Origin of the sequence: Hoeflea marina, from assembly GCF_003182275.1 — a bacterium.
In the GTDB taxonomy this organism is placed as follows: domain Bacteria; phylum Pseudomonadota; class Alphaproteobacteria; order Rhizobiales; family Rhizobiaceae; genus Hoeflea; species Hoeflea marina.
Genome location: NZ_QGTR01000001.1, coordinates 1284281 through 1397272, shown reverse-complemented (window position 1 = coordinate 1397272; position 112992 = coordinate 1284281). Strand labels below are relative to the sequence as shown.

105 protein-coding genes and 1 tRNA gene (1 of these 106 running past the window's edge) are annotated in these 112992 nt (G+C 65.4%); 53 read left to right on the top strand and 53 right to left on the bottom strand.

Annotation, left to right across the window (positions count from 1 at the left end; all coding sequences use genetic code 11):
• The 4 genes in view from DFR52_RS06275 to DFR52_RS06260 are tightly spaced (at most 4 nt apart) and all read left to right on the top strand, a layout consistent with a single transcriptional unit that may run on beyond the window.
• Positions 1-510: the 3' portion of a Gfo/Idh/MocA family protein gene (locus tag DFR52_RS06275; protein ID WP_110031163.1), read on the top strand. 492 nt of this gene lie to the left of the window's left edge; only the last 510 of its 1002 coding nucleotides appear in the window; its start codon lies beyond the left edge, outside the window; the stop codon is at positions 508-510.
• A 4-nt stretch (positions 511-514) separates the two neighbouring features.
• Complete coding sequence (locus DFR52_RS06270) at positions 515-2125, top strand: acyl CoA:acetate/3-ketoacid CoA transferase (RefSeq protein WP_110030986.1); 1611 nt, start codon at positions 515-517, stop codon at positions 2123-2125.
• Positions 2122-2904 carry an enoyl-CoA hydratase/isomerase family protein gene (locus DFR52_RS06265; protein ID WP_110030985.1) on the top strand — a complete coding sequence of 261 codons (783 nt, stop codon included), beginning with the start codon at positions 2122-2124 and terminating at the stop codon, positions 2902-2904. The genes DFR52_RS06270 and DFR52_RS06265 overlap by 4 nt, the downstream gene beginning before the upstream one ends.
• Positions 2895-4406 (top strand): aldehyde dehydrogenase family protein, encoded by a 1512-nt coding sequence (locus DFR52_RS06260; RefSeq protein WP_110030984.1) that lies wholly within the window; start codon positions 2895-2897, stop codon positions 4404-4406. The genes DFR52_RS06265 and DFR52_RS06260 overlap by 10 nt, the downstream gene beginning before the upstream one ends.
• A gap of 47 nt (positions 4407-4453) precedes the next feature.
• Here DFR52_RS06260 and DFR52_RS06255 read toward each other — a convergent pair whose 3' ends face one another.
• Positions 4454-5500 carry a LacI family transcriptional regulator gene (locus tag DFR52_RS06255; RefSeq protein ID WP_245415198.1) on the bottom strand — a complete coding sequence of 349 codons (1047 nt, stop codon included), beginning with the start codon at positions 5498-5500 and terminating at the stop codon, positions 4454-4456.
• Positions 5501-5839: 339 nt separating this feature from the next.
• Here DFR52_RS06255 and DFR52_RS06250 point away from each other — a divergent pair, with 339 nt between their 5' ends.
• The 8 genes from DFR52_RS06250 to DFR52_RS06215 all read left to right on the top strand — a co-directional run bounded on the left by DFR52_RS06250 (position 5840) and on the right by DFR52_RS06215 (position 14348).
• Positions 5840-7090 (top strand): ABC transporter substrate-binding protein, encoded by a 1251-nt coding sequence (locus tag DFR52_RS06250; RefSeq protein WP_110030982.1) that lies wholly within the window; start codon positions 5840-5842, stop codon positions 7088-7090.
• A 90-nt stretch (positions 7091-7180) separates the two neighbouring features.
• Positions 7181-8062, top strand: a complete 882-nt coding sequence (locus tag DFR52_RS06245) for a carbohydrate ABC transporter permease (protein WP_110030981.1) — start codon at positions 7181-7183, stop codon at positions 8060-8062.
• Positions 8059-8940: a carbohydrate ABC transporter permease gene (locus DFR52_RS06240; RefSeq protein ID WP_110030980.1), complete on the top strand. Its 882-nt coding sequence runs from the start codon at positions 8059-8061 to the stop codon at positions 8938-8940. Before DFR52_RS06245 ends, DFR52_RS06240 begins: the two co-directional genes overlap by 4 nt.
• 3 nt (positions 8941-8943) lie before the next feature.
• Positions 8944-10059, top strand: a complete 1116-nt coding sequence (locus DFR52_RS06235; RefSeq protein ID WP_110030979.1) for an ABC transporter ATP-binding protein — start codon at positions 8944-8946, stop codon at positions 10057-10059.
• A gap of 8 nt (positions 10060-10067) precedes the next feature.
• Entirely contained in the window at positions 10068-11573 is a 1506-nt protein-coding gene (locus tag DFR52_RS06230; protein WP_425351139.1) for a GMC oxidoreductase, read from the top strand.
• Entirely contained in the window at positions 11570-12346 is a 777-nt protein-coding gene (locus tag DFR52_RS06225; protein ID WP_110030977.1) for a 3-ketoacyl-ACP reductase, read from the top strand. Before DFR52_RS06230 ends, DFR52_RS06225 begins: the two co-directional genes overlap by 4 nt.
• Positions 12347-12365: 19 nt before the next feature.
• On the top strand, positions 12366-14021 hold the full coding sequence (locus DFR52_RS06220) for a GMC family oxidoreductase (RefSeq protein WP_110031162.1): 1656 nt from the start codon (positions 12366-12368) through the stop codon (positions 14019-14021).
• Between the two features lie 9 nt (positions 14022-14030).
• Entirely contained in the window at positions 14031-14348 is a 318-nt protein-coding gene (locus tag DFR52_RS06215) for a Dabb family protein (RefSeq protein ID WP_110030976.1), read from the top strand.
• Between the two features lie 546 nt (positions 14349-14894).
• Here the strand turns inward: DFR52_RS06215 and arcC are convergent.
• The 15 genes from arcC to DFR52_RS06140 all read right to left on the bottom strand — a co-directional run bounded on the left by arcC (position 14895) and on the right by DFR52_RS06140 (position 28650).
• Complete coding sequence (arcC, locus tag DFR52_RS06210; RefSeq protein WP_110030975.1) at positions 14895-15821, bottom strand: carbamate kinase; 927 nt, start codon at positions 15819-15821, stop codon at positions 14895-14897.
• A 1-nt stretch (position 15822) separates the two neighbouring features.
• Positions 15823-16824, bottom strand: coding sequence for an ornithine carbamoyltransferase (locus DFR52_RS06205; RefSeq protein ID WP_110030974.1), 1002 nt, complete (start codon positions 16822-16824; stop codon positions 15823-15825).
• 18 nt (positions 16825-16842) lie between these two features.
• A complete protein-coding gene (locus DFR52_RS06200) occupies positions 16843-18075 on the bottom strand; it encodes an arginine deiminase (protein WP_110030973.1) in 1233 nt (410 codons plus the stop codon).
• Positions 18076-18098: 23 nt separating this feature from the next.
• Entirely contained in the window at positions 18099-19565 is a 1467-nt protein-coding gene (gene arcD, locus DFR52_RS06195; RefSeq protein ID WP_110030972.1) for an arginine-ornithine antiporter, read from the bottom strand.
• A gap of 262 nt (positions 19566-19827) precedes the next feature.
• Positions 19828-20676 carry a F0F1 ATP synthase subunit gamma gene (locus DFR52_RS06190; RefSeq protein WP_110030971.1) on the bottom strand — a complete coding sequence of 283 codons (849 nt, stop codon included), beginning with the start codon at positions 20674-20676 and terminating at the stop codon, positions 19828-19830.
• Entirely contained in the window at positions 20673-22208 is a 1536-nt protein-coding gene (locus tag DFR52_RS06185) for a F0F1 ATP synthase subunit alpha (RefSeq protein WP_110030970.1), read from the bottom strand. The genes DFR52_RS06190 and DFR52_RS06185 overlap by 4 nt, the downstream gene beginning before the upstream one ends.
• Entirely contained in the window at positions 22198-22935 is a 738-nt protein-coding gene (locus DFR52_RS06180) for a F0F1 ATP synthase subunit B (RefSeq protein WP_110030969.1), read from the bottom strand. The genes DFR52_RS06185 and DFR52_RS06180 overlap by 11 nt, the downstream gene beginning before the upstream one ends.
• 4 nt (positions 22936-22939) lie before the next feature.
• Positions 22940-23185 (bottom strand): F0F1 ATP synthase subunit C, encoded by a 246-nt coding sequence (locus DFR52_RS06175; RefSeq protein WP_110030968.1) that lies wholly within the window; start codon positions 23183-23185, stop codon positions 22940-22942.
• A gap of 2 nt (positions 23186-23187) precedes the next feature.
• On the bottom strand, positions 23188-23895 hold the full coding sequence (locus tag DFR52_RS06170) for a F0F1 ATP synthase subunit A (RefSeq protein WP_110031161.1): 708 nt from the start codon (positions 23893-23895) through the stop codon (positions 23188-23190).
• On the bottom strand, positions 23895-24188 hold the full coding sequence (locus DFR52_RS06165; RefSeq protein ID WP_158284872.1) for an N-ATPase subunit AtpR: 294 nt from the start codon (positions 24186-24188) through the stop codon (positions 23895-23897). The genes DFR52_RS06170 and DFR52_RS06165 overlap by 1 nt, the downstream gene beginning before the upstream one ends.
• Positions 24185-24478, bottom strand: coding sequence for an AtpZ/AtpI family protein (locus tag DFR52_RS06160; protein ID WP_110030966.1), 294 nt, complete (start codon positions 24476-24478; stop codon positions 24185-24187). Before DFR52_RS06160 ends, DFR52_RS06165 begins: the two co-directional genes overlap by 4 nt.
• Entirely contained in the window at positions 24475-24888 is a 414-nt protein-coding gene (locus tag DFR52_RS06155; RefSeq protein WP_110030965.1) for a F0F1 ATP synthase subunit epsilon, read from the bottom strand. Before DFR52_RS06155 ends, DFR52_RS06160 begins: the two co-directional genes overlap by 4 nt.
• Positions 24885-26378 (bottom strand): F0F1 ATP synthase subunit beta, encoded by a 1494-nt coding sequence (atpD, locus tag DFR52_RS06150; RefSeq protein WP_110030964.1) that lies wholly within the window; start codon positions 26376-26378, stop codon positions 24885-24887. The genes DFR52_RS06155 and atpD overlap by 4 nt, the downstream gene beginning before the upstream one ends.
• Before the next feature lie 156 nt (positions 26379-26534).
• Positions 26535-28184 (bottom strand): PQQ-dependent sugar dehydrogenase, encoded by a 1650-nt coding sequence (locus tag DFR52_RS06145; protein WP_110030963.1) that lies wholly within the window; start codon positions 28182-28184, stop codon positions 26535-26537.
• On the bottom strand, positions 28177-28650 hold the full coding sequence (locus DFR52_RS06140) for a DUF2231 domain-containing protein (RefSeq protein WP_110030962.1): 474 nt from the start codon (positions 28648-28650) through the stop codon (positions 28177-28179). Before DFR52_RS06140 ends, DFR52_RS06145 begins: the two co-directional genes overlap by 8 nt.
• A gap of 569 nt (positions 28651-29219) precedes the next feature.
• Between DFR52_RS06140 and DFR52_RS06135 the strand changes: the two genes are divergently transcribed.
• Entirely contained in the window at positions 29220-30161 is a 942-nt protein-coding gene (locus DFR52_RS06135) for an SMP-30/gluconolactonase/LRE family protein (protein WP_210205769.1), read from the top strand.
• 416 nt (positions 30162-30577) lie between these two features.
• Here DFR52_RS06135 and DFR52_RS06130 read toward each other — a convergent pair whose 3' ends face one another.
• From DFR52_RS06130 to DFR52_RS06110, 5 genes are all read right to left on the bottom strand, one after another.
• Positions 30578-31789 (bottom strand): MFS transporter, encoded by a 1212-nt coding sequence (locus DFR52_RS06130; RefSeq protein WP_245415231.1) that lies wholly within the window; start codon positions 31787-31789, stop codon positions 30578-30580.
• A 131-nt stretch (positions 31790-31920) separates the two neighbouring features.
• Entirely contained in the window at positions 31921-32130 is a 210-nt protein-coding gene (locus DFR52_RS06125; protein ID WP_110030960.1) for a 2TM domain-containing protein, read from the bottom strand.
• Positions 32131-32336: 206 nt separating this feature from the next.
• Positions 32337-33095 (bottom strand): alpha/beta fold hydrolase, encoded by a 759-nt coding sequence (locus DFR52_RS06120; RefSeq protein ID WP_110030959.1) that lies wholly within the window; start codon positions 33093-33095, stop codon positions 32337-32339.
• Between the two features lie 128 nt (positions 33096-33223).
• A complete protein-coding gene (locus tag DFR52_RS06115) occupies positions 33224-34465 on the bottom strand; it encodes an SMP-30/gluconolactonase/LRE family protein (protein WP_110030958.1) in 1242 nt (413 codons plus the stop codon).
• A complete protein-coding gene (locus DFR52_RS06110; protein ID WP_110030957.1) occupies positions 34449-35354 on the bottom strand; it encodes a helix-turn-helix domain-containing protein in 906 nt (301 codons plus the stop codon). Before DFR52_RS06110 ends, DFR52_RS06115 begins: the two co-directional genes overlap by 17 nt.
• Positions 35355-35562: 208 nt before the next feature.
• Between DFR52_RS06110 and DFR52_RS06105 the strand changes: the two genes are divergently transcribed.
• Complete coding sequence (locus DFR52_RS06105) at positions 35563-38436, top strand: ATP-binding protein (protein ID WP_245415197.1); 2874 nt, start codon at positions 35563-35565, stop codon at positions 38434-38436.
• A gap of 12 nt (positions 38437-38448) precedes the next feature.
• On the opposite strand, the gene DFR52_RS06100 is transcribed toward DFR52_RS06105, so the two are convergent.
• Positions 38449-39723 (bottom strand): MFS transporter, encoded by a 1275-nt coding sequence (locus tag DFR52_RS06100; protein ID WP_245415196.1) that lies wholly within the window; start codon positions 39721-39723, stop codon positions 38449-38451.
• 342 nt (positions 39724-40065) lie between these two features.
• Here DFR52_RS06100 and DFR52_RS06095 point away from each other — a divergent pair, with 342 nt between their 5' ends.
• Positions 40066-40722 carry an NAD(P)H-binding protein gene (locus DFR52_RS06095; RefSeq protein WP_110030955.1) on the top strand — a complete coding sequence of 219 codons (657 nt, stop codon included), beginning with the start codon at positions 40066-40068 and terminating at the stop codon, positions 40720-40722.
• Between the two features lie 422 nt (positions 40723-41144).
• Positions 41145-42140 carry a tRNA dihydrouridine(20/20a) synthase DusA gene (gene dusA / locus DFR52_RS06090; RefSeq protein WP_110030954.1) on the top strand — a complete coding sequence of 332 codons (996 nt, stop codon included), beginning with the start codon at positions 41145-41147 and terminating at the stop codon, positions 42138-42140.
• Between the two features lie 14 nt (positions 42141-42154).
• Here dusA and DFR52_RS06085 read toward each other — a convergent pair whose 3' ends face one another.
• Complete coding sequence (locus DFR52_RS06085; protein WP_110030953.1) at positions 42155-42553, bottom strand: acyl-CoA thioesterase; 399 nt, start codon at positions 42551-42553, stop codon at positions 42155-42157.
• Between the two features lie 170 nt (positions 42554-42723).
• Between DFR52_RS06085 and DFR52_RS06080 the strand changes: the two genes are divergently transcribed.
• The 3 genes from DFR52_RS06080 to DFR52_RS06070 all read left to right on the top strand — a co-directional run bounded on the left by DFR52_RS06080 (position 42724) and on the right by DFR52_RS06070 (position 45915).
• Positions 42724-43620 carry a GGDEF domain-containing protein gene (locus DFR52_RS06080; protein ID WP_158284871.1) on the top strand — a complete coding sequence of 299 codons (897 nt, stop codon included), beginning with the start codon at positions 42724-42726 and terminating at the stop codon, positions 43618-43620.
• A gap of 117 nt (positions 43621-43737) precedes the next feature.
• Positions 43738-44697: an extensin family protein gene (locus tag DFR52_RS06075; protein WP_245415195.1), complete on the top strand. Its 960-nt coding sequence runs from the start codon at positions 43738-43740 to the stop codon at positions 44695-44697.
• A gap of 387 nt (positions 44698-45084) precedes the next feature.
• Positions 45085-45915 carry a sulfite exporter TauE/SafE family protein gene (locus tag DFR52_RS06070; RefSeq protein ID WP_110030950.1) on the top strand — a complete coding sequence of 277 codons (831 nt, stop codon included), beginning with the start codon at positions 45085-45087 and terminating at the stop codon, positions 45913-45915.
• A gap of 15 nt (positions 45916-45930) precedes the next feature.
• Here DFR52_RS06070 and DFR52_RS06065 read toward each other — a convergent pair whose 3' ends face one another.
• Genes DFR52_RS06065 through cobS form a run of 3 tightly spaced genes read right to left on the bottom strand, consistent with a single transcriptional unit; the run spans position 45931 to position 47696 of the window.
• A complete protein-coding gene (locus DFR52_RS06065; protein ID WP_110030949.1) occupies positions 45931-46641 on the bottom strand; it encodes a TIGR02281 family clan AA aspartic protease in 711 nt (236 codons plus the stop codon).
• Positions 46638-46865 carry a DUF1289 domain-containing protein gene (locus tag DFR52_RS06060; protein WP_110030948.1) on the bottom strand — a complete coding sequence of 76 codons (228 nt, stop codon included), beginning with the start codon at positions 46863-46865 and terminating at the stop codon, positions 46638-46640. The genes DFR52_RS06065 and DFR52_RS06060 overlap by 4 nt, the downstream gene beginning before the upstream one ends.
• A gap of 45 nt (positions 46866-46910) precedes the next feature.
• A complete protein-coding gene (gene cobS / locus DFR52_RS06055; RefSeq protein ID WP_170132228.1) occupies positions 46911-47696 on the bottom strand; it encodes an adenosylcobinamide-GDP ribazoletransferase in 786 nt (261 codons plus the stop codon).
• A gap of 131 nt (positions 47697-47827) precedes the next feature.
• Between cobS and cobT the strand changes: the two genes are divergently transcribed.
• Positions 47828-48844: a nicotinate-nucleotide--dimethylbenzimidazole phosphoribosyltransferase gene (cobT, locus tag DFR52_RS06050; protein ID WP_110030946.1), complete on the top strand. Its 1017-nt coding sequence runs from the start codon at positions 47828-47830 to the stop codon at positions 48842-48844.
• A gap of 39 nt (positions 48845-48883) precedes the next feature.
• On the opposite strand, the gene DFR52_RS06045 is transcribed toward cobT, so the two are convergent.
• Entirely contained in the window at positions 48884-50422 is a 1539-nt protein-coding gene (locus tag DFR52_RS06045; protein ID WP_110030945.1) for a sensor histidine kinase, read from the bottom strand.
• Positions 50423-50606: 184 nt separating this feature from the next.
• On the opposite strand from DFR52_RS06045, the gene DFR52_RS06040 reads away from it, so the two are divergent.
• A complete protein-coding gene (locus DFR52_RS06040; protein ID WP_158284870.1) occupies positions 50607-51164 on the top strand; it encodes a thermonuclease family protein in 558 nt (185 codons plus the stop codon).
• A 630-nt stretch (positions 51165-51794) separates the two neighbouring features.
• On the opposite strand, the gene DFR52_RS06035 is transcribed toward DFR52_RS06040, so the two are convergent.
• Positions 51795-52388: a DJ-1/PfpI family protein gene (locus DFR52_RS06035; RefSeq protein WP_110030943.1), complete on the bottom strand. Its 594-nt coding sequence runs from the start codon at positions 52386-52388 to the stop codon at positions 51795-51797.
• A 295-nt stretch (positions 52389-52683) separates the two neighbouring features.
• Between DFR52_RS06035 and DFR52_RS06030 the strand changes: the two genes are divergently transcribed.
• From DFR52_RS06030 to DFR52_RS06020, 3 genes are all read left to right on the top strand, one after another.
• The gene (locus DFR52_RS06030; RefSeq protein WP_110030942.1) at positions 52684-53295 is read left to right on the top strand and encodes a glutathione S-transferase; all 612 of its coding nucleotides are present in this window, start codon (positions 52684-52686) and stop codon (positions 53293-53295) included.
• Complete coding sequence (locus tag DFR52_RS06025; RefSeq protein WP_110030941.1) at positions 53295-53936, top strand: uracil-DNA glycosylase family protein; 642 nt, start codon at positions 53295-53297, stop codon at positions 53934-53936. The genes DFR52_RS06030 and DFR52_RS06025 overlap by 1 nt, the downstream gene beginning before the upstream one ends.
• A 106-nt stretch (positions 53937-54042) precedes the next feature.
• Positions 54043-54531, top strand: a complete 489-nt coding sequence (locus DFR52_RS06020) for an Lrp/AsnC family transcriptional regulator (RefSeq protein ID WP_110030940.1) — start codon at positions 54043-54045, stop codon at positions 54529-54531.
• Between the two features lie 116 nt (positions 54532-54647).
• Here DFR52_RS06020 and DFR52_RS06015 read toward each other — a convergent pair whose 3' ends face one another.
• Positions 54648-55517: an NAD(P)-dependent oxidoreductase gene (locus DFR52_RS06015; protein WP_110030939.1), complete on the bottom strand. Its 870-nt coding sequence runs from the start codon at positions 55515-55517 to the stop codon at positions 54648-54650.
• A gap of 93 nt (positions 55518-55610) precedes the next feature.
• Between DFR52_RS06015 and DFR52_RS06010 the strand changes: the two genes are divergently transcribed.
• The gene (locus tag DFR52_RS06010) at positions 55611-58097 is read left to right on the top strand and encodes a penicillin acylase family protein (protein ID WP_110030938.1); all 2487 of its coding nucleotides are present in this window, start codon (positions 55611-55613) and stop codon (positions 58095-58097) included.
• Between the two features lie 121 nt (positions 58098-58218).
• Positions 58219-58668, top strand: a complete 450-nt coding sequence (locus tag DFR52_RS06005; protein WP_146215543.1) for a hypothetical protein — start codon at positions 58219-58221, stop codon at positions 58666-58668.
• A 226-nt stretch (positions 58669-58894) separates the two neighbouring features.
• Here DFR52_RS06005 and DFR52_RS06000 read toward each other — a convergent pair whose 3' ends face one another.
• The gene (locus tag DFR52_RS06000; protein WP_110030936.1) at positions 58895-59428 is read right to left on the bottom strand and encodes a tetratricopeptide repeat protein; all 534 of its coding nucleotides are present in this window, start codon (positions 59426-59428) and stop codon (positions 58895-58897) included.
• A gap of 239 nt (positions 59429-59667) precedes the next feature.
• Here DFR52_RS06000 and DFR52_RS05995 point away from each other — a divergent pair, with 239 nt between their 5' ends.
• From DFR52_RS05995 to DFR52_RS05985, 3 genes are all read left to right on the top strand, one after another.
• Complete coding sequence (locus tag DFR52_RS05995; RefSeq protein ID WP_110030935.1) at positions 59668-60006, top strand: COG4315 family predicted lipoprotein; 339 nt, start codon at positions 59668-59670, stop codon at positions 60004-60006.
• Positions 60007-60209: 203 nt separating this feature from the next.
• On the top strand, positions 60210-60716 hold the full coding sequence (locus DFR52_RS05990; RefSeq protein WP_210205768.1) for an RNA polymerase sigma factor: 507 nt from the start codon (positions 60210-60212) through the stop codon (positions 60714-60716).
• Complete coding sequence (locus DFR52_RS05985; RefSeq protein ID WP_110030933.1) at positions 60713-61489, top strand: anti-sigma factor family protein; 777 nt, start codon at positions 60713-60715, stop codon at positions 61487-61489. The genes DFR52_RS05990 and DFR52_RS05985 overlap by 4 nt, the downstream gene beginning before the upstream one ends.
• Positions 61490-61599: 110 nt before the next feature.
• Here the strand turns inward: DFR52_RS05985 and DFR52_RS05980 are convergent, their stop codons facing one another.
• Positions 61600-62412: a methyltransferase domain-containing protein gene (locus tag DFR52_RS05980; protein ID WP_110031158.1), complete on the bottom strand. Its 813-nt coding sequence runs from the start codon at positions 62410-62412 to the stop codon at positions 61600-61602.
• Positions 62413-62546: 134 nt separating this feature from the next.
• Here DFR52_RS05980 and DFR52_RS05975 point away from each other — a divergent pair, with 134 nt between their 5' ends.
• Positions 62547-62948 (top strand): type II toxin-antitoxin system PemK/MazF family toxin, encoded by a 402-nt coding sequence (locus DFR52_RS05975; protein ID WP_158284869.1) that lies wholly within the window; start codon positions 62547-62549, stop codon positions 62946-62948.
• A 278-nt stretch (positions 62949-63226) separates the two neighbouring features.
• Here DFR52_RS05975 and DFR52_RS05970 read toward each other — a convergent pair whose 3' ends face one another.
• The 4 genes from DFR52_RS05970 to DFR52_RS05955 all read right to left on the bottom strand — a co-directional run bounded on the left by DFR52_RS05970 (position 63227) and on the right by DFR52_RS05955 (position 67261).
• Positions 63227-64057, bottom strand: coding sequence for an ABC transporter permease (locus tag DFR52_RS05970; protein WP_110030931.1), 831 nt, complete (start codon positions 64055-64057; stop codon positions 63227-63229).
• Entirely contained in the window at positions 64054-64854 is an 801-nt protein-coding gene (locus DFR52_RS05965; RefSeq protein WP_110030930.1) for an ABC transporter permease, read from the bottom strand. The genes DFR52_RS05970 and DFR52_RS05965 overlap by 4 nt, the downstream gene beginning before the upstream one ends.
• A gap of 190 nt (positions 64855-65044) precedes the next feature.
• On the bottom strand, positions 65045-65836 hold the full coding sequence (locus DFR52_RS05960) for a transporter substrate-binding domain-containing protein (RefSeq protein WP_110030929.1): 792 nt from the start codon (positions 65834-65836) through the stop codon (positions 65045-65047).
• A 192-nt stretch (positions 65837-66028) separates the two neighbouring features.
• Positions 66029-67261 carry a multidrug effflux MFS transporter gene (locus tag DFR52_RS05955; protein ID WP_110031157.1) on the bottom strand — a complete coding sequence of 411 codons (1233 nt, stop codon included), beginning with the start codon at positions 67259-67261 and terminating at the stop codon, positions 66029-66031.
• A 334-nt stretch (positions 67262-67595) separates the two neighbouring features.
• On the opposite strand from DFR52_RS05955, the gene DFR52_RS05950 reads away from it, so the two are divergent.
• Positions 67596-67805 carry a hypothetical protein gene (locus DFR52_RS05950; RefSeq protein WP_110030928.1) on the top strand — a complete coding sequence of 70 codons (210 nt, stop codon included), beginning with the start codon at positions 67596-67598 and terminating at the stop codon, positions 67803-67805.
• A gap of 21 nt (positions 67806-67826) precedes the next feature.
• Here the strand turns inward: DFR52_RS05950 and DFR52_RS05945 are convergent, their stop codons facing one another.
• The 3 genes from DFR52_RS05945 to moaA all read right to left on the bottom strand — a co-directional run bounded on the left by DFR52_RS05945 (position 67827) and on the right by moaA (position 71002).
• Entirely contained in the window at positions 67827-68735 is a 909-nt protein-coding gene (locus DFR52_RS05945) for a DMT family transporter (protein WP_110030927.1), read from the bottom strand.
• A gap of 110 nt (positions 68736-68845) precedes the next feature.
• Positions 68846-69946: an NAD(P)/FAD-dependent oxidoreductase gene (locus tag DFR52_RS05940; RefSeq protein WP_110030926.1), complete on the bottom strand. Its 1101-nt coding sequence runs from the start codon at positions 69944-69946 to the stop codon at positions 68846-68848.
• 24 nt (positions 69947-69970) lie between these two features.
• On the bottom strand, positions 69971-71002 hold the full coding sequence (gene moaA, locus DFR52_RS05935; protein ID WP_210205767.1) for a GTP 3',8-cyclase MoaA: 1032 nt from the start codon (positions 71000-71002) through the stop codon (positions 69971-69973).
• Between the two features lie 202 nt (positions 71003-71204).
• Between moaA and DFR52_RS05930 the strand changes: the two genes are divergently transcribed.
• On the top strand, positions 71205-72449 hold the full coding sequence (locus DFR52_RS05930; protein ID WP_110030925.1) for a cation:proton antiporter: 1245 nt from the start codon (positions 71205-71207) through the stop codon (positions 72447-72449).
• Between the two features lie 117 nt (positions 72450-72566).
• On the top strand, positions 72567-72935 hold the full coding sequence (locus DFR52_RS05925) for a gamma-butyrobetaine hydroxylase family protein (RefSeq protein ID WP_110030924.1): 369 nt from the start codon (positions 72567-72569) through the stop codon (positions 72933-72935).
• 179 nt (positions 72936-73114) lie between these two features.
• Here DFR52_RS05925 and DFR52_RS05920 read toward each other — a convergent pair whose 3' ends face one another.
• Both DFR52_RS05920 and DFR52_RS05915 read right to left on the bottom strand, forming a co-directional pair.
• On the bottom strand, positions 73115-73384 hold the full coding sequence (locus DFR52_RS05920; RefSeq protein ID WP_110030923.1) for a hypothetical protein: 270 nt from the start codon (positions 73382-73384) through the stop codon (positions 73115-73117).
• Positions 73385-73642: 258 nt separating this feature from the next.
• Positions 73643-74131 (bottom strand): MarR family winged helix-turn-helix transcriptional regulator, encoded by a 489-nt coding sequence (locus DFR52_RS05915; RefSeq protein WP_110030922.1) that lies wholly within the window; start codon positions 74129-74131, stop codon positions 73643-73645.
• A gap of 45 nt (positions 74132-74176) precedes the next feature.
• Between DFR52_RS05915 and DFR52_RS05910 the strand changes: the two genes are divergently transcribed.
• Together DFR52_RS05910 and DFR52_RS05905 are read left to right on the top strand one after the other, a co-directional pair.
• Positions 74177-75154 (top strand): alpha/beta hydrolase, encoded by a 978-nt coding sequence (locus tag DFR52_RS05910; RefSeq protein WP_110030921.1) that lies wholly within the window; start codon positions 74177-74179, stop codon positions 75152-75154.
• On the top strand, positions 75151-75759 hold the full coding sequence (locus DFR52_RS05905) for a pyridoxamine 5'-phosphate oxidase family protein (RefSeq protein WP_110030920.1): 609 nt from the start codon (positions 75151-75153) through the stop codon (positions 75757-75759). Before DFR52_RS05910 ends, DFR52_RS05905 begins: the two co-directional genes overlap by 4 nt.
• Positions 75760-75852: 93 nt before the next feature.
• Here the strand turns inward: DFR52_RS05905 and DFR52_RS05900 are convergent, their stop codons facing one another.
• Positions 75853-76923: a GGDEF domain-containing protein gene (locus DFR52_RS05900; protein WP_110030919.1), complete on the bottom strand. Its 1071-nt coding sequence runs from the start codon at positions 76921-76923 to the stop codon at positions 75853-75855.
• Positions 76924-77037: 114 nt separating this feature from the next.
• Complete coding sequence (locus DFR52_RS05895; protein ID WP_110030918.1) at positions 77038-78645, bottom strand: fumarate hydratase; 1608 nt, start codon at positions 78643-78645, stop codon at positions 77038-77040.
• A 212-nt stretch (positions 78646-78857) separates the two neighbouring features.
• On the opposite strand from DFR52_RS05895, the gene arsB reads away from it, so the two are divergent.
• The 7 genes from arsB to DFR52_RS05860 all read left to right on the top strand — a co-directional run bounded on the left by arsB (position 78858) and on the right by DFR52_RS05860 (position 88048).
• Entirely contained in the window at positions 78858-79919 is a 1062-nt protein-coding gene (gene arsB, locus DFR52_RS05890; RefSeq protein WP_110030917.1) for an ACR3 family arsenite efflux transporter, read from the top strand.
• Positions 79920-80456: 537 nt separating this feature from the next.
• Entirely contained in the window at positions 80457-82349 is a 1893-nt protein-coding gene (locus DFR52_RS05885; protein WP_170132219.1) for a L,D-transpeptidase family protein, read from the top strand.
• Positions 82350-82877: 528 nt separating this feature from the next.
• Complete coding sequence (locus DFR52_RS05880) at positions 82878-84017, top strand: sugar ABC transporter substrate-binding protein (protein WP_110030915.1); 1140 nt, start codon at positions 82878-82880, stop codon at positions 84015-84017.
• A gap of 99 nt (positions 84018-84116) precedes the next feature.
• Positions 84117-85697 (top strand): sugar ABC transporter ATP-binding protein, encoded by a 1581-nt coding sequence (locus DFR52_RS05875; protein WP_110030914.1) that lies wholly within the window; start codon positions 84117-84119, stop codon positions 85695-85697.
• The gene (locus tag DFR52_RS05870; protein WP_110030913.1) at positions 85694-86680 is read left to right on the top strand and encodes an ABC transporter permease; all 987 of its coding nucleotides are present in this window, start codon (positions 85694-85696) and stop codon (positions 86678-86680) included. The genes DFR52_RS05875 and DFR52_RS05870 overlap by 4 nt, the downstream gene beginning before the upstream one ends.
• Before the next feature lie 44 nt (positions 86681-86724).
• Positions 86725-87672: an ABC transporter permease gene (locus DFR52_RS05865; protein ID WP_425351149.1), complete on the top strand. Its 948-nt coding sequence runs from the start codon at positions 86725-86727 to the stop codon at positions 87670-87672.
• Positions 87673-87775: 103 nt separating this feature from the next.
• Positions 87776-88048, top strand: a complete 273-nt coding sequence (locus DFR52_RS05860) for a hypothetical protein (protein WP_110030911.1) — start codon at positions 87776-87778, stop codon at positions 88046-88048.
• A 134-nt stretch (positions 88049-88182) separates the two neighbouring features.
• On the opposite strand, the gene DFR52_RS05855 is transcribed toward DFR52_RS05860, so the two are convergent.
• The 4 genes from DFR52_RS05855 to DFR52_RS05840 form a co-directional block, all read right to left on the bottom strand.
• Positions 88183-88728 (bottom strand): YaeQ family protein, encoded by a 546-nt coding sequence (locus tag DFR52_RS05855; RefSeq protein ID WP_110030910.1) that lies wholly within the window; start codon positions 88726-88728, stop codon positions 88183-88185.
• Between the two features lie 252 nt (positions 88729-88980).
• Positions 88981-89286 carry a hypothetical protein gene (locus DFR52_RS05850; RefSeq protein ID WP_110030909.1) on the bottom strand — a complete coding sequence of 102 codons (306 nt, stop codon included), beginning with the start codon at positions 89284-89286 and terminating at the stop codon, positions 88981-88983.
• Between the two features lie 182 nt (positions 89287-89468).
• The gene (gene gntR / locus DFR52_RS05845; RefSeq protein ID WP_110030908.1) at positions 89469-90497 is read right to left on the bottom strand and encodes an HTH-type transcriptional regulator GntR; all 1029 of its coding nucleotides are present in this window, start codon (positions 90495-90497) and stop codon (positions 89469-89471) included.
• A 161-nt stretch (positions 90498-90658) separates the two neighbouring features.
• Positions 90659-91555, bottom strand: a complete 897-nt coding sequence (locus DFR52_RS05840) for an NAD(P)-dependent oxidoreductase (RefSeq protein WP_110030907.1) — start codon at positions 91553-91555, stop codon at positions 90659-90661.
• Positions 91556-91984: 429 nt separating this feature from the next.
• On the opposite strand from DFR52_RS05840, the gene DFR52_RS05835 reads away from it, so the two are divergent.
• The 5 genes from DFR52_RS05835 (at position 91985) to DFR52_RS05815 (ending at position 96453) form a co-directional block, all read left to right on the top strand.
• A complete protein-coding gene (locus DFR52_RS05835) occupies positions 91985-92866 on the top strand; it encodes a dihydrodipicolinate synthase family protein (protein ID WP_110030906.1) in 882 nt (293 codons plus the stop codon).
• Positions 92867-92875: 9 nt separating this feature from the next.
• Complete coding sequence (locus DFR52_RS05830) at positions 92876-93562, top strand: GntR family transcriptional regulator (RefSeq protein ID WP_110030905.1); 687 nt, start codon at positions 92876-92878, stop codon at positions 93560-93562.
• Positions 93563-93608: 46 nt separating this feature from the next.
• Positions 93609-94601, top strand: coding sequence for a sialic acid TRAP transporter substrate-binding protein SiaP (locus tag DFR52_RS05825; protein WP_110030904.1), 993 nt, complete (start codon positions 93609-93611; stop codon positions 94599-94601).
• 71 nt (positions 94602-94672) lie between these two features.
• Positions 94673-95167 carry a TRAP transporter small permease gene (locus DFR52_RS05820; protein WP_245415193.1) on the top strand — a complete coding sequence of 165 codons (495 nt, stop codon included), beginning with the start codon at positions 94673-94675 and terminating at the stop codon, positions 95165-95167.
• Positions 95164-96453 carry a TRAP transporter large permease gene (locus DFR52_RS05815; RefSeq protein WP_110030903.1) on the top strand — a complete coding sequence of 430 codons (1290 nt, stop codon included), beginning with the start codon at positions 95164-95166 and terminating at the stop codon, positions 96451-96453. The genes DFR52_RS05820 and DFR52_RS05815 overlap by 4 nt, the downstream gene beginning before the upstream one ends.
• A 36-nt stretch (positions 96454-96489) precedes the next feature.
• Here the strand turns inward: DFR52_RS05815 and DFR52_RS05810 are convergent, their stop codons facing one another.
• The 5 genes from DFR52_RS05810 to DFR52_RS05790 form a co-directional block, all read right to left on the bottom strand.
• The gene (locus DFR52_RS05810) at positions 96490-97311 is read right to left on the bottom strand and encodes a hypothetical protein (RefSeq protein ID WP_110030902.1); all 822 of its coding nucleotides are present in this window, start codon (positions 97309-97311) and stop codon (positions 96490-96492) included.
• Positions 97311-98246, bottom strand: a complete 936-nt coding sequence (locus DFR52_RS05805; RefSeq protein ID WP_110030901.1) for a hypothetical protein — start codon at positions 98244-98246, stop codon at positions 97311-97313. The genes DFR52_RS05810 and DFR52_RS05805 overlap by 1 nt, the downstream gene beginning before the upstream one ends.
• Positions 98247-98272: 26 nt before the next feature.
• Complete coding sequence (locus DFR52_RS05800) at positions 98273-99301, bottom strand: glycosyltransferase (RefSeq protein ID WP_110030900.1); 1029 nt, start codon at positions 99299-99301, stop codon at positions 98273-98275.
• Positions 99302-99495: 194 nt separating this feature from the next.
• Positions 99496-100467 (bottom strand): glycosyltransferase family 2 protein, encoded by a 972-nt coding sequence (locus DFR52_RS05795; RefSeq protein ID WP_110030899.1) that lies wholly within the window; start codon positions 100465-100467, stop codon positions 99496-99498.
• Between the two features lie 639 nt (positions 100468-101106).
• Entirely contained in the window at positions 101107-105717 is a 4611-nt protein-coding gene (locus DFR52_RS05790) for a hypothetical protein (RefSeq protein WP_110030898.1), read from the bottom strand.
• A gap of 329 nt (positions 105718-106046) precedes the next feature.
• On the opposite strand from DFR52_RS05790, the gene DFR52_RS05785 reads away from it, so the two are divergent.
• Positions 106047-107117 carry a phosphatase PAP2 family protein gene (locus DFR52_RS05785; protein ID WP_210205766.1) on the top strand — a complete coding sequence of 357 codons (1071 nt, stop codon included), beginning with the start codon at positions 106047-106049 and terminating at the stop codon, positions 107115-107117.
• A gap of 10 nt (positions 107118-107127) precedes the next feature.
• Positions 107128-107934 carry a DUF1206 domain-containing protein gene (locus DFR52_RS05780; protein WP_210205765.1) on the top strand — a complete coding sequence of 269 codons (807 nt, stop codon included), beginning with the start codon at positions 107128-107130 and terminating at the stop codon, positions 107932-107934.
• Positions 107935-108007: 73 nt separating this feature from the next.
• Here the strand turns inward: DFR52_RS05780 and DFR52_RS05775 are convergent.
• Together DFR52_RS05775 and DFR52_RS05770 are read right to left on the bottom strand one after the other, a co-directional pair.
• Positions 108008-108082: transfer RNA gene (locus DFR52_RS05775), tRNA-Val, on the bottom strand.
• Positions 108083-108284: 202 nt separating this feature from the next.
• Entirely contained in the window at positions 108285-108968 is a 684-nt protein-coding gene (locus tag DFR52_RS05770) for an HAD family hydrolase (RefSeq protein ID WP_110030896.1), read from the bottom strand.
• A 181-nt stretch (positions 108969-109149) separates the two neighbouring features.
• Between DFR52_RS05770 and rpiA the strand changes: the two genes are divergently transcribed.
• From rpiA to DFR52_RS05750, 4 genes are all read left to right on the top strand, one after another.
• On the top strand, positions 109150-109857 hold the full coding sequence (gene rpiA / locus DFR52_RS05765; protein WP_110031153.1) for a ribose-5-phosphate isomerase RpiA: 708 nt from the start codon (positions 109150-109152) through the stop codon (positions 109855-109857).
• Positions 109858-109865: 8 nt separating this feature from the next.
• A complete protein-coding gene (locus DFR52_RS05760; RefSeq protein WP_110030895.1) occupies positions 109866-110468 on the top strand; it encodes a DUF2059 domain-containing protein in 603 nt (200 codons plus the stop codon).
• Positions 110469-110606: 138 nt separating this feature from the next.
• Complete coding sequence (gor, locus tag DFR52_RS05755) at positions 110607-111995, top strand: glutathione-disulfide reductase (protein WP_110030894.1); 1389 nt, start codon at positions 110607-110609, stop codon at positions 111993-111995.
• A gap of 165 nt (positions 111996-112160) precedes the next feature.
• The gene (locus tag DFR52_RS05750; RefSeq protein ID WP_110030893.1) at positions 112161-112823 is read left to right on the top strand and encodes a hypothetical protein; all 663 of its coding nucleotides are present in this window, start codon (positions 112161-112163) and stop codon (positions 112821-112823) included.
• Positions 112824-112992: the final 169 nt, after the last annotated feature.

The window sequence follows — 112992 nt, the reverse complement described above, 5'->3', positions numbered from 1 at the left end:
GACAAACCGGATGCCGGTGGCGGCGTCATTCTCGACATCACCGTGCATGACGCCGACACGCTGCGCTTCGTGCTGGGCGACGATCCTGTGGAAGCCGTTGCCATGAGCCAGTCCGCTGGCATGGGCCAGTCGGGGCTCGAGGATGGGGTGATGGGCGTGATGCGCTTCAAGTCGGGCGTCATTGCCCAGTTTCACGACGCCTTCACCACCAAATATGCCGAAACAGGCTTCGAGGTGCATGGCACCGAGGGCTCGCTGATCGCCCGCAACGTCATGACCCAGCAGCCGGTCGGCAGTGTCACGCTGCGCAACGCCGAAGGCGAGCGTGAACTCACATTCTCCGGCCGCAATCTCTACGAGACGGCGCTCGAAAAATTTCATGCAGCCATCGAGGGCCGCGGCCGGCCCGCCGCCAGCGGCGAGGACGGCGTCTGGTCGCTCGCCACCGGTCTTGCCGTGGTCGAAGCCGCGCGCAGCGGCACCACCGTCAAGATCGAGCCGGGGCTGTGAGCGCATGAGCAAGGTCATCTCTCCCGCCGATGCGGCCAGCCTGATCCCCGACAATGCAGTCGTCTCCGTGTCCTCGTCGAGCGGGCTTGGCTGTCCGGACCTGATGCTGAAGGCCATCGGCGAGCGCTTCGAGGCGAGCGGCCATCCGCGCGATCTGACCACGCTGCACCCGATCGCAGCCGGCGACATGAGCGGCATCAAGGGCATCGACCACATCGCCAGGGCAGGGCTGTTGAAGCGCATCATCGGCGGCTCCTATCCGTCCGGCCCGTCGACGTCCGAGCCGCCGCTGATCTGGCAGATGATCGGCGCCAACGAGATCGCCGCCTACAACGTGCCCTCGGGCATCCTGTTCGACATGCACCGGGAAGCGGCGGCCAAGCGGCCGGGCGTGCTGACCAAGGTCGGGCTCGAGACATTCGTCGATCCGGACCGCCAGGGCTGCGCCATGAACGAGCTCGCAGCGGCGGCGCCGCTGGTCGAGAAGGTCGAGTTCGACGGGGAGACGTGGCTCTATTTCAAGGCGATCGCGCCGCAGGTGGCGATCATCCGCGCCACCACCGCCGACGAGGAAGGCAATCTCACCTATGAGCACGAGGGCGCCTATCTCGGCGGCCTCGACCAGGCGCTGGCGGCGCGCAACAATGGCGGCATCGTCATCGCCCAGGTCAAGCGGGTGACCAAGTCGGGCTCGCTGAAGCCACACGACGTCCGCGTGCCGGGCATGCTGGTCGATTACGTCATCGTCGATCCGGAGCAGAAGCAGACGACGCAGACGCAATACGACCCGGCGATCTCAGGCGAGATCTTCCGGCCATTGAGCAGCTTCCGGGTGCCGGAGTTCAATGTCCAGAAGGTGATCGCCCGGCGCGTGGCGCAGGAACTGGAAACGGGCAGCGCGGTCAATCTCGGCTTCGGCATCTCGGCCAATGTGCCGCGGATCCTGATCGAGGAAGGCCTGCACGGGTCGGTGACCTGGGTGATCGAGCAGGGCGCCGTGGGGGGGATCCCGCTCCTCGACTTCGCCTTCGGCTGTGCCTCGAACGCCGACGCCTTCATGCCGTCGCCCTACCAGTTCACCTACTTCCAGGGCGGCGGCTTCGATGCCTCGCTGCTCTCCTTCCTCGAGATCGGCGCAGACGGTTCGGTCAATGTCTCGAAGCTGTCGTTCCGGCCGCATGTCACCGCCGGAGCCGGGGGCTTCGTCGACATCACCGCGCGGGCGAGGAAGATCGTCTTCTCCGGCATGTTCAATGCGGGGGCAAAGCTTTCCGTCGCCGACGGCAGGCTGACGATCGACAAGGAAGGCAAGCTCAAGAAGCTGGTCGCCGAGGTGGAACACGTCACCTTCTCCGGCCCGCGCGCGGTGCTGCAGGGGCAGGACATCACCTATGTCACCGAGCGCTGCGTCATGCGGCTGACGCCGAACGGCGTGATGGTCACCGAGATTGCGCCGGGCATGGATCTTGAGCGCGACGTGCTCGATCAGGCGGATTTCCCGCTTCTGGTTTCCGAAAACCTCAAGACCATGGATGGGGCGCTGTTTGCCGAGCCGCCGATGGGGCTCAGACTGCCGGTCAAGCCGCGCCGCACATTGCCGGGAAGGCGGCCATGACTGATCCGCGTCTGACCATCGGCATCGAAGGCCCGGTTGCGATCCTTGCGATCGATCGCACAGACAAGGCCAATGCGCTCGACATCGGGATGCTGAAGCTCCTGGCCGCCGCCTGCGACGAGATCGACGCCAATCCGGCCATTCGCGTCGCTATCCTGACCGGCACCGGCAAGGCGTTCTCCGCCGGCGGCGACATCAGGGCCTGGGCCGGGATGACGCCGCAGGATTTCGGCCATTCCTGGGTGCGCTTCGGTCACCGGGTGTTCGAGCGGCTGGCGACGCTGCGCATGCCGCTGATCGCCGCCATCAACGGCCATGCGCTGGGCGGCGGGCTGGAACTGGCAGCCTGCGCCGATATCCGCATAGCCGAAACTCAGGTCCGCATCGGAATGCCGGAGACGAGCCTCGGCATGGTGCCGGGCTGGTCGGGCACGCAACGGCTCAGCGGCCGTTTCGGGGCGCAGATCATCCGGCGCATGGTGCTGGGCGGCGAGGTGTTTTCCGCCGACGAGGCGCTGGCACTCGGACTGGTTGACGCGGTGGCCGGGACCGGTGCGGCGCTTGAGGCGGCGAAGACCTATGCGGCGCGGATCGCGTCGCGCGGGCCGGCGGCCATCGAGATCTCCAAGCTGATGCTGGCCATCAGCTCGGGCGAAGACAATGGCGCCGCAGTCGAGGCGCTGGGATCGATCCTGGCCGCCGGAACCGGCGATCTCAAGGAGGGCGTAGCGGCATTTTCGGCCAAGCGCCCGGCGAATTTCAAGGGAGAATGGTTGTGAGTATCCAGATCCGGCCGGCGGCGATCGCCGGGCTCAAGGTTCGCGAATTCGAGATGCTGATCGACGGCCGGTGGACCGGCGGGCAGGGCGGCATCATCGAGCGCGTCGCCCCCGGCCACGGGGTCACGGTCAGCCGCTACCAGGCCGCCACCGAGCTTGACGCCAATCGCGCCATTGCCGCCGCCCGCACCGCCTTCGACACCGGGCCGTGGCCGCGCATGACCGGGGCCGAGCGGTCCAACACGCTGCTGCGCGTGGCCGACCTGATCGCCGCCAATGCCGAAGAGCTGGCCTGGTTTGACGCGGTGGAGGCAGGCAAGCCGATCGCGCAGGTGCGCGGCGAACTCGGCGGCGCCGTCGATATCTGGCGCTATGCCGCAGCCCTTGCCCGCGACCTGCACGGCGAGAGCTACAACACGCTCGGCGACGGTACGCTCGGCGTGGTGCTGCGCGAGGCCATCGGCGTGGTCTCGATCATCACGCCATGGAATTTCCCGTTCCTGATTGTCAGCCAGAAGCTGCCCTTCGCGCTGGCCGCCGGCTGCACGGCGGTGGTCAAACCGTCGGAACTCAGCTCCGGCTCGACGCTGCTCCTGGGCAGATTGCTGATCGAGGCCGGCATTCCGGCGGGCGTCGTCAACATCATCACCGGCACCGGTGCGGCCGTCGGTTCACTGATGACCAGCCACCGCGATGTCGACATGGTCTCCTTCACCGGGTCGACCGGCGTCGGCAAGCTCACCATGCGCAATGCTTCGGAAACGCTCAAGAAGGTATCGCTGGAGCTGGGCGGCAAGAACCCGCAGATCGTCTTTGCTGACGCCAATCTCGAGGAATTCGCCGATGCGGCGGTGTTCGGCGCCTTCTTCAATGCCGGCGAGTGCTGCAATGCCGGCTCGCGGCTGATCCTGCACCGGTCGATTGCCGAAGAGGCGATCGCGCGCATCGCGACGCTGTCGGCCAAGGTCAGGGTCGGCGATCCGCTCAATGACGAGACCCAGGTCGGCGCCATCATCACGCCGATGCATTTCGACAAGGTGACCAATCACGTGGCCGCCGCCGAGGCGGCAGGCGCGGGCATTGCCTTCGGCGGCGGCGGGCTCGATCTCGGCATGGGCCAGTTCATGGCGCCGACCATCGTCTCCGGCGTGACGCCCGACATGGCGATCGCGCGCGAGGAAGTGTTCGGGCCGGTGCTCTCGGTGCTGACCTTCGACACCCTCGACGAGGCGGTTCATATCGCCAATGATGTCGATTACGGATTGTCGGCTGGTGTGTGGAGCGCCGCCATGGACAATTGTCTCGGCGTCGGCCGCCGGGTGCGTGCCGGCACGGTGTGGATGAACACCTTCATGGACGGCGCCTCGGAGCTGCCCTTCGGCGGTTACAAACAGTCCGGCCTCGGCCGCGAACTGGGCCGTCACGCGGTGGAGGATTATACCGAAACCAAAACGCTGAACATGCATATCGGCGCTCGCAGCACTTGGTGGGTGCAGCGATGACCCTGCTTTCCGACACCAGGGCTGGCGGACTGCGTGACCGCTTCGGTTCAGGCGCCGGGAATGGAGAATTGCGGCGGCTGCAGGTCCTGCAGGCTGTCACCCTGCGCGCCGCCAATACGGCCGAGCAGGAACTTGCCCATCTGTTCGCCGGCAGCACTCAGGTCTTCGTAGATGACATCGACCTTGGGCTGGATATGGCCCAGGAGCCGCGAGGTCTGCTTGGCGACCATGTCGTATTCGCAGCCGAGCGTCAGCCCGTGATCGCTCATGCCGGTGATGGTGGCGAGCGCCGAGACCTCGCCCGGGCAGATGAAGCCGTCGGGCAGGTCGGGCAGCGCGGCACGGCGGCGCATGAAATCGTGGATCCTGTCCACCGGACTGTCGAGGTCGATCTCGTCCGGGATCTCGTATCCGGCACCCGATTCGCGCACCGCCGTCATGAAGCCGTAGAGCATGTGCTGGAAGAAGGTGAGGCGCCGGGGCGGCAGCAGGATCATCAGCTTGCGGCGGCCCTTGGCGATCAGCCGGCGGCCGGCCTCGAAGGCGAAGGCGAAATTGTCATAGTCGACATAGGGATGCGGGGTGGAAAATTCCGTTCGGCCATGGGTGACGAAGGGCAGGCCGCTTTCCAGCAGCAGCCGCACGCGGGGGTCGAACGGCTCGGTGCGCGACAGGATGAGGCCGTCGGCCATGCGGTTGCGCAGGATGTAGTTGACCGCATCGACATTGGCGCCATCGAGGAAGTTCGGCGTGACGATGATGTGGTAGGGCGTCGGCTGCAGCGCGCGAGCCAGCCCGTGCATCAGCGAGGTGGCAAAGCCGAGGATTTCCTCATGCGGGTCGAGCAGCACGCTGATGACGTTGGTCCGGCCGGTCTTGAGGCGCTGGGCGGCGCGGTCGGGGAGATAGCCGATCTCGGCGGCGACCTCCTGGACGCGCTTGCGGGTGCCGGCCGAGATCTGCGGCGCGTCGCTGAGCGCGCGGGACACCGTGGTCACGGCCAGTCCGGTGATCGCCGCTATGGTGCGCAGCGTCGGCTTGGCGGATGTCCGCCCGGCAGCCGCCGGCGGATGGATCTCTGGATTGTCACGCACGCGCTCGGGCTTCCTCTTCGGCCGCATGGACCATCGGCCCCGGACGTTAGCCGGGAATGGGTAAGCAGGCAATGTCCGAATGAAAACGTTGCAAACACGACAAGGCGCCCCGCATTGGCGCCTTCGCATGCGCACAAATGCGGAATGTTTCATACATTGCGACGCATTGCGAAGGTTTGCGACGAGCACGGAGACAGCTTGACTTGGGCAAATTTGTAACGTTTTAAATTGGTCCAGCGGCTCAGGCCGTGTGGAAGGATATTCGCCGTCACTGGGACGGCGGGATCGAAAGGCCGATGGTCTCATCTGCCTGATGCAACTTGCTAACGGGAGGAAACGATGCGCAAGTTTTTGACAACGACTGCAATGGCAACCCTGATGATGGGCTTCGGCGGCTTCGCCGCTCACGCCGAGGAAACCGTCGAGGTGCTGCACTGGTGGACGTCGGGCGGCGAAGCCGCCGCTCTCGACGTGCTCAAGAAGGATCTTGAAAGCAAGTCCATTTCCTGGGTCGACATGCCGGTGGCCGGCGGTGGCGGCACCGAGGCCATGACCGTGCTCCGCGCCCGCGTCACGGCCGGCAACGCGCCGACCGCCGTGCAGATGCTCGGCTTCGACATTCTCGACTGGGCCAAGGAAGGCGCTCTCGGAAATCTCGACGACGTGGCCGCCAAGGAGAACTGGGACACCGTGATCCCCACCGCGCTGCAGCAATTCTCCAAGTATGACGGACACTGGATCGCGGCACCGGTCAACGTGCACTCGACCAACTGGGTGTGGATCAACAAGGCGGCCCTCGACAAGGCCGGCGGCAAGCAGCCCGAAAGCTGGGAAGAGCTGGTGGCGCTCCTCGACAAGTTCAAGGAGCAGGGCATCACGCCGGTCGCCCATGGCGGCCAGCCCTGGCAGGACGCAACCATCTTCGACGCCGTCGTGCTCTCGCTCGGCAACGATTTCTACAAGCAGGCCTTCATCGATCTCGACCCGGCAGCGCTGGGATCGGACAAGATGAAGGAAGCCTTCGACCGCATGACCAAGCTTCGCTCCTATGTCGACGACAACTTCTCGGGCCGCGACTGGAATCTCGCCTCGGCCATGGTCATCGAAGGCACGGCCGGCGCGCAGTTCATGGGCGACTGGGCCAAGGGCGAATTCGTGAAGGCCGGCAAGGTGCCGGGCGAGGACTTCGTCTGCATGCGCTTCCCGGGCACGCAAGGATCGGTGACCTTCAACTCCGACCAGTTCGCGATGTTCAAGGTGGCCGACGAGAAGGTGCCGGCGCAGCTGGTGATGGCGTCCGCCATCGAGAACCCGACCTTCCAGTCGGCGTTCAACGTCGTCAAGGGTTCGGCGCCGGCGCGCACCGACGTCTCCGACGAAGCCTTCGACGCCTGCGGCAAGAAGGCCATCGCCGACCTCGCCGAAGCCAATACCGACGGTTCGCTGTTCGGCTCCATGGCCCACGGCCACGCCAATCCGGCGTCGGTGAAGAACGCCATCTATGACGTCGTGACCCGCCAGTTCAACGGCGACATGTCGTCCGAGGAAGCCGTCACCGAACTGGTGGCAGCGGTTGCCGCCGCGCAGTAAGCGCGCCTGACATCGTCGGGGCGCGCGCCGATTTCGCCGCGCGCCCCGCAACCAGACACGTGCCAGACAAGTGAATGCCGGGGAGGGATCATGGACAACCGCAGCAGGCTACAGGAACTCCTGCCGAAGATCGTGCTGGCGCCGTCGCTGATCGTGGTGCTGATCTTCGTCTACGGATTCATCGCCTATACCGGCTTTCTGTCGATGACGGATTCCAAGATGCTGCCGTCCTACGGCTTCGTCGGGCTGAGCAACTATTCCAAGCTCTGGGCGCTGCCGCACTGGTGGCGGGCGATCTCCAACCTCGCCATCTTCGCCTCGCTCTACATCGTCATTTCCTCGGTGCTGGGACTGGGGCTGGCGATCCTGCTCGACCAGAAGATCCGCGCCGAAGGCCTGCTCAGGCCGATCTATCTCTACCCGATGGCGCTGTCCTTCATCGTCACGGGGACTGCGTGGAAATGGTTTCTCGACCCCGGCATCGGACTCGAGAACACCATGCATCTGTGGGGCTGGGACAGTTTCTCCTTCACCTGGATCAAGGACCGCAACTACGCCATCTACTGCGTCGTCATCGCCGCCGTCTGGCAGTCGTCGGGCTTCGTGATGGCGATGTTCCTGGCTGGCCTGCGCGGCGTCGACAACGAGATCATCAAGGCGGCGCAGATCGACGGCGCCTCCACGGTCACCGTCTACCGGCGGATCATCATTCCGATGATGCGGCCGGTGTTCCTGTCGGCCTTCGTGGTGCTCGCGCATCTGGCGATCAAGGCCTACGACCTGGTGGTGGCGCTGACCGGCGGCGGACCCGGGCAGGCGACCGAACTGCCGGCCACCTTCATGTATTCCTACACCTTCACCCGCAACCAGATGGGCATCGGCGCCTCCTCGGCGATCATCATGCTGGCGATGATCTTCTCGATCATCATCCCCTATCTCTATTCCGAACTGCGCGGGGAGAAACGTCCATGAGCGGCTCCAACACATCCAACGCCATCAGCCACGACCGGCTGACGCGGGCGGCGATCTACGCGGCGCTGATCCTGTTTGCGGTCTATTACCTGCTGCCGCTCTACGTGATGCTGGTCAATTCGGTGAAGCCGCTCGAGGAAATCCGCCAGGGCGGAATGCTCAACCTGCCCCGCGAATGGACCATCGAGCCATGGCTGACGGCCTGGTCGACGGCGCAGATCGGCGTGCAGCCCACGGGCCTCAGGCCGTTCTTCATCAACTCGCTGCTGATGGTGGTGCCCGCCGTGGCGATCTCCACGGTGGTGGGCGCGCTCAACGGCTACGTGCTGACCAAATGGCGCTTCCGCGGCTCGGGCATCATCTTCGGGCTGCTGCTCCTGTCCTGCTTCATCCCGTTCCAGATCGTGCTGATCCCGATGGCGCGGATCCTCGGCATGCTCGGCATCGCCGGCACGGTCGGCGGGCTGATCCTGGTGCATGTGGTCTACGGCATCGGATTCACGACGCTCTATTTCCGCAACTACTACGAGGCGTTTCCGACCGAACTGGTACGGGCGGCGCAGATCGACGGCGCGAGCTTCTTCCAGATCTTCGGACGCATCCTGCTGCCCTCGTCGGGACCGATCATCGTCGTCTCGGTGATCTGGCAGTTCACCAACATCTGGAACGACTTCCTTTTCGGCGCCTCATTTTCCGGCGCCGATTCGACCCCGATGACGGTGGCGCTGAACAATCTCGTCAGCTCGTCCACCGGGGTGAAGGAATACAATGTCCACTTCGCCGGCGCGATCCTCGCCGCCCTGCCCACCCTCATCGTTTACGTCGTCTCCGGGCGGTATTTCGTGCGCGGCCTGATGGCCGGCGCCGTGAAAGGTTAGACCATGTCATTTCTCAGGATCGAACATCTGCGCAAATCCTACGGATCGCTGGAGATCCTCAAGGACATCAGCCTGGAAATCGAGGAGGGCGGCTTTCTCGTTCTCGTCGGACCGTCGGGCTGCGGCAAGTCCACACTGCTCAACTCGATCGCCGGGCTGGAACCGATCACCTCGGGCGACATCCTGATCAACGACAAGTCGGTGGTGGGGCTGCATCCCTCCAAGCGCGACATCGCCATGGTGTTCCAGTCCTACGCGCTCTATCCGAACATGACGGTGGGCGGAAACATCGCCTTCGGCATGGAGATCCGCGGCGTGCCCAAGGAAGAGCGCGAGGCCTCGATCCAGCGCGTGGCCGACATGCTGCAGATCGGGCACCTGCTCGACCGCAAGCCGAGCCAGCTCTCCGGCGGCCAGCGCCAGCGCGTCGCCATGGGCCGGGCGCTGGTGCGCGACCCGCAGGTCTTCCTGTTCGACGAGCCGCTGTCCAATCTCGACGCCAAGCTGCGCATCGACATGCGCACCGAGATCAAGCGGCTGCATGCGCGGATGGGGACAACCATCGTCTATGTGACGCATGACCAGGTGGAGGCGATGACGCTGGCGACCAGGATCGCGGTGCTGAAGGACGGCATCCTGCAGCAGTTCGGCTCGCCGTCGGAGATCTACAACAATCCGGAGAATGTCTTCGTTGCCGATTTCATGGGCTCGCCGGCCATGAACCTGCTCACCGCCCGCGTCGAGGCCGACGGCAGCGCGCTGCGGGTGTCGCTTGCCCGCGACGGGGGCGAGCCGCTCAGGCTTTCGATCCCCAACGCGCCGTCGGGCCTGTCGAACTACGCGGGCAAGGAGGTCCTGTTCGGCATCCGGCCCGAGGCGCTGACCGACATGGACGGCGCCGACCGCAATGCGGGTTCCATCGGCGAGGGCGACTGCCTGATCGAGGTGGTGGAACCCGCCGGCTCCGACACCTTCGCCGTCACCAGGCTCGGAGGCAAGGAAGTCGTCGCCCGGCTGCGCGCGGATGCCGACATCCGCGCCGGCGAGACCTCGCGGCTGGCGTTCAACCTCGACAAGGTGGTCTATTTCGATCCCAAGACCGAACAACGGATCCGCTGAGGCAATCGATGATGCAGCCCGACATCGTCATCATCGGTTCCGGCATCGGCGGCGCCACCGTCGCCTCGGGCCTCGCCGCCTCGGGCGCCAGCATCGTCATCCTGGAGGCGGGCGGGCACATCGCCGACCTGCCGGTGAACCGCGACCAGCGGGCGATCTTCCAGCGCGGCCATTTCCGCCCGAAGGAATTCTGGCACGAACACGGCGGTGCTGCCTTCAATCCCGGCAACTACTACAATGTCGGGGGCAATTCGAAGTTCTACGGCGCGGTGCTCTATCGCTACCGGCGCGAGGATTTCGCCGAGATGCAGCATCTCGAAGGCGTCTCGCCGGCCTGGCCGTTCGCCTACGAGGAACTGGAACCCTGGTACTCGAAGGCGGAGCAACTCTTCAACGTTCGCGGCGCGCTGGGCGAGGACCCGAGCGAGCCTGTGCATTCGAGCCCCTATCCGTACCCGCCGGTCCCCGAAGAGCCTGCCATCGCCAGGGTGCGTGCTCGGCTGAAGGCCAACGGGCTGCACCCGGCGTCGCTGCCGCTCGGGGTCGACATCGACCGCTGGATGGCCAAGGCGAAGACGCCGTGGGATGCGCATCCGAACTCGGACGACGGCAAGATGGACGCGGAGACCACGGCGCTGGCCGCGGCGCTCAAGCACGCCAATGTCAGCCTCGTCACCCATGCGCGGGTCACGGGCCTGGTGTCGGGCGAGGACGGCAGAACGATCAAGTCGGTGCGCTACATCAAGGACGGGGTCGAGGAGAGCCTGTCGCCGAAGCTGGTGATCCTGTCGGCGGGTGCCGTGCAATCGGCAGCGCTGCTGCTGCGCTCTGCCGACGCACGCCACCCCAACGGGCTCGCCAACGGCTCCGACCAGGTCGGGCGCAACTTCATGAACCACAATTCCAGCGCGGTGATCGCATTGTCGCCGTCCTACCGCAACGACTCGATTTACCAGAAGACCTTCGGCCTCAACGACTACTACCTCTCCGATGGCGCCGGCGGGCCGCCGCTCGGAAACATCCAGCTGCTCGGCCGGGTGTCGGGCGCGATCCTGAAGGCCAACATGCCGTATGTGCCGGAGGTCCTGCTCGACGCGATCTCGGCGCATGCGATCGATTTCTACACCATCACCGAGGACCTGCCGCATCCCGAAAGCCGGGTCAGCGTCGACGGCGAACGCATCGTGCTCAAATGGACGCGCACCAACTGGCAGTCGCATCTCAGGCTGGTGGCAAGGCTGAAGGCGGATCTGAAGGCCGCCGGCTTCCCGCTGGTGCTGTCGCGCTCCTTCGACAAGCGCACGCCTTCGCACCAGTGCGGCACGGTGCGGATCGGCCTTGACGCGGCGACGTCGCCGCTCGACGTCCATTGCCGCGCCTTCGAGCACCCGAACCTGTTCGTCGTCGACGCCTCGTTCCTGCCGACATCGGCGGCCGTCAACCCGGCGCTGACCATCGCCGCCCAGGCGCTGCGCGTGGCCGATCACATCACCCGCGAGGATTTGCGCGCATGACCGAAGCCGCACGCCCTATCGCCATCGTCACCGGCGGTCGTCGCGGCATCGGCCTCGGCATCGTCCGGGCGCTGGCGCAGTCCGGCTTCGATATTGCCATCACCGGGCTTGAGGACAGCGATGCTGAATCCTCGAGCCTCATCGACGAGCTGGGGGACATCGGCGCCAGCGCGATCTATGTGCAGTCGGATCTCGCCGATCTCGCCGGCCACCAGCGGGTGGTGGATCTCGTCACCGGGTCGCTGGGGCCGATCGCATGCCTCGTCAACAATGCCGGCATGGCCTCGGTGGTGCGCGGCGATTTCCTCGAGATGAAGCCGGAGAACTTCGACCGGATCCTCTCGGTCAATCTGCGCGGCACGGTGTTCTTCACCCAGGCGGTGGCGCGGTCGATGCTCGCCGGTGGGGCCGGGACCGCGCGCAGCATCATCACCATCTCGTCGGTGTCGGCGGAAATGGCGTCACCCGACCGCATCGACTACTGCATCTCCAAGGCCGCGCTCGCGGCTTTCAGCCGGAGCCTGGCGCTCAGGCTGGCCGAGCCCGGCATCGCGGTGTTCGAGATCCGGCCCGGCATCATCCGCTCGGACATGACGGCGAAGGTGTCGGAGAAATATGACCGGCTCATCGGCGAGGGCCTGGTGCCCGCGGGGCGCTGGGGCGAGGCGGAGGATGTCGGCAAGGCGGTGGCGGCACTCGCCGGCGGGGCCTTCGCGTTCTCCTCGGGTTCGGTGATCCATGTCGACGGCGCGCTGTCGGTTTCCAGGCTCTAGCAACGGTGTATCCATGACGATGGACTACGACTACATCATCACCGGCGGCGGGCCGGCCGGTTGCGTGCTGGCCAACCGGCTCTCCGAAGACCCCGACGTGCGGGTGCTGCTGCTGGAAGCCGGCGGGCGCGACTGGAATCCGCTGTTCCACATGCCGGCGGGCTTCGCCAAGATGACCAAGGGCGTCGGCAGCTGGGGCTGGGAGACGGTGCCGCAGAAACACATGAAGGGCCGGGTGCTGCGCTACACCCAGGCCAAGGTGATCGGTGGCGGGTCGTCCATCAACGCCCAGCTCTACACCCGCGGCAATGCGGCGGACTACGACCTCTGGGCGCGCGAGGACGGCTGCGAGGGCTGGGACTACCGCTCGGTGCTGCCCTATTTCAAGCGAGCCGAGGACAACCAGCGCTTTGCCGACGACTACCATGCCTATGGCGGCCCGCTCGGCGTCTCGATGCCGGTCTCGGCGCTGCCGATCTGCGACGCCTATATCCGCGCCGGCCAGGAACTCGGCATTCCCTACAACCACGATTTCAACGGCAGACAGCAGGCGGGCGTCGGCTTCTACCAATTGACCCAGCGCAACCGTCGCCGCTCCTCGGCCTCGCTCGGCTATCTCTCGCCGATCCGCGACCGCAAGAATCTCACCGTGAAGACCGGGGCGCGGGTGAGCCGCGTCCTGCTTTCGGGCAACCGAGCGACCGGCGTCGAGGTCGTCACCTCGCGCGGTGCCGAGAGCATTCGCGCGACACGCGAAGTGCTGGTCACCTCCGGCGCCATCGGCTCGCCGAAACTGTTGATGCAGTCGGGCATCGGACCGGCCGATCACCTGCGGGCAGCCGGGGTGGTGGTGAAGCACGATCTGGCTGGCGTCGGCTCCAACCTGCAGGACCATCTCGACCTGTTCGTCATCTGCGAATGCACCGGCGACCACACCTACGACAACGTGGCGAAACTGCACCGGACGCTGTGGGCGGGGCTCGAATATGTGCTGTTCCGTTCGGGGCCGGTGGCGTCGTCGCTGTTCGAGACCGGCGGCTTCTGGTACGCCGATCCCGACGCGCGCTCACCCGACATCCAGTTCCATCTCGGTCTCGGCTCCGGCATCGAGGCCGGCGTGGCGCGGCTCAGGAACGCCGGCGTGACGCTCAATTCCGCCTATCTGCATCCGCGCTCGCGCGGCACGGTGCGGCTCGCCTCCGCCGATCCCGCCGCAGCCCCGCTGATCGACCCGAACTACTGGTCCGATCCGCATGACCGCAGGATGTCGATCGAGGGGCTGAAGCTGGCGCGCGAGATCATGCAGCAGGCGGCACTCAAGCCCTACGTGATGGCGGAGCGTCTGCCGGGCCCGTCTGTGATGAGCGACGACGAGCTGTTCGACTATGGCTGCGCCAATGCCAAGACCGACCACCACCCGGTCGGCACCTGCAGGATGGGGACCGGGCCGGACGCCGTGGTCGGGCTCGATCTCAAGGTGCACGGGCTCGAGGGCTTGCGGGTCTGCGACAGCTCGGTGATGCCTAGGGTGCCATCCTGCAACACCAACGCGCCGACCATCATGGTGGGCGAGAAGGCCGCCGACATGATCCGCGGCCTGCCGCCGCTGCCGTCGGCGATCTTCACCCACGAGCGCAACGACACCCGGCCGCGCAGCCGCTCGACCGTTTCCTAGGAGATTCCGATGATCCGCCACTGTGTCTTCATCCGCTTCAAGCCGGACATCGACCGTGCCACGCGCGACGGCTTGTTCGCCGAGATCGCCGATCTCAGGCAGGCGCTGCCTGGGATCGCCGCGGTGCATGTCGGCGCCAACATCAGCCCCGAAACAGGCATGGACAAGGGCTATGCCGACGGCTTCATCGTCGACTTCGATACGGCCGAGGCGCGCGACGCCTATCTCGCCGATCCCGGGCACCAGGCGACCGGCGCCAGGCTGGTGGCCGCGGCTGTCGGCGGAGTTGAGGGCATTCTGGTTTATGATCTCGATCTGGATGGGTGATCCAGCAAGGCACCGACCCCGGGGAGCCGGGCGCGCCTTCGCAAGAAAAAGCCGCGCCTCGAAAGGCGCGGCAGGTCACTGAACAGACAGCTGCGGTGCCGGGGGTACGGCTGGCTGCCCTGAGGAGGAGACGGGAGCCGGCTAGGCCGACCATCACCACCCGCGCCAGGCGGGCGCCTGGCTCAGTTCAAGCGCCATGATGCTTGCGGATTGCCCATGGCGGTATTCGATTGCCAAGCGGGGCGGGGCAATCGATGCGAGAACAATATGGCGCGCCTCAGCCATGCCTATGCGATCCGTGCATTCCGCGACGTTCACACGGAACCGAAGGCTTTCTCTTCGTAAACCTGCATTCCAATGACTGCCATAACTTCAGTTTAAAAGTATTCTAGCCGTCAACCATGTGCGGATGAGGCGCTAATTCAAACACAGAATTCCAATCTGCATTGATGAACAGCATACCACATATTTTTATCAGGTATAACAAAAAACCACTAAAATCTTATGGGTCGCGCAGAGCCGAGAATGCAGTTTCGGTTCAACTGCTTAGGTATCCTGGCGGCCCGGCGGACGAATCCGCGTGCCCGCCCTGGACTCGATGATGGCGCGCGCATCCTGCAACCGGCCGATGCCGGCAAGCCGGCCGCCGCCAAGGACAAAGCTCGATGCCGCAGCCACCTTCGGCCCCATGGAACCTTCGGCGAAATCCATCGCGTCGAGTTCAGCCGGGGTGATCTCGTCAATCGCCGCCTGTTCCGGCGTGCCCCAGGCACGATAGACCGAGGCCACGTCTGTCAGCATCAGCAGCGCGTCGGCGCCGAGCGCCTCGGCAAGCAGGGCGGAGGTGCGGTCCTTGTCGATGACCGCCTCGATGCCTTGCATGCTGGCGTCGGCCCGGCGGACAACGGGGATGCCGCCGCCGCCGGCGCAGATGACGGTGATGCCGCTGTCGACCAGCAGGCGGATCGACTTGAGACCGAGAATGCGCATGGGAGCGGGCGAGGGAACGACCCGGCGGAAGCCCGACTGGCCTTCGGCGACCAGCGTCCAGGGATGGGTCTCGCGAAGCTTATCGGCCTGCTCCTCGGTGTAGACCGGGCCGATCGGCTTGGTCGGACGCTTGAATGCCGGGTCATCTGCGTCAACCTCGACCCGGGTGAGCAGCGTGGCGCATTCGGCGCCGGCGGGGAGCGCGTTGATCAGTTCCTGCTCGATCAGATAGCCGATCATGCCCTCGCTCTCGGCGCCGAGCACGTCGAGCGGCCATGGCGTGTCGGGGGCGTAGGCCGCCCCCTGCAGCGCCAGCAGTCCCACCTGCGGGCCGTTGCCATGGGCGATGACGATCTGGTGGTCCTTCGCCAGTTCAGCCAGAGCGATGGCGGCGACAGCGACATTGGCGCGCTGTGCCGCATCCGTCATCGGTTCACCGCGCTTGAGCAGTGCATTGCCACCCAGGGCCACGACGATGCGCATCTCAGGCGCCCAGCGTGGCGACGAGCACCGCCTTGATGGAGTGCATGCGGTTTTCGGCTTGGTCGAAGACGATCGAGGCGGGGCTTTCGAACACCTCCTCGGTGACTTCCATGGCGCTGATCCCGAACTTCGCCTCAATGTCCTTGCCGACGCTCGTCTCCGTGTTGTGGAAGGCGGGCAGGCAATGCATGAAGCGGGTGCGCGGGTTGCCGGTCTTCGCCATCAATGCTGCGTTGACCTGGTAGGGCATCAGGAGCTTTATGCGCTCGGCCCATTTTTCCTCGGGCTCGCCCATCGACACCCAGACATCAGTGTAGATGAAATCGACGTCCCGGACGGCGTCATCGATGTCGTCGGTGATCATCATCCGAGCGCCGGTCTCGTCGGCAATCGCCTGCGCCTCGTCGCGGATCGCCTGGGTCGGCCAGCATTCCCTGGGCGCGCAGAGGCGCACATCCATGCCCATCTTGACGCCGCCGATGAGCAGGCTGTCGCCCATGTTGTTGGCCGCATCGCCGATGAAGCAATAGGCCACCTTGTGCAGCGGCTTTTCGACATGCTCCTGCATGGTAAGGAAATCGGCGAGGATCTGGGTCGGGTGGAACTCGTTGGTGAGCCCGTTATAGACCGGAACGCCGGAATATCTCGCGAGCTCGTCGACGATCTCCTGGCCGAAGCCGCGATATTCGATGGCGTCATAGATGCGGCCCAGCACGCGGGCGGTGTCCTTGACCGATTCCTTGTGGCCGATGTGGCTGCCGGTGGGGCCGAGATAAGTGACGCGGGCGCCCTGGTCGTAGGCTGCGACCTCGAAGCCGACCCGGGTGCGGGTCGAGTCCTTTTCGAAGATCAGCGCAATGTCCTTGCCGGTGAGGCGGGGCTGTTCGGTGCCTGCATATTTGGCCGTCTTGAGGTCGCCCGCGAGCTTGACCAGGAAGGCGATCTCGCGCGGGGTGTAATCGCGCAGCGTTAGCAGGCTGCGGTTCTTCAGATTGAAAGCCATGACTGTCGTCCTTTGAAATCAGATTGCGTCGCGGATGGTGGGGCAGCTCATGCAATGGCCGCCGCCGCGTCCGCGGCCGAGTTCCGCGCCGGGCACAGCCAGCACTTCGATGCCGACAGCCTTGAGCGCCGCGTTGGTGTCATCGTTGCGGTCGTAGCCGACCACCAGGCCGGGGCGCAGCGTCAGCACATTGTTGCCGTCGTTCCACTGTTCGCGGGCGCGCTCTTCCTCGGTGTTGCCGCCGGTGGGCACGATCTGCAGCTTCTTGTAGCCGAGCACTTCGGCGACGATGTCGAAGATCGGCCGCGGGTCGTGGCGGAAGCTCAATGGCGCGCCGCCTTCTCCGGGGCGGATGTCGTAGCAGATGAGCTCGTCGGCCACTTCCTTGAAGGTGGTCACGACATCGCCGCCGCAGAGCGTGAACACGGTGTCGAGATGCATGGCGGCACGGGATTTGGGAATCCGGAACGCCAGCACCCGATCAACGACGCCCTTGGCAAACAGCGCCTCGGAGAGCTGGCCGATGGCCTGCGGCGAGGAGCGTTCGCCCATGCCGACGAGCACGGTGCGGTTGCCCACCGGCATGATGTCGCCGCCTTCCAGTGTAGCCAGACCATGCTCCTTCGTCGGGTCACCCCAGTGGATGTTGGTCTTGCCGGCGAATTTCGGGTGGAACTTGTAGATCGCGGTGTTGAGCAGCGTCTCCGGGCGGCGCGCCGGCCAGTACATCGGGTTGACCACGACGCCGTCATAGATCCAGGCGGAATTGTCGCGGGTAAACAGCGCGTTGGGCAGCGGCGGCAGGATGAAGCCGTGATGGCCGAGATAGGAGCCGAACAGGCCGGCGGGCTTGAACGGAAGGTCGTCCTCGGCCAGGCCGCCGAGCAGGAATTCGGCGAGTTCGGATCCCGGCAATTCGTCCATCCAGGCGCGCAGCTCCTCCATCATGCCGACGCCGACCTGGTCGGGGTTGATGCGGTGGTCGAGCACGAAGGCGCGGCCTTCCTCGGTTTCCAGCGTTTCGGCCAGCAGATCGTTGACGTCGAGCACCTCGACGCCTTCGCCGCGCATGAGCGAAGCGAAGACATCGTGGTCCTTCTGCGCCTGCTTGACCCAGAAGACGTCGTCAAACAGCATCTCCTGGCAGTTGGAGGGCGTGAGGCGGCGATGGGCGAGGCCGGGGCGGCAGACGATGACCTGCCGCAGTTTGCCGGTCTCGGAATGGGCGCCGAGTTTTGCTTCCGTGTTCATTTTGGTTTCCAGAGTTCCAGAGGTCAAAGGGCGCTGATCGAGCCGGTCCACATCATGTAGCCGGCGAGGGCTGCGGCGATGAGGATGCCGAGGCCCACCAGGGCTTCGACACCGGAGAAGGCCTTCTCGCCGCGGGCGTTGCGGGCCCACCAGTAGACGGGAACGCCGACCGCGTAGAGGATGGCGCACATCAGCAGGTAGTTCGGGCCTGCCGCGTAGATCAGCCAGGCGCCGTAGAGCGTGGCCAATGCGCCGGTGAACATGTCGCGGTTGCGGCCTTCGCCGGCGGCATAGCCCTCGCCGCTCAGTGCCAGCTTGACGGCATAGGCGCCCGAGAGAACGTAGGGAACCAGGATGGCGGTCGAGGCGATGTAGAAGAGCGCCAGATAGGTGGAGTTGGCGTAGAGGGTGACGATCAGGAACAATTGCACGAGGATGTTGGTGATCCACAGCGCGCCGGCGGGCGAGCCATTGTTGTTTTCGGTGGCAAAGACGCTTGGCAGCATGCCTTCGCGGGCGGCGCGGTAGGGAATTTCGGCTGCAAACAGCGTCCAGCTCAGGAACGCGCCGGCGACCGAGATGACAAGGCCGATGCGGACCAGCACAGAACCCCAGGGGCCGACGGCCTTTTCAAGCACATTGGCCATGGAGGCTGCCGCGGGCAGGCCCGCGAGTTCCGGCTGGCTCATGATGCCGAAGGACAGCAGCGAGACGCAGAGATAGACGCCGAGCGCGATGACGAAGCCGATGATGGTGGCCTTGCCGATGTCGGAGCGCTTGGCGGCGCGGCCGGAGACGACACTCGCGCCCTCGATGCCGATGAAGACCCAGAGCGTGACCAGCATGGTGCTCTTGACCTGGGTCATGATGGAGCCGAGATCCGGCGTCGCCGTGCCCCAGAGGTCGATGGTGAAGGTGGGAAGGTTGAAGGCGATGAAGACCAGCACCGCAAACAGCGCGATCGGCACCAGCTTGGCTGCGGTGGTGACCACGTTGATGATGGCGGCCTGGCGAACGCCCATCAGGCAGAGCGCGTGGGTGATCCAGAGCACGATCGATGCGCCGATGATGGCCTGCACCGTGTTGCCCTCGGCGCCGAAGGCCGGGTAGAAATAGGACATGGCGCCGAAAATCAGCACCACATAGGAAACGTTGCCGAGCCAGGCGCTGAGCCAGTAGCCCCAGGCGCTGTTGAAGCCGATGAAATCGCCGAAGCCGGCCCGCGCATAGGCATAGGGTCCGGCGTCAAGTGTTGGCTTGCGGGTGGACAGGCCCTGATAGACGAAAGCCAGCGCCAGCATGCCGACGCCGGTGATCAGCCAGCCGATGATGACGGCGCCGGGCGAGGCGCCCTTGGCCATGTTCTGCGGCAGGCTGAAGACGCCGCCGCCGATCATCGAGCCTACGACGAGCGCCACAAGCGGCACGAGGCCGAGCTTGCCGGCGATGGACTTGGTGGCCGTGGATGGGATTGTATCCGCAACACTCATGGTCGCATTCCTTCGTTTGAAGAATTCATTGGCGGCTTGCCATGCAAATCCGCAGAGCGATGCGCATCCAGAGATGCAGCAAGGACCTTTCGGTGAACCTGTTTCAGGTCTGCGCCAATCCTAGCCGAGGAGGCGTGCGGTCCGTTTGATACAAGTCAAAATTGCGGAATTTTGTTTGATGCAAAACCATTGGGTCGCGCGGGATCCATGTGCGCAAAAGTGGGGACACGCGCAGGGCTGACGAATGAGGTCCGGTCCGGTGTCAGCGCTTGCGGCGGGAGCGGCCTGCCATCTCGCCGGTGGCAAGCTCGATGATCTCCGCAGTGATTGCTTCCTGGCGGACGCGGCGCTCCAGCGCCTGGTTTTCACTGAGCTCGCGTTCGATCTGGCTGCGGGCAGCGGCCATCGCCGCCATCCGGGCCTCGTTTTCCGCCGCATAGGCATGCAGCGCGATGTTGCAGATCCGGGCATGGAAATAGTCGTCGGCGAGCGCCGCGATCAGGTCGCGCGCAGGCAGGTTCATCAGCGGGGCGGTGCCCGGGTCGGCATTTGTCACCGGCAGGTCGACCGGGAACAATTGCAGGCGCTTGACCGTGGCCGCGCCCGAGATCCAGTCGGTGTAGACAGCGTCAAGCCGGCCGATGCGGCCGCTGCCGATGAGCTTGCGGACCTCGTGCAGGATGCGATCGGCAAATTTCGGGATGCCGGGGGAATGCGACGGCATGCCGGCGCTCCAGGAAGGCGTGATGCCGCGCGCGGCGGCGATGGTCTTGCCCCTGGTGCCGACAAGCAGCACTTCGGCGGAAGCCGTGTCGCTCTCGATGCTGTCGAGAACCCGCTCGCTGAAGGCGCCGGCAAAGCCCTGTTCTGCTGTGAAGACCAGCAGCGCCAAACCCGTGGGCGCCTGGGCCTCGGGTGCCGGGTCGGGCGCCAGTGCCAGCACCCTGCCGACGGCGGCGGCGATGGAGGCGGCATAGCTGTCGACGGCGCCGATCTGCTCGCGGGCGACGCGGGCGCGGACGGCGGCCATGCCGGTCATGGCGTTGACGACCGCGTCCAGCTGCTTGATGCCGTCGATCCGCGCGGTGACATCGGCCAGCCGTTCGGTCATGGTGCAGCCTTTGCAGGCTTCGCGGGTGGCGCCAGTGACAGGGCCAGGCCCTTGATGGCAGCCATCAGCATGTCCTTCTGGGCGTCATCCATGGTGGCAGATATGGCGATGGCGTCGACGGCAGGTTTGGCGTCGGTGTCGAGCGCCTGCGGCAGTTTTTCGCGGAAACCCGCAACGGCCTCGGGGGAAATCGTGTCGAGCAGCCCCGATTGAACGGCGAGCACCAGCGCCACCTCATCGACAAGCCGCATCGGCACATGCTGACCCTGCCTGAGGATGGCGCGAATGCGGGTGCCGCGGGTCAGTTGCTGGCGCACCCGGTCGTCGGGCATGCCGCCGAAGCGGGTGAACATCTCCATTTCCAGGAACTGGGCATAATCGAGCCGCAGCGACTTGGCGGCGTCGCGCAGGATCGGCGCCTGGGTCTTGCCGCCGACGCGGCTGACGGATAGCCCGACATCGACCGCCGGCTTCTGGCCCTCGTGGAAGAGTTTCGAATCGAGCACGATCTGGCCGTCGGTGATCGAGATCAGGTTGGTGGGGATATAGGCCGACAGATTGCCGGCGTCGGTCTCGGCGATCGGCAGCGCGGTGAGCGAGCCGCCGCCATGGGCCTTCGACATCTTGGCGGCGCGTTCGAGCAGCCGCGCGTGGATGTAGAAGACATCGCCGGGATAGGCTTCGCGTCCGGGCGACTGGCGGGTCAGAAGCGCGATCTCGCGATGGGTGGCGGCATGCTTGGACAGATCGTCGATGACCACCAGCACATGCTGGCCCTTGTCGCGAAAGTATTCGGCCATGGTGAAGCCGGCATAGGGGGCGATCCATTGCAGGCCGGGGGAGCTCGCCGAGCCCGCCACCATGACGATGCAGCGGTCGAAGGCGGCGCCGGCTTGAAGCGCATCGATGGCGCGGCGGACGCTCGAGGTCTTCTGGCCGACGGCGATGTAGATGCAGATGATGTCGGAGTGCTTCTGGCTGATGATGGCGTCGACCGCGAGGGTTGTCTTGCCGGTCGAATGGTCGCCGATGATCAGCTCGCGCTGGCCGCGTCCGAGCGCGAACAGCGCATCGACCACCAAGAGGCCGGTCTGCACCGGTTCGGTCACCAGGTCGCGATCGATGATCGAGGGCGCGGCGCGCTCGATAGGCATCATCTCCGAGTTTTCGACCGGTCCCTTGCCATCGAGGGGACGGCCGAGCGGATCGACGACGCGGCCAAGCAGCGCCTCGCCGACGGGAACGCGGACCACGTCGCCGGTGCCGCGCACCGTGTCGCCGGCCTCTATGTCGGTGTCGGCGTCGAGCAGCACGCAGCCGATCTCGTCGGCGTCAAGCACCTGGGCAAAACCGAACTGGCCCTTTTCGAAGCGCAGCAGCTCGTCGAGCCGGACATTGCGCAGGCCGGAGATCATGGCGACGCCGTCGCTGATTTCCTCGACCCGGCCGGTCTGCTCCGACACCGGTCCGAGATCGCTCGACCCGACCTGCTTTCTGGCCTTGTCGAGCCAGGCTGTGCTGTCATCCGCCATGGTGGAGGTCTTCCCTGATGCGGGCGAGATCGGCCTGCCAGCTGTTGCGGAGGGTAAAGTGCGCACCGCGCAGCTCGAGGCCGGCGATCAGCGCCGCGTCGGTATCGAAGCTCAGGGCCGGCTTGCCGCCGAGGGCCTCGGCGACCGCCGCGTTGGCCCGGGTCTTCTGCGCCGCAGTGAGCGCCTCGGCACTGACCAGCCTGAGGCCCTTGCCATCGGCGAGCGCCGCAGTCTTCTCGTCGTCCGGCATCGCCTTGATGGCGTCCGTCAGCCAGCTTAGAAAGGCTGCCGAGATCTCCGGGCCCTTGAGCCTGCCGGCGAGCTTTTCGGCAATGTCGACGGCGAGGCTCGCAGCCTGATCCGCCATCTGCTTTTCGGCCGCGACCTTGTCGGCGGCGAGCCGGGCTTCGGCGGCCTTGCGCAACTTGTCGGCCTTGGCGCGCGCGTCGTTCATGGCCGCTTCGCCGGCCGCATCGGCTGCGTCGCGGGCATCGGCAAGTATCTTTTCGCGCTCGGCGGCGAAGCCTGCGCGCGTCTGCTCGATCTCGGCAAGGGCTGCCGCGGCCTTGTCCTGAGATGATTTGGCGTCGGCCAGCATGGCTTGCGCCGCATCCTTGCGTGTGGCGATCATGGCTGCGACAGGACGCCAGAAGAAGCGCTGCAGCAGCCAGACGAGGATCAGGACGTTGACGGCCTGGAGGCCGAGGGTCCACCAATCAAGTTTCATCGGTTCAAGCCAGCAAGGGGTTTGCGAACAGCAGCAGCAGCGCGATCACCAGGCAATAGATCGCCGTGGTCTCGATCATGGCGAGGCCGACGAAGAGGGTGCGCGAGATGGTGTTGGCGGCCTCCGGCTGGCGGGCGATGGCATCCATCGCGGCGGCGACGGCGCGGCCTTCGGCGAGCGCCGGGCCGAGCGCGCCGAAGGAGACGGCGAAGGCGGCGCAGATGATGGAGGCGAGGGGGAGATAGTCCATGGTCATGTCCTTTGGTCGGGAGTGTCGGCGGTCGGTTCGCCCTTGGCCGGCTTGCCGTCCTCGACAGTGGCGGCGATGAAGACGATGGCGAGAATGGCGAAGATGTAGGCCTGCACCAGGCCGGTGAGCAGTTCGAGCGCCATCAGCGGGATCGGCACGAAGAGGCCCGCGAGCGAGGCGACGATGGCGATGACGAAGCCGCCGCTCATGACATTGCCGAACAGGCGGACGAACATCGAGAAGGTGCGGGTGATGCTTTCGAGAATGTTGAGCGGGATCATCACCGGGTTGGGGGCGGCAAACGAGCGCAGATAGCCGGCGAGCCCGAGGCCGCGCGTGCCGAACCAGATCACCGACAGGAACACCAGCACGGCGAGGCCGGCGTCGGTCTCGAGCTGCGCCGTCGGCGCCTCGACGCCCGGGATCAGCGATGACCAGTTGGCAATCAGGATATAGATGAACAGCGTGCCGATGAAGGCTCGGAACGGTTCGGGCGAGGCGCCGGTGGTGGCGCGGATCTGGCCGTCGACGGTATCGACCAGCAGCTCCAGCGCGGCCTGCCGGGCCGAGGGCCTCAGCGACAACCGTCGCGACATCAGCCATGCCCCGAGCACCAGCACGGCCATGATGACCCAGGTCACGAGCACGGCGTCCGTCACCGGCACCGGGCCGATCATGAACAGCGGCGTGGATTGCAGCGGGGAGCTCATCATGACGTGCGCGCCTCGCGCCGCATCACCAGCTGGCGGCCGGCGAAAAGGCCTGCTGCCATCAGCAGCAGCGGCACTGCTCCGGCGAAGCTTGCCAGCGCCAGGCCGGCACCGGCGAGCCCGAAGCGACCCAAGATAAAGAGCACCGCCCTGAGCGTCGAGCTGCCGCCGACCAGCAGGTCGACGCTGACGCGGAGCATGTGAAAATAGAAGCCGCCGAGCGAGACGCCGAGCGCCAGCCAGGCGATCCAGCTCAGAAGGACGGGAATGGTCGGGAGGCCAAGATGGGTCATGCGCTGTCGATCCATTTGCGGGCAAACCAGCCGCCGAGCACGAGGCCGACCATCAGCAGTGCCGCGCTCCAGAACAGGCCGGAGGAAAAATGCCGGTCGAGCCAGCGGCCGGCATACAGGCCGCCGAGCATCGGGGCGACGATGATCCAGCCGAGCACGCCGATCTGCGCCAGGCGGCGGCCGATCGACATGTCGCCCTCGCGCAGCCAGGTCTCGCGGCGCTCCCTGCGCAGCCGCACCTCGCGGACGAGCGGATCCTTGTCTTCGGGGCCGGAATTCTCGCCGCTCATGACATCATGCCATGGCCATGGCGGGGATGCAGGCGGCTGACGAGGTTGCGCACCGCGTTGAGCTGCAGCCGCGTCGATTCGACATGCTCGCTGCGCTCCTCCTCGATTTCGTCGCGGAAGCGCGCGAGCACCGTCTGGTCCAGTGTCGCGAGATCGTCGCCGGTCACCGCTTCCCGCGTCGCCACCGCGATGGCCTGGCCGCCGGTCACCGTGAGCACCCCGCCGCGCACGGCGCAGAAGCGCTGGCTGCCCGAAGCGTCGCTCCAGCTGACCACGGAAATCGCCAGCGACGTGAGAAATTCGGCATGGCCCGGCAGCACGCCGAAGCTGCCGCTGAGGTCCTCGGCCTTCAAGCTCTTGATCTCCTCGTCGACGACGATGGAAAGCGGCGTGACGATCTTCAGTCTCATGGGCTGGCCCCGCCGTCCGCCGCCGCCTTTTCCTTGGCGCGGGCGTCATCAAACTTGCCGATCATGTAGAGCGAGCTTTCGGCCCAGTCGTCGGCTTCGCCATCGAGAATGGCGCGGCAGCCGGCCAGCGTGTCGGCGCGCGCGACGCTGACGCCCGGCGTGCCGGTGAAGGCCTCGGTGACCTGGAAGGGCTGGCTGAGAAATCGCTGCAGGCGACGGGCGCGCTTGACGATGTTGCGGTCGGCGACACCCAGTTCCTCCACTCCCAGCAGCGAGATGATGTCCTGAAGATCTTTGAAGCGGGCGAGCGTCTCGCGCACTTCCTCGGCGATGTCGTAGTGCTCCTGGCCGATGACCAGCGGATCAAGCAGCATCGAGGACGAGGCCAGCGGATCGATGGCCGGATAGAAGCCCTCCGAGGCGAGTTGCCGGGAAAGCACGATGACGCAGTCCATGTGACTGGAAATGGTGGTCACCGCCGGATCGGTGAAATCATCGGCGGGCACGTAGACGGCCTGGATCGAGGTGACCGCGGCGCCTGCGACCGAGGCGATGCGCTCCTCGAGCTGCGCCACTTCGGTGGCCAGCGTCGGCTGGTAGCCGACCCGCGATGGCAGCCGTCCGAGCAGGCTCGAGACCTCGCTGCCGGCCTGGACGAAGCGGAACACATTGTCCATCAGCAACAGCACGTTCTGGTGCTTCTGGTCGCGGAAATATTCAGAGATGGTGAGCGCGGTCAAAGGCGCGCGCCAGCGGGCGCCGGGAGGCTCGTTCATCTGGCCGTAGACCAGCACGGTGCGTTTGAGCACAACGGAGGATTTCATCTCGGTGAGCAAATCGTGGCCTTCGCGGGAGCGCTCGCCGATACCGGCAAACACCGAGATGCCCTGATATTTCTCGACCATTGCGTTGATGAGTTCCATCACCAGCACCGTCTTGCCGACGCCGGCGCCGCCGAACATCGCCGCCTTGCCACCCTGGGCCAGCGGTGTCAGCAGGTCGATCACCTTGATGCCGGTCTCGAACACCTCGGTAGCGGAATTCTGCGTCTTCAGTGTTGGCGGCAGGGCGTGGATCGAGCGGCGCGGCACGTCATCGGGGAGGGCAGGCCCCAGATCACGGACATTGCCGGTCACATCGAGCAGCCGGCCGAGCACGGCCTCGCCGACGGGGACCGCCAACGGGCCACCCGTGGATCGCACCGCCACGCCGCGGGAGAGCCCGGCAGTGGCCTGGAAGGCGACGGCGCGCAGCGTGGTGAGGTCGAGATGGCTGTGGACTTCGAGCAGCAGCGGTTCGGGGCGGTCCCATTCGACGACGAGAGCGGTGTTGATCGGCGGCAATTCGGCGTCATCAAAGCGGACATCGACCACGGCGCCGCGCACCGCGTTGACCCGGCCCCGGGCGCGAGCGGCGTCTGGCACAGGTCCAACTGTCTTGGCGGCTTCCGTTACCGCGGCGGCATCACCGGATTTTGAGGCTGTTGTCATGCCACCTTATCCCCCAGGGCAGCGCGCAACGCATTGATCCGGATCAAAATAGCAAACCATCAGATGACACCGGACCGGAAAACGCGCCGCCTCAATTCAATGGGGCGGCGCGTGGGGCGCTTGAGACAAGCCGGGTCCTTACCCGGGCTCTCCTTGTCAGTTGACGGTGGCGGGAGCCGAGCCGCCGGCTGGCGGAAGCACCGCCGGCGATGCCTGGGTCTGCGACGAGCCTGGAGTTGTGTCCGCGGCCGATCCGGCAGGCGCCGGCTGCTGGCCGGTGATCTTCTCGTCTGCGCTTCCCGTGCCTGCGCCGCTTGCCGCATCCGGCTGCGTGGCGGCAGGTTGCATCGCCGGTGCGGGCGTTGTCGCGTTGCCGGGCTGGGCGGCGCTGTCGGGCTGGGTTGCCGAAGTGATCGACGCCGTCGGGAACTGGTCGGTGCCGATAGGGTTCGGCGAGACCGAGCCGTCCGAGGCAGCGACGCGCCATACGGTATTGCCGGCATCGTCGGCGATCAGCAGCGCGCCGGTGCCATCGATGCCGACGCCGACCGGGCGGCCATGGGCGTTGTCGCCGTCAATGAAGCCGGTGACGACATCCTGGGCCTTGCCGTCGGGCTTGCCATCCTTGAACGGTATGTAGACGACCTTGTAGCCGTTGTAGAAATCACGGTTCCAGCTGCCGTGCTCGCCGACAAATGCGCCGTTTCGGTAGGCCTCGGGCAGCGCGGAATTCGCCGAAAAGGTCATCCCCAGCGGCGCCACGTGGCTCGACAGCGCGTAGTCGGGCGCAATCGCCTTTTCCACCATGTCGGGCCGGGGCGGCTTGACCCGTTGATCGACATGGTCGCCGTAATAGCTCCACGGCCAGCCGTAGAAGGCGCCATCCTTGACCGAGGTCATGTAGTCGGGGACCAGGTTCGGGCCCAGCTCGTCACGCTCGTTGATCACCGCCCACAATTCACCGGTGTCACGGTTGAAGGTGAGGCCGTTCGGGTTGCGCAGGCCGGAGGCGAAGATGCGGCTCGCGCCGGTCTTGCGATCGATTTCCCAGATCGCGGCACGGCCCTTTTCGGCCTCAAGACCGTTCTCCACGATGTTGGAGTTGGAGCCCACCCCGGCGTAGAGCTTGGTGCCGTCCGGGCTCAGCGCCAGGTCCTTGGTCCAGTGATGGTCGATCGGCCCGCCCGGCAGCGGCGACAGCTCCCTGGGTTCCCCGGTGATCTCGGTGTCGCCGAGCTTGTAGGGGTAGGCGAGGATCGCATCGGTGGCGGCGACATAGAGGGTGTCGTCGATCCAGGCCACGCCGAAGGGCGAGTTGAGGCCGGTGATGAGGTCATGGCTTTCATCCACCTTGCCGTCGCGGTTGGTATCGCGCAAGAGGGTGATGAGATTGCTCTCCTTCGGCTCGCCGTCGCCGCTGCCATGGGCAATCGACATGATCCAGCCGCGGATCACGTCCTTCGGCCGCGACACCGGCTCAACGCCGGGACCGCGCGACTGCACCACCAGCACGTCGCCATTGGGCAGCGTGTGGACGGTGCGGGGATTGGCGAGATCCGTGGCATAGGGGGTGATGGTCAGGCCGTCGGCGACTTTCGGCATCATGCCGTCGTTCCAGCCGATGACCTTGGCCACCTTCATGTTGGCGACAAGCGCCGGGTCCGGGTCGGGCAGTACGGGATCAGGACCGATCTGCTGGCTGATGTCGAAGTCGGATCCCGAGCCTGCGGCCCCCGCGGGGACGGCCATAAGGACACAGCCGGCAGCGAGGACGGCGGCGTGGCGGAGGGTAAGGTGTCTATTCATAGGTGTTGACTCCCACTTGCCGGACTTCGACGACCTGCTGGCGATCAGAAGCCAGGCGTCCGTAGAAATCGGTGATGATCATGACGATGACGGTGACGAGCGAAAGGGTCAGACCCCACGGCACGACGGCGGTCCAGCCGTCACCGGCATGCACGAGACTGTTGAAGAAGGCGAGAACCAGCACGATGAGGCTGCCGACCGCGTGCGCCCAGTGGGGGCGATGGTCGGTGCCGGTGCGCCGGATGAAGAGATCCACGATGCCTGCAACCGCGGCCAGGACGCCGACGACCAGGCCGGCGAACAGCAGCCAGGCGGAAAAGTTCTGCCACATCAGATTGGCCGTCTGCCAATAGGCTATGTCGGTCAGAAGCGCGAGCGTGAAGCAGACGACGGGAAACTGGGCCAGAACGGAATGGACCTGCAGGCCGAGAATCCGGGCGGCAGACCGTTTATGAGGGTGAGCCATCGGTCGAACCTTTCTGTGATTGTGAATGTCACAGTCGTCGTTGCGACTGTTACAAAGCGTAACAATCACTGCCGGGATTGGTTCCGGGTGCGACAGGACACCACAGGTGCCCAGATGCCCGCACCATGTGGTCTGCGGGGCGGTTGCTTGTGCGTGCGAGCCGGCCGCCATCGGCAGATGACGCAGACCCCCCTCGGGGTCGCACCCGGGCACCCCGGTCGGGCGCCGGAACCGAAGCTGCCACGCTCCGTTGGACCTCCTATCCCGAAGGCATGCAGTTGCATCCAGGCTGATCGTGAAAGCGGTACGGATTCAGTCTTTCGGCAAGTCTGACGTTCTCCGCCAAGGTCGATGCGAGCGTCGGTGGTGCTGGCGAGCCGGCACCGCGACCGCTGAAGACCATTCGGTTTCGTCTGGTGAAACCATTGTCATCTGTTGACAGTGCCTTGAAAATCTGATGTTTTTTAGTGCCATCGGAGGACCGGGAGGGTCTCAGGCCGCACCGCACGGATGGCGCGGTGCGCGACAATCTGATGGACGAAGTGATACTGCATCGGGAGGGGACCGGAATGACGAACATTCGTGAAATGGCGAGCGGCCTCAAGTTTCCGGAGGGGCCTGTGGCTCTTGCCGACGGCGGCGTGGTGCTGGTCGAACTGGCGGGCGGAAAGGTAACGAAGGTCGAGGCTGACGGGACGGTTCGAGTCCTCGCCGAGATCAGGGGCGGACCGAATGGCAGCGCAATCGGTCCGGACGGCAAGCTCTATGTCTGCAACAACGGCGGCTGCTTCGACTGGATCGAGGCGGATGGGCTGACAATCCCCCTCATGGTCTCGGAAAGCTATGTCGGTGGATCGATCGACAGGGTCGATCTGTCGACCGGCGAAGTCGAGCTGCTCTACAGCCACGCCGGTGACATCAAGATCTGCGCGCCCAACGATATCGTATTCGACGATGCCGGCGGATTCTGGTTCACCGACCATGGCCGCGTGCGGGCGAGGGACCGTGATCGCGCCGGTCTCTTTTACGCAAGTTGTGACGGATCGACGATCCAGGAAACGGCGTTTCCGATGGATTGCCCGAACGGCATCGGGCTCTCTCCCGACCAGAAGACGCTCTACGTCTCCGAAACCTTCTCCGGTCGGATATGGCAATTTGAACTCGAAGCTCCGGGACGCATCAAACCCTCGGGCGAGGCGTTCCCCGGACATGGCGGGACCCTGCTTTACGGCACTTCCGACTACACCTTGCTCGACAGCCTCGCGGTCGATTTCGCCGGCAATGTCTGCGTGGCCTCGCCATCGAAGGGCGCGATCATTGTCATTTCCCCCGACGGCAAGCTTGTCGAGGAGGTGTCGCTCGGCGCTCCGCTGACAACCAATATCTGCTTTGGCGGACCCGGGATGCGCACGGCCTTTGTCACGCTGGGCGGCCCCGGCAAGCTGGTGGCGATCGACTGGCCGCGCCCGGGCCTGGAACTGTCCTTCCAGGAAAAGACAGGATCCGCGTAACGGCGGCACAGGGACCAGGCCGGGGGCAGAAGCAATCGGGCAGGCCTGCGCCGGCTGGCCCCGGTCCCTCGACGGTCTGGCCTCCACCGCATCCGTGTTGTATGGAAAGCCACTTCTTGCCATCCTGCCGCCGCTGCCTTCCAGGTCTGGGGGGAGATCCTGTCGCAGACATCCGAAGCACTTTGCCGACTGAAAATCCCGCAATAGTGACGCGACCGACCAGCCACACATCGCTGCGCAAGGCGCGGTACAGCGCCTCGTCGGCACCTTCACAGTCCGCCGAGAACGGCCAGCCGAGCTTGTTGATCCGCCCATCAATACTGGACATCATGTGCAATATAACCTGGGTCTCATGGTTCCTCCCAAGTTCAACACTCTCGGGCTGCAGGCGCGCGCCTGCATCCGGCGATGACCGGTCATCGTCCTGCTGCCCCTTTGCGACCTGCGGACATTGCAAGGATGAACAGGATCAGCCCCGCCGAGGTCATGACGAAGCCAGCCCATACCGTCGATAGAAGGCCGAGGCCCGCACCGATCGTGATGCCGCCGGCCCATGCGCCAAGCGCGTTGGCCACGTTCAGAGAAGCGAGGTTCATAGCGCCCATCAGCGTTGCGGATTCTGGCGCCAGAGCCGTCAGTCTCACCTGGATGGTGGGGATGGCCACCATCATCGTCGCCCCGACCCCGAACATCGCCGGGAAAAACACCCAGGGATTGGCACCCCGAAGGGCCAGGAGAACAAGCACCAGGAGGGTGCATCCGTAGCCAGCGGTGATGCCGAGGGAAGGATGCCTGTCGGCAAGCCGGCCGCCGTATAGATTGCCAACCGTCATTCCCACGCCGAAGATAGCCAAAGCTGGCGGGATCATTTCCGGACAAAGCAGAACGAGATCGGTCACGAACGGCGCGATGAAGGTATAGACGGCGAAGATGCTGGAGATTCCGAGTGCGGCGACCGCCATCATCAACCAGACCCGCCCCTTGGACAAGCCGCTCAACTCATGGGCAATCGAGGCGCCATCGAGCGCGGATGTCCGAGGAACGAAAAGCGACAGCGAGACCAATGACACGAGGCCAAGGGCGGCGATGCAGAGATAGGTCTGCCGCCAGCCGACGTTCTGGCCCAGGAACGTGGCGAGCGGCGATCCGATGATGGTGGCAATGGTGAGCCCGGTCATGACAATCGCAAACGCCTGGCCGGAGCGACCCGGGCCCACCACATAGGACGCAACCACGGCGCCGGCACCGAAATAGGCGCCTTGCGGCAATCCGCTGACAAACCGTGCCGCGATGAAAAACGCCAGACTGTCCGCGATCGCGGAAAGGACATTACCTGCGACGAACACGCTGATGAGCAGAAGAAGGAGCGTGCGCCGGTTCAGCCTTGCCGCGGCTATCGTCAGGATCGGGGCGCCGATCACGACACCGATCGCATAGGCGGTTATCGCATGCGTCGCCGTCGCCAGATCGACACCGAGGCTCCCCGCAAAAAGCTGGATGATGCCCATGCTGGCAAATTCGGTGGTGCCGATGCAGAACGTTCCCAAGGCCAGTGTCAGCAGGGTCAACCGTCCCGATCCTGACCGCCGCACGGAATCGCTGCCAGAACAGAGCTTGTCTTCGGCCATCGTCCTGGCGGCTTTGACGATTGCGGCACCATTTGAAACGGTCATGTTCATCTCCGGTGTCTTGGAAATTGGGTCACGGGCCGGGATCGCCACGCCATGCTTTCGCCAGCGGTATGCCGCGGGCCAGCAGGTCAGGGAGTTTCGGGCTTGCCCGCCTGCTGGTGGCGAACAGACAACCAGTGAGCGAGGAGCCCAATGCCCCAGCCCAGCAGCACCCAGAGGACCCAATAGGGCGCTCCGGTGAAGAGGTTCACGATGACGAGCACAATGATGCTGGGTACGAAGACGATTGCATGAATGCGGAGCCCAAGCTGTCTTTCGGTCTGACTGGCGTTTTTCATGATGTTCTCCACGTGATATCGATCCGGCGGATGGTGGACTCGCCGCTACCATCTGCGACATCTAACAGTTTGAATAAAAATGCTCTTTGCCGATATTTCTGTTGGGTTGAGAGCGATTTCGGCTCCGGAGCATACGAGGGTGGCCCGAGGTGCGGGCAATGCGGCCGGTGTCCACCTCTGTGCGCATCGCCGGCCGCCGTGTCCCATCACTCCGTCCCTTCGACCGCTGCGACAATGGTATCCGCCACGGCCTGAGGCTGGGACAGCATCGGCACGTGACTGGAGGCGACATGAACCGTCGTCGCCTTCATGGTCTCGGCAAAGACCTGCTGCAGGCCTGGCGGGATGATCTGGTCATTGTCGGAAATGACGAACCAGCTTGGCTTTTGCGTGAAAGCGGCTGACGTCACCACGCCGTCGAAAGCCGCTGCCGACAGCGGTGCCTGGGTGGCGGCCAGCAGTGCCGCCGCGGCGGGCGAAATGTCGGGGGCGAAGTAGTGTGCCATTCCGTCCGCAGACCATGTCAGGACCCCGGTCGCGTCGGCATGGATTTCCTTCTGCCATGCCGGTGGCTCCGGGGCCTGACGTACGATGGCGTTGATGGACTGGCCCTCTGACGGTGCGAATGCCGCCACATAGACCAGCGCCCGCACCTTCTCGCTATTGCCGGCTTCCGTGATCACGGCACCGCCATAGGAATGTCCGACAAGGATGACGTCCCCCGGCTGGTCATCGATCACGCGACGGGTCGCGGTGACATCCGCCTCGAAGGACGACAGCGGATTGTGGACGGCCACGACGTTGAGCCCCTTCGCCTGCAGGAGCGGCACAACCTGCGCCCAGCTCGATCCGTTGGCCCAGGCACCGTGCACAAGCACGACGGAGGGGGCATCGGCGGCAAAAGCGGTGGTCATGATTCCTGCCGTCCCGATCGCGGCTGCGGCTATGACGGTTTTCACGGACATGGGGTTCTCCTTTGCGGTTTGATGGCAGCTGCGGCTGCAGCAGCATGTGTTGAGGTCAAGTTGTTCAGATGGGCAAGTCGTCGCGGTGCTCGGGATTCGGCTGAGAAAGGCAGCCGATCAGTCTGCGTTTACAGCGGCTTCCATCCAATCGCGGTGGCATGAAGGCTGTGGATATAGAGCCGATCCGCGGTTTCGGTGGCCCCGGTCGTTCCGGGATAGTCCCCTTCGGGATCCTGCAGGTCTCGCGTTACGGTGCCGTCCTCGTCCATGGCGAACACGTGGCCGTAGGGTGCGCCTGTCGACAGGACGGAGCGCGGCAGGCGCAGCAGCATCTTTCGAAGAAAGGGTCGCCCGGCAAGCCCGTCTGCGACCGGACTGCGCGGCCTGAAAAGACCCACCCATATGCGCCCCTCGCGGCCGCGCATCAGGTTGTCCGGATAGCCGGGCAGATTGTCGAGCAATATGCGGGCCTTGGGCGAGCCATTTTGCACATCGACCGCGTTGGCATCGCTGTCGATCTTCCAGATCCGATACCGGCCGGTTTCGTTGACGAACAGGCTCCGGCCGTCGGCCGACAGTGCGATGCCGTTGGCAAACGACAGTCCGCGCGCCACGATCCGTGTCTCCCGGCTCACCGGATCGAAAGCCAGAACCCGGCCAGTCGCGGACTGCTCCATGATATCCAGCACGCTCGCCTCGTATGTGCCGCCCCAGTCAGCCGGACCGAAACGCGTCGAGGATTGGGTGAAATAGATGCGGCCGTCCGGGGCCGTCACAACGGAATTGGCGTAGGCGATCGGATCGTCCGCACCGAGGCGGTCCGTCAGAAGGATCACGCTTCCATCCGGGCTGATGGCAAGAAGTCCTTTCATCGCGTCGGCGACGATCATCCGGCCCGCGGCATCGAAGGCAAAACCGAGAACCCGCCCTCTCGTATTGGCGAAAAGCTGCTGGTTTGCGCCATCAAGATCCATACGCACCAGGTTGCCGCTGGTCATGGCCGCATACAGCTTACCGTCGGGGCCGATGGCCATGTGCTCCGGGCCATGCTCCGCACCTATGTCGATCTTGCGCAAGTCGGACAGCAGGCTGTTCGGTGCGTGGGCACCAACATAACCGGGCGGTGGCTGGACCACCCATGATACGGGTTCCGCCGGCACCGGCCAGAAACAGAAATAGGTGGCTGTTGCAACCAGGAGGCCACCCACGCCCAATGCAGCATTCCGAATAGAAGACGCGTTCACATCAATGCTCCCGGTCGAACCGATCCCTTCAAGATCACTGCCTGTTTTTAGAATGACGGGAGAGGTCGGTATTTCGAAATATTGCCGACGTAGCGGCAAATATTGCTGTTCATGTGCGGCGCCCATGACAGCATGCCGTCGCAGACAGGTCGCGGTACTGGCCCGGCGTCAGTCCGGTCAGTTTTCGGAAGGTGCGGGAGAAATTGGCCTGCGATCCAAAGCCTGCTTCGAGGGCGATCTCGGCGAGCGTCGACCTTCTCGACGCCAGCATCTTCCGCGCAGCCTCGATGCGTCTCCCGACGACGTAGCGATGCGGCGGCATGCCGGTCGCCTCATGAAACAGACGGGAAAAATGGAAGGCGCTGAGGCAGGCCTGTCCCGCAAGGTCTTCAAGCGAGATGTCCTCTCCCAGTCGGGACTCGATGAATTCGAGCACGCGTTGCAGTTTCTGGGGATCAAGCGAAGGCGCGCGAGATGGCTCCCGCCACCGGCCGACCGTGTAGTTGTCGATGAGGTGAGCGGCAAGCGCGGTACGCAGTCCATCCGCGTAGATGCGCTCGACAGGGCCCTTACCACCTCCGATCAGGCCATGCAGGGCGGTGCCGATCCGCACCAGAGCCGGATCGACGAAGCCTCCCGCATAGGCAAGTTGCGTGGCGGCGGGGTCTATTCCGTAGTCTGCCAGCGTGCTGTCTTCCAAGAGCCTTGCCGGAAGGAAGATCACGAGGCATTCGACCGATCCGTCGAGTTCGAGCAGGGTCTCTTGAGTTGCGACCGGAACCAGCCAACTTGTTCCCGGGCGCGCCATGCCTTGCTGCGTGTGCCCATCACCCGTGCGCCGGACCCTTGCCTGGCCAGACAGGATATAGACGAGTTCTGTGCAATTCCGCCCGACGCAGTTCTGCCTTCCAGGTCCAATATGCCGTTGTTCGACACGCAATGCATTCCACTCGGCAACATCACCGACCAGGGTGCTGGACCCATATTTTTGATTGCCGTGGGTGAGCAGGGACATTTATCCGTTCTCCGGCGTGCAAATTTGATATGATCAGCAAGCCGTGCCAGTGCCGGTCTGGCGAGTTAATTTCGGTTAAATGACGTCAGAGCGGCTGGCCACCAGCACGCGCCCATGTTTCCGGATGCGCGAGCGCAGTTCCCGTGCTGGACGGTCCGCCACTTCGCGGTCAGGCACAGCAACGTTTAGTCGGATGATGGGGCATTTGATGAACGACGTCTCGCCACCACAATCTCGGTCATTCGCCTTCGGGCCATTCGTGCTGCTGCCCGAACGCCAATTGCTGACGCGGGGAGACCTGCCAGTGCGTATCGGAGGGCGAGCACTCGATATCCTGACGGTGCTTGTCGAACGTCCGGGAGCGGTCATTGGCAAACAGGAGTTGCTGTCTCGTGTCTGGCCGGACACCTTTGTCGAGGAGGGCAATCTCAAGGTGAACATGGCTGCCTTGCGACGCGTGCTAGATGAGCCGCAAGGGGCCGCACACTATATCTCGACTGTCGTCGGCCGGGGCTACCGGTTCTCCGCGCCGGTTCGCTATTCCAGCGCGTTCCATCATGCGTCCAATGCCGACACTCCCGCTTCCCTGAACCACAACCTGCCGACGGCGACGGCGCGTATCGTCGGAAGACAAGACGCGATCGATGCCATCCTGCTCGAATTGCAGGAGGCGCGTCTTGTCTCGATCGTTGGCGCGGGCGGGATTGGCAAGACGACGGTCGCCCTGGCCGTTGCCGAGCGGTGGATCGGGACATGCCGGGATGGCGTCTGGTTGGTCGATCTGTCGCCCCTCAAGGACCCGAACCTCGTCCCCAATGCCATCGCCACAGCCATCGGCCTGACAGCCCATTCCTCGAACATGCTCGAGGCGCTGAGCGCGTTCCTGCGTACACGGCAAATGCTACTCGTCTTCGACAGTTGCGAGCACATCATCAACGGCATCGCATCCTGCGCCGACCGCATCCTGGCGGAGGCTCCGGCCGTCCGCATCCTCGCGACCAGCCGCGAATCGCTTCGCGTGAAGGGAGAACGGGTTCGGCGGTTGCCGGGGCTCGGAACGCCGGCCAGGACGACGGAGCTCGATGCGCAGAGCGCGCTGGCATTTCCGGCGATAGAGCTGTTCGTCAACCGAGCCACGGACAGAATTGAAACATTCAGCCTGAGCGATGCCGAGGCACCGCTTGCTGCGGAGTTGTGCCGCCAGCTCGATGGTCTTGCCCTCGCAATCGAACTGGCGGCCACCCGCGTCGATGCGTTCGGCCTCAGCGAATTGATCGAGCAACTCGGCGACCGTCTTCGGCTGTTGCAGGGTCATCGGGCAGGTATCGAGCGCCACCGGACACTCACCGCGACGATCGACTGGAGCTATGACCTTCTCTCGGAAATCGAGCGGATGGTGTTCCGCCGCCTCGCGACATTTGCCGGTATCTTCAGTCTGGACTCGGCCTGCGCCATCACCATCGACGAGCATCTCGATCGCACAACGGCGGTTGAAAGCATCGCCAGCCTGGTGGCGAAGTCGCTTCTGGCGGCCGAGATGCATGATACGCAGGTCGAGTATCGGATGCTGGATACGACCCGCGCCTATGCGCTGGAGAAACTTGTCGCCAACAACGAACTCAAGAGGGCCCGGCAACGACATGCGGAACATTGCCTCGACCTGGTCGAGCGTGCGACATCGGATGCGGAACGGCTGACGAGGACTGAATGGCTTGTGCGATATGGTCCGAAGACCAACGATATCCGCGACGCGATGCGCTGGGCATTCACCAATGCTGACCAAACGGCGCTGGGCGTTCGGCTGACGGTCACCGCCATTCCCTTCGGCAAGCAGGTTTCGCTGGTCGAGGAATGCCGGATAGCTGTTCAAAGGGCACTGGACGACAGATTTCAGGCGCATCGAAGCATCCGTGACGACCTGGTCCTCAATCTCACGCTCGGAGCAACCCTGTTGCACACCCGGGGCCCGTTGCAACAGGTGAAGTCCTGCCTCACCAAAGCGCTGACAATAGCCGAGCAACTGCGCGACGCGGATATGCAACTGGCCTGCCTGCGCGGGCTGTCGGAATACGAATTATGGACCGGCGACTCCCACTCCGCGATCGCCGTCAGCAGGAAAATCCGTTTGATCGAGAGCAACGGGCAGGTTGCGATCTCAGGCGGCGCCAATGCTCAAGCTGGATCGGCCTTGTCCTGGCTGGGCGCACTCGCTGCATCACGGCAGCAACTTGAGACCATCGTCCAGCGACCCATAAACCAAAATGCAAGATCAGATGTTGCCCGATTCGAGTTCGATCAACGATTGACTGCTCAAGGATCGCTGGCAACGGTACTCTGGCTCCAGGGGTTTCCGGATCAGGCGGTTGCGGTCGCTCGCCGTCAGCTCAAAGAGGCCGAGGCGTCCAACTACGCCGTCTCCCTCTGCTCGGCCTTGCTGCATGGCTCGCTGATCATCTCCATGTATGTCCGTGACTACGATGCTGCCTGGACTTTTCTTGACCGTGGCCTGGAGCACGCCCAGAAACACGGGTTATCGATCTGGCGGAATATGGCAATGTGTACGCGTGGCCGCATGTGCCTATACGCCAACCGTCCGATCGACCTCGCCGCCTATCGCGACGCGCTTGCCGAGGTCCGCGATGGTGGTTTCCGGATGCGGTATCCCAACTACCTCGCCAACTACGCGGAAGCGGTGGCACGACAGGGCGACCTCGCTGGCGGGCTTGCTGCCATCGATGAGGCGATCGCCCTGTGCGAAAGCCGTGGCCAGGTCGTAGGCATACCGGAAATTCTTCGTATCAAGGGCAACATGTTCCGCTTCCAGGATCCGGCCGATCCGGACCGGGCAGAGGCGTGCTATCGGCGGTCGATCGAACTTGCTCGCCAGGGTGAAGCGCTGTCCTGGGAGCTGCGCTCCGCAATGAGCCTTGTGAAGCTGAGGCGGATGCATGGAGGGGACAACGAAGCGGAGAATATGCTCTCCTCGACATATGACCGCTTTCAGGAAGGCTTTTCTACCGGTGATCTCGTGCGGGCACGCGCCCTGATCGCCACGCGGCCTGGTGCCAGGCGCGAGAAATAGCCGCGCCCTTGATCAACCGCGCTCGCTCGTTGACGTGCGCCGCGTTCTCAAGATGGTGAGGCCAACCTTGATCGGCGGCCAGATCACGACGAAGGCAAGCAGGGCAGCAACCAGGCTTACCGTGCCCATGGCTGGCTGAAGTGCCGCCTCACTGCCAAACCCATGCAGGGACACAAGCGGCACCAGAGTCGGGCCAAGACCGATCCCGATGAGGCCGATGAAGGTCAGGGACAACGCGATTGTCGTCGCCCGCATCTCGCTCGGAACGCTCTCCTGCATCACGACGTGGCCGACGACATAGCCACCGATTGACCCGAACGCCCATATGCCCATCGCAAGCGCGGCCTGTTGTCCCGTTCCTGCAAAGAAGACCATCGTGGCCCCGGCAATGGTCAGCAGATAGCATCCCAGCAAAAGGACCACGCGGGTGGACACGCCCCAGCGCCGTGCGAACCAGTCCGACAGCGCACCGCCAAGAACGGAAGCAGTGGCTCCGCTAACCGACACGGCAAGAACGAGGAGGCCGCCGACCTCCATCGCGCTCATTCCATACACCCGCTGCAACAGCGTGGGCATCCAGGCGAACAGGCCGTGGTCGCCGATCGCCAAGACACCCTTTACCAGGCATACGCGCAATACGGTCCCATTGTTCGCCAGCAGTAGCCGTAAAACGTCGGACAGCGGGAGAAAACCTGATCTGTTCTGCCGCCGGGGTTCCACGATCGACAGAAGCAAGGCTACCAGTGCGAAGCCTGGAAGCGCAACGAGAATAAAGACTTGCCGCCAGGGCACCAGCGCTCCCATCAGCGGCATCGAGGCAAACCAGCCGGCCTCGATCGCCCGCAGGAGCGTGCCGCCGATCAGGAGCGCACCACCGGCGCCAAACGTCGCGCCCAGGGAGAAAACACCCAGCGCCGTTCCCCGCCGGCGCGGCGAAAAGAAATCGATGATCAGCGACGAGGCTGCCGGTACCAAGGCCGCTTCACCCATTCCCACCGCAAGTCGGGCACAGAAGAAGCTCCAGAAGTCTGAGGCGAGACCGCAGGCGACCGTCGCGACCGACCACAGGAGCACGCCTGCGACGATGAGGTTGCGGCGATTGATGGTGTCTGCCAATCGCCCGCTGGGCAGACCGGCGAGCGCGAAGATGATGGCGAACCCGGCGCCCTGAAGCAGGCTGATCTGCACGTCTGACAAACCGAGATCGGCCCTGATCGGATCGACGACGAGATTGATGATCAGCCGGTCGGTATAGGACACCAGCAGAGCGACGCAGAGCACCGTCACTGCATACCATCCCGAAATGTTGGAGGGCAGGGGCTCTGAACCCATCCCGCCCTGGGAATCCGGTGAGTTTACCAAGCCATTGGTCCTAGCTACCGTGAACCGGTGCAACCAGCTTCCAGATTTGCACTGTTGCCTGAAGCAAGCAAGATGGCGATCGGCGGCCCACCCAAGCGCAGCCCCGAAACAGCAAGCCCGGTCAAAAGATCGGCAATACATGCCAAGACGACCTCTATATTCTAGCCCGGTCGCCTGAGGCGCGTCAGGTTGGACGATCTTGCGTGGTGCGCCGACTTCCTGTCATGCTTGGTCCCACGCACCTGCCTGGAAGACGGAGACTGACACATGACCCGACACATTCTGCTTGCCGGCAGCACCGGGCTTATCGGCAGGAGCGTCGGTCTGCAACTTGGCCAGCGACCCGACATCGAGCTCATCAGCCTGGTTCGCAACGGCTCGAACGCGTCCGGCCATCCCATCGATTTCGAGCAGTTGTGTGCCGCGCCCGAAGCAACGCTGATGCCGGTCGCGCCCGACGGCGTCGATGTTGCCATCTCCTGCCTTGGCACCACCATTCGGACCGCTGGATCACAGCCCGCCATGTTTCGGGTTGATCATGATTACGTTCTGGCGATCGCCAAAGGCGCGAAGGCGCTCGGCGCCCGACAGTTTATCCTCGTGAGCTCTGTCAGTGCCGGGGGGGCAGGATTCTATCTCAGGACCAAGGGTGCCATTGAACGGGCGGTGACCCAGCTTGGCATCGAACGGGTGGATATAATCCGCCCAGGCTTTCTGCTCGGACAGCGTGGCGAGACAAGGGTTTTGGAAACGGTTGCGCAGCATGTCCTGGCCACGCTTTCACCCATCCTCCCGGGCCGCTTTTCCCGCTATGGGACCATACCCGCTCAGGAGGTATCAGAGGCAATCGTGCAACTCGCCGGGAGGATGGAGCCAGGCCGTCATGTGTACCAGAACGCCGATCTGCATCGGCTATCAAAATAATCAATTCGAATGTAACGGGCCGCTGTCCCGCTGCCGAAATGCCTGGATTCAAACGGAGATTGATCGTCATTAAATGCGCCATTGCGCGGAAAGCGGACGGGTAAGTGAAGCGGGCGACCGCCGGATCGGCGGATGCCATCGATGACGGATTGACGAAACGCCTCGCCGTCGCGGCGCATCCGCGTTTCCAGCGGCCGGGTCGTCAATCACAGATTCCGGCAACGACCAATCGCGATTGCTGAAACTTGTGGCCGCGATGAGAATATCTGGTTGCCGGCGCGACATCGCACTGCAGCCGCTACGCGAGACGCGAAGGGCAGGGCCGGCGGGCCGGAACTTGCCGCGCTCTGGCCTCGATCCCATGTCTGTTGTAAGGGAGGCAGAATTCGATCCCGTCGCGGACAACCCTCAAGCAGGACGCCATGCCAGAATACCCCAAGTACAGGCTCGCCATCGCGCCGATGATGGACTGGACCGATCGCCACTGCCGCTTCCTGCACCGTTCGCTGACGAAGCGGGCGTTGCTCTACACAGAGATGGTGGTGGCCGATGCGGTGCTGCATGGCGATCTCGAGCGGCTGCTCGGCTTCGATGCCTGCGAGCATCCGGTGGCGCTCCAGCTCGGCGGTTCGGATCCAGAGAAGCTCGCCAAGGCGGCGAAGATCGCTGCCGACTACGGCTACGACGAGATCAATCTCAATGTCGGCTGTCCCTCGGACCGGGTGCAGTCGGGCGCCTTCGGGGCCTGCCTGATGCGCGAGCCGGAACTGGTGGCGCGCTGCGTGGCGGCGATGAAGGCGGTGGTCGACGTGCCGGTGACGGTGAAATGCCGCATCGGCGTCGACGAGCAGGATCCGGAAACGGCGCTGCCCGCGCTGGCCGTGGCGGTGCTCGATGCCGGCGCCGACGCGCTCTGGGTGCATGCGCGCAAGGCGTGGCTCGAGGGCCTGTCGCCCAAGGAAAACCGCGACGTGCCGCCTCTCGACTATGATCGGGTGTATCGGCTCAAGCAGGAGTTTCCGAATGTTTTCATCGGGATCAACGGCGGTGTTGTCGATCTGAATCAGGTTCTTGAGCATCTGAATCACGTCGATGGGGTGATGCTCGGCCGCGCCGCCTACCACAATGCGTCGCTGCTCGCCGAGGTCGATGCCCGCATCTATGGCGAGCCGGACCTGCCGGTCGACTGGACCGTGATCCGCGACGCGATGATGGCGCATGCCGAGGCGCACATGGTGTCGGGCGGTCGGCTGAACCATGTCACACGACATATGGTCGGGCTGTTTCAGGGTGTGCCTGGCGCCCGGCGCTTCCGGCAGATCCTGTCAACGGAATCGGTGCGCAAGGGGGCGGGGCCGGAGGTGATCGCCGAGGCCTTTGGGGCCGTCGATCTGTCCGCGATCAACGAAGCCGCCTGAGCCCGTCGGAGCGCTCAGGTCTCGATGACAGGCGCGTCCTCGAGCGGAATCGGGGTCGGGTGATTGTTGCTGTCGAGCGCCACCATGACGAATGTCGCGTTGGTGACCTTCTCCATCCGCGGCGTCAGGTAGCGTTGCGCCCAGGCTTCCACCAGCAGCGTCATCGAGGTGCGGCCGACCTTGACCACGTCGGTGTAGATACACAGCGTGTCGCCGATCTTGACCGGCATGGCGAACGACATCTCGTTGACGGCGGCGGTAACGACGCGACCACGGGCGCGCTCGGCAGCACGGATGCCGCAGGCCAGGTCCATCTGCGCCATCACCCAGCCGCCGAAGATGTCGCCGGCGGCATTGGCGTCGGCGGGCATGGCCAGCGTTCGCAGGGTCAATTCACCGGTTGGCTTCAGCATCGGGCTCTCCTGTGTCGGAAGCCTTTTACCGGCGTTGCCGGCCGGGGTGAAGCGGTTTTCGAAAAATGCCGCGCGAAGCCGGTCATTTACCATTTCGGCACAGAGCCTGTTTACCTGAACGTGGCATCCTATCCCATGACAGGAATTGGGATATCGGGGGTTCAACGATCTTGCTGGAAAATCCGGGCTCACAGTCGGGGATACGCAATCGGCGGCTGACGCAGCTTGCCTGGGTGTGCGGGGGCACGCTGGCATGCATCCTCGTCAGCTTCTCGGTGGCGCATCTGCTGGCGCGGGATTTTTCCGCCGAAGTGCTTCTCAGAGCCCACCTTGCCTCGATATTCCTGCCGATGGTTCTGGCAACGCCGCTGCTCGGCGTGCTGATGATCAAGATCGGCCATCTGGAGGATCTCAACGCCCGCCTGGTGGGCATGGCGACCAGCGATCTGATGACGGGCCTGCTCAACCGCACCGCCTTCGCGGGCGCCGTCTCGGCGCTTCTCGACAGCCCGGCCGAGCGCATCGAGGTGACGCTGCTGGTGATCGACGCCGACCATTTCAAGCAGATCAATGACCGGTTCGGCCACCAGGCCGGTGACCTGGCGCTCACCGCGCTCGCCGATTGCATCCGCAGGAATGTTCGCAGCACCGATCTGGTGGGACGGCTTGGCGGCGAGGAGTTCGGCGTCGCGATGGCGGGCGTCAACGCTGAGAACGGCCACTACACCGCCGAGCGGATCCGCCGCGCGGTCGCCAACATCGATTTCCGGCCGCACGGAATCCGCCACGACATCACGGTGAGCATCGGCGTGACGCTCTCGGCCAGCGCCGCCGACTTCGCATCGCTGTTCAAGGATGCCGACGAGCGGCTCTACGCCGCCAAGACCGCCGGCCGCAACGTGGTCAAGGCCGGGTTCATGGGCGAGGCGTCGCTGTCATCGAGCGAGGATCTGCCCGGTGTCTCACCGACGGGCTCGCCGAGGGGCGAGGACACCCGCCGCCCGGCGACTGACGAAGCATGGGAAGGCGGCGCAAACCGGCGGCAGGACTCCATGGCCAACGCCTGAGCGCCATGACGGGGCGGCTGCTGCCTTGAAATGACCGCATCCGTTAACGGCGATCCTCAGGCTTCGTTTACCGTCTTGCGCGATATTGGCCAGATGTCAGTTCCAAAAGGCCGGGCCATGGCGCGCCATCCATCTTCCAGACCGCACCTGCTGAAGCTCTCCTCGCTCATGGCGATTTCGCTTGTGCTTGGCTCCTGCTCGGGCAGCGATGTGCTGGCGCCGCCAGGCGAGCTTCTGTCGCTGGAGCGGGCCAATCCGGTGATCGCGCCGGAGCCGCAGCCCGCCTTCAGCTATCCCGTGGCCGTGCCGATGCAGAGCTCGGGCGGCGGCAATCTCGCCGAGGGGCAGGTCGCCCAGCCGGTGGTCACCGGCATCGGCACCGATTCGCCGCAACTCGCCGGCGCCGCACCCGATCCGGTCGTCATCACCGAGCCTGTCGACGCGACGCCCGAGGCGCAGAAGGTCGGCTTTCTGCCGCGGTTCAGCAATCCGGCACAGACCCCGGCCTGGGCCGGCGGGATGCCGGCGGCGGAAAAGGCCTGCCGGCAGCGGCTCAAGCGTCTCGGCGTCAGGTTCCGCGACATCCCGGCCATCAATCCGGGCAGGAGCTGCAACATCGACTATCCGATCGAGCTCACGGCCCTTTCGGGCGGCATCGAGATCAAGCCGGCGGCAAAGCTGAACTGCCAGATCACCGAGGCCTTCGCGCAATGGGTGAAGAACGAACTGGCGCCGTCGGTGCGGGTCCGCTACGTCGCAGGCATTTCCAGCATCAACCAGCTTTCCTCCTATTCCTGCCGCACCATGAACTCGGTGAAGGGCGCGGCGATGTCGGAACATTCGCACGGCAATGCCATCGATGTCGGCAAGATCACGCTCAACAGCGGGACATCGATCTCGGTGCGCAAGCCCGGCTTCTTCGCCTTTCGCGAGAAGAACCTGCTCAACACGGTCCGCGCCGACAGCTGCAAGTATTTCTCCACCGTGCTCGGACCGGGCAGCGACGTGCACCACAAGGATCACTTCCACTTCGACCTCAGGCAGCGCAAATCCGGCTATCGCCACTGCAGCCTTTAGCGCGCTTCGGCTTTTCGTTGCATCGCAGACGCGCTCCAAGCTTTTGACCCCGAGCATTTTCCCACGACGAAGTGAATTCCACTCCGTCCGGAACTCCTCTCGAAGGGCGATCTGCCCGCCATCACGGGCAGGAAGAAGCGGCCGGGCAAAAAGATAGCCGGACGAGCCGGCTGTGAGTTGGGTGAAAGCCTCGGGCCATGGGGCGGTGCCCGGCTTCCGGCGGCCGCGGACATTGGGAATGCCCGTCGGCGGCGGTGCGACGGCTGCCGGGGGGCGGCAGGACCGTGCATCCGCCAAAACAATGCTTGAAAATTGTCTCGGTTTGATGACGGTGGCCGGGTCGCCCGTCCCGCCGCTCGCGGGAAACGGCAAGGCCACGGAGTGCGCATGTCCCAATCCCCCGAGCTGTTCTGGTTCACCCTTGAACTCGCCGCCGCCGGCGTCTTTGCCGGCGTCATCGCCGGGGTGCTGGCCGGGCTTTTCGGCATCGGCGGCGGCGCCATTCTCGTGCCGGTCTTCTACCAGGCGCTGGGGCTTCTGGAGGTCGACGACGCGGTGCGCATGCATCTGTCGATCGGCACGTCGCTGGCCATCATCGTGCCGACCTCGATCCGGTCCTTCATGGCTCACCACAAGCGCGGCGCGGTGGACATGGACCTGCTCAGGAGCTGGCTGCTGCCGGTTCCCGCCGGCGTTGTCGCCGCCTCGCTGATCGTCGCCTTCGTCTCCAGCGCGGCGCTGCGGGGGATTTTCGCGGTCATCGCCATCCTTGTCGGCCTGCGGATGCTGTTCAACCGCCAGGGCTGGCGGCTTGGGTCGGACCTGCCGGGCAATCCGGCGCGCGCGGCGGTGGGCGCCGTCATCGGGCTGCTGTCGGCGCTGATGGGCATCGGCGGCGGCGTGCTCAACAACACCTTCATGACATTGTTCGGACGGCCTGTGCACCAGGCGGTGGCGACCTCGGCGGGCGTGGGAGCGCTGATCTCGATCCCGGGCCTGATCGGCTATGTCTGGGCAGGCTGGGGCGTGGCCGGGCTGCCGCCGTTCTCGACCGGTTTCGTCAACTGGGTCGCGGTGCTGCTGATCATCCCGATCACCATGATGGCGGCGCCGCTCGGGGTACGGCTGGCGCATGCGCTGGACAAGCGCCAGCTGGAAGTGGCGTTCGGCCTGTTCATGCTGCTGGTCGCCGCGCGCTTCCTCTACAGCCTCGGCTGAAGCCGCCGGCCGCTGTCAGTCCCTGAGCACGATCTCGTCGCGCCGCATCTCGAAGGATGACAGCGTCGACAGGAAGTTCATGCCGAGCAGGCTGCGGTCCAGGGCGCCGGGCTTTGACACCATGGCGCGAAGGCCGGCACGGCCGAGCGGGCCGATTTCGAGCCGGTCAATGCGGACAGGTGCCGCCATCGACATGCCGTTGGCCGTCGAGATCGGGCTGGTGTATCGGAGTTCCTTCTCCGAGAAACCCGCGGCCATGGCGTCCTCGTGCGACAGCGCGATGGTTGTCGCGCCGGTGTCGATGAGGAAGTGCACGGGCACGCCGTTGACCATGGCGTCGGCCTCGAAATGGCCGCCGCGCGACTTGCCGATCGAAATTGCGAGGCCGTCGCCATCGGCGGCGCTGGACAGCACCACGGGCCGGCCCGGGACGAGCCCCGTGGTGACGGTCGCGGCCACGTCGGTGAGCCGGTCGCGATAGGTCCAGCCGGTGACCAGGCCCAGGATGATGATCAGCCAGACCAGCAGGTTGCGCACCAGCGCGCCCAGTGTGCGGTGCGAGCCGACCACGCCCGAGGCGATGACCGCGCCGAGAATGCCGAGATAGGCGACGTTGGCGAATTCGTCATTGGCCATGCCAAATGTCCGGCCGGCCTCATTGTTGTAAAGCAACAGCGCCAGCGCGCCGCAGATCAGCGCGAGAATGAACGGGAGACCCAGCCTCATCCGCCCTGCCGGTCCTGAGCCAGCTGCTGGCGGCGGGTGATGCGACGCGGCCGCTTTTCGACTGTCTCCAGCCGCGCGGGCAGTGCCGCCATCACCTCGCGGCGGGTTTCGGCAGAGTACAGCGTCCAGGCCCCGATTTCATCGCGCGTGCGGCCGCAGCCATGGCAGAAGCCTGTGGCCATGTCGATCGAGCAGATCAGGATGCAGGGCGTTTCAATCGTCATGGTCGGGTCCGGCGCATTCGGTGTTGGCCATCACATATCGGGTTTTCACAGCAAAAGGGCAAGGGTTGCGAGCGCCGCGATTTCGGTCAATTGCTGCGTGGCGCCGATGGTGTCGCCGCTGTGTCCGCCGATCCGGGCCTCCGCGAGACGGCTCCATCCATAGGTGACGGCGGCGGCGACGCCGAGTGTCAACAGCGATGCCACGAGCGTGTGGGCGAGCGCGCCGGTGAGCACCAGGACCGCGGCGCCGATGCCGACAGCCAGCCGGGCGGCGTCGCCCTCGGGCTCGCCGACCGAGACCGCGACGCCGTTCTCCCGCGCCGGCCGCAGATCGTCCCAGTGCCAGACCATCGCCGCCCTGCTGGCGGCGGCGACAGCCAGGATCACAAGCGCCGACAGCCACCAGGGCAGCACGGCGATAAGGATGGTCATCGAAACGGCCCTGAGCGCCAGCGACAGGATCAGCGCCAGCGCGCCGTAGCTGCCGATTCGGCTGTCCTTCATGATGGCGAGCATGCGGGTGCGGTCGCCGCCGGCGCCGAAGGCATCGGCGCTGTCGGCCAGCCCGTCCTCATGCAGCGCCCCGGTGACGCCGATGAGCACGCCGAGCGCCAGGAGAGCCGTGAGCGCCGGATTGGCTCCCAGGCCCGCCAGCAGCGCGGTCAGCAATGCGGCGGGGAGGGCGATCAGCAGACCGGCCACCGGAAACATCCGCACCGCGCGGCTCAACTGGCCATCATGGCCGGCGAAGTGGCGCGAGGGCATCGGCAGGCGGCTGAGAAATCCGGCGGAACGGGCGATGTCATCGAGCAGGTCGGAGTGGTTCATGATTGCTTCCGGTCCCCGAACAGGTGCATGGGTTGCGGCATTCAACGCCGCTGCCGCGATTGAACTTGCGCGATTCCCTCTTTACACCGGGAACCGCCGCGCGTCATGCGGCTCGGATCACAGGGAATTGCGCCATGACTGCCAGCGGACTGCCGTTTGACGACTTTCGGGACCTGATCAGCAATCTGCGGGGACCCGACACCGTGGCGCTGGCGGCGGCGCGCGAACGTGATTCGCAGCTGACCAAGCCGGGCGGCGCGCTGGGCCGGCTTGAGGAAATCGCCTTCTGGCTGGCGGCCTGGAGCGGCCGCTCGCCTGCGGTCAATCGTCCGCTGGTGGCGGTGTTTGCCGGCAACCATGGCGTGACGGCCAAGGGCGTGACGCCGTTTCCGTCGTCGGTGACGGCGCAGATGGTGGCCAATTTCGCCGCCGGGGGGGCTGCGATCAACCAGATCTGCGTCGCCAACGACCTTGGTCTCAAGATCTTCGACCTGGCACTCGATGTGCCCACCGGCGACATCACCGAGGAAGCGGCGATGGACGAGCGCGGCTGTGCGGCGACCATGGCCTTCGGCATGGAGGCGATCGCCGGCGGCACCGACCTTCTGTGCATCGGCGAGATGGGCATCGGCAACACGACCATCGCGGCGGCGATTTTTCATGCGCTCTACGGAGGCACGGCGGCGGAATGGGTGGGACCCGGAACCGGTTCGGAGGGCGAGGTTCTCGCCCGCAAGATCGCGGCGGTCGAAGCAGCGGTGGCGCTGCACAAGCCGCATCTGGGCGATCCGCTTGAAGTGCTGCGCCGGCTCGGCGGGCGCGAGATCGCGGCCATGGCCGGCGCCATCCTGGCAGCGCGGACGGAGCGGATCCCGGTGCTGATCGACGGTTACGTGGCAACCGCCGCCGCCGCCATCCTGCACGCGATGAACCCTTCGGCGCTCGACCATTGCCTGATCGGCCACGTCTCGGCCGAGCCCGGCCACATCAAGGCGCTTGACCGGCTCGGCAAGACACCGCTGCTTGCACTCGGCATGCGGCTGGGCGAGGGCACCGGCGCGGCGCTGGCGGCCGGCATTGTCAAGTCGGCGGCGATGTGCCATTCGGGCATGGCGACCTTCGCCCAGGCCGGAGTTAGCGGCAAGGACTGAGTGTTCCACCGCAGCCGGTGGGGCAACGAGGAGAGTGCGTCAGCTGAAGGCGCGCTTCTTGCGGGCACCGGGCTCGCCTATGCCCTCGACGGCCGCCAGACCTTCGAGCACGCGTTGCGACGGCAGGATGGCGATCCCCTCTGTGCCTTCGCGCAGCTTGGACTTGAGCACGAATTCGCCGCCGTGCTTGGCCATGATGGCCTGGACGATCGGCAGGCCGAGGCCGGTGCCCTGTTCGGCGCTCTTGATGGCGATCGAGCCCTGACCGAAGGCAGCGAGCACGATCGGAATCTCTTCCTCGGCAATTCCGGGTCCGTTGTCCTTGACGGCGATGTACTGGCCGCGACCGGCGGTCCAGCCGATCTTGACCTGGATCTCGCCGCAGGTCGGGGTGAACTTGACCGCGTTGGACAACAGGTTGAGCAGCACCTGCCGCATTGCCTTCTCGTCGGCCCAGACCATCGGCAGGCCGTTCTCGAAGGCTTCGGTGATGCGGATGTTCTTGCTGCGCGCCTTGAGCTGCACCAGGCTTATGCAATCCTCGGCGATGTCCGAGAGCGCCAGCGCGGTCTCGGCCAGGTCATAGCGGCCCGCCTCGATGCGGGAGAGATCGAGGATCTCGTTGATCAGGTTGAGCAGATGCTGGCCGGACTGATGGATATCCTGGACATATTCCTTGTAATTGGCATTCTCGATCGGCCCCAGAACCTCGCCGCTCATCACCTCGGAGAAACCGAGAATGGCGTTGAGAGGCGTGCGCAGTTCGTGGCTCATGGATGCCAGAAAGCGCGACTTGGCGAGATTGGCCTCCTCGGCCCGGCGGCGGGCCTCGTCCGACATGGATTTGGCCACTTCCAGTTCCGCGATCAGGTTGTCCTTCTCCGTCTGGAAGATCATCATCTTGATGTTGGCCGAGAGCAGCTTCTGGGAAACATAGGTGAAGAACACCACGGTGGCGGTGAACATCGCCAGAACCGAGATCTCCGCCGGATCGTGAATGGTCACCGCGCGCCAGATCAGCGCCATCACCGTGGGCACGAAGGTGAAATAGAGCACGTGGCGCAGGGTGAAACTGGCCATGGCGGTGGCGGCTAGCGCCACCAGCAGCACGGCGGCCTTGTAGAAGGCGAATGTGTCGCCGCCGCAGGCGGCGCAACCCTGCAGCGCGAACACCGCCCAGCAGACGCCGATGGCGAGGTAGAAACCCAGAAACCTGGTGCGCCAGCGGACCGCGAGATTGTCGTCGGCGAAATTGCGCGCCGCCCGCCGTGCCATCAGCACCAGCCCGGAATAAAGGATGAGGGTGACGAACGCCCACAGCAGCAGGCCGATGGCCTGGTCGAAATACAGCCCCACCATCGCCGAAAGCATGACAAGGGCCGGCACCGCCGCGGCCCCCTGGAGCACCGCGTTGATGTGCATCATCATCAGTTCATGGTCGAAGGCGGTTGGCGTCTCGCGGCCGCTCTGCAGCCGGTCCCGGGTTTCGCGCACAGTCCTGACCAGGGCCGCATTCTTGTGCGTCCGTGAGCGGTCGACAATGTTCTTGTCGGTCATGGTGCCGGCGGTATGGGCCATGGGTGCGAAATCGGTCCTCGTATCGGACGGATTCTAGGGAGCAATGCTTAAGAAGCTGTTTGCAATTGCCCCCCGGGCCGCTTGAAGCGGACGGGAAAATGAGGCATTTCGGCGCATGAGATGGACATCGGCAAAACGGCGCCGATGGCCGCGGTCGCCGCGGTCCCGGCGCTTTCGCGACCTCATGACGGCGCTCGGGCTGATCTTCGGCCTGGCGCTGGCTGTCGCCTGGCTGGGGGAGACCGGTGGCGGCTCCCTGTCGGGCAGGGCACGGCTGGTGGATGGCGACACCCTGGAAATTGGCGGCAGGCGGGTGCGGCTCAGCGGCATCGATGCGCCGGAATACCGGCAGACATGCCGTCGCGACGGCGCGCCCTATCCCTGCGGCGAGGCCGCCCGCGCTGCGCTGGGCCGGCTGATCGCCGGGCGCGAGGTGACGTGCGAGCTCGGCGGGCGCGACCGCTACCGCCGCCATCTGGCCAGGTGCACGTCGGTGGGGACCGATCTCAACCGCGCCATGGTGCTGTCCGGTCATGCCGTGAGCCATGACGGGTACCGGCTCGAGGAAGCGCGGGCGCGGGCGGCCGGCGCAGGCATCTGGGCCGGCGAGTTCGAGCGCCCGGAGGCGTGGCGCGCGGAGCACGAAGGCCGGATGCCGCGGTTCACCTTCGACCGGGTGTTCGACAGCCTCGCCGACGGCTGGCTGGCGCTGCGGCGCCTTGCCGGTTTTCCTGCGGGCTAGGGCATATCCGGGGACCACGATGGCCCTTGTCCCCTGTCCCTGAGGGCAACGGCATTCCCACATCTTTGTGGTGGCCCTTCGGCGAAGAGGAGATGCGATTTCAGCATCCTGATGCAATTGCGCGGCAGGAATTAGGGTGGGGGGCGCGCGCCGCCTGGCCCTTCGCCCTTCGATGGCCGCTTCGCGGCCACTTCGGGATGAGGGGAACGTTGATCCGGCACCATAGAATAAGGAGACCGGGGGCGACCGAAGGCGCCGGGGAGAAGCTGGTGGAGGCTGCGACCGCTCTCTCCGCCGTCATGCCGGCCCCAGAGCCGGCATCCGGCAGGCGAGCGTCCGCGAGCCGGAGTACCTGATTCCTGCCGCCCGCGCCGAGTCTCCCGCGCCGCCGACGCGGCTTTGCTGGACCCCGGCTCGGAGGCCGGGGTGACGGGGCTGCGGCCTATGCCATCCTGCTCCGCATCTTCACTCCGCGACTCCACATGATCGAAGCGTGTGAGGGCTTCGGGCAGCCCGCGGATGAAACCCGCGGCTGGCCCGAGAGCCATGCCGCCGCGAAGGGCAGGACCGCGGCCACCCTCGCCCTTCGAGGGCCGCTTCGCGGCCACCTCGGGACGAGGGTGGAGGGGCTCACTTGTGGGTGATCTCGGTGCCCAGCACCTTGAGGCATTCGCGGATGAAGGCGGCGAGGGCGGTCCAGCCCTTTGCCGATACCATCGTTCCGTCGACATAGGCGTCCGTCGGCGACAGGTCGATATAGGTGCCGCCGGCCAGGGTCACCTCCGGCTCGCAGGCGCCGAGGCCCGCGACCTTCTTGCCGCGCACCACGCCATCGACCGCGATCAGGATCTGGACCCCGTGGCAGATGGTGAAGATCGGCTTCTGCTTCTCGTGGAAATGGCGGACGATGGCCTGCACTCGCTTGTCGGTGCGGATGTATTCCGGCCCGCGCCCGCCGGCGCAGTAGACGGCGTGGTAGCTGTCGAGCTGCTTTTCCGCATCGGCGAATGTCTTGTTGAGCGTGACGTTGTGCCCGAGTTTTTCGGTGTAGGTCTGGTCGCCCTCGAAGTCGTGCAGCGAGGTCCGGAGAATGTCGCCGGCCTTCTTGTCTGGACAGACCACATGAACCGTATGTCCGACGGCTTCCATGGCCTGTTCGAAGACGAAGATTTCGTACTCCTCGGTGAAGTCACCCGTCAGCATCAGTATTTTCTTGCCTGGCATGTCTGTCTTCCTCCCTTTGATGTTGATTTTGTTCGAACGCTCCAGCGCTCTCGCCGCCACGCCTGTCTGCGTCCTGTGCCCTGGTGCGCCTGAGGCCGCTCGTGGTCTCTTCGTGAATCGGTCGGTTTGATCTGGAATTGGTCGTACCAGATGATGGTCAGAAAGAGTGCTGCCGGTCAAGTGGAACGCTATGGTCGACCGCGACATTTCCGCAAGGGCGGCGTCGGCGCGCAGGTCCGGGCTTCCCCGCGACGCCGCTTTGGTGTCTGATCCGGGTGATGAAAGGGAGACTGCAATGAAACTCTATGATGGTGGGCGCGCACCCAATCCGCGGCGCGTGACGGTGTTCCTGGCCGAGAAGGGCATCGAGATCGAGAAGGTGCCCGTGGATATGGGCGCGATGGGCCACAAGTCGGCCGAGGTGACGGCCCTCAACCCGCTGCAGCGGCTGCCGGTGCTGGTGCTCGACGACGGCACCGTTCTCTCCGAATCGGTGGCGATCTGCCGCTATCTGGAGGAACTGCATCCGGAGCCGCCGCTGTTCGGCATCGATGCGAAGGACCGCGCCATCGTCGAGATGTGGAACCGGCGCGTCGAGCTGCACTATCTCGCCAGTGTGGCGGCAGCCTTCCGCCACACCCATCCGGCGATGAAGGACTGGGAAGTGCCGCAGATCGCCGAATGGGGCGAGGCCAACCGGCCGAAGGCGGAGGCGTTTCTGGAATTGCTCGACAAGGAACTCGCCACCCGGCAGTTCATCGCCGGCGACCGCTACACCATCGCCGACATCACCGCGATGATCGGCTTCGACTTCATGAAGCCGGCGAAGATCGCCCGACCCGAGCATCTCGCCAATGTGATGCGCTGGTATGGCGAGGTGTCGTCGCGCCCGAGTGCCGCCATCTGATGTCAGCGCCGGACGAAGACGGGCTCGGGCCGCTGCTCGCGCGGATCTCGGCCTGCCGCATCTGCCGGGACGCGCCGCTGGGCGGGCCGGGGCGGGCGCTGCCACATGAGCCGCGGCCGGTCTGCGTCGCCTCGGCGCGGGCGCCGGTGCTGATTGCCGGCCAGGCACCGGGCACGCGGGTGCATGCCTCGGGGCGGCCGTTTACCGATCCCTCCGGCGACAGGCTGCGCGACTGGCTCGGCGTCGATGCGGCGGCGTTCTACGATCCGGACAAGTTCGCCATCGTGCCGATGGGCTTCTGCTTTCCGGGACTGGACGCCAAGGGCGGCGACCTGCCGCCGCGACGCGAATGCGCGCCGGCATGGCGCGGGCAGGTGATGGAGGCGATGCCGCAAGTCAGGCTGGTGCTGGCGATCGGGCTCTATGCCCAGGCCTGGCATCTGGGCAAGCTCCGCCATAAAAGCGTCACCGACACGGTGGCCGACTGGCGCGCCGTCTTGGCCGCCACCGAGGCCGGGACCCCGGTGATGCCGATGCCGCATCCGTCGTGGCGGAATTCCGGCTGGCTCAAGCGCAATCCCTGGTTCGAGGCGGAACTGTTGCCGGAACTCAGGCGGCGCGTGTACGACGCCATCGGCTAGCTGATTGGCATGAAATTCTGCAATCAGGCGCAATCGCGGATTACTTTTCTTTGCCAGCCGGTCCGTGGCAGGATATCAGCTTCTGTATTGTTTTACGGAGTCATTCATGGACCGCCTCGACCGCAAGATTCTCCGCCTGCTGCAGGAAGATTCCACCCTTGCCGTGGCCGACATCGCCAAGAAGGTGGGGCTGTCGACTACGCCGTGCTGGCGCCGCATCCAGAAACTCGAGGAGGAGGGCGTCATCCGCCGCCGGGTGGCGCTGCTCAATCCGGCCGCGATCAACGCCAAGGTGACGGTGTTCGTCTCGATCCGCACCAATTCGCATTCCAACGAGTGGCTCAAGCGATTTGCCGAGGTGATCAGCGAGTTTACCGAGGTGGTCGAATTCTACCGCATGAGCGGCGACGTCGATTACCTGCTGCGCGTCGTCGTGCCCGACATTGCCGCCTATGACGCGTTCTACAAGCGGCTGATCGCCAAGATCGAGATCCGCGACGTCTCCTCGTCGTTTGCCATGGAGCAGATCAAATACACCACCGAACTGCCGCTCGATTACATCCCGCTGGCCAAGGAACCTGCTTCGGCGTCGTAACGGTTCGCCGCTTGCGGCACCGCGTCACCGAACGAACTTCGGTGACGCGGTGCCGATTTTCGATCGGCGATCATTGCGCTGCTTTGCGCTTTATGGCTGCTGACGCGGCCCGAGTATTATTTCTGCAGGCGCGCCAGCAGGCTCGATGTATCCCAGCGGTTGCCGCCCATGGCCTGGACGTCGGCATAGAACTGGTCGACGAGGGCTGTGACCGGCAGCGTGGCGCCGTTGCGGCGGGCTTCGGTGAGCACGATGTCGAGGTCCTTGCGCATCCAGTCGACGGCAAAGCCGTAATCGAACTTGCCGGTGTTCATGGTCTTGTGGCGGTTTTCCATCTGCCAGGAGCCTGCGGCACCCTTGGAGATGACGTCGATCACCTTCTCGATGTCGAGACCGGCCTTCTTGCCGAAGTGGATGCCTTCGGCCAGGCCCTGGACGAGGCCGGCGATGCAGATCTGGTTGATCATCTTGGTAAGCTGGCCCGAGCCGGTGGGGCCCATCAGGCCGACCATGCGGGCATAGCAGTCGATGACCGGCTTGGCGGTGTCGAAGGTGGCTTCGTCGCCGCCGACCATCACGGTGAGCACGCCGTTTTCGGCGCCAGCCTGGCCGCCGGAGACCGGAGCATCGAGAAAGCCGCAGCCCTTGGCGGAGGCGGCTTCGGCGAGCTCGCGGGCGACTTCCGCGGATGCCGTGGTGTTGTCGACGAGGATCGCGCCCGACTTCATGCCGGCGAGAACACCGTCTTCACCCAGGGTGACTGCGCGCAGATCATCATCATTGCCGACGCAGGTGAAGACGAAATCGGCGCCCTTTGCTGCTTCGGCAGGTGTGGCGCAGGCGGTGCCGCCGAATTCGGCTGCCCATTTCTCGGCCTTGGCGCTGGTGCGGTTGTAGACGCGGAGATCGTGATTGCCGCGGCTCTTGAGGTGCCCTGCCATGGGATAGCCCATGACGCCCAAACCGATGAATGCAACTGTTGCCATTTCGCCTGTCCTTCTGTCACAACTGCTTGATCAAAGCCGGGCACTGATGGTTGCTGCACTCCGGCATGCATATTCCTTGAGGGACATAAACCAATGCGGCGTCTGTTCAAAGTGCTTATCCGCTTGATTCTGGTGCTGGTGCCGATCCTGGTCATGGCCGCGGGCGCCGGAATGCTGTGGATGTCGCGCTCGCTGGCGCCGCTGGACGGCTCGATCGAGATCGTCGGCCTGTCAGGCCCGGTGAGCATTGCGCGCGACTCGGAAGGCGTGCCGCACATTGCCGGCGAAACCCGGGGCGATGTCGCCGCCGGTCTCGGTTTCGTCCACGCCCAGGAGCGGCTGTGGCAGATGGAAGTGAGCCGCATGGCCGGCAAGGGCCGGCTCTCGGAGATGTTCGGCAAGGCCACGATCGGGACCGACATCTGGCTTCGGACGATGGCGATCGACAAAGCGGCGGAAGCCTCGATGGCGGTGATCGACGCCGACACGATGGCGATGCTCGAAGGCTATTCGCGCGGCGTCAACGCCTGGATGGATCGCAACCCGCAATCGTTCTCCTCCAAGCTGCCGCCGGAATTCGTCATTCTCGGTCACCAGCCGGAGCCGTGGACGCCGGTCGATACGCTGATCTGCCTGAAGATGATGTCGGTGCAATTGTCGGAAAATGCCGGAGACGAGGTGCTGCGGCTGGCTTTCGCGCGCATGGGCATGAGCGAGGCGGAGGCCAATGACCTGATGCCCTATCTGGTGGTCGACACGCCGCCACCACTGCCGGACCTCACGCCGCTGCTTGGTCTTGACACCACGCCGCTTGGCGCACCCGTCACCAAGGCGGAAGCGGGCTCGGGCGCCAGTGGTCTTGGTGCGAATAGCTATGCGATGATCGACGCGGTCATGGGCACCGGCGCCTCCAACAACTGGGTGGTCTCGGGCTCGCGCACGCAGTCGGGCAAGCCGGTGCTCGCCAATGATCCGCATCTCGGGCTGATGGCGCCGTCGATCTGGTATCTGGCGCATCTGGAGGTGACGAGCGAACTGGGCGAACCGCGCCATCTCATCGGCGCCTCGCTTCCGGGCTCGCCCTATGTGCTGCTGGGCCGCAACAACGATATCGCCTGGGGCTTCACCAACACCGCCACCGACGCGCAGGACATTTTCGTCGAGCGGGTCAATCCCGACAATGCGGATGAATATCTCACGCCTTCGGGCTGGGCCAAGTTCGGCGCCCAGGAGGAAGTGATCAAGGTGCATGGCGCGCCCGACACGGTGTTCACCCGGCGCTGGACCCGGCACGGGCCGGTGCTGCCCGCTTCCTACAAGAAGCTCGACAAGCTGCTTCCCGAGAACTCGGTGGCGGCGCTGCAATGGGTGGCGCTCGCCAGCGACGACACCACGGCGAATGCCGGACCGCGGCTGTTCACCTTCAGGACCGTCTCCGACTATCAGGACGGAATGGAGCCGTTCCTGACGCCGATGCAGTCGATGGTGGTGGCGGATACGACCGGCAATATCGGGCTGATCGCGCCGGGGCGGGTGCCGGTGCGCGATCCGGCCAACCAGGTGATGGGCCGGGCGCCGGTTCCGGGCTGGAACGCCATCTATGACTGGCGCGGCTTCGTGCCCTATGCCGAGCTGCCGCGGCTCACCAATCCGCCGGTCGGCGCCATCGGCACCGCCAACACCAAGATCGTCGGCCCCGATTATCCGCACTTCCTTACCTTCGACTGGGACGAGCCGTTCCGGCAGCAGCGCGTCGACACGCTGGTGATCAATGCCAGGGAAAAGCACACGCCGGAAATCTCGCGGGAGGCGCAGGCCGACGTCTATTCCGCCGCCTTCGTCGGGCTCAAGGGCCGCTTTGCCCGGGCGCTTGCGGGCAAGCAGCTGACGACGCTGCAGCAGGGCCTGCTGTCGCGCATCGAGGCCTGGGACGGGCAGATGACTGCCGACAAGGGCGAGCCGCTGATCTTTCTCGCCTGGGTCCGCCACATGATGATCAACACCTTTTCGGATGATCTCGGCCCGGTGTTCGACGACTGGTTCAAGCCGCGGATCAACGTGCTCTCCCGTCTCGTTGACGGCGGGACGGCGCGCAACTGGTGCGACGTCAAGGACACTCCGGACGAAGAGAGCTGCGACGCCCTGCTGATCGCCTCGCTCGATGACGCGGTGGCCGATCTGAGGGCCCGCTATGGCGACAACATCGATGCCTGGCGCTGGGGCACGGCGCATGTCCAGCGCGGCGCCCACCAGCCCTTCGCCGAGGTGGACTGGCTTGCCGGCTTCTTCAACGTCGATGTCGAGGCCGGCGGCGGGCCGTTCACGCTCGACCGTGGCGTCACCCATCTCGAGAACGACAACGCGCCCTATGTCGGCACCAATGCGGCAAGCTTCCGCGGCATCTATGATCTGAGCGATCTCGACAAATCGACCTTCATCCAGACCACCGGCCAGTCCGGCAACGTGTTCTCGCGGCACTATCGCGATATGGCGCAGCGCTGGGCCGACGTGAAGTCGATCACGATTCCGACGACGGGCGCGGGCGATGTGGAAGGACATTGGCAACTAACGCCGGAGTGAGGCGTTGTGACAGGCAAGGTCGCAGAGCGAGCCTGTGAAGGTGGGGCCGATGGCGCGGACCTCCACCTTGCGCGGTCGCCCTCCGGCGTCCGCGGCACCACTTGAACAGATGGGACCATCAATGAGCCGATATGAGCTAAAACCGACACTTGTGCTGGTCGCCGCGCTGCTGCTGGCCGGCTGCACCGCGGACACGGACCAGGCGGCTGTCGTCGCCGCGCCGGCAACCGCGCCGGCCGCCGAGTCGGCCGCGCTCGACGAGGGCGCCCACTGCTTCCGCAACGCCACCACCGGCGACGGCGTGACCGACATCGCCGAACTGTTGTTCACAGTGACGGAAGACAGGGCGGCGGGCGAGTACAACTGGCTGCCACAGGAAAAGGACCAGCGCCGGGGCACGTTCAGCGGTCCGGTCGCTGGAAACAGGATCGCGGCAAACTACCAGTTCAGCCAGGAGGGCCAGACCGCCACGGCGGAGCTGGCGATCACCGTCGACGAGACCCAGGCGACGATCGAGGGCGGCGCCCCGGAGCTAGGGCTGGGGGCGACGCTGGAGAAGGTGGAGTGCTGAACATGGCTCCGAGGTCGTGACCACGGAGCCCGCAGCCGCCGATCCGCACCGGTTACGCCCAGCTGAAACAGCGGATGGCGGCTAAAGCACATCGCGCGAAGTCAGATTCACGCGATGGGCTTTGGCTCTTGGCAATGACGCCTTCCGTGATCCCGTAACGGCTCACACTTTCGGGCGCCATGCATGGGGCCGCCATCTGTCACGCAGGATCGATCCGGCCGGGGCCTCAGTAGCTCTCGGTGGTGCCGGTGTCGATGGCCTTGCGCAGGGCGATTTCCGGCCAGGTGTCGCTGCCGCCGCGGGCCTCGATCTCGGCCAGCTGGACGCGGGCGCCATCGACATCGCCGGAGACGACCAGACCCTGACCCATATAGGAGCGGGCCAGCAGATTGTCCGGGTTGGCCTTCAGCGCCGCCTGGTAGTATTTGAGGCCGATGTCGGCGCGGCCGGTCTTGCGCTGGACAAAGCCGTAATAGGTGAGCACGCGGCTCTCATTCTGGTCCGACATCGCCGAAAGCACATAGAGGGCCGAGCGGTAATCGCCGGCATAGGCGAGTTCGCGCACAGCCCGATAGCGGGTGTCGTCGTCGAGGCGGCTTTCCTTGGCGTCGACGCAGGTCTTTGTCTCCTTGTCCCAGATCTTGCCGTCCTTGCAGACCTTGGTGGTCTCGGTCGGCTTGGGTGGGGAACTGTCCGACGAACCGGCGGCGAAGGCAGCCATCGGGAACATGAGTGCGGCGGTGAGGGCGACGAGGCGCATGACAAGACTCCTTGGGTGCAGTGACACAAGGTATACGCAATGGCACGGCGTAAAATTTCGCCCGATCACGGTTTCGTGATCGCGCCATGGCCGCCGGTCATGAGTTCATGAAAATAACTGATGTATTTCAATGGCTTGTAAAATAAATGTGCTTCCCCGCGAATAAATCGGCGACCGCAGGCGTAACCATTCCGAGAGCGCCACTTGTGGTCGCCTCAAGCCATTCAAGGGAGCTTATCATGAAAATTGCAACGATGATCGCACTCGCAGTGTTCGCCGCCGGATCCGGCGCGGCCCTGGCCGCCGACACGCTGACCTCAAAGGACGGCATGACACTTTACACCTTCGACAAGGACACGGCCGGCGTTTCAGTCTGCTATGACGAATGCGCGACCAACTGGCCGCCTTACATCGCAACCGACGGCGCCGAAATGGATGGCCTCACCACCATCGAACGCAAGGATGGCGCCAAGCAGTGGGCCAAGGACGGCAAGCCGCTCTATTTCTGGGTGGGTGACACGGCACCCGGCGAGACCAATGGCGACGGCGTCGGCGGGGTCTGGCACGTCGCGCATTAGGCTGTCCGCCACGGGGGGCGAGCGAGCCGGCTCGCGGCCCCCCGATGGTGTCGCCTGGCGGAAGCCGGTGTCGCCACTGCGGAAATCGCCATGACAGGCGCACGGGCAACATGTTAGGTGTCCATCAGCGGGCCGTGACGTTCCGCAGGGAGGCCTGCCCGGACGGACGGCGGCTCGGTCACAGCCGACAAGACGAGGCCAGGGTGAAGACACCGGACCAGTTCAAGACCGAGATGATCGGGCTGTTGCCGCGCCTGCGCCGCTTTGCCCTGACGCTTGCCCGATCAGGTCCCGATGCGGACGACCTTGTTCAGGACGCGTGCGCGGCGGCGCTGCAGAAGTGGCACCTCTATGACCCCGCCCAGCCGCTCGACCGCTGGATGTTCCGCATCATCCGCAATCTCTGGATCTCCGAGATCCGCAAGCGTCAGGTCCGGCACGGCGAGGGAGAGGTTCCCGCCGAGGAGGCGACGGAGTTGCAGACCGGCGATGCCGACGAGGCGCTGGCGGCAAGACAGGTGCGCGGCAAGGTCAGCGCGCTGCCGGCCGAGCTGTCCCGCCCCTTGATGCTGGTCTGCGCCGAGGGCTACAGCTACCGGGAGGTCTCCGAGCTTCTGGAGATTCCCGTCGGAACTGTCATGAGCCGCATTCACAGGGCACGAAAGCTGCTTGTCTCAGTGCTTGGTCACGAGGAGGGCATTGCGACATGACGGATCTCTCGATCAGGCTCAGCGCCTATCTGGACGGCGAGCTCACCGACGCCGATGCGCTGGCAATCGAAGCCTTGCTGGAATCCGACCCCGAACTACGGGCAGAACTCGACGCGCTGATGGCCGCCGATGCCAGCGCGCAGGCGCAGTTCGATTCGCTGCTCGCCGAGCCGGTTCCCCTTGCGCTGGCGCAGAGGATCAAGTCCGCTGCCGCGGGCGTCAGCGCAAAACCCGCACAGCGGCGACCGGTCTGGGGCGCATTGGCTGCCGGTCTTCTCCTCTTCATTGCCGGCGGGGCAAGCGGCTATCTCATCTATGACCGGGCAGCCCCCGGCACAGAGGTCGCAAGGGCCGGATGGCTCAACGACATCGCAGATTATCACGCGATCTATTCCGGCCAGAAGCGTCACCTTGTCGAGGTGGCGGCCAACGAATCCGATCACATCAAGACGTGGCTGGGATCTACGGTGGGCGTGCCGTTCTCGATCCCGGATCTGAGCGCGTTCGGCCTGACCTTCGAGGGCGGCCGTCTCCTCGTCGCCAACGGCAGGCCGGTGGCGCAGCTGATGTACCGGCAGGCCGACGGCGCGGTCGTCGCACTCTGCTTCCAGAGCAGCACCGGCGCGGCCTCAGCGCCGGGCTTCAAGGCACAGACCATCAAGGGATTCGACCTAGTGTCGTGGAAAGCCGGCGCGGCAAGCTATGTGGTCATCGGCCCAGAGGGTCGGCGCGATCTCACCGACATCGCGGCACTGGCCTCGAAAGAAGTCTGAACCGGCGCGCGCGGATCGGGGCAGGGCGCCGGTCCTCGCCTTCGGGGCCGCGGGCGTGATCGGTCCCGCGCCGGGCCTGTCCAGCCCTCAATTCGCAGTCGGCGCGTGGTTCAGCGCTTCCTGGCGATGAACAGATGACCGTAGATCGGCAAACCCTGTTCGTGGCGAACGGTGATGTCGCCCGCTTCGAGGCAGTCGAAGCCGGCGGCGTCGAGCTCGCGCCGCACATAGGCCGGCGTATGGGCAAAGCGCTGGAAGGCTCCCACCATGTAATCGGCGCCGGCAAACATCTGCTCGGGCAGGGTCTCGCTGGAGAAGGCGAAGAGAGCGCCCTTCACCGCATTCCGCGCGACACCCGCAAACAGCGGCTCAAGCTGGCCCAGATAGGGCAGCACGTCGGTGGCGGCGATCATGTCGTAGGGATCGTCCTCGTTGTCGTCGAGATAGTCGACCGCATCGGCGACAAAGAGCGTGTCGTACAGGCCCTTCTCGTGGGCGATCTCGACCATCTTTTCGGCGAGATCGATGCCGGTGGCGTCGTCGGCCATGTCTTCCAGCGCGCCGCCGGTCAGCCCCGTGCCGCAGCCGAGATCGAGCAGCCGGTCGAAATGGGTGTGGCCGAGCTCGATCAGCCGCTGACGCAGGATGAGCGGCACATGATAGCCGAGATCCTCCACCAGCACCTTGTCGAAGACGTCGGCATGCTGGTCGAACAGGGTGGTGACATAGGCTTCCGAGGCGCGGAGCGGTGTCTCTCCAAGCCCCATGCTGGCGAGCCGCACCGCGGCGCCGCCATGGTCCTCGGGGTCGAGCCTGAGCACCTCGGCATAGGCCTTGGCGGCCTTGCCGAATTCGCCCTTCTTCTCGAGCTTGAGGGCGCGGTTGTAGGCCTCGGCCAAGGCTTTTTCGTCGATGGCGGCCATGATGCGTGTCTCCGGCGGGAATGTGCGCCGTGCATAGAACATCGGACGCCCCCGCGTCCAGAGCGCGCCTGAGTTGACACTGCGCAGGAGCGAGATTGATGATGTGATCGCATCATGAGGTTGGGAGGTTCGTGGTGACCATCATCAATCATCCTGCTCCGGGAACAATCGTTCGCGTGGACCTGTCAGAGCGATTTCGTATCCCGGAAATGGTCAAGAGACGGCCCGCGATTGTTCTGTCGCCACCGATCCCTGGTCGTTCGTCGCTTTGCTCCATCGTCCCGCTCAGCACGACACCACCCAATCATGTCCTGCCGCATCACATGCAGATCACGTTGCTAACGCCGCTGCCGCATCCATACAGCTCGCCGATCATGTGGCTGAAAGGTGATATTGTTCTCACCGTTGCCTTCCATAGGCTTCGCCATCTTTTTTCCAAGAAGCGGAACGGCAAACGAATTTATGACATTCGGGTGCTCGATCAGGCGACAATGGAGCGTGTCCGGGCTTGCGTCAGAGCGGGCCTGGGCCTGTGATATTGACTGTCGGCGGCTTCAAGCCCATATTCCCTTGGTCGCCGGTCGCACCGGCAGTTAAGTCCATTCTTCGGGATGGCCACCTTGGATTTGAACATTGCAATTCAGCCGAGGTGTCAGCAAAGCCCCGCGAAAGCGGGGTTTTGCATATCAGGGCCATGCTCTCTCGCCAAGACTGGCAGATACGCCACCGCCATGGCCACGCTGGCCCTTCGAGGGTCGCCGAGGCGGCTTTCTCGCGATGAGAGTGGAGGGGAGCGCTAGCCGGTCGCCGGTCCCTACCGCTTCAAATGCCGGGTCAGGCGGTCCTCGAGCACGGCCCAGACATTGCGCAGCAGCTCGACGATGGCGAGGTAGAAGATCGCTGCCCAGACATAGGTCTGGAAATCGAAGGTGCGGGAGAAGGCGCGGCGGGTCTCGCCCATCAGGTCGAAGACGGTGACGATGGCGACGATGGCCGAACCCTTGATCATCAGGATGATCTCATTGCCATAGGGCCTGAGCGCCACGATCATCGCCTGTGGCAGAATGATCTTGCGGAAGGTCTGGAACTTGCTCAGCCCAAGCGCTGCCGCGCCCTCGTGCTGGCCCTTGGGAACGCTTTCCACGGCGCCGCGCAGGATTTCGGCCTGGTAGGCGGCGGTGTTGAGCGTGAAGGCGAAGAGGGCGCAGTTCCAGGCATCGCGGAAGACGCCCCAGAGCCCGATGGCCTCGAGCTGCGGGCGAAAGGTGCCGAAGCCGTAGTAGATCAGGAACAGCTGCGCGATCAGCGGCGTGCCGCGGAAGAAATACACATAGCCATAGGCGAGCCAGGAGATGACCCGGTTCTTCGACATCCGGCCGTAGGCGATGGGCAGCGACAGCGCGGCGCCGATCGAGATCGAGATCGCAACGAGACTCAGCGTGACGCCGAGTCCGGAAATGTATTTCGGGCCGTAGAGCCGGATCTTGTCGATGTCCCAGGCATCAAACAGGAAGGTGACGAGCAGGATTCCGCCCAGAATCCAGACGCCCATCAGGATCGTGCCGACGATGCTGGCGCGGTTCCAGCTCACCAGGAGCGCCTTCGGCGGCGGTGAGGGGGCGATGAGCTCGTGGGAGTAGCTCATCGGGCAGCCTCCGAGCGGCGCGAGCGCTGCTCAAGCCAGGAAAAGCCCCAGGACGAGACGATGGCGAGCGCCAGGAACATCAGGCAGGCAAGCCCGTAGAACATGAAGGCCTCCTTGGTCACGCGGGCGGCGATGCCGGTCTGGCGCAGGATGTCGCCGAGCCCGATGACCGAGATCAGCGCGGTGTCCTTGATCAGGATCATCCACAGATTGCCGAGGCCGGGAAGGGCGATGCGGACAAGCTGCGGCAGGATGATGAAGCGCATGGTCTTGCCGCCGCGAAGGCCGAGCGCGTTGCCGGCCTCGTACTGACCCTTGGGGATCGCCTTGAAGGCAGAGGTCAGCACCTCGGACGCATAGGCCGAAAAGACCAGCGCCAGCGCTATCATCCCGGCGAAGAAGGTGTTGATCTCGAAGCTGGTCTCGAAGCCCAGCGCGGCGACAAGCTGCCTGATCCCGATCTGCAGGCCGAAATAGATCATGAAGATGGTCAGCAGTTCCGGCAGGCCGCGGAAGATGGTGGTGTAGATGTTGGCCGCCAGCCTGAGGGTGGCGGCCTCGCTCTGCTTGGCGAGCGCGATGAAGAAGCCGAGCATCAGCCCGACGGGCAGGGTGGCCACGGCCAGCGTCAGGGTGACGAGAAAGCCGGCGCCGACCTCGTCGCCCCAGCCGTCGTCGCCGCAGGCCATGAGCGTGCCGCCCGCCAGCCATCGGAAGATGCCGGCCGGTCCGCAGAACGGATCCAGCGCCGCAAGGATCGGGCCGGTCAGTCCCGCCAGTGTCTCGGTCAAGCCCATGTCATTCCTTCGCTGCCGCCGGTTGGTCCGGTCGTGCATGCCCTGCTGTCGCAGCGGCAGTCCCCTTTTGCAGTCCACGGCATCTGCGACAGGCGCGCCGCGAACGGCTGCCGAACGGCAATGCCGGCATAGAAACGGCGGGCGTTGGTCGCGCCCGCCGCATCAGCATGTCACGCATCAACGACGAGTGTCAGCCCCCGTAGACGTCGACGTCGAAATACTTGTCATTGATGGTCTTGTAGGTGCCGTTCTCGCGGATGGCGGTGATCGCCTTGTTGAACATGTCCCTGAGCTCGGTCTCGCCCTTGCGGATGGCAATGCCCGCGCCTTCGCCGTTGATCACCGGATCCGGCGTCAGGCTGGAGAGCATCTTGCAGCAGGCCTTGCCGTCGTCGGTCTTGAGCCAGTCCGACAGCACGATCACGTCGTCGATGACGGCGTCGACGCGGCCGGAGGCGATGTCGAGCTTGTACTCGTCCGGTGTCGGATAGAGCTTGAGCTCGGCCGAAGGAAATTTGGCCTCGGCATAATTGGAGTGGGTGGTGGCCGACTGGGCGCCGAGCGCCTTGCCGGCGAGCGCCGCGTCAGTGGCTTCGGTGATGGTCGAGTCGTTCGGCACGGCAATGGCCGGTCCGGTGTTGTAGTACTTGTTGGTGAAGTCGACCTTCTCCTTGCGCTCGTCGGTGATCGACATCGAGGCGATGATGGCATCGAACTTGCCCGCGACCAGCGCCGGAATGATGCCGTCCCAATCCTGGGTGACGAAGGTGCACTCGACCTTCATCTCTGCGCAGAGCGCCTTGGCGATGTCGATGTCGAAACCGACCAGGGTGCCGTCCGATTCAAGGTTGTTGAACGGGGGATAGGCGCCTTCGGTGCCGATGACGATCTTTGTAATCTCCGCACTGGCGGGCGCGACGCTCATCGACACTGCGATGGCAAGCGCGGACGCGGCCAGGGTAAAGCCCTTTGAAATACGCATGGTAGTCCTCTCTGTTGGCTGGATCGCGGCTTGCTGCCGCCGCGTTCCGATCACTCGCGGAAGCCTTGATCGTCCCGCGCTGGGGCGGATATTCCCACTGTTTCGGCGGCAATTGCAACAGCAAATGGAGCCGTGCTGCGTCGGGACGGGCGCGGCTCTCGCTGATGGGCGCGGGAGAGCCCGAAGGCCTGCCTAATCGGCCGTGTCTGGCGCAGCGACGCCGGGGCGCAGGCTTGCCTGCACGCGCACCACATAGGCGGAGGCGATCACGCCCGCCAGGCTCGAAGCCAGCATCAGCGCGATCAGCGGCGCGGGTCCCGATTGCGGCGTCAGCAGCCAGCCGGTGACCACGGACAGGCCGGCGCCGCCGCCGATGATGATGGCGCCGCCCAGCCCCGAAGCCGAGCCCGCCAGATGCGGGCGCACGCCGACAATGCCGGCATTGGCGCTTGGCAGGGTGACGCCATTGCCCAGACCGACGAAGAAGACCGGTCCGAAAAAAGTCAGCGGTCCCCAGAACCCGGCGAGCAGCAGCAGCAGGGACATCAGCATTCCAGCCGCCGCGATGATGTTTCCGGCGATCATCATGCGATTGATGCCGACGCGGCTGGCGTGGCGCCCCGAGATGAAACTGCCGATCATGTAGCCGGTGGCGATGAAGAAGAAGTAGAGCCCGAGCGTGGAGGGCCGCATGCCGAGAAATTCGGTCGCCACATAGGGACCGCCGCCGAGAAAGGAGAAGAAGGCCCCCGAGGCGAAGGTTGCCGTCAGCGTGTAGCCCCAGAAGCGGCGCGAGCGGGCAAGATCCGGATAGGCCTTGAACTGGCGCAGCATGTCGGTGGAGCGATGGCGGTTGGTCTCGCCGAGGTCGAGCCAGGCCAGCGCCAGCGTGGCCACCCCCGCCAGCAACAGCACGACGAAGCTGGCCTTCCAGCCGAACAGGTCCTCGAGAAGGCCTCCCAGAGCCGGCCCGACCATCGGCACGACGCTCATGCCCATGGTGACGTAACCGATCATCGAGGCGGCGCGGTCGGTGTCGACCATGTCGCGCACGATGGCGCGCGACAGCACAAGGCCGGAGACCACTGCCGCCTGCACCATGCGCGCCAGCAGGAAGGTCTCGACACTCGGGGCAATCATCGTCGCCGCCGTGGCGACGAGATACAGCACCAGGCTCCACAGCAGCACCGGGCGCCGGCCGTAGCGGTCCGACATGGGGCCGATGAACAGCTGCAGCACGGCGGTGAAGGCCAGATAGCCGGAGACGGAAAGCGTGACCACCGAGTAGTCGGCGCCGAAATGGACGGCGATGCCGGGCAGCGAGGGCAGGAACATGTTCATGCTCAGGGCCGCCAGGCCGGCGATCACCACCAGGGTGACGATATGGGGCGGGCTGCGCCGGTCGAGAAAGGCCTTTTTCTGCATGGGCATTGTTTTGACGATCCGGGAACGGGATGCAAACGAAAACGGTCGGAACCGGAGGGGGCGTCAGCCGGGAGAACCGGGACTCAACGCGCCCGCCGGCTGGTGAGCCGCCGGGGCCCAGGATGCGGCCAGCCTGGGCGTGGCCGGCCCTTGGCGCTGTGCGATCCCGCACGCGCCGGCCCCGTCCGCCGACAACCGCCATCATGAGCCTCACACTTGAGGCGGTAGCGCCGCGCAAACATTCGGTGCGCGGAGCGGTGGCCTTATCCATAAAAATATCCTAAAATATGCCCGGGCTCAGCGGATGGGCGACAATTCTGGGAAAAGCGCTGTCATGATTGAGGAAGATGCGGATCAGGCGTGCCCGTTCTGTCATGCGGCCTGGGGAGAGTGCGCCCATTTCCTCATACTTTCGGATTGGGAAAAAGCCGCGGTTGCCGCGGAAGCCTCGCCGCCGGTGGAGCTCAAGACGGATGTCGGGTCGACGGGGTCCCAGCCCAAGCTGCCGCCAGCCGCGGATACATCGTCGCGGCGCGCGGGCTGAGGGTATCGCCGCCATCGAAATTCAGGGGGTCGGCCGTGCCGGAGCTCTGGCGGCGATCTCCTGTCCCTGGCGGACCTGTTCCCGGTAGAGAGTGTAAAGCCCCGAGCCGACCACCACAAAGCCGCCAATGATCATCCAGTTGTCCGGCACGTCGCCGAATACAAGGTATCCCAGCAGCACCGCCCAGATGAAGCTGGTGTAGCGGAACGGCGCCACGAAGGAGATCTCGCCCTCGCGCATGGACATGATGATGAACTGATAGCCCACCAGAAGCAGGCAGCCCGCCGCGGCGACGAGGCCGAACTGGCCGGCATCGACCGGCCGCCAGCCGCCGAGCGGCGCGACGATGAACAGGCCGGATATGCTGACCGCCGCCGCCGTGACGGTGGAGAGAAACAGTGACGGGATCGCCGCGTGGATCTTGCGGGTGGCAATGTCGCGCAGGGTTGCGAACAGAACGGTGCCGACGACCAGCAGCGAGTAGGGCGAGAACGCCTCGGTCCCCGGGCGCACGATGATCATGACGCCGGCAAAGCCGACAAGAATCGCCAGCCAGCGGCGCCAGCCGACAGGCTCGGCGAGGAACAATGCCGCCCCCATGGTGACGGCGAGAGGAAGCGCCTGCAGAATCGCCGAGGCGGTGGCGATCGGGATGTGGGACAGGGCGATGATGAAGGTCACCGTGCCGCCGATCTCGCCGACGACGCGCAGCGCCACCCAGCGATCGGCGAGCATGCGAAGCGGCCGCAGCGCGCCGCGATGGCGGGCAAGCAGGAAGATCAGCACCGTGGCGACGGCGCCGCGCAGGAAGATGATCTGCCCCATGTTGATCCCGGTCGACAGGAACTTGATGATGATGTCGTTGAAGGTGAATCCCGCCATCGACAGCGACATGAAGAGGGCGCCGCGAAGATTGGGGGTGAGGGGCATGATGGGGGTCCGGACCGGGTGGCGTGGATTCGCCGTCTGTCGTCCTGCGATATCATCCAATCCGGCCTCTGCCCAGCGTCGGGACCGGACCTATCGATCAATGATCTTGATCAGTCGCGTGCCTCGATCCAGGCGGCCAGAGCGGCGTCGTCTCCCGACAGCACTGCATCGGCGACTCTCAGTCCGACGGCGGCGCCGAACTTGTAGCCGTGGCCGGAACAGGCAGAGACCACGGTGCTCCTGCCGATGCGGCGGGCGAGAAAATGCTCGTCGGCAGTGAATGTGTAGGCGCAGGAGACCACATCGGTGACGCGGTATTCGCCAAGCCGGGCAAAGGGCGGGGAGAAATGGCCGAGAATGGCCGCGCCTTCGTCCGGAAGCACGTCCCGGTTCTGGTCGGGACCGCTCTCGTATCTGTGCTTGCCGGTGCCGAACTTGAGGCCGGCGCCGCGGACCGGCGGCAAGATGTAGCCGTCGGAATGGGCGCCGCCGGTGTCGAGGATGACCGGAGAGGCGGCCCACGCGTCGGCCAGATCGGCGGGCGGTTCGGCATAGGCGACGGCGGTGCGCCAGGGGGTGAGCTCTGCTGCCAGGTCGGGCGCCAGGCCCAGCACCCAGGCGCCTGCGGTGACGACGATGCGGTCGAAGCGATCGCTGTCAGCCGTTGCGGTGGTAACCCGCCCCGCTTCGTGGTCGACCACCGCGACGCGGGTGTGGTCGCGGACGGTAACCCCGTGGCGCTTGAGCCAGGCAAGGAGGTCGGTGGAGATCATCCGGCACATCAGCGCGCCGCCCTCGGCGGAGAAGCTGACTTCGCTGAGGCTCGACTGATCGAGATAGGGATAGCGCCGTGCCGCCTCATCGGGCGGAAATGTCTGGTAGGGATCGCCCAGATCGGCGAGCCCCTGGCGCATCCGGTCGGCGGAATCGCCCGGAAACTGCGAGATCAGCAGGAACCCGCAGGGGACGAGATGGCTTGCGCCGATGTCTTCCCACAGGGCGTCCCAGGCCAGGTAGGCATCGGTGATGCGACGCTGGTAGCCGCTGTGGCCGCCATAGGCGCGGCGGATGATGCGGTGATGGTCGCCCGAGGCGCCGAGCGGATTGGGAATCGGACCCTGCTCGTAGAGCGTCACCTCGACGCCGCGGCGGGCCAGACCCCAAGCAGTGGACAGGCCGGCAATGCCGGCTCCGATGACGGCTACGCGCATGGCATTCTCTCTCGGTCGAGGGGGTCAGCCGCCGGTCACACTCATGTGGCGGGCGACCGCCGGGCGGTTGGAGGTGCGGTCGATGATGAAATCATGGCCCTTGGGCTTGCGGCCGATGGCCTCGTCGATGGCCGCCGAGAGCAGTTCGTCGCCTTCCGAGGCGCGAAGCGGCGCGCGCAGGTCGGCGTCGTCGTTCTGGCCCAGGCACATGTAGAGCATGCCGGTGCAGGTCAGCCGCACCCGGTTGCAGCTTTCGCAGAAATTGTGCGTCATCGGAGTGATGAAGCCAAGCCTGCCGCCGGTCTCGCGGACCTCGACATAGCGCGCCGGGCCGCCGGTGCGGTAGGGGATCTCGTCGAGGGTGAACTCCTTCGACAGCTGCGCGCGCAGCAGCGACAGCGGCATGTACTGGTCGGTGCGGTCCTCGTCGATCTCGCCCATCGGCATGGTCTCGATCACGGTCATGTCCATGCCAAGTCCGTGGGCCCAGCGCAGCATGGCGGGGATTTCCTGGTCGTTGAAGCCCTTGAGCGCGACCGCGTTGATCTTGACCTTGATGCCGGCGGCGCGCGCCGCCTCGATGCCGTCGAGCACGCGGGCCAGTTCGCCCCAGCGGGTGATCTTCCGGAATTTCTCCGGATCGAGCGTGTCGAGCGAGACATTGATGCGGCGGACGCCGCAGTCGTACAGCTCGGCGGCGAAACGGGAGAGCTGCGAGCCGTTGGTGGTGAGCGTCAGCTCGTCAAGCGCGCCCGCGGCGATGTGGCGGCCCAGCTGCCGCACCAGCTGCATGATGTTCTTGCGCACCAGCGGCTCGCCGCCGGTCAGCCTTATGCGGCGCACGCCCTTGGCGACGAAGGCCGAGCACAGCCGGTCGAGCTCTTCGAGCGTCAACAAGTCCTTCTTGGGCAGGAAGGTCATGTTCTCGGCCATGCAATAGGTGCAGCGGAAATCGCAGCGGTCCGTCACCGACACCCGCAGATAGCTGATGTCGCGCCCGAACGGGTCGATCATGGCGGGTCTGGCGGGCGCGTCGGGGATCATAATGCTGGTCATGCTCTGTCTTTTCACGGATTGGGCCTATGATCAATGTCGGCATGCACACTCACTCCGTCAAGGGGCGGGGCGCGGGGGGCACGACCGGAGCGGGCACGACGGAGCGGGATCGTCCGGCGCGACAGCCGGCATCCGGCAACTGGCCGCGCGGTGCTTTTCATAGTAGGACGGCATCTGCCACATTCCCGAACCGGATCAGACCATGCAGCATGAACCCTTCTTCGGCCTCAACTCCTACCATGTGGCGCTCGCCGTGGTGGGGGTGGTGGTGATCCTGGCGCGCTGGCTCCCGCGCCTGATCTCCAAGCGCGAACCGGCGGCCGCGCCGCTGATGATCCTGTTCGGCGCCGCGGCGGCTCTCATGATTCCGGGCATGCCGAGCGTGCCGGACCCGCGCCAGGCGCCGTTGCCCTGGGAACTGGTGAGCGAACTCACCGTGATCGTGGCGCTGTTCGGGGCCGGGATGCGGATCGACAATCTGCGCCCATGGAAGCGCTGGATCCCGACGGTTCGCATGCTCGGAATCGCCATGCCGCTGACCATTCTCGCCGTGGCGCTGCTGGGAATGGGCATTGCCGGGCTGACGGCGGCGGGCGCCATCCTGCTCGGCGCGGTGCTGGCGCCGACGGACCCGGTGCTGGCCGCCGATGTCCAGGTCGGACCGCCGCAGGAGGGCGAGGAGCATCCGGTTCGCTTCACGCTGACCACCGAGGCGGGACTGAATGACGGGCTGGCGTTTCCCTTCGTCTATCTCGGCCTCATCGTCGCCGCCGAAGGCCTCAATCCCGGCGCGTGGGCCGTGGACTGGCTGCTGCTGGATGTGGTCTACCGCATCGCGCTCGGCGCGCTGATGGGCTGGCTCGGCGGCAGGGCGCTGGGCTATATCCTGTTCACGGTGCCCAGGGGCGCCATTCTCGCCGAGACCGGCTCCGGGGTGATCGCACTCGCCGGCGTGCTGCTCTGCTACGGCTCCACCGAACTGATCGAAGGCTACGGTTTCATCGCCGTGGCGATTCTGGGGCTGACGCTGAGGCGCATCGAACAGGACCACCGGTTCCATCGGCGGCTGCACGATTTCACCGAATCCATCGAGCATGCGCTCACCGCGCTTCTGCTCATCGCGCTCGGCAGCGTGATGCCGATCCTGTTCGCCGACCTGACCTGGACGCATTTCGCCGTCGCCATCCTGCTGATCCTGGTGATCCGGCCGCTGTCCGGATGGATCGCGCTGTGGAGAACGGATCTCGACACCAGAAGCAGGGCGGTGGTGTCGGTCTACGGCGTGCGCGGCATCGGCTCGATCTACTATCTGTGCTACGCGGCCAGCCACATCGAGTTCACCAACGAGGCGCAGCTCTGGTCGCTGATCGCGCTCGTCATCCTGATGTCGACCATCCTGCACGGCTTCACCGTGGGCTGGGCCATGGACCGGCTGAAGGACGGCTGACGGGACGCCGCCGGTGGAGGCCCCGCCTGCCGGCCCGCCCGATCTTGCCGGGCCGAGCGGGGCCGCCTATAGGTCAGCCGACCGGCCGAAGCCGGCCACGGCAAAGGGAGATATCTGATGGGAAAGCACACCGAGGCCTGGCCGACCGAACTCAAGGTTTCGGGCGACCGCCGCACCCTCAGGGTGACGTTCAAGGACGGGCGCAGCTATGCACTCGAGGCCGAGCTCCTGCGCGTCCGCTCCCCCTCGGCCGAGGTGCAGGGGCATTCCCCGGCACAACGGGTGACAGTCGGAGGCAAGGCCGATGTCGCCATCGCCGATGTGGTTGCGGTCGGCAATTATGCCGTGCGGCTCGTCTTCGACGACGGCCATTCCACCGGCATCTTCACCTGGGCGTTCCTGAGCGAACTCGGCGAGGCGAAGGACGAGCGCTGGGCTGAATATGTCGCCGAACTGAGCCAGAAGGGCATGAGCCGGACGGGCTGACGGCGCGCGGCGCTTTCCGGTCAGCCGCCGTTTGTCTGGCTTCGGGCCGTTCCACCGGTCCCGTGTGCCTGCATCCGTCGGCCGAGGCGACATCTGAGCCGCCGGCTAGCGGTGGAGTTCTGTCGCCCCAGGCCCTCATGACTGCGAGCCGAGCCTCGCATGCAGCCCGGATGACGGTGTCAGCTGTCGGATTCGCCACCTTCATGATCGCCGCCGCTTTCGTGATCGCCACCTTCACCACCGTGATCGCCACCGCTGTCGTGGTCGCCGCTTTCGCTTTCGGCGCCGGCTGAATCATCGCTGCCGCCGTTGTCGGACTCCACGCCGGAGTCGTCGGGCGACTCGCCGCTGCTGGCGCCGGAGGTCAGCGGCACGTCGGTGCTGGCAAAAGCATGCGCGGGAACGCCGGCGAGAACGACGGCGGTCATGACGGCAAGAAGGGTTTTCATGGCTATTTCCTCGTGTGTCGGTTGGTCGACGCTGCCTGAAGCATCGAAGCCCCCTGATAGCCGTTCGCAGATGACAATTGCCTGACAGACCGGGCAGGGGGCCGTTCGGCCTGCCGGTCGCCGGTTTCGCCGCTGGCCGCGCGGCCCGCCAGCCGCGCCTTTGCCGCGTCCTCCCCTCAGGGGCGGCTTGGGTCTCATTCGCTGCGGCGCCGATGCAGTTTCTTTCAGCCGCCGCCTCTGCAGACGGCTGCTCCGGTGTCAGGTGTCGTCGTCGCCGCCATTGTGGTTCGGACCCGCGCCCGTGGTCAGTTCGGCGATCATCCGCATCATCACGTCACCCACCAGGTCGCATTCTTCGGGGCTCGATACGCTCATCGAGCGCTCGATCAGGTCGGACTGGATCCACAGCGCCTTCTCGGTCAGGTCGCGGCCTTCCTGGGTGAGCGACAGCCGGAGCACCCGGCGGTCGTTTGGGTCGGTCTGGCGGATGACCAGGCCGCGCTTTTCCAGCTGCGGCAGCAGCATCGACAGGTTCGAGCGGCCGACCAGCAGCCGGCGCGCCAGATCCTGCTGCGAAATCTCGGCGTGGCGGTAGACATTGGCGAGAATGTCGAGATGCGGCGGCTTGAGCTCGAGCGGCTGGAGCATGCGCGACAGCGTCAGCTGCATCACCTGGCAGGCACGGCCGACGGCAATCCAGTTGCGGAAGCGGGGGTTGTCCCACGGGAGGGCTTGTTTTTTGTTCATGGTTGTACAATAATGGTTCATGGTTGAACGAATAGGAGACTCACTATGGCATCTCTGACGGAAAAGGTCATCCGCCTGGGTTTTCGCTGCCTGGACCGGGCGTCGCCGGAGGCCGCGGGCCGGCTCGCCTTCAGCCTGTTCGCACGCACACCCTCGCGCAAGCCGCAGAGCCCGAAGGAGGTCGCGGCCCTCGCGGCCGCGGCACCCGGAATGGCCCGCGCCGAGATGGTGCGCCTGGCGGTTCCCGACGGCGTCGTCGCCGCCCATGTCTTCGCGCCGAAGACGGAGATGGTTCGCCGCACGGTGCTGATGGTGCATGGCTACCGGTCGCGCGCCGAGTATCTGCTGGCGCTCGCCGAGACGCTCAGCACCCGGGGCAGCCGCGTCGTCGTGCTGGACCTGCCGGGCCACGGCGCCTCCACGGGCCGGAGGCTGCATCTCGGCATGGCCGTGGAGGCGATCGACGCGGCATGGCGCCAGTTCGGGCCGTTCGACGCCATGGTGGGCCATTCGTTCGGCGGCGCCTCGGTCCTGGCGGCGGCAGCCGGCGCCGTCATCACCGTGCCGGCGCGCGTTCCCGCCCGCCTGGTCACCATCGCCGCGCCCTCGGCGCTGCCGGAGCTGTTCGACTGGTTTTCGCGCCGCGTCGGCCTTTCCCGGCAGGCGCGGGCGGCTTTCGAGGCGGAAGTGCTGCGTTTCTCCGGCCGACCGCTGTCCTGGTTCAACGCCGGCGACATGCTGGCAGGCATCGACGCGGAGACCCTGGTGATCCACGCGCCCGACGACAAGGAAGTGTCCTTCCGCAATGCCGAGGCGCTTGCAGGCGCTGGTCGCCGGGCCAGGCTGATGCGCGCCGACGGCTTCGGACACCGGCGCATCGTCTTCGCCGAGCCGGTGCTGGAGGCCGTCGGCGCCTTCCTCGCGCAGGATGAGGCTGGCCAGAGGCCCGGCACCATGTCAGAACCGTGCGAGGAGGCGCAGCCGGAAGATGCCGCGCCGCAGCCCGCGCGGAGGATCGCTTGAGCATCATTGCCTCGATTGAAGACCTCGAAGAGATTTACGGCCGTCCCGGCGAGGCCTCGCTGATCAAGGTCGCCGACCGGATCATCCCGGGCTACCGGCGGCTGATCGAGGCGTCGCCCTTCGTGGCGCTGGCGACGTCGGGGCCGGAGGGGCTGGATTGCTCGCCGCGCGGCGACGCCGGCCAGGCGGTGCGGATCCGCGACGACCGCACCCTGCTGATGGCCGACCGCCGCGGCAACAACAGAATGGATTCGCTGCGCAACATCGTGCGCGACGGCCGCGTCGCGATGATGTTTCTGATCCCCGGCTCCGACACGACCTTGCGCGTCAACGGCACGGCGGTGATTTCAGTCGAACCGGAACTGCTCGCGGCAATGGCGATGGAGGGAAAACTGCCGCGCACGGTGGTGGTGATCAGCATCGGCGAGATCTATTTCCAGTGCGCGAGAGCGGTGATGCGCGCCCGGCTGTGGGAGGAGGACGCGAAGATCGCGCCTCGGTCCCTGCCGACACCCGGCGAACTTCTCAAGCAGATGCAGGACGCCTTCGACGCCGAGAGCTACGATCGCGACTGGCCGGGCAGGGCAAAGACCAGCATGTGGTGACGGTGCGCTTGCTGCCGGACGGCTGATTCCGGCCGGAGCGGGCGGGAATGGCTGCGAGGGTAATCCTGCCCCGCGGGCGATCGGGCGGCAGGGTCACTTCTTGTAGAGGGTCCAGTTCTTTTCGAGATCCGTGTCGAGCTCCGGCTTGTAGATCTCGACGCGGTTGCGGCCGGATTTCTTGGCGGCGTACAGCGCCATGTCGGCCTTGTTGTAGAGCTCTTCCGGCGTTGCAGCGTCGGTGGCCATGCAGATGCCCAGCGACATTGTGATCGGACCATAATCGAGCCCGGACTTCTGGTTCTTGAGCGGCGTGGATTCGATCGAACGGCGGACGCGTTCGGCGATCTCGGAGGTGATGTCCAGGCTCGTGCCCTGCAGCACGACCGCGAACTCCTCGCCGCCGGTGCGGGCGATGAAGATGTCCTTGCGCAGCGTGCTCTTCATCACCGCCGCCACGACGCCGAGCACCCGGTCTCCGACCGGATGGCCGTAGGTGTCGTTGAACTTCTTGAAGTGGTCGATGTCGGCGACGATCAGCGCGTGGTACATGGCGTGGCGCTTGTCGTTGTAGATGCCCGAAAGCGTCTCGTCGAAGGCGCGACGGTTGGACAGGCGGGTCAGCGTGTCGGTGTTGGCGATGCGCTTGTACTCGTCGAGCTCCAGCTTGACCTGTTCCATTTCCCGCGCCCGCTCGACCATGTGGCTGACGACCGCCTTGCCCTTTTCCATGGTGTCGCCGGTGGCGGAGGACAGCACATTGATGACGCCGGCAAGGATGTCGGCGCTCGAGGCGCTCTTCACAGATATACGCGAATAGGTTTCTCCCAGCAGCCTGGAATAGCTTTCCAGCGAGGACTGTTCCTGCTTGAGCAGGCGCAGCATGCCCTCGAGTTCGCCGGATATGCGATGGTGCGCGACTTCCACCACGCCGGACCGGTGGTGATGCGAAAAGTACTTCTTTCCGATGACATCAAGCTGTTCCTGGGTGGGACGGCCGCCGATGGCATCGAATTCCCGGGTGAGCGCGGCGTTTGAGGAATTGAGGACTTCGTAGACCAGCTCGTAATTGCGCGGCAGGGCCGAAATGCCATGCTTTCGCATTGTGGCGATGACCATCGTCGCCGTGTCCATGGTCTGGACCCTCTTTGCCGCGGTCGCCGTCATGCTCGTTCCCCAACAATGCTCTTGATTGCCTGCAAATTGTTACGGGATAATTCTTGGGGAATTGTTAACGACGAAGGCAGCAGCGCGCTTTATGCAAACAAACCCTCATATTTCTCAGCCGAGATTGAGCTCCTTGAAAAAATCGTTGCCTTTGTCGTCGATGACGATGAAGGCGGGGAAGTCCTCGACCTCGATGCGCCAGATCGCCTCCATGCCGAGTTCCTCGTACTCCACCACCTCGACCTTCCTGATGCAGTCCTGGGCCAGACGCGCGGCCGGGCCGCCGATCGAGCCCAGATAGAAGCCCCCGTGGCTTGCGCATGCCTCACGTACGGAGCGCGAGCGGTTTCCCTTGGCGAGCATGATCATCGAGCCGCCGAAGGACTGGAACTGGTCGACATAGGAATCCATGCGTCCCGCGGTCGTCGGGCCGAAGGAACCGGAGGCGAAGCCGGCGGGCGTCTTGGCCGGACCGGCGTAATAGATCGGGTGGTTCTTGAAGTAGTCCGGCATCGGCTCGCCGGCCTCGAGCCGGGCGCGGATCTTTGCGTGGGCGAGATCGCGGGCGACGATGATCGAGCCGCTCAACGACAGCTGCGTCTTGATCGGGTGCCGGGACAGCTCGGCCAGAATCTCGGCCATCGGACGGTTGAGGTCGATCCGGACCACGTGCGCCGAGAGTTTTTCTTCGTCGATGTCGGGCAGGTACTTTGACGGCTCTGTCTCGAGCTGTTCGACGAAGACGCCCTCGCGGGTGATGCGGCCGAGCGCCTGGCGGTCGGCCGAGCAGGACACGCCCAGGCCGATGGGCAGCGAGGCGCCGTGACGCGGCAGGCGGATGACGCGGACATCGTGGCAGAAATACTTGCCGCCGAACTGGGCGCCGACGCCCATCTGCTGCGTCAGCTTGTGGACTTCCGCCTCCATCTCCAGGTCGCGGAAGGCATGGCCGTCGGCCGAGCCGCTGGTGGGCAGGGTGTCGAGATAGCGGGTCGAGGCCAGCTTGACCGTCTTGAGGTTCATCTCGGCCGAGGTGCCGCCGATGACGATGGCAAGGTGATAGGGCGGGCAGGCGGCGGTGCCGAGGGTGAGAATCTTCTCGCGCAGGAACTCGATCATGCGGTCATGGGTGAGCAGCGAGGGCGTGCCCTGGAACAGGAAGGTCTTGTTGGCCGAGCCGCCACCCTTGGCAACGAAGAGAAAGTCGTAGGAATCGGTGCCTTCCTGGTAGATGTCGATCTGCGCCGGCAGGTTGTTGGCGGTGTTCTTCTCCTCGAACATCGACAGCGGCGCGAGCTGCGAATAGCGCAGGTTGCGGCTCTCATAGGCGTCCATCACGCCGCGGGCCAGTGCCGCATAGTCGCCGCCCTCGGTGAACACCGAGCCGCCCTTCTTGGCCATGATGATGGCGGTGCCGGTGTCCTGGCACATCGGCAAGATGCCGCCGGCGGCGATGTTGGCATTCTTCAGCAGGTCATAGGCGACGAAGCGGTCGTTTTCGGTGGCTTCGGGATCGTCGAGAATTGCCGCGAGCTGCCGGAGATGACCCGGGCGCAGGAGATGGTTGATGTCGCCGAAAGCGGTCTCGGAGAGAAGCCGCATGGCCTCCGGCTCCACCACCAGCATGTCCTTGCCGCGGAATGTCTCCACCGACACATACCGGTCGGTGAGCTTGCGCCAGGTGGTATCGGACGGTCCGGTCGGGAAGAGATCATTGGCCACGGGAACACTTTCGCTCGCAGTTGTTGTCGACGTCTGCCCGGGTTTCTAAGCTCACGGATAAGCAATTGCAATTGGATGACGCTGCGGCCTTCGTTGCATAGTTCTGGAAATCATGATTTATGGATTCATGGGCAGCAACGCCCCGACCTGGCAGCACCGGGCTTGACTGCAGCCGGCCGCCGGGCCGTACCTTGGCCCAACAGGAGCATGGGATGTCGACATTCGAGCGGTACCTGACCCTCTGGGTCGCATTGTGCATCGTGGCCGGGATCGTGCTCGGCTCTGTGTTTCCGTCGTTCTTCCAGGCGGTCGGATCGGCCGAAATCGCCAATGTCAACCTGCCGGTGGCGGTGCTGATATGGCTGATGATCATTCCGATGCTGGTCAAGATCGACTTCGGCTCGCTGGGGCAGGTCGGCCGGCACTGGCGCGGCATCTCGGTCACGCTGGTCGTCAACTGGGCGATCAAGCCGTTTACCATGGCCGTGATGGCCTGGTTCTTCATCGGCTGGATGTTCCGCCCGTTCCTGCCCAGCGAGCAGATCGACAGCTACATCGCCGGCCTCATCCTGCTCGGCGCGGCGCCCTGCACGGCCATGGTGTTCGTCTGGAGCAACCTGACCCGGGGAGACCCGCTCTTCACGCTCAGCCAGGTCACGGTCAACGACCTGGTGATGGTGGTCGCCTTCGCCCCGATCGTGGCGCTGCTGCTCGGCATTTCGGCCATCACCGTGCCCTGGCAGACGCTGCTTCTCTCCGTGACGCTCTACATCGTCGTGCCGGTCATCATCGCACAGATCCTGCGCTACCGGATGCTGGCCGGCGGAGGCGAGGCGGGGCTGCAGCGACTGCTGGCGAAGTTGCAGCCGCTCTCGATCGTGGCGCTGCTCGCCACCCTGGTGATGCTGTTCGCCTTCCAGGGCCAGGCGATCCTCGCAGCGCCGATCATCATCGTGCTTCTTTCGGTGCCGATCATCATCCAGACCTATCTGATCTTCGGCATCGGCTACATCGCCAACCGAGTCGCCGGCGAGACGCACCGGATCGCCGGGCCTTCCTCGCTCATCGGGGCGAGCAATTTCTTCGAGCTGGCCGTCGCCGTGGCCATCAGCCTGTTCGGATTCAATTCGGGCGCGGCACTTGCCACGGTGGTGGGCGTGCTGATCGAGGTGCCCGTCATGCTGTCGCTGGTCTGGATCGTCAACCGCTCCAAGGCCTGGTACGAGATCGCGCCGGCCCTGTCGCACCGCACCGCGGCCGAGACGCCGGAGTAGCCCCGGGCTGCGGCGACGCCAGCGGGGCCGCCGGCAGGTCCCTGCCCACGACCCCGGCCACCGCTGCACGCCTTCGGAAGCTCGCCGCACCCTCCGCCCGTCACCCCGGCCCTCGAGAGCCGGGGTCCAGCCACTGCGCGTCCGCGCGGTGAGAGACTCCTTTTTTGAGGACGGCCACAGGAGTCACCCGGCTCGCGGACGCGAGCCGCCGGATGCCGGCTCGGGGGCCGGCATGACGGCGGAGACGGTGGCCGTTGCTTCCCTCGGCCTCTCCTCGGCGCCTCCGGTCCGTCCCACGTTCGCTCATGGAGCTCATCCCGAAGTGACCGCGCGGGCCGGCCTCGACGGGCGAGGGGCCTGCAATCACCGAAACTTGATCGCCCGGCGCGTCCCGGTGAGCCGGGCCGGATCGGTCGCGATGCCAATGCGTCCGGGCACCGTTCTTTCTTTCGTAACCACGATTTGTTAGGGTGCGACACAGGGGCAGTGATCGACATGCGGGGGCTCCAGGTCCCGGCGCAGCAAAATGGATTTGGCATGAAACTCAAAATGCGTTCGGGCGTGGCACTTCTCGCCGTGATTGTCTGTGCAACAACGGCGGCGGTTCCGGTTCGTCCGGCGCAGGCGCGGGGGCTTCTGGAGGCGATCTTCCAGCCCAACCGGGAAAGCCAGCGACAGGCCATGCAGCGCCAGCGCGAAGCCGAGGCGCAGCGCGCCGCGCAGGAGCAGCAGGTGTCCAGGCCCGTCGCTCGTGTTTCCGGGCCGACCTACAACACCTATCGCGCCGACAAGCTGACGCAGGTGAATTTCTCCAAGATCTCGGATCCTGTGGTGACCGGGGCGGTCAATGACATGGGCCTGCCGCAACTGGGCATGGACCCCTTCGCAGAAGGGCGGGCGGCGCTGGACGATCTCGCCTTGCGCGCCCTGCCGGAAGTCGCCGACGCGGTGATCAGCCACTACTCCTCGCATCCCGGCTATCTGTGGGTGGCGGGCACGGGGATCACCGAATCCGCCCGGGCGGTCCTGACCGTCCTCGCCGATGCCGATTCAGTCGGCCTGTCGGCCCAGGACTACGCCGTCGTGCTGCCGTCCGACGGCTTTGACGCCACGCAGGGAACTGCCCGCCAGCAGGAGCTGATGCGCTTCGAGATGTCGCTGTCGGTGGCGGCGGCCAGCTACATGCTGGACGCGACCCGCGGCCGCATCGATCCGAACCGGATCTCCGGCTATCACGACTTCAAGCGCAAGGACCCGGACCTGGCCCGTGGCCTGGCCGCGCTCGGCGCCGCCGCCGATCCGGTCGCAGCCCTGCTCGCCTACAATCCGCAGGGCCCGCACTTCACCGCCTTCGTGGAGGAGCTGAAGCGGCTCCAGTCGCTCGACGAAGGCCAGCACGTGGCGATCGCCGACGGCTTGCTGCTCAAGCCGGGTCAGTCAGATCCCGAACTCGCCAATGTGATGGCGGCCATCAAGCTCAAGGGCAGCGATTCGCTCAAGGCCGGCCACGCGCTGGTGCTGGCGAGCTATGCCGGCAATCCGGAATACGATTCCGAGCTGGTGGCGCTGGTCAAGGATTTCCAGAAGGAGAACGGGCTGTCCGCCGACGGCGTCATCGGATCCAACACCGTGCGCGCGCTGGTCGGCGTCACCAATGCCGACAAGATCGAGAAAGTCCGCGTGGCGATGGAGCAGTCGCGCTGGCTGCCGAGCGAGCTTGGTGCACGGCGCGTGTTCATCAACCAGCCCGCCTATACCGCCACCTACTACGATCAGGGCCGGCCCGAGCTTTCCATGCGCGTGGTGGTGGGCAGCAAGGCCCACCAGACCAATTTTTTCCAGGACGAGATCGAGACCGTCGAGGTCAATCCCTACTGGGGCGTGCCGCAGTCGATCCTGATCAATGAAATGCTTCCCAAGTTGCGCAACGACGCGTCCTATCTCGACCGGCTCGGCTACGAGGTGGTGGAGAACGGTCGCCCGGTGTCGTCGACCATGGTCAACTGGCACCAGGTCGGCAAGGGCAGCCGCATCGACATCCGGCAGCCGCCCAGCGGCGACAATGCGCTTGGGGAGTTGAAGATCCTGTTCCCCAACACGCATGCCATCTACATGCACGACACGCCGTCGAAATCGCTGTTCAACAAGGATATGCGCGCCTACAGCCATGGCTGCATCCGCCTTCAGGATCCGCGCGCGATGGCCGCCAAGGTGCTCGGCACCACGGTCGAGGAGGTCGGCCGCGAGATCGCCGGCGGTCAGAACAAGGCCATTCCGACGCCTTCCAAGATCCCTGTCTACGTCGCCTATTTCACCGCCTGGCCGGATGAGACAGGCGCCGTGCAGTATTTCGCCGACGTCTATGGCCGCGACGCCTACACAGAGAAGGCGATCGCTGCCACCGTCGCCGAGCGCGCGCCCCAGGTCTGATTGCCGCCCGCACCGCCCACGGCGGTGCGGCGGTTCCCGTGGACCGGCCGCCGGCATCACCAAAACCCGACATTCACAAGAACGCCTCTCCTTTCGCCTGATCGGAGGGGCGTTCCGCTGACGGCTGCCGCCTCGCCGCAACGACGCCATCGTCACCCGGACCGGATGCCGCCCGGCCGCAGCCGACGAAGCGGCGCCGGGAGCAGGCGCCGGCTGCAATTCCGTGTTCAACCACCGCTCTGTTTCCGCGTCCGGATTGAGCGGGCCGCAATCTGCCCGCCTGCGAGCGCTACCATTGCGGACGGCGCGTTCGCAAGCATGAGAATTTCAATATACTGCATATCTGGAATTTGTGCGCAGCAACCCCCTGGCCTGCCATATTGACAGCGCTGTCAATTGTATCTAGATCTTTCTGCGGAGGCAGAGTTGGCCAGGTATTCCGGGGAGGGTGCCGGCATGACGATCGACGTTGCTTGACGGCCGGCGCGCCTCTGTGTTGGCAAATTGCAACATCCTGGGAGGGATCAGATGAGACTTCATGCACTCGCCAAGGTCGCCGGCGGTATCGGCGCCGCGCTGTTTATTTCACTGTCATCGAGCACAGCGGTGCTGGCTCAGCCGGAGGTGGTCGCGGGCCCGTCCAATGACGCCGAATGCTATGTGCCCTGGTCGGCGGACACCAAGTTCTTCCAGTTCGAGAAGAAGGACGGCCCCTACCGGGTGGCGCTGGCCAACGGCTACATCGCCAACACCTGGCGCATCCAGATGATCCAGACCGCGAAGGCCTATGCGGCACAGCCCGAAGTCGCCGCGGATCTCAAGGAATTCAAGGTCGTCTCCACCGGAGAGGATGTCGCGGCGCAGATCTCGGCCATCAACAATTTCATCGATTCCGGCTATGACGCCATCGTCGTCAATGCGCAGAACCCGCAGGCCTTCGCGCCGGTGATCAAGCGCGCCAAGGAAGCCGGCATCGTGCTTGTCGCCTTCGACAACATTCTCGACACGCAGGACGCCATCAACGTCAATGTGGACCAGAAGGGGCTGGGCGAACTCTGGGCGCACTGGCTCGACAAGCATCTGCCCGACGGCGGCAAGGTGCTGGAAGTGCGCGGCGTCGCCGGCACCTCCGTCGATACCGACCGCCACAATGGCATCCATGAAGTGTTCGATGCGTCGGGCAAGAAATGGGACGTGGTCGAAGTGGTCGGCAAATGGGACGACGGCACCGCGCAGAAGGCCACCGCCGACGCCATCGCCGTGCACGGCCATTTCGACGGCATCACCGCCCAGGGCGGCGACACCGGCGTGGTGCAGGCGATGATCGACGCCAAGCATCCCTTCGTGCCCTTCGGCGGCGAGACCGAGAACGGCTTCCGCAAGTTCTGCGCCGCCCATGCGGCAGAGGGACTCCTCTGCTCGTCGGCGGGCACCGGGCCGGCGCAGGTCGCGGTGGCGATCAAGACGGCCATCGACGCGCTCAAGGGCAATGTGGTGCCGCAGTCGGTCAAGCTGCCGCTGGCCATCGTCGAGGATCCGGACTTCAAGGACGGCGAAAACTTCTACTCCGCGGAATCGGACAATTTCTTCGTCGGAAACTCGTTTCCCACCTGCGGCATCAACTTCACCGCCCAGGAAATCATGAGCCAGGACAAGGCCGACAAGTAAGCGTCCGGTCTGGACAGATCTCTGCCGCGGGGCAATGCTCCGCGGCAGGTCTTGCCCGGGGGAGCATGCTCCGCCGCGTATCGAGTGTGGGAGAGAGTGATGGCGGACGGACAGGCGCTGTTGCGCATGGAGGGCATTTCCAAGCGCTATGGCGGCGTGCATGCGCTCGAGGACGCGCATCTCGACGTGCATGCCGGCCGGGTGCACGCGATCCTGGGGGAAAACGGCGCCGGCAAGTCGACGCTGATCAAGGTGATGTCCGGCGTGGTGGCGCCTGACCAGGGCCGTATGTATCTTGACGGGCGCGAGGTCAGCTTCGCCAATCCGGCCGCCGCCAACCGCGCCGGCATCGTCTGCATCTTCCAGGAACTGTCGCTCATCCCGGACCTTTCGGTTGCCGACAACATCATCGCCTCCAATCCGCCGACGCGCTTCGGTCTCATCGACCGCAGGGCGCAACGGCGGCTCGCCGAGGAAGCGCTCGTCAAGGCGGGCGGCGAGGACATCCATCCGCGCGCCCGCGTCGGCGATCTGCCATTGTCGCGCCAGCAGATCGTCGAGATCGCCAAGGCGCTGGCGCGCAAGCCGCGGCTCCTGATCCTGGACGAGGCGACCTCGGCGCTGACGGCCGCCGACGTGACCCGCGTGATGGCGGTGCTGAAGCGGCTGAGGTCCGACGGCATGGCGCTTCTCTACATTTCCCACCGCATGCACGAGATCGCCGAACTCGCCGACGAGTGCACGGTGTTCCGCAACGGCCGCAATGTGGAGAGCTACGAGCAGGGGGCGAAGACCGACAACGAGGTGGTGGAAATGATGATCGGCCGCGAGTACCGGCACGCCTTTCCGCCCAAGCCGCCGCGGCCGGCGGAAGAGACGCCGCCGGCGCTGGCAGTCCGGAATCTGAGCTGGACCGACAAGCTCTCGGACATATCGCTCGAGGTGCGGCCGGGCGAGGTGGTGGGGCTCGGCGGCCTCGACGGCCAGGGCCAGCGCGACCTGCTGCTGGCGCTCTTCGGCGTGCTGCGCGGGGTGACCGGCGAGATCGCGATCGACGGCAGGCCGATGGCCATCGACAGCCCGCGGCAGGCGAAATCCGCCGATGTCGGCATGGCGCTGATCCCGGAGGACCGCAAGACCGAAGGGCTGATGCTGCCGATGTCGGTCCTGCACAATCTGTCGTTCGCGGCGCTCGGCCGGCACGCCCGCTTCGGCATCATCGACAGGCAGGCGGAGGCGACGAGCGTCGACGAGATGATCAGGCTGCTGGCCATCCGCTCCAACGGCACCTCGATTCCGGTCTCGGCGCTTTCGGGCGGCAACCAGCAGAAGGTGGTGATTGCCAAATGGCTGATGCTCTCGCCAAGGATCATTCTCCTGAACGACCCGACGCGCGGCATCGATGTCGGCACCAAGCAGGAAATCTATCAGCTGTTGCGCAAGCTCTCGGGCGAGGGGGCGGCGATCATCCTTTATTCCACCGATTACGACGAGCTGATCGGCTGCTGCGACCGGGTGCTGGTGATGTATGACGGCACCATCAAGACCGAGCTCGCCGGCGACGAGATCACCGAGCATGCGCTTATCTCCAGCGCGCTCAACATCGCGCCGCAGGCCGGCGCGGCGACCGGGGAGGCCGGCCATGCGCCGGTGTCCGCCGCCAGCGGGAGCGTGGCATGAAGGAGTGGCGGTTCTTCGCGGCCGAGCAGCGCGCCACATTGCTGGCGCTCGTGCTCTTCCTGGTGATGTTCATCATCTACGTCTCCAATCATCCGGCCGGCTTCACGCCGAACGTGGTGCAGACGGCGTCGAACAAGGGCGTCATTCTCGCCTTCGTCGCCATGGCGCAGACGCTGGTGGTGCTGACGGCCGGCATCGACCTGTCGGTGGGGATGATCTTCATCCTGTGCAACTGCGTCGGCTCCTATGTGCTGGGCGGCACGATGGCATCGGCGCTCGGCGGCGCCGGCCTAGTGCTCCTGACCGGGCTCGGTTGCGGCATGGTCAACGGACTCATCGTCATCTTCGGCCGGCTGCAGCCGATCGTCACCACCATCGCCACCGGCGCCATATTCTTCGGCCTGGCGCTGTGGCTGAGGCCGTTTCCGGGCACCGTGCCGGATTTCAACGGCGACCTCGCCGACCTGTTCACCGGCAAGCTGTTCGGCGTGGTGCCGGCAAGCCTGGTGTTCCTGCTGGCCGTGGTGCTGGTCGTCTGGGTGCCGCTCAGCCGCTCGGTGATCGGCCGGGCGATCTATGCGGTCGGCTCTTCGGACATGGCGGCCTACATGTCGGGCATGCCGGTCAAGCTCGCGCGCTTCACCGCGTTCGCCGTGGGCGGGCTGCTCGCCGGCTTCGGCGGCCTGTTCCTGACCTTCTTTACCTATTCGGGCGAGGCGTCGCTGGCCAATGGCGACAATTACACGCTGTTTTCCATCGCAGCGGTGGTGCTCGGCGGGGTCTCGCTCTATGGCGGACGCGGCAGCGCCATCGGCGCCATCTTCGGGGCGCTGGCCTTCCGCACCATCGGCGACCTCTTGTTCGTCTTCGATTTCGATCCGCTGTGGCAGCCGCTGTTCCAGGGCCTGGTGCTTGCACTGGCCGTCACCTTCGGCGCCGCAAGGCTGTTCCGGATCCGCAACCGGCTGGAGATGTTCTCATGAGGGGGCCGGCGATGAAACAAGACACCGCAACGCCGCAGGCGCCGATGCTCCTGCACCTGCGCGCCAATCTGCCGATCGTCATCTCGTTCGCCTGCATCATCCTGCTGCTTCTGTTGGGCAGCCTCTATTCGGAAAACTTCCTCTCGCCGGACTACCTGATCCAGCAACTGAAGGTCGCCTCGTTCCTGGGCGTGATTGCCACCGGCATGATGCTGATCATCCTGATGGGGCAGATCGACCTGTCGGTGCCCTGGCTTCTTACCACAGGCGCGATGATGGCCTCGGCCGCAACCGCCTTCGGCCCGGCAGGCGAATTTCTGGCCGTCCCCTTCGGCGTCTTCTGCGGCTTTGCCATGGGCATGGTCTCGGGAGTGGGCGTCGCCTATCTCAGGATCCCGGCGATGATCGTCACGCTCGCCATGAACGTCATCGCCCAGGGGCTGATGGTGGCCTATACCGGCGGCTTCTCGCCGTCCGACACCGCCTCGAGCGGCATGCGCTATCTCGCCACGGGCAACCTGATCGGCGGTGTGCCCAACGCCATCCTGGTCTGGATCGGCATCGGCGCGCTCGCCGTCTTCGTGCTCAACCGCACCACATTCGGACGCGCCGTCTACGCCATCGGCAACCGCGAGAGCGCCGCGTTCCTATCGGGGGCGGCGACGCAGCGGCTGATGATGTTCGGCTTCGGCATCTCCGGCGCGCTCGCGGCCTTCGGCGGCGTGCTGCTTGCGGGCTACGCCGGCAAGGCGGCGCAGTCGATGGGCGACGCCTATCTGCTGCCCTCGATCGCCGCCGTGGTGCTCGGCGGCACCTCGATCCTCGGCGGTCGCGGCAACTATCTGGGCACCGTCGCCGGCGTCATCCTGGTCACGCTGCTGCAGTCGATCCTGTCGGTGATGCAGATCGCCGAATTCGGCCGCCAGATCATCTACGGCCTGGTGATCGTGACGATGCTGCTGCTTTATGGACGGGAGCGCGCGCTCAGGTGAGGGGGGCGGGCCGGGCCGCTTCCAGCATGTGTTGCCGAGTTTTCAGCTGGCTTCTGAGGCCTTTGCACCGGCATGTCCTGCAACAATTTGGACCGGCGGAAAAATGTGCTATGCGCCAGCCGGCAACTTGAGGAGTGTGACCGTGAGTGACTCAACCGTGGCGGATGCGACAGACCGCATCTATCAATCGCTTCAGGCGGACAATGCCGATATCGACATCCACATCGCGGCGCTCAAGGCGGCGATGGCGCGGGAGGGGCTGAAACAGGCCGTGTTCGACCCGGCCCGACTGGCGCACGCCAACCGGTCCGGCCGCAAGCTGATGCAGGCCTATTTCCGCCAGCGCGGCGTGACGGTGACTTTCGCGGCATCGTAAGGGGTGCCGGGCCAGCAGGCAGGGAGGCCGGCAGTCCGCGTGCGTTCGACGGGCGCGAGCCGCGCCTCGGTCGCGGGGCGCCTGACGCGTGGCCCCGGTCCGCTCCCGCCCGGTTTGCGCGCAAGACTCGTGAGCTACGCGGCGCTCTTCCATTTCAGCGGGGTCAGGTAGACGATGCGGTCGCCGGCGCTCACCATCACCTCGCCATCCTGGATGTTGACCTGAAGCTGCATCGCGCGGCTCGCCAGGTTCGCCAGTTCGCGGGTGTCCTTCTCGGAAAAGCCCGTCACCTGGAGATTGTCGAAGCGGGAGGTGCTGCTCTTGACCTTGTCCCACCACATCTCGGCCGTCCGGCCGCCGTAGGGATAGATGACCACCCGGTTGGCCTTGCCGCAGGACTGGCGCAGCAGCTTTTCACTGGGAAGCCCGAGCGCCACCCAGACGTCGAGTTCGCCGCTCAGGCTCTTCTGCCAGATGTCGGGCTCGTCATCGGTCGACAGGCCCTTGGTCATTTCCAGATGCTCATGGGCATTGAGCGCAAAGGCGATGATCCGCAGCATCATCCGCTCGTCGGTCTCCGAGGGATGCTTGGCAACGGTCAGCTTGTGGGTCTCGTAGTAGTGGCGATCCATGTCGGAGACGGAAAGCTCGACTTTGTAGATGGTGGCATTCTGCGCCATGACGTGTCCCAGAATTCGAAGATCAGGGTGCTTACTGCGTCCGGCAACATTGTGAAAGCAGATAAAGGACCTGACCAAGGGGGCGAACACGGTGGCATCCACCCATCGTTGCGTTTGGCGCGCCGGCGAAGACGCAAGGAAGGGATCTGATCGTCCGCGAGCCGTCGGACTCGTTCCTGCCGCCCGCGCGGAGTTTCCCCCGCATTTTCACTCAGCGGCGCAACCGGCAAGCCGTCCGCCAACGGCTGCCGGTCAGAGAACCGCCCGCCGCAGCCAGGCGGTCCGGATCAGCCGCGCCAGCGCCCAGGCGGCCGCCATCCAGATCACCGTCGCCGCCGCGCCGGCGAGCGCCCGGTCGAGCGGCCATGCCTGACCGCCGCGGCCGGTGGTGGAGTAGGACAGGCCCAGATTCATCGCGACCCCCAGCGCGATCACGATGAGCAGCGGATAATGCCGCCGGGCGGCAAAGCCCGTCACCAGGGCGCAGTAGATGAAGACGAACATGATCGGATCGAAAATGAGGCCGGCGAGCGCGCCGGAAAGGATGGAAAGCGTCATCGCGGTTGCTCCTGCCATGCCGAAGACGGCGACATCCTGCCACCGCCGGGCGCGGTTGTGGAGTGGGCGGGAGGCAGATTTTCCGGATGCGGACTCGGATGCAGGCCTGGCTGTCGCCCCCGGAGCCGGGACTGCCGGTCGATGACGGGCAACCGGGCACGGCGCAGGCCCTTCCTCCCCGTTCAGCCGTTGCGCGCGGTGCTTTCGCGCTCGATCAGCTCGAAGCCGAGATCGACGGTCCGCTCCGCCGGCGGATGCCCAGCGACGGCGGCAATCAGCATCTCGATGGCCTTGTGGCCCATCTCGTAGCGATAGGTCTTGACGCTGGTCAGCGTCGGATGCACGGCGGAGGCGATGTCGAAATCGTTGAAGCCGGAAATGCCGAAATCCTCTGGCACCCTCATGCGCCGCCGCTGGCACTCGAACAGGGCGCCAAGCGCGATGTCGTCGTTGTTGGCCTGGATGGCGTCCGCATCGGGAAAGCGCGCCATGAACTCCGACAGCAGCTGCTGGCCGAGAAACACCGACGAGGTCTTGTGGGTGGTGACCACCATCCGCTCGTCAAACAGCCCCGCCTCGGTCATCGCCCGGACATAGCCGTCGAGCCGCTGCCGCGTGCGGGTGTCCATCTGGGCGGCGAGGAAGCCGATCCGGCGGTAGGAGCGGGCGATCAGGTTGCGGGTCGCTGCCTCCGCGGCATCCCGGTGGTCGAAGCCGACCGCCATGTCGAAGGGCTCGGGAGGCAGGTCCATGATCTGCACCACCGGGCAGTTGTTGGCCGCAAGCAGCTGCGCCGCGTCGCGCGACTGGTCGTGGCCGGTCACCATCAGCGCCGCCGGACGCTGGCCGAGAAACAGCCTGAGCAGTTCCTCCTCCTTGATGGAGGAGTAGTTGGTGTTGCCGAGCTGGACCTGAAAGGGCGTGGTCTCGATGGCGTCGTAGATGCCGCGCAGCACGTCGGTGTAGACCGAGTTGGTCACCGACGGGATGATGATGCCGATGACATTGGTGTGCGAGGAGGCGAGCGCCCGGGCGGCGGTGTCGGGCACATAGCCGATCGCCCGCACCGCCTGGCTGATGCGCTCGCGCAGGATGGCCGAGACCGAGTCCGGATTGCGCAGCGCACGCGAAGCGGTAATAGCGCTAACATTTGCCGCTCTGGCGACATCGGTGAGCGTCGGCTTGCCTGATTTTCTGCTGTTTTTCGCCAATGTCTGTTCTGTCCCGATGCTGGCCCGATGCTGGATTTTGACCTATTTGCGGTCCGATTGCTAGCGCTACCATGCGGAATATCCCGGGCAGGTCGCTGCGAGCCGATCTGGCTTGGCGGCGGCGGGGAATGGCAGTCGTGCGCGATGCCGGCCGCGGCGAGCTAGCGCTCGATGCCGTTGGCGCGGGCCACGAAATCGGGCAGGTGGGGGACGTAGTCCTCGCCGCCTCCGCCGCCGGTGGCCACCGCCATGGCGAACGAGTTCTTGACGCTGCTGGCCACGTGGGTGGCGACGCCGGCGGCATTGGCCATCGCCTCGACATAGCGCATGTCCTTCAAGCCGTTCGACAGGCTGAACTTGTGCGCCTCGCGGTTGCCCTCGAGCGTGTAGCCCATGAAGGTCTGGTAGAAGCCGCAGTCCATGCGGCCGCCGCGGATGACGCTGTCGAAGGTCTCGACCGGAATGCCGACCCTGGCCGCCATGGCCAGCGCCTCGGAATAGATCGCCGCATAACCGAGCGAGAGGAAGTTGTTGAGAAGCTTCATCTTGTGGCCGGCGCCGATCTCGCCGATGTGGACGATCTTTCCGGCCCAGGCGGCGATCACCGGTCGGATGCGCTCGAAGACCGGCCCGGTGGCGCCGACCATGCAGTCGAGCGTGCCCTCCCAGGCTTCCTTCGGGGTTCGTCCGAGCGGCGCGTCGGCGTAGTCGACGCCGATGTCGGCCATCTCTGCCGCCAGACGCGCCGTCACCGTCGGCTCGCCGGTGGAGCAGTCGACGATCACCGTCCCGGGCCTGAGGCCGGGCTTCAGGCTTGCCACCACGGAGGCTGCTTCCGGCGCGCCGGTGAGGCAGAGGAAGATGATGGAGGAGCGGGACGCCAGATCCTCCAGCGATGCTGCCTCGGTGGCGCCGCGGTGGACAAGGTCTTCGAGCGGTTTGCGGTTGCGATGGGCGAGCGTGGTCAACGGATAGCCCTTCTCGACGAGGTTCTTGGCCATGCCCTGGCCCATCAGTCCGATGCCGACAAAGCCGATGGTTTCCTGCGCCTCAGTCATGGGATTCTCCTCCTCGATTGGTGGCGGGAGTTTGGCGCGGTGGGGCAGGGAAGGCAAGGGCGCCCTTCCAGCGCCGTTTCGCGGCCAACGGCAATACCCGCCTGGCCGACCCCTCCGCCGGCATCAGGCGCAGCACGGAGACGGCGACCAAGACTGTGACGGCTGACTGCTTCATTCTTCCACCCCTGATTGGATGTGCAATTGGCCGCACGGCCATTGGGTTGTCCAATATGATTGAATGCTTTTGCAAGAATTTCTTGTGGACGAGCAGTTGCTGCACGGCCGCGCCGCTATGGCCAGGATGAGGGTGAAAGTGCACGCCGCGGTCGTCGGCCCAAGGCGGTTTCGCTGGCCGGCGGCTTTCTGCCCATTGACTCCGCCGCTGATCACCAACTAACATGTCAGCAATTACCAACTGGCGAACCTTTCATGACAAAGACAATCTTCGGCCTTTCCGCCGCTCTCGTGACCCCCTATCTTCCCGATGGCTCGGTGGATCTTTCCCGGCTCGCCAGCCATGCGGCTTCGGTGCTCAAGCGCGGCTGCAATTCCGTCACGCTCGCCGGCACCACCGGCGAGGGCTACGGGCTGTCGCTCGCCGAGCGCATCGCCATGCACGAGGCGCTCAACTCGGCGCTGCCTTCGGGCAGCCGCATCCAGGTCGGCATCATGGCCTGCGCCATCGATGACGCGGCCGAGCAGAGCCGCGTGGCGCTCGACAGGGGCGCGACCGGGCTGCTGATGGCGCCGCCCTTCTACATGAAGGCCATGGATGACGAGGGTATGTACGCCTGGTTCAACCGGGTCTTCGAGCGCATCGGCGCCGGGCTCAAGGGCGTCATCATGTACCATATTCCCGGTCAGACGGCGTCGCCCTTGTCGCCCGAGCTGATCACCCGGCTGCGCGCGGCCTGGCCGGGCGTGATCACCGGCATCAAGGATTCCTCCGGCGACTGGGCCACGGCGCAACGGTTTCTCGCAGCCCACAACGACATTTCGGTGCTCGTCGGCGACGAGCGTCAGCTGCCCGCCGCCATGGCGAAGGGCGCCGAGGGGTCGATCTGCGGGCTCGCCAACATCGCGCCGGAACTGCTGGCCCCGGTGATCCACCAGGGTGGCGACGGCCGCACGGTCAAGGACCTGGTCGATCTCATCGTCTCCTATCCGGTGTTGCCGGCGGTCAAGGTGCTGGTCGGGCATCTTTCGCGCGATCCCGGCTTCGACGCGGTGCGGCCGCCGCTGGTGGAGCTGACGCCGGCGCAGAAATCGGCATTGATCGCGGCCTTCGACGCCATCATGGTTCCGGCCTGAGGCCGCGCGATGATTTCGGCCCCTCAACCCCCGCAGAACAAGGACGGCGAGCCGCTGAAGCTGCGCGAGCAGGCCTATGAGGGCTACACCCGGAGCCTGCTGTCGCAGGAGATCCGGCCGGGCCAGTTCATCACCCAGCGCCAGCTGGTGGAGATCACCGGCTTTCCGCTCGGTGCCATCCGCGAACTGGTGCCGCGGCTCGAGGCGGAGGGGCTGATCCGCACCGCGCCGCAACGCGGCATGCAGGTGCCGCAGGTCGATCTCAACCTGGTGCGCAACGCCTTCCAGTTCCGCGAGTTCATCGAGGTGGCGGCGGTGCGGCTGTTCGCGGTCAACGCCGACCCGGCGCTGGTGGCACGGCTGCGCGCCAGCCACGAGGAAATCGTCGCGCGCCATCGCGACGGCCGCGAGGAAGGCCTGATGCAGGACGCCGAGGCCGTCGACCTGCATCTGCACGAGGCGATCATCGATGCGCTCGGCAACGACATCGTCTCGCAGGCCTACCGGGTCAACTGGATCAAGATCAAGCTGATCCGGCTGGCCGAGACCCGGCTCTACGTGCCGATGATCCCCTCGGTGATCGGCGAGCACATGGCCATCATCGAGGCGCTGGAGGCGCGCGATCCGGAGGCGGCGGCAAGCGCCATGCACGAGCATATCGAGGTGGCGCGGCGTCGCGCCATCAACATGGGATGACTTTTCGGCCCGCATGAGGCGGGCTTACTCTGGGAGGAGAGACGACATGACCACATTCAAGCGACGCACATTCCTGGCCGGTACCGCCGCGGCGGCGGGCGTTCTCGCCATGCCGAGCGTGCTGCGGGCGCAGGCCACCGTGATGCGCTGGGGCGAGATGCTGCCCACCAGCCACCCTCAGGTGATGATGGCCGAGCGCATCGCGGCGACCGCCAAGGAGAAATCCGGCGGCCGCATGGAGATCCAGGTGTTTCCCGCCGGCCAGCTCGGCTCGGGCAAGGACATGATGGATTCGGTCGTCTCCGGCGGCCTGACGCTGACCACCGACGGTGCCGCCTCGCTCGGCACGCTGCTGCCGCAGCTCTCGGTGATCGAGGCGCCGTATCTCTGGCGCGACGCCGCCCACATGGCCAAGGTTGCGGGCTCGGACGTGTTCAAGACCATGAACGACGAACTGGTGGCCAAGCGCGGGCTCAGGATGATGGCGGTCACCTATTACGGCAAGCGGCACCTGACCACCGGCACCAGGGAAGTCCGCTCCGCCGCCGACATGGCCGGCTTCAAGCTGCGCGTGCCGCCGGTCGACACCTTCCTCGCCATGGCCGAGTCCTGGGGCGCCAAGGGCACGCCGATCAACTTCAACGAGCTCTACCTGGCGCTGAGCCAGGGCGCGGTTGACGGCCAGGAAAACCCGCTGCCGACGATCGCCAGCGCCAAGCTCAACGAGGTGCAGAAATATCTGGTGCTCACCGGTCATATCATCACGCCGCGGCTGGTGATCGCCAACGAGGCGGCGCTCGCGGCCATGGACCCGGCCGATCGCGCCATCTTCGACGAGGCGCTGGCCGAGGCGGTGACCTGGCAGGATGCGGAACTGTCCTCGCAGGAAGCCAACCTGGTCAAGACGCTGGCCGACGGCGGCATGACCGTCATCGAACCCGATGTGGCAAGCTTCCGCGACCCGGTGCTGGCCAAGGTGCCGGCCATGTTCGAGGACAAATGGGGCAAGGGCACCTGGGACGCGCTCGCGGCCCTCTGACCTGACCCTTGCGACAGCGCCCGCCGGCTCGCCCGGCGGGCCTTCTTCTCACTCCATCACGGGAGTCCGGCGTGATCACCACTCTGGCCCGCACCGCCAACCGCCTGGTCGAGGGCGCCGCCGTGCTGCTGCTCATCGCCATGCTGGCGAGCGTCTTCCTCGGCGTCATCTTCCGCTTCATCAACCAGCCGCTGGCCTGGACCGACGAGATGGCGCAGTACCTGCTGGTCTGGACCGCGTTCACGGGCTGGATCATCGCCGGCAATCGCGGCAGCCATATCCGCATCGTCATGTTTCTCGACGCGCTCAAGGGCCGGCCTCGGCTTGCCGCCGAGGTCGTCATCCAGCTTCTCGTCGCCGTTCTCGGCATGGTGCTGCTGACCAAGAGCTTCGGGCTGATTGCGCGCAATTCCGATGTCGAATGGGTGAGCCTGCCGCTGCCGGTGGCGCTGGTCTACCTGCCGATCCCGATCGCCGGACTCGCCGTCGTCATCCGCTGCGGCGTCGAGATCCTGGCGGCCCTTCGCGGGCAACTGCATGTCGCGCAGCAGGGGCCGTCGCTGTGACCACACTGATGCTTGAAATTCTCGTCGTCTGGTTCGTCGCCCTCATGCTCGGCGTGCCGCTGTTTGCCTCCATGGGGCTCGCCTCGGTCGCCTTCGTCACGCTGTCGGGCTTTCCGATCGACACAGTGCCGCAGAAGCTGGCGCAATCGGTCAATTCGTTTCCGCTGCTGGCCGCCCCGCTGTTCATCCTGATGGGGCAGATCATGAATTCAGGCGGCATCACCGACCGGATCTTCGCCTTTGCAACCGCCTGCGTGGGCTGGGTTCGGGGCGGGCTCTGCCACGCCAACATCCTTGCCAGCGTCATCTTCGCCGGCATGTCGGGCTCGGCGGTGGCGGACGCCGGCGGCGTCGGCGCGCTCGAGATCCGCGCCATGAAGCAGGAGGGCTACCCGGCCGACATGGCGGCGGCGATCACCGCGGCGTCGGCGACCATCGGGCCGATCATCCCGCCGTCGCTGCCGATGGTGATCTATGGCGTGTCGGCCGATGTCTCGATCGGCGGGCTGTTCCTGGCCGGCGTCATTCCGGGCCTGCTGATGGCCGGAGCGCTGTCGGGCATGGCGACCGTGATGGCGCGGCGCATGGGCATGGAGCGCGGCGAGTTCCCGGGCCTTCGGGAAATCTGGACGGCCTACCGGCGGGCGCACTGGGCGCTGATGACGCCGGTGATCCTGTTCGGCGGCATGATGACAGGCATCATGACACCGACTGAGGCCGCCGCCGTGGCCTCGGTCTACGCGCTGTTCCTGGGCCTGGTGATCTACCGCGAATTCGACATCCGCAATCTGCCCGGCATCATCGTCGACACGGTCGAGACCTCGGGCATGGTGCTGGCGCTGGTGATGACGGCGGCGGCACTCGCCTGGTGCCTGTCGATCAGCCGCATTCCGCAGATCATCACGCCGCTGATCGTCGATTCCATCGGCAGCGCGCTCCTGTTCATGCTGGTGGTCAACGTGCTGCTGCTGATCGTCGGCTGCTTCATGGAGGCGCTGGCAGCGATGCTGATCCTGATCCCGATCCTGACCCCGATCGCCGCCCAGCTCGGCATCGACCCGATCCAGTTCGGGCTGGTCTTCGTGCTCAACCTGATGCTCGGCACCATCACCCCGCCGGTCGGCGTGGTGCTCTTCATCACCTCGAAAATTGCCGGCATCTCGTTCGAGGCCATGTCGCGGGCGATCGTGCCGTGGCTGATCCCGCTGCTGGCGGTTCTGCTGGCCGTGTCGCTGTGGCCGCCGCTGACCACATGGCTGCCCGGCCTCGTGCTCGGCGCGCGATGAGGCCGTGGCGGCCGGTGCATGGCAGGGGCTACCGCCTCATAACATTGACGCCCACCGGGTGCCGGACAGCCGCCCGACCAGGGCGTCGAAGTTCTCGATGGCCCGCTCGAGCGGCTGTCCGCCGGTGCGCACCGTTCTGGTTTCGGCCTTCCAGGGCTCGATCGACAGGAAATCCGCGATCCGGACGATGCAATCCTGGTAGCCATCTCGGAGGTCGTCCTCGTAGATGAGCCTGAGCGCATCGGCACCGGCGGTCTCGTCGACCCATGCCGCATCCTGCTCGCGCAGCTCCAGCGCCGCTTCGATCGGCAGAAGGCCGAGGCGGGTCGGGATCGTGTCGAGTGGAACCCGGACGGTCCCGGTGGGCACGTCCTCCGGACGGTAGGCATGGGGCGTGCGGGTGGCGAGCGCCCGTGTCCAGGACAGAAGAGCGTGCAGCGAATTGCGCCGGGACAGGACGATGCGGCGTGTCAGTCCGGCCTGATCGAGGATGCGGGACGCCTCCGCGGGAGTGTCGATTCCTGCCGCGGCAAAGTGCAGCCGCTTGGTTTTGACCACCTGGATGCGCCCACGGGCTTTCCAGCCCCTGCTCGACAAGGCTACCTGCAGGGGAATGCCGATCCGGCCGGCGAGGCGGCCGGCATAATCGCCGGGCGGATCTAGCAGCGGATAGACCTGCTCATTGACGAATTCCCCCGCCCAATGCAGTCGCGGGTTCGATCCGAGCAGACTGCCGAGCAGTTCGCTGCCGCAGCGGCCGGAATGCAGCAGGGCCACCTTGCCCGGCTGGAAGGGTGCCAAGACCGCGGTCAGGTCCGCTCGCATTCCGATCCAGCGGGCAGAAGGCGGGCGGGCCATCAAGTCCTCCCGTCCGGCATGGTCATGATGCCCTGATCGATGAGCGGATCGCGATAGGGTGGAAACCAGCGATGGCTGCCCAGGTCCCGGACCAGATTTTCGCAGCGCGCGGTGTCCAGCACCACCCGGGCAAGGAAGACGGGGACGCGCGCATTGGCGAAACGCGCCTTGAAGCGGCCGACCCCTTCGCCGTTCGGACCTGCGGGCGTCCCTCCCATATAGAGGTCGTGGGAGCGGCCGAAGGTGGAGAGCAGGAAGTCGAAGATCGCATACATCGCATCCAGGTGCAGGGCCTCCATGCTGCCCGCGGTGAGATGGCAATGGATCTCGTCGCCGGACTCTGCGAAGATGAGGAATGCGCCGATGCGGCCCGAGGCGCGCGCCACCACGCATCGCATGCCTGCAAGGCCGGCCAGCTTGTCAATATGGGCTGCATCCACACGCGCCACCCTCGACAGGGGGGCGCGGGCTTCGAGGTCCCCGTGCAGGCGGACGATGTCGGCCCGCACCTCGGCAATCGCGCATAGGTCGATCGTCCAAATTGCCAGCCCGCGGCGGATATGCTTGCGTGCCCGCGGTGATTGAGCAAGGGCCGGACCCAGGCGCCGATGAACAAAGTGTTCCTTGATCGGCAGCGGATCGAACCCGGCAAGCGACGGCAATTGCCAGCCCGGCCGCATGACTGCCGTCCAGGTCACGGCGCCGAGTGCCGCCATTCCGGCAAGGAAGGTGCCGGAGTCGACCGGCGGCGTCGAGTAGGGGAACGGGCCGAAGGCATCGAAATCCGCACTTCCCGGTATCGGACGCATGACCAGGGGCCGCTCCGCACAGAAGGCCGGATCGCCGAGATAGCGCAGGGCCGGTGCATAGGCCGCACGATCGAACGGCAGCAGCGGCATCTCCGCCAATGCATCGCTGCCGGCGGAGCCGTCCACGTCGCAACCGGGGTCGGGGCTGGGGTTCATCGGCGCGAATACACCTTTCTCAGCAGAATTCCGATCCTGCGGCGCAGATTGCGGCTTCGCGGTGGCGGACCCGACGGTAAATCATCGGCCGTCCAGTGCGGGCGCATGCCTTCGCGAATAAGGTCCTCCCGCAGGTCGAGCCACTGCTCGCTCAACTGGGCCACCTTTTCGCCAAGCGTCGCGCCGATCTCCGCCAATGCATTCCGTCGCTCCTCATCGGCTGTGGCCATCAGATGGTCAAGGTCGCGCCGCTTCGCACGGGCGATCACCAGTTGCTGCGCCTGCACCGTTTCCCGCTGTGCCAGCTTGCCGGAATTGTCATAGAAGCGGTGCCGCCATTGGCCCTCATGCATGCGATGCAGCAGCAGCGGGTCGGCGATCCAGAAGAAGCCGTCGAGCAGGGCACCGCGCCAGGGCACCAGGTGGTCGTGTCCGCGCGCCAGATACCGCGAATCGAGCCAGGGCAAGCGGGTGTAGACCTCTCGCCTGAGAGCCAGAAATGCGCCGGCCATTTCCAGGCGCCAGGGCTTTGCCAGCAGGTCGCCTGCATCGAAATGTCGGTCCCGCGCGGCTTCCACCAGTCGGCCGTGCTGTCCGCCGACCGCGTCCAAGATGATGGCGTTGGAAGAGACCACCGACGCCCCGGTCAGGCGGAAGGCCTGCAGGATCCTGGCGGCTCGGTGCGGCAGTGCCACGTCGTCGCCATGGGCATGAATGGAGATGTCGCATGCGGCGGCACGAAGCAGCGAGGGAAAGTGATCCATTTTCATATTGCCAGGGGAGCGGCGGAGACGGACCCGGTGCGGACCCTGATAGCCCTGGAGGGTCGCAAGGATCACGTCATAGGTGGAATCGGTGGAGGCATCGTCGGAAATCAGGATGTCGAGAACACAACCGTCCTGGTCCAGGGCAGATCGGACGGCTTCGGCGACGTAGAGGGCCTGGTTCCAGGTGTAGAGGATGTAGCTCGCATCAAGATCGCCCGCGGCCGCGGCGACATTCCCGAACAGGAGTTCGCGGGTCATCGGGGAACATCCCCGGACCACACGCCGGCCCGCCACCGGGGAAGCGTCGCGGCAGGTTGCTTCAAGGCAGGGCTCCTCTCTCTCATGCCGGGGCAGGCTGAAAGCCGATCGCACCCGCGGCGCAATGGAACGTGATGCCAGAATGCCATGCCGATATCGATCCGTCGCCGCCGATGATTGTCGATGAGCGGAATTTAGCGCCCCGTCGTGGTTTCATAATGGCGGCTCTGGACGCCGAACAGCCCGGCGAGGCGTCCGGACGCGAATCCCAGGGCGCGAATGGCGCCGACAAGCGAGCTGCCGAGCGTCAGCGGGAGGGCGAGCAGCAGCGCCCCTCCGGCCAGCGTCTTGTAGAGAATGGACAGCGGCACGATCAGCCATTTCAGCCGCGGCCTGGTCTCGAACTTGCGGTGGAACGAGACCACGGACTGGTCGAACGCGCGGTTGAACTGGTAGACGACGGACAGCCGCTCCGGCGGGATCTCCTCGCTGACCACCGCCCGAGGCGTCCAGCCGGTGCGGGCGCCAAGGCGCCTGGCACCATGATAGAAGCCCGAATCCTCGCCGCCCGACAGATTGTAGCGCGGGTCGAACCGCAGGCCGGTCTTGCGGCAGAATTCCAGGTCGACCATCCAGTTGTTGGTCGCGATCATGATCAGGCCGTCGCTGTCTCGCCGGTGTCGATCGAGCGCGGCGCGCTCGACACGCATGACACGTGCCTGATAGCCGCGCCACAGCGCCGCCGCCAGCACGCCGCACGGCTTCTCCTCGACAAAGGCGTGGACCGGACCGCCGATCAGGTCAAGACGCCGCTCCGTCTGCGCCTTGTGGAGTTCGGACAGCCAGTCCGGGGCCACCACCTCGTCGTCATCGATGAAGGCGAGATGGCTGTAGCCGTTGGCAAGCGCGTGATCGAGCGCTGCATTGCGGGCGTGGACGATGCCGAGCCTTGGCTCGTGCAGCAATGTGATGCTGGTTCCGACGCGGCGGCCGGCGAACTCTTCGATGGTGCCGTCAAGCGAACTCAGGGCTGCATTCTCGACCACGAGAATATCGACGCCCGCCTTCGCCACGTCGTCGAGGGCGCACATCGACAGCAATGCCTGGCGGAGCATTTTCGGCCGGTCGCGGGTGGCGACAGCAAGACATATTCGCCCGGTCTGCATGCTCGGCTCAACCTATGGGTTCAGAGTCATGGCTCGCGTCGCAATCGGCATCGAAGCGACCAGTGGTCTGAATGCGTTAGCGTGTTGGCAAATATATGTCCACCACCGGGTTGGCCAACCGGCCGCGCATTTCCTGCTGATTTGCCGTCCTGGCACCGCGACCGATGTGTCGCGCAGGCATGGCGGGAGCTTGCCGGGAGGGAGAGCGGGGCGACAGGGATGTGCAATCTTTCCGAGCGGCGCCGAAGCCGGTCTCACCGCCGCCAACGGCATGATCTGCACCATCAGATCGCTGCTGCCGCCGGGATGGCCGGACCAATTGCATTGTGCCGTCCGGTGACCAGCTGACAGGTGAGGGGCTTATGCGCAATGCCCGATCCGGCGACGGCAGCAGGCGGAGTCCGCGGGCGCACTTGCGGCAGGCCCGGGGACCCGCCCGCCCTGGAGCGCTTCTGGCGTTCATCGAGCCGCAGAAGCGTTCTCGGTCCTTGTTCAGTCGCATCGGCCTGCGACGAAGCGGAATTCACGGCCTCAAAATGGCTCAAAGCATATCGCGTGAATTCACGCGATATGCTTTGGCTCTTTGTGATCATGCATGTCGTGATCCCGAAACCGCTGCACACTTTTGGGCGACATGCATTAGAATTGCAGCCGCAGATTGGCGGTGACGCGTCCGCCGAGAAGATTCTCGTTGAAGCTCACGTCGCCGCGCAGGCCGGCGCTGAGCTCCCGCAGGCCGCCATCGCCGGCCTGGAGAATGGAGCGATAGGTCAGGCCGGCGGAGAGTTCGCCATAGGTTCCGAAATTCGTCGTCGAGGTCGGCGTCACAACCAGGCTCGGGGAGATGTAGTTGACCACCGGATCGCTGGCGAAGTCGTTGTAGACGGTGGCGGTGACGAAGGGCCGCAGCGTCGACGTACCGTTGGCCAGGATGTGGCTCCTGGCGAGCGTCAGGCTGGCAAAACCGATCATGTTCTCGACGTCTTCGAATTGCAGCGATCCACCCGGTGCGGCGTCGATCGCAATCGAGTCTGCGGAGGTGCGCGAGTAGTTGAAGCCGACTGCCGGGACCAGCGAGACTTCATCGAACGAAAACGCGTAGCCCATCGAACCGCTGATCGTGAAGCGGCGGGTGTCGAAATCGTCGTCCGCAACGAAGACATCGCCGTCGACGCGTGAATCGAGCCTGTAGCTGGTCCAGTCGAACACGGTCTGGATGTCGGCGAAGAAGCGGTCCCTCGAGTAAGTGGCGTAGACGCCGCCATAGGTCGAGGTGAAGCGGTTGTCCGAGACGATCGATGCCTGGTTCTGGCTGGCAGTGCCCAGATTGACGCCGCCGAGCAGGCCGACATTGACCGCTCCGCCATTGCCGCCGATGTTGAAGCAGCCCCAGTCGACGCCCGCCTGCAGGCCGCCGTAATTCACCTCGACCTCGGTCGCTGCCGACGTCGAGCCGGGGCTTGACGTGGTCGCCGAAGCCGTCGAGGTGCCGCCGATCAGGCGGCTGTAGACGCCGGGCGCGCAGGTGTCGGGGTCAACGCCGTCGGGCCTGCTGACGAAGGCGCTCGACGGCCGGTTGACCGACGAGTTGACCACGTTCTGCACCGTGGCGAGGCTGCCGACGAGGCCGCCAAGGGTACCGAGATTGAGGCTGGTGCGGATGACATAGTCATTGCCGGAATCGAGAAAGTCATACTGGACGAGGGGACCGTTGGTCAGTCCGGTGAACGAACCGAGCGTGCTGCCCGAGTTGTCGGTGGCCGAGATCACCGTCGTGTCACCGGGCGTGTTGAGCGTGGACGGCACGGTTTCATTGAAATTGACATTGATGGTGCCGGTCAGGGCGCCGTTGACGATGACCCTGTCGCTCTTGCTGACGGAGACGTTGGTCAGTTCCACGTCAAGGTTGAATGTGCCGCCGGCGCCGTTGTCGAGATCGCCATTGACCGTCAGCACGTCGCCGGTGGCGGAATTGCCGGTGCTCGTGATGACGCCGCCGGTGTTGTCGAGCACCGGGGCGGCTCCGGCCATGGTGATGGTGGAGGCGCCGACCGAACTGATGGTGCCGGTGTTGGTCAGGAACTCGATGCCCGTGACCAGATTGTTGCTGACATTGAAGATCCCGTTATTTGTCAGCCTGTCGGCGGTGCCCGCAAAGGTCGAGGTGTTGCCGGCATTGAGCGTCCAGGCTCCGGTTGCGGAATTGACAAGTTGGAACGAGGTCACGCCGGCAGCCGTCTGGATGTCGCCGAAGGCTAGATTGGCGTTGGTGAACACGCCAGTGCCGGCACCGGAGAAGTTGAAGGCGTTGGCAGCCGAGCTGATGGTGCCGAGGTTGGCGCTGGTATTGGCCAGTGAGCCGCCGGTGACATTGACGGCGTTGGCGCCGCCGGTGACGACGGTGCCCGAACCGTTGATGTTGAGCGTGACCCAGCCGGTGCCCGAACCAAGCCGGATGCCGTCGTTCGAGGTGCCGGTGACATTGTTGGCAACCGTTACCGTCGCCGTTCCGGTGCCGGTCGTGATGGCGATGATGCCGTCGGAGGCACCGCTGACGGTTCCGCCGGCGATGCTCTTGTCGACGAGCACATTGCCGCCCGCGGAGGTCGCGCTGATGCCGTAGCCGGCGGTGCCGGTGACCGAGCCCGAACCGTCGACGGTCACATTGCCGGCAGCCGTCGCGGTCGCGGTGATGCCGTTGGTTCCGGAGGTGACCGCCGCGTTGTTGGTGACCCTCGCCGTGCTGGTCGCAACCGTGGCGGAGATGCCGACGTCGCTCGGGGCGATCGTGTCGCCGATGGCCGCGGCGGTGGTGACGGTCACGTTGGCGCCCGACGAGGCGGCGTCGATGCCGACATTGCCGCCGTTGATCGTCCCGCTGGTATCGACCGTCAGCGCTCCGGTGGCGCTGGAGGCGAAGATGCCGGTCCCGACCGACACGCCCAGAAGGCTCACGCCGGCGCTGTCGATATCGACGGCGCCGCTGCCGAGATTGGTCGCCCGGATGCCGCCGGAGGCGCCGGTGCCCGTCGAGGTGACGAGGCCCGAATTGACCACGACAGCGCCGCTCGCCGCGGCGTTCGAGATCGTCGCCACGATGCCTGTCGAGCCATTGCCGGCGATGTTGACCGCCGAGATGCCGGTGACGGTGACGTCGCCGCTGCCGGAGAGGTTCGACGTGGCGTTGATGCCGATGGTGCCGCCGCTGCCGGTGTTGGTGACCGTGCCGGAGCGGCTGACGAGAATGTTCGTGCTTTCCGCCCCTGCTCCTGTCTGCTGGGCATTGATGGCGATCGAGGCCGCACCGGTGCTTGTGGTCGCGCCGGTGCCCGACACGGTCACGCCGCCGCCGAGTGACTGTGCGTCGATGCCGCGCGTGGTACCGTTCACATTGCCGCTGCCGTCAACCGTGGCGAGACCGCTCTGCGTGCTGACCTCGACTCCCGCGGCAGACGGTGCGGTGATATCGCCCACGTCGGCGCCGAGCGTGACGGTTGCCGTTCCTACGCCGGACGCCTGGGCAAAGATGCCGGTGCCCCCGCCATTGATTACACCGCTGGTGTCGACCGTGATGTTCCCATTGCCGGCGCTGTAGGCGCGGATGCCGATGCCCGACGAAACAGCCGACAGGGTGACGCCGGCGCTGTCGACGTCGAGCAGGCCTGGACTGGACGTGAAGGCATTGATGCCGCCGCTGTTCCCGGTGCCGGTGGAGGTGATCACGCCGGCGTCGACAGTCACGACGCCAGTGGCACCGAGCACGTTCAGGCCGACATAGATTGCCGTCGATCCGGTGCCGGCAATGTTGATCGTCGGCGCGCCGGTGACCGTGACATCGCCGCTGCCGGTCAGGTTCGACGTGGCGTTGATGCCGATTGTGGAGCCGGCGCCGGTGTTGGAGATCAGGCCGGAGCGGTCGACCAGCAGATCGGCGGTCTCAGCGCCAACCCCGGTGATCTGGGCGTTGATGGTGGTCGAGCCGGCGCCCGAGGAGGTGGTGGTGCCGGTGCCCGAGACGGTGACGCCGCCGCCGATCGACTGCGCATCGACGCCAAAGGTGACGCCGGAGATCGAGCCCGCGCCGTCGACCGTGTTCTGGCCCAGGTCGGTGCGGGTGATGACGCCTGCGGCATTGGTGCCGGTGATCGACTGGCCGGCGAACGAGGTGACAGTGACCGTCCCGGTTCCCGTGCCGCCATCGGACGAGCGCGCATCGACGCCGGTGGTGTCACCGAGGATCGCGCCATCGCGGTTGATCAGCACGTTGCCGTCGCCGCCAGTGGTGTTGGCGAAAACGCCTTCGCCGGCGCCACCGGTCACGTTGCCGCTGCCGGTCAGCGTGAAATCCGCGCCCGCGGCGGAATTGAAGACCACGCCCGGATCGCCGTTGATGTCGCCGTTGAGGCTGACGAAGGTGTCGCCGTCAGAGGTGATGTCGATGCCGTCCTGGCCATCGCTGGTGCCGCCGACCAGATTTGCGGTGCCGGTGATGGTCACGGTGCCGCCGCCGGTCGAGACCACGTTGATGGCGTCTCCATTGGCGACCTCGATGTCGGCGCCGAGTGTGACCAGCACATCGCCGCCGGTGGAATTGTCGAGCGTGATGCCGTTGCCCGAGCCGGCCTTGACGATTTGACCGCTCGCCGACGTTGTCACCGTGATGCCGGAGGCGGATGCATTGGAGGCGGTGATCCCGTTTGCGCCGATCGAGGTGACCGCACCGCCGATGGCCACCACAGCAAAGTCCGCGGTAACGGTCCCGAGATTGATGCCTCCCGTCTGGGCGAATGTCAGTGTGTCGACCACGGCGTCGCCGGCAATCAGGCCGCCGGTCATGGTCGTCGTCGAGGTTGCGAGCGTTCCCGGCCCGTTCAGCGTGCCGCCCGACAGGTCGAAGGCGCTCACGGCTGTCAGTTCGCCGCCCGTGTCGATCGTCACCGACCCGGCGGAAAGATCCAGCGTGTCGACGGTTTCGATCCCGGTGACCACCGGCTGGCTGGGCGCGCCGCCATCGGAGACGACTGCCAGGTCGCCCGGGCCGGGGGCCGCCGGGGTCCAGTTGGCATCGGCGGTCCAGTCCGAGTCAACAGAGCCGTTCCATGTCGACTGCGCCAGGGCCGGAGACGCCGAAACGGCAAGCGCCAGCAGCGTCAGCGCAGAACTTGCGAACAGTGCCCCCCGCACGTTCCTGACCCGGCTGGATTTTCCTGCCGCATTTCGGCCGTCTTCGCGGTTCTCACGCTGCGTCATCAGTGCTCCCCAGATTGTCGTGGCATCCGAGATGCAATGCAGAAACAGATACTCTGACCATCAAAGACTCCGAACTTCGCATACATCCCGTTGCTTAACAGCTACACGTCAGGTGACTGTACGGCAACTGCCATTTGCGGCAGGGCGCCACAATTGGGCCGCGATTTTCCGGGCCGGCTCAGGAGGATGGCTTCCGGCCGTGACGGAGGGCGGAACCGGGCCACCGGCGGCGGTCAACCCGGCTTGCCGCAAGGCTTCCGGCGCCGCGATGGTCGGACGGCGCGGCGGAGGATCGCACCGAACCCGGCGGGCTGACGAGGCCGGGCCCCGTGCGCAATACTGTGCACGTTGCTTTAGCGTCGAAGTCGAGCCGGGTTGCTGCGTCGGCCGCGGGTTGGACTGCCTTCGTTGAGACCGAGGGTCCGCCGTCCGGCCGCAAGGCCGATCGTCGGCATCACTGCCCAGGTGGTCGGAAAGGCCGAATGGCGGGCAGCGGCGACGGGGAGGGCTATGGCGATCGCGAAGCCAGCGGTTGTCATTCTGAAGACCGATTGACGCTTCAAGTGCTGCGCTTCGACCTGACGGAACCGAAACCGCGGTTGGACGTTTGCAACAGAATGACAAGTTCACAGCCTCTTCCCGCACAACGCCGCATGGTTGCTTCAGCAAGCGGGCAAAATCGCGCCAGGCCGCCGCGCAGCCGGATCGATCCGCTGCACCGTCATCCGCCGGTGAAAGCGATGTGGCTCGCGGCTGCCGGCGGTGCGCTGATGTTCGCGATTCTGGCGATTGCGGTGCAGTCCGGCTGGACCGAAACCTTCGATCGCGCCATCCTCCTGTCGCTGCGTGATTCCGCAAATCCGGGTGACGCCTGGGGACCGGCCTGGTTCGAGGAAACGATGGCCGAACTTTCGGCGCTGGGCGGCTATCCGATCCTGGTGACCGTGACCGTGCTGGCCCTGTCTGTGCTGGTGCTGGTGCGCCACAGGTCGGCGGCGGCGTTTCTGCTTGCCGCGCTTGGCGGCGGAGCGGCGCTTTCGAGCGGGTTGAAGCTGATCTTCGAGCGCGCCCGGCCGGATCTCGTCGATCACATGGACCGGACATTCACATCCAGTTTCCCCAGCGCGCACGCCATGGTCAGCATGCTCTCCTATCTGACGCTCGCCTCGGTCGCCGTCCGCTTTGTGCCGCGGCATTCGGTTCGAGTCTTCATACTCTGTGCCGCCGCAGCCCTCGGCCTCATCATCGGCGCCAGTCGTGTCTATCTCGGCGTGCACTGGCCGAGCGATGTTCTGGCGGGATGGTCGCTCGGGGTGACATGGGCCAGCCTGTGCTGGCTCACCGCCCATTATCTTTCCCGAAATGCCGATCCCGAGGTATTCGGACACTCCAGCAGCTGAGGCCCATACAATGATGTCGATTTCCCATCCCGCTCCGAGGACATGGATCGAGCCGCTTGCCCGGATGGGGTATGCGGCACGTGGCGTCATCTACCTGATCATCGGCCTGTTCGCCTTTCTGTCTGCCATCGGCTCGGGAGAGGAAAAGGACTCGAAGGACGCGCTGCAAACGCTTCTCTCCCAGCCGTTCGGCACGATCCTGGTGTGGCTGCTGATCGCCGGCCTGGGCGGCTACGTGATCTGGCGGCTTGTCCAGGCTGTCCTTGACAGCGACGACCATGGCAACGGCGCGAAGGCGCTGGCGATCCGCGCCGGCCTGCTGGTGAGCGCGCTGACCTACGGCACGCTCGCGGTCTACGCGCTGTCGCTGATGGGCGTCCTCTCGGGCGGCGGATCGGGCGGCGGCAAGGGCAAGGTCGCCGATTATCTTGCCGGCTTCGTCGGCAGCGCAACGGTGTCGCTTGGCCTGGCCGTCATCATGCTCGGAGTTGCCGGAGCCCATGTCTGGAAAGCCTACAAGCGCAAATATGCCGACCACATCGACTGCAACTCGGCGCCGATGAACCTGGTCCACCCGGTGTCCATTGCCGGATTGACGGCTCGCGGGATGGTGTTCCTGGTGATTGCGGTGATGTTCGGCTATCGCTTCTTCAATGCGGCTGATTCATCGGCCGATCCCAGCCTCAAGAGCGCGCTGCAATTCGTGCAGGATCTGCCATTCGGCGGCTTCCTGCTGTCCATGCTCGGCCTGGGGCTGATCGCCTTTTCAGCCTATTCCTTCGCCGAGGCGCGCTGGCGGCGCATCGATCCGACCTGAGCGGCCGGAGGCAGCATTCGAGCAGGTCGGGGCTGCGGCCCAGGCAATAAACGTGGATGTCCCGCTGATGAAATGGTGGGCGCGACAGGGATTGAACCTGTGACCCCTGCAGTGTGAATGCAGTGCTCTCCCGCTGAGCTACGCGCCCGTTCAGGCCACGCGAGAAGCGCGCCGACCGGATGGCGCGGGGTATAAGCGCAGCGGACGGGGCGCGTCAAGCGCCGGATGGCGCCGGCGCGATGGTTTTGCGCGTGCCGCCCGTTTTTCTGTCCGCGCGCGGCCAAGACCGGCGCAGTGGAGCGCTCCGTTTCCGCAGCGGCCGGGGCCACGTCCTCCCGGCGCCCGGGGGGTCAGGCGTCGACGGCGGCGATCAGCCGGTGGATCAGTCCGGCGTCGAGCTCGTCGAAATGCCGGATGACGACGGTCGGGTTAAACTCCTCCACCGGCCGGTCGGAATAGCCGAAGGGGACGGCGATTGTCGGCACGTTGGCGTTCTGCCCGGCCAGGATGTCGTTGACGCTGTCGCCGATCATCACCGCATGACGCGGCGAGCCGCCGGCCATCTCGATGGTCCTGAGGATGTGGTCGCCATGGGGCTTGCGGATGGCGAAGGTGTCTCCGCCGGTGATGGCGGCGAAGCGGCCGGCCATGCCCAGACCCTCGAGCAGTTTGACGGCGAGCGATTCGGTCTTGTTGGTGCAGACCGCCAGCCGCATCCCGTCGGCCTCGAGCCGGTCGAGCGCCGCCAGAATCCCAGGAAAGGGCACGGTCTCGCCCGGCATGTTGGCGCCGTAATGGGCGATGAACATGTCCATGAGGCCGGCGAGTTCGCTTTCGCCGGCCGGATGGCCGCGCAGCACATGGGCGCGCTCGATCATCACCCTTGCGCCCTGACCGACGAGCCAGGTCATGTCCTGGTAATGCACCGGTGCCACGCCGGAATGGGCCAGCACATGGTTGAGGCTGGCCATCAGGTCGGCCGAGGTCGACAGCAGCGTTCCGTCGAGATCGAAGATTACGGTGGGGGATGTCATGGCGGGGTCACCTCTGCATGGCGCCGGAGCGGCGATGGCACCGCATAGCAGCGGCCGGATGCCGGTTCAATGCGGCAGTCCGCGAGGCGGCAAAGTTTGCCCGGCAATGCGGCTTCTGGCTTTGCGCCGGGAGATTTGCCATGCTAACAGCAGACCGGGATAAACAGGGATGGAACGCCGCATGGACGCCCGACAATTGAAAATCGCCGCCGCGCAGGCGGCGCTCGAACATGTGTCGGACGGCATGCGGCTCGGGATCGGCACCGGCTCGACGGCCAACGAATTCGTCCGGCTGCTGGCCGAAAAGGTGCATGACGGCTTTCGCGTGCAGGGCGTTCCGACATCAGAACAGACCGCGCGGCTGTGCATGGAACTCGGCGTGCCGCTGTTCTCGCTCGACGAGCTTCCGGAACTCGACCTGACGATCGACGGCGCCGACGAGCTCGACGGCAATCTGAACCTGATCAAGGGCGGCGGCGGGGCGCTGCTGCGCGAGAAGATCGTCGCCTCGGCGTCGACTCGGATGATCGTCATTGCCGACGAAAGCAAGGTGGTCGAGACGCTGGGACGGTTTCCTCTCCCCATCGAGGTGATGCCGTTCGGCCTGGCCTCGACCCGGCTGGCGGTGGAAAGGCTGGCGGCGACACTGGGGTTGAGCGGCGAAATCGTGCAGCGGCCGGACAGGGACGGACCCTATCTCACCGATGGCGGCCATTTCATTCTCGATGCATCTTTTGGCCGCATTCCGGATGCAGAAGCGCTTGCAAACGGCCTCGCAGCGATTGCCGGCGTCGTCGAGCACGGATTGTTTCTCCACATGGCAGACGCCGCGATCATCGCCACAGCGGCGGGCGTGCGTATGCTGACCGCACAGAATGAACAGGAGTGAACCCAGACATGAAGATTTCCACCGGCTTCAAGCGCAGCGGCGCTGCCGTGATCGTCGCATCCGGCCTCGTGCTTGGCGGTTTCATCGCCAATCCCGCCTTCGCCCAGGACGCAACACCTGAGCACGTGGCAGCCGCGCGCACCGCGATCGCCGCATTGGGCGCGACCGACCAGTTCGACGCCATTCTTCCCAACGCAGCCGAGCAGCTCAAGGCCTCGCTGATCCAGTCGACCCCGGACCTGCAGGAAGAGATTTCCGCAACGGTGGACGAGAAGGTCTACGACCTGGTGCCGCGCCGCGGCGACCTGGAGCGCGAGGCTGCGGCGATCTACGCCAAGACCTTCAGCGAAGCTGACCTCAAGGCGATCGCCGACTTCTACAGCTCGGATGCCGGCAAGCACCTCATCGAGAACGGCCCGCTGGTGACCCGCGAATTGCTCAAGGCGGCGGAAATCTGGTCGAACGGCATTCAGCGCGACCTGTCGACGGAAGTCGCCACCGCGTTGCAGGCAAAGCTTGGCGACCGCACCAAGCTGATCAAGCCGGCAACCGAAGGCGCGGATGCTCCGGCCGATACGGCGCCGCCGACACTGGTCGCACCCAAGCCCTGAGGGGCGCCGCTCACGGCGACGTGACAAGCCCGGGGCATTTCCCGGGCTTTTCTTTTTGGCGACGACGGCTAAAACACCCCATCGACAGCGCGGGCCCGCGGTCCGCCGCCAAACCTGATGACATCAAAGGATCCCGACATGGCTGGCTACGATTATGATCTCCTGGTGATCGGCGGCGGCTCGGGCGGGGTCCGCGCGGCACGGCTCGCAGCCGGGCTCGGCAAGAAGGTGCTGATCGCCGAGGAGTACCGCTATGGCGGCACCTGCGTCATCCGCGGCTGCGTGCCCAAGAAGCTCTTCGTCTATGCGTCGCAGTTTTCCGAGCACTTCGCCGATTCGGCGGGCTACGGCTGGACGCCGGGAAAGCCGAGTTTCGACTGGCCGACGCTGGTGGCCAACAAGGACATGGAGATCGCCCGGCTGGAGGGCCTCTACCGACTGGGACTGGACAAGGCAGGCGCCGAGATCGTCAATTCCCGCGCCGAGCTGGTCGACGCCCATCATGCCCGGCTGATGGCAGACGGCAGGGTTGTCTCCGCCGAGCGGATGCTGATCGCGGTCGGCGGCACACCCAATCCGCATGCGGCCCTTCCCGGCCACGAACTCTGCATCAGCTCCAACGAGGCCTTCGACCTTCCGGAGCTGCCGAAGGCGATCGTGATCGCCGGCGGCGGCTACATCGCGGTGGAATTCGCCAACATCTTCCACGGATTGGGCGTCGAGACGACGCTGATCTACCGCGGCAAGGAGATCCTGTCCCGCTTCGACATCGACATGCGCCGCTCGCTGCACAAGGCGATGGCGGAAAAGGGCATCACCATCCTGTGCCAGGAGATCTTCGAGAAGATCGAGCGCGGCGCCGACGGCCGGCTCGTCGCCCACACCTCGGAGGGCAAGGCGATCGTCGCCGACCAGGTGATGCTGGCGCTCGGCCGCGACCCGAACACGCAAGGCCTCGGCCTGGAGGCGGCCGGTGTCGAGACCGACCACAAGGGCGCCATCCTCGTGGACGATTACTCGCGCACCAATGTCGACAACATCTATGCCGTCGGCGACGTTACCGACCGGGTGCAGCTGACGCCGGTGGCGATCCACGAGGCGATGTGCTTCATCGACACGGTCTACCGCGGGAAGCCGACCAAGCCCGACCACGAGCTGATCGCCACGGCGGTGTTCTCGCAGCCGGAGATCGGCACGATCGGGCTCAGCGAGGACGAGGCCGCCAAGCGGTTCGACGAGCTCGAGATCTACCGCGCCGAATTCCGGCCGATGCGGGTCATTCTCGCCGGCCGCAACGAGAAGATGGTGATGAAGCTGGTGGTCAACGCGGCCGACCGCAAGGTGCTCGGCGCGCACATTCTCGGCCCGGACGCCGGCGAACTGGCGCAGGTGCTGGCCATCGCCATCAAGGCCGGCTGCACGAAGGACGATTTCGACCGCACCATGGCGGTGCATCCGACGGCGGCGGAGGAACTGGTCACGATGTACCAGCCGAGCTACCGGGTGAAGGGCGGCGAGCGGATCTAACGTTCCCGAAGCCGGGGCGGGGAGGGCGCATTTCGCCCGGAGCCAGGAGAGCAGCCGACCGGTCTGGCAGGATGTCCTGCCTGAGCCTGGATCGGGGCGGTCGGCAACGATGTGCAACATCGAAGCACCATATTCCCCCGCCTCAATCCGTGCCAGAATGCCGGCATGAATCGCGATGCCTTCTTCCATTATCTGACCGTCACCGATCCGCGGCTGTTCCCGAACGCCATGACGGATGCGCAGCGCTCCGGGCTCGAGGCCAAGCTCGATGTTTGGGCGAAATGGTATGCGGCCGATCATCCGATCACGTTTCTCGCCGCGGCGCTGGGCCAGATCTATCGCGAGACCGGCGGCCGCATGGAGCCGGTGCTGGAGGCGTTTTCGCCCGACCGTCGCACTGCCGCCGAGCGGCTGCAGAAGGCGTTTGACGCCGGCCGGCTGACATGGGTCAAGACGCCTTACTGGCTGCCCGACGAGAGCGGACGCATTCCGGTCGGCGGCGGCGACATCCAGCTCACCCACTGCCGCAATTACGTCAACGCCGAGGAGAAACTCAGGGACAAGTTCGGCATCAGCTGCGCGCTGTCGGAGAATTACGACCTGATTCTCGATCCGGTGATTTCGGCGCATGTGGCCTTTGCCGGCATGATCGACGGCTGGTTCCGACCGTGCAAATTATCGGATTTTGTCCGCCCCGACGGCAGCCTCGACTACCGCGCTGCCCGCGATATCGTCAACGGAGACGGCGCCCATATAGGCGACGAGATCGAGCGCAATTGTTCGATCTTCGAGGCTGCGCTGAGGGCGGGGGAAGCGTACGGCGGATAGGCCAGTTCTAATCATCCTCAATCCCGTCGGGACAGGGGGCGGGATCTGTTTTCAAAACGGAATCGGATAGTAATTCTCCGGCTCGATGAAGAACAGGCCCGGATCCCTTGTCTCCAGCAGCGCGTCCTTCAACGCTTCGGAGACGACGGTGAAATGCGTATAGCTGTCG

Excerpts from the sequence above, each read along its gene's own strand:
- DFR52_RS06115 (WP_110030958.1), bottom strand. The coding sequence starts at position 34,465 with ATGGGCGCCGCACATGAACAGCAATATTTGCCGCTACGTCGGCAATAT.
- DFR52_RS06095 (WP_110030955.1), top strand. The coding sequence starts at position 40,066 with ATGACCCGACACATTCTGCTTGCCGGCAGCACCGGGCTTATCGGCAGG.
- DFR52_RS05875 (WP_110030914.1), top strand. The coding sequence starts at position 84,117 with ATGGCGGACGGACAGGCGCTGTTGCGCATGGAGGGCATTTCCAAGCGC.
- DFR52_RS06015 (WP_110030939.1), bottom strand. The coding sequence starts at position 55,517 with ATGGCAACAGTTGCATTCATCGGTTTGGGCGTCATGGGCTATCCCATG.
- DFR52_RS05790 (WP_110030898.1), bottom strand. The coding sequence starts at position 105,717 with ATGACGCAGCGTGAGAACCGCGAAGACGGCCGAAATGCGGCAGGAAAA.
- DFR52_RS06105 (WP_245415197.1), top strand. The coding sequence starts at position 35,563 with ATGAACGACGTCTCGCCACCACAATCTCGGTCATTCGCCTTCGGGCCA.
- DFR52_RS05920 (WP_110030923.1), bottom strand. The coding sequence starts at position 73,384 with ATGAAAACCCTTCTTGCCGTCATGACCGCCGTCGTTCTCGCCGGCGTT.
- DFR52_RS05865 (WP_425351149.1), top strand. The coding sequence starts at position 86,725 with ATGCTCCTGCACCTGCGCGCCAATCTGCCGATCGTCATCTCGTTCGCC.
- DFR52_RS06250 (WP_110030982.1), top strand. The coding sequence starts at position 5,840 with ATGCGCAAGTTTTTGACAACGACTGCAATGGCAACCCTGATGATGGGC.
- DFR52_RS05830 (WP_110030905.1), top strand. The coding sequence starts at position 92,876 with ATGATTTCGGCCCCTCAACCCCCGCAGAACAAGGACGGCGAGCCGCTG.
- DFR52_RS05900 (WP_110030919.1), bottom strand. The coding sequence starts at position 76,923 with ATGACGGCGACCGCGGCAAAGAGGGTCCAGACCATGGACACGGCGACG.
- DFR52_RS06025 (WP_110030941.1), top strand. The coding sequence starts at position 53,295 with ATGTCAGCGCCGGACGAAGACGGGCTCGGGCCGCTGCTCGCGCGGATC.
- DFR52_RS05955 (WP_110031157.1), bottom strand. The coding sequence starts at position 67,261 with ATGCAGAAAAAGGCCTTTCTCGACCGGCGCAGCCCGCCCCATATCGTC.
- DFR52_RS05800 (WP_110030900.1), bottom strand. The coding sequence starts at position 99,301 with ATGACCCGCGAACTCCTGTTCGGGAATGTCGCCGCGGCCGCGGGCGAT.
- DFR52_RS06215 (WP_110030976.1), top strand. The coding sequence starts at position 14,031 with ATGATCCGCCACTGTGTCTTCATCCGCTTCAAGCCGGACATCGACCGT.
- DFR52_RS06110 (WP_110030957.1), bottom strand. The coding sequence starts at position 35,354 with ATGTCCCTGCTCACCCACGGCAATCAAAAATATGGGTCCAGCACCCTG.
- DFR52_RS06205 (WP_110030974.1), bottom strand. The coding sequence starts at position 16,824 with ATGGCTTTCAATCTGAAGAACCGCAGCCTGCTAACGCTGCGCGATTAC.
- DFR52_RS05945 (WP_110030927.1), bottom strand. The coding sequence starts at position 68,735 with ATGCCCCTCACCCCCAATCTTCGCGGCGCCCTCTTCATGTCGCTGTCG.
- DFR52_RS05965 (WP_110030930.1), bottom strand. The coding sequence starts at position 64,854 with ATGGGCTTGACCGAGACACTGGCGGGACTGACCGGCCCGATCCTTGCG.
- dusA (WP_110030954.1), top strand. The coding sequence starts at position 41,145 with ATGCCAGAATACCCCAAGTACAGGCTCGCCATCGCGCCGATGATGGAC.
- cobT (WP_110030946.1), top strand. The coding sequence starts at position 47,828 with ATGACTGCCAGCGGACTGCCGTTTGACGACTTTCGGGACCTGATCAGC.
- DFR52_RS06065 (WP_110030949.1), bottom strand. The coding sequence starts at position 46,641 with ATGAGGCTGGGTCTCCCGTTCATTCTCGCGCTGATCTGCGGCGCGCTG.
- DFR52_RS05940 (WP_110030926.1), bottom strand. The coding sequence starts at position 69,946 with ATGCGCGTAGCCGTCATCGGAGCCGGCATTGCCGGCCTGTCCACTGCT.
- DFR52_RS06135 (WP_210205769.1), top strand. The coding sequence starts at position 29,220 with ATGACGAACATTCGTGAAATGGCGAGCGGCCTCAAGTTTCCGGAGGGG.
- DFR52_RS06245 (WP_110030981.1), top strand. The coding sequence starts at position 7,181 with ATGGACAACCGCAGCAGGCTACAGGAACTCCTGCCGAAGATCGTGCTG.
- DFR52_RS06045 (WP_110030945.1), bottom strand. The coding sequence starts at position 50,422 with ATGGCCCATACCGCCGGCACCATGACCGACAAGAACATTGTCGACCGC.
- DFR52_RS06060 (WP_110030948.1), bottom strand. The coding sequence starts at position 46,865 with ATGACGATTGAAACGCCCTGCATCCTGATCTGCTCGATCGACATGGCC.
- DFR52_RS06235 (WP_110030979.1), top strand. The coding sequence starts at position 8,944 with ATGTCATTTCTCAGGATCGAACATCTGCGCAAATCCTACGGATCGCTG.
- arsB (WP_110030917.1), top strand. The coding sequence starts at position 78,858 with ATGTCGACATTCGAGCGGTACCTGACCCTCTGGGTCGCATTGTGCATC.
- DFR52_RS05960 (WP_110030929.1), bottom strand. The coding sequence starts at position 65,836 with ATGCGTATTTCAAAGGGCTTTACCCTGGCCGCGTCCGCGCTTGCCATC.
- rpiA (WP_110031153.1), top strand. The coding sequence starts at position 109,150 with ATGGACGCCCGACAATTGAAAATCGCCGCCGCGCAGGCGGCGCTCGAA.
- DFR52_RS06140 (WP_110030962.1), bottom strand. The coding sequence starts at position 28,650 with ATGGCTCACCCTCATAAACGGTCTGCCGCCCGGATTCTCGGCCTGCAG.
- DFR52_RS06175 (WP_110030968.1), bottom strand. The coding sequence starts at position 23,185 with ATGGACTATCTCCCCCTCGCCTCCATCATCTGCGCCGCCTTCGCCGTC.
- DFR52_RS06220 (WP_110031162.1), top strand. The coding sequence starts at position 12,366 with ATGGACTACGACTACATCATCACCGGCGGCGGGCCGGCCGGTTGCGTG.
- DFR52_RS06120 (WP_110030959.1), bottom strand. The coding sequence starts at position 33,095 with ATGTCCGTGAAAACCGTCATAGCCGCAGCCGCGATCGGGACGGCAGGA.
- moaA (WP_210205767.1), bottom strand. The coding sequence starts at position 71,002 with ATGACCAGCATTATGATCCCCGACGCGCCCGCCAGACCCGCCATGATC.
- DFR52_RS06000 (WP_110030936.1), bottom strand. The coding sequence starts at position 59,428 with ATGCGCCTCGTCGCCCTCACCGCCGCACTCATGTTCCCGATGGCTGCC.
- DFR52_RS06145 (WP_110030963.1), bottom strand. The coding sequence starts at position 28,184 with ATGAATAGACACCTTACCCTCCGCCACGCCGCCGTCCTCGCTGCCGGC.
- DFR52_RS06190 (WP_110030971.1), bottom strand. The coding sequence starts at position 20,676 with ATGACCGAACGGCTGGCCGATGTCACCGCGCGGATCGACGGCATCAAG.
- DFR52_RS06130 (WP_245415231.1), bottom strand. The coding sequence starts at position 31,789 with ATGGCCGAAGACAAGCTCTGTTCTGGCAGCGATTCCGTGCGGCGGTCA.
- DFR52_RS06230 (WP_425351139.1), top strand. The coding sequence starts at position 10,068 with ATGATGCAGCCCGACATCGTCATCATCGGTTCCGGCATCGGCGGCGCC.
- DFR52_RS06185 (WP_110030970.1), bottom strand. The coding sequence starts at position 22,208 with ATGGCGGATGACAGCACAGCCTGGCTCGACAAGGCCAGAAAGCAGGTC.
- DFR52_RS05840 (WP_110030907.1), bottom strand. The coding sequence starts at position 91,555 with ATGACTGAGGCGCAGGAAACCATCGGCTTTGTCGGCATCGGACTGATG.
- DFR52_RS05780 (WP_210205765.1), top strand. The coding sequence starts at position 107,128 with ATGATGTCGATTTCCCATCCCGCTCCGAGGACATGGATCGAGCCGCTT.
- DFR52_RS06165 (WP_158284872.1), bottom strand. The coding sequence starts at position 24,188 with ATGACCCATCTTGGCCTCCCGACCATTCCCGTCCTTCTGAGCTGGATC.
- DFR52_RS05855 (WP_110030910.1), bottom strand. The coding sequence starts at position 88,728 with ATGGCGCAGAATGCCACCATCTACAAAGTCGAGCTTTCCGTCTCCGAC.
- DFR52_RS05825 (WP_110030904.1), top strand. The coding sequence starts at position 93,609 with ATGACCACATTCAAGCGACGCACATTCCTGGCCGGTACCGCCGCGGCG.
- atpD (WP_110030964.1), bottom strand. The coding sequence starts at position 26,378 with ATGACAACAGCCTCAAAATCCGGTGATGCCGCCGCGGTAACGGAAGCC.
- arcC (WP_110030975.1), bottom strand. The coding sequence starts at position 15,821 with ATGCGCATCGTCGTGGCCCTGGGTGGCAATGCACTGCTCAAGCGCGGT.
- DFR52_RS06170 (WP_110031161.1), bottom strand. The coding sequence starts at position 23,895 with ATGAGCTCCCCGCTGCAATCCACGCCGCTGTTCATGATCGGCCCGGTG.
- DFR52_RS05850 (WP_110030909.1), bottom strand. The coding sequence starts at position 89,286 with ATGACGCTTTCCATCCTTTCCGGCGCGCTCGCCGGCCTCATTTTCGAT.
- DFR52_RS05995 (WP_110030935.1), top strand. The coding sequence starts at position 59,668 with ATGAAAATTGCAACGATGATCGCACTCGCAGTGTTCGCCGCCGGATCC.
- DFR52_RS06260 (WP_110030984.1), top strand. The coding sequence starts at position 2,895 with ATGGTTGTGAGTATCCAGATCCGGCCGGCGGCGATCGCCGGGCTCAAG.
- DFR52_RS06035 (WP_110030943.1), bottom strand. The coding sequence starts at position 52,388 with ATGCCAGGCAAGAAAATACTGATGCTGACGGGTGACTTCACCGAGGAG.
- DFR52_RS06010 (WP_110030938.1), top strand. The coding sequence starts at position 55,611 with ATGCGGCGTCTGTTCAAAGTGCTTATCCGCTTGATTCTGGTGCTGGTG.
- DFR52_RS06270 (WP_110030986.1), top strand. The coding sequence starts at position 515 with ATGAGCAAGGTCATCTCTCCCGCCGATGCGGCCAGCCTGATCCCCGAC.
- DFR52_RS06180 (WP_110030969.1), bottom strand. The coding sequence starts at position 22,935 with ATGAAACTTGATTGGTGGACCCTCGGCCTCCAGGCCGTCAACGTCCTG.
- DFR52_RS05860 (WP_110030911.1), top strand. The coding sequence starts at position 87,776 with ATGTGCTATGCGCCAGCCGGCAACTTGAGGAGTGTGACCGTGAGTGAC.
- DFR52_RS06225 (WP_110030977.1), top strand. The coding sequence starts at position 11,570 with ATGACCGAAGCCGCACGCCCTATCGCCATCGTCACCGGCGGTCGTCGC.
- DFR52_RS06125 (WP_110030960.1), bottom strand. The coding sequence starts at position 32,130 with ATGAAAAACGCCAGTCAGACCGAAAGACAGCTTGGGCTCCGCATTCAT.
- DFR52_RS06040 (WP_158284870.1), top strand. The coding sequence starts at position 50,607 with ATGACGGCGCTCGGGCTGATCTTCGGCCTGGCGCTGGCTGTCGCCTGG.
- DFR52_RS06070 (WP_110030950.1), top strand. The coding sequence starts at position 45,085 with ATGTCCCAATCCCCCGAGCTGTTCTGGTTCACCCTTGAACTCGCCGCC.
- arcD (WP_110030972.1), bottom strand. The coding sequence starts at position 19,565 with ATGAGTGTTGCGGATACAATCCCATCCACGGCCACCAAGTCCATCGCC.
- DFR52_RS06020 (WP_110030940.1), top strand. The coding sequence starts at position 54,043 with ATGGACCGCCTCGACCGCAAGATTCTCCGCCTGCTGCAGGAAGATTCC.
- DFR52_RS06160 (WP_110030966.1), bottom strand. The coding sequence starts at position 24,478 with ATGAGCGGCGAGAATTCCGGCCCCGAAGACAAGGATCCGCTCGTCCGC.
- DFR52_RS05770 (WP_110030896.1), bottom strand. The coding sequence starts at position 108,968 with ATGACATCCCCCACCGTAATCTTCGATCTCGACGGAACGCTGCTGTCG.
- DFR52_RS06075 (WP_245415195.1), top strand. The coding sequence starts at position 43,738 with ATGGCGCGCCATCCATCTTCCAGACCGCACCTGCTGAAGCTCTCCTCG.
- DFR52_RS05970 (WP_110030931.1), bottom strand. The coding sequence starts at position 64,057 with ATGAGCTACTCCCACGAGCTCATCGCCCCCTCACCGCCGCCGAAGGCG.
- DFR52_RS05750 (WP_110030893.1), top strand. The coding sequence starts at position 112,161 with ATGAATCGCGATGCCTTCTTCCATTATCTGACCGTCACCGATCCGCGG.
- DFR52_RS05980 (WP_110031158.1), bottom strand. The coding sequence starts at position 62,412 with ATGGCCGCCATCGACGAAAAAGCCTTGGCCGAGGCCTACAACCGCGCC.
- DFR52_RS05925 (WP_110030924.1), top strand. The coding sequence starts at position 72,567 with ATGGGAAAGCACACCGAGGCCTGGCCGACCGAACTCAAGGTTTCGGGC.
- DFR52_RS05760 (WP_110030895.1), top strand. The coding sequence starts at position 109,866 with ATGAAGATTTCCACCGGCTTCAAGCGCAGCGGCGCTGCCGTGATCGTC.
- DFR52_RS05810 (WP_110030902.1), bottom strand. The coding sequence starts at position 97,311 with ATGGCCCGCCCGCCTTCTGCCCGCTGGATCGGAATGCGAGCGGACCTG.
- DFR52_RS06005 (WP_146215543.1), top strand. The coding sequence starts at position 58,219 with ATGAGCCGATATGAGCTAAAACCGACACTTGTGCTGGTCGCCGCGCTG.
- DFR52_RS05985 (WP_110030933.1), top strand. The coding sequence starts at position 60,713 with ATGACGGATCTCTCGATCAGGCTCAGCGCCTATCTGGACGGCGAGCTC.
- gor (WP_110030894.1), top strand. The coding sequence starts at position 110,607 with ATGGCTGGCTACGATTATGATCTCCTGGTGATCGGCGGCGGCTCGGGC.
- DFR52_RS05880 (WP_110030915.1), top strand. The coding sequence starts at position 82,878 with ATGAGACTTCATGCACTCGCCAAGGTCGCCGGCGGTATCGGCGCCGCG.
- DFR52_RS06030 (WP_110030942.1), top strand. The coding sequence starts at position 52,684 with ATGAAACTCTATGATGGTGGGCGCGCACCCAATCCGCGGCGCGTGACG.
- DFR52_RS06155 (WP_110030965.1), bottom strand. The coding sequence starts at position 24,888 with ATGAGACTGAAGATCGTCACGCCGCTTTCCATCGTCGTCGACGAGGAG.
- DFR52_RS05885 (WP_170132219.1), top strand. The coding sequence starts at position 80,457 with ATGAAACTCAAAATGCGTTCGGGCGTGGCACTTCTCGCCGTGATTGTC.
- DFR52_RS06265 (WP_110030985.1), top strand. The coding sequence starts at position 2,122 with ATGACTGATCCGCGTCTGACCATCGGCATCGAAGGCCCGGTTGCGATC.
- DFR52_RS05915 (WP_110030922.1), bottom strand. The coding sequence starts at position 74,131 with ATGAACAAAAAACAAGCCCTCCCGTGGGACAACCCCCGCTTCCGCAAC.
- DFR52_RS05950 (WP_110030928.1), top strand. The coding sequence starts at position 67,596 with ATGATTGAGGAAGATGCGGATCAGGCGTGCCCGTTCTGTCATGCGGCC.
- DFR52_RS06240 (WP_110030980.1), top strand. The coding sequence starts at position 8,059 with ATGAGCGGCTCCAACACATCCAACGCCATCAGCCACGACCGGCTGACG.
- DFR52_RS05870 (WP_110030913.1), top strand. The coding sequence starts at position 85,694 with ATGAAGGAGTGGCGGTTCTTCGCGGCCGAGCAGCGCGCCACATTGCTG.
- DFR52_RS05835 (WP_110030906.1), top strand. The coding sequence starts at position 91,985 with ATGACAAAGACAATCTTCGGCCTTTCCGCCGCTCTCGTGACCCCCTAT.
- DFR52_RS05930 (WP_110030925.1), top strand. The coding sequence starts at position 71,205 with ATGCAGCATGAACCCTTCTTCGGCCTCAACTCCTACCATGTGGCGCTC.
- DFR52_RS06200 (WP_110030973.1), bottom strand. The coding sequence starts at position 18,075 with ATGAACACGGAAGCAAAACTCGGCGCCCATTCCGAGACCGGCAAACTG.
- DFR52_RS05795 (WP_110030899.1), bottom strand. The coding sequence starts at position 100,467 with ATGCAGACCGGGCGAATATGTCTTGCTGTCGCCACCCGCGACCGGCCG.
- DFR52_RS05910 (WP_110030921.1), top strand. The coding sequence starts at position 74,177 with ATGGCATCTCTGACGGAAAAGGTCATCCGCCTGGGTTTTCGCTGCCTG.
- DFR52_RS06085 (WP_110030953.1), bottom strand. The coding sequence starts at position 42,553 with ATGCTGAAGCCAACCGGTGAATTGACCCTGCGAACGCTGGCCATGCCC.